A 115343-nucleotide genomic window follows, 5' to 3' on the forward strand; every position below is an offset into this window, starting at 1 on the left:
GAAGAACAGTACGAAGAAGCTCTCAGCGTTGCCCGGGACCAGGTTGAGAACGGTGCACAGATCATCGATATCAATATGGATGAGGGCATGCTGGAGTCCAAGGAGGTGATGGTTACCTTCCTGAACCTGGTTGCCTCCGAGCCGGATATCTCGCGGGTACCGATCATGATCGACTCCTCCAAGTGGGATGTGATCGAAGCAGGCCTGCGCTGCATCCAGGGCAAGGCCGTGGTGAATTCCATCAGTCTCAAGGAAGGCGAAGAAGAGTTCATAAAGCGGGCCAGGGACTGCATGCGCTATGGCGCCGCAGTGGTGGTGATGGCCTTTGACGAACAGGGCCAGGCCGACACCTACGAGCGCAAGACAGAAATCTGCAAACGCTCTTATGATGTACTGACCGGTATTGGCTTCAACCCGGCGGATATCATCTTCGACCCCAACATCTTCGCCATTGCCACCGGCATCGAAGAGCACAACAACTACGCGGTGGACTTCATCAACGCCACCCGCTGGATCCGGGAAAACCTGCCCCACGCTTCGATTTCCGGCGGCGTGAGCAACGTGTCCTTCTCGTTCCGGGGCAATGACGTGGTCCGGGAAGCCATCCACTCGGTGTTCCTGTATCACGCCATCAAGGCCGGCATGAACATGGGTATCGTGAACCCCGGCCAGCTGGTGATCTACGATGAAATTGATCCGGAGCTCAAGGAGCTGGTGGAAGACGTTGTCCTGAACCGGCGCGATGATGCCACCGACCGCCTGCTCGAGATTGCCGAGCGCTACAAAGGTAAAGGCGGCAAAACCCAGGAAGAAGACCTCGCCTGGCGTGAATGGCCTGTCGAAAAGCGCCTCGAACACGCCCTGGTGAAAGGAATCACAACCTATATCGTTGAAGACACCGAAGCCTGTCGCTTAAACGCCAGCCACCCCATCGAGGTAATCGAAGGGCCGCTGATGGACGGCATGAACGTGGTCGGTGATCTCTTCGGCGACGGCAAGATGTTCCTGCCTCAGGTGGTCAAGAGCGCCCGAGTGATGAAGCAGGCCGTCGCGCACCTGATTCCCTACATTGAGGCAGAAAAGACCGAAGACCAGAAAGCCAAGGGCAAGATCCTCATGGCCACGGTGAAGGGCGATGTCCACGACATCGGCAAGAACATCGTGGGCGTTGTGCTCCAGTGCAACAACTACGAGGTGATTGACCTTGGCGTGATGGTGCCCTGCGACAAGATCCTTGCCGCCGCCAAAGAGCATGATGTCGACCTTATTGGCCTGAGCGGCCTGATCACGCCATCCCTGGACGAGATGGTCCACGTGGCCCGTGAGATGCAACGGCTGGATTTCAATATCCCATTGATGATCGGCGGTGCGACAACATCGAAGGCTCACACAGCGGTGAAAATCGAGCCCCAGTACAAAAATGACATTGCCCTGTACGTGTCGGATGCATCCCGCTGCGTGAACGTGGCATCCCAGCTTCTCAGCAAGACTGCAAAGCCGGAATTTGTCGAAGCGGCCCGCACCGAATACGACGAGATTCGTGAACGCCGGAAAAACCGCGGCGACCGGACCAAGCTGGTGTCTTTGAAAGAAGCCCGCGACCGCGCCCCGGAAATCTCCTTCGAAGGCTACCAGCCTCCCAAGCCGGCATTCACCGGTATCCGTGTATTCGAGGAATATGACCTCACTGAGCTGGTGGATTACATCGACTGGACACCGTTCTTCCTGTCCTGGGACATTTCCGGCAAGTACCCGGCCATCTTTGATGATCCGAAACGCGGCGAGGCGGCTCGTCATTTGTTCGACGATGCCCAGAAGATTCTTCACCAGATGATTGACGAAAAACGCGTCCAGGCCCGTGGCGTTATTGGTTTCTGGCCAGCCAGCCGTCGGGGCGACGATATTGTTCTGTACGCAGACGAGTCGTGCAGCGAGGAACTGACCACCCTGCACCACCTCCGTCAGCAGGATGAAAAGGCACCCGGCAAACCTATGATGGCACTGTCTGATTTCGTTGCGCCTGAGGGCTCCGGTATTTTGGACTACGTCGGCGGTTTCGCTGTGACCACAGGCATTGGCGCGGAAGAGTTCTCACTGGAATTCAAAGACGCCAACGATGATTACAACGCCATTATGGTGAAGGCGTTGGCCGACCGACTGGCGGAAGCGTTCGCGGAACGCATGCACGAACGGGTCCGACAGGAGTTCTGGGGCTACGCGGCCGATGAAAAGCTGGCCAATGAAGACCTGATCAAGGAAAGGTACCGCGGGATACGGCCTGCACCGGGCTATCCGGCGTGCCCGGACCACACCGAAAAGGCAACCCTGTTCAACCTGCTTGAAGCCAGTGACACGGCAGGTATTGAACTGACTGAGCATTTCGCCATGTTCCCGACTGCGGCCGTATCCGGCTGGTACTTTGCACATCCGGAATCCAAGTACTTTGCAGTAGGCAAAATTGGCGTTGACCAGGTTGAGGACTATGCTGAACGCAAAGGCATTTCCAAGGCCGAAGCAGAGCGCTGGCTAGCGCCAAGCCTGGCGTACGATCCGGCAGAATAAACTTCGGCCAACGCACAGACCAGGGGCGGATGTATGACGGAGTCTTCAAAGGCAGAAAGAAAGGATCAAGAGAAGCAGCGCGGGCCCGGCGTTTTGAAAGTCATGCAAAGCATTCTGGCCGGCGCTTTCGGGGTACAGTCCGACAAGCGCCGGGAAGAGGACTTCTCAAGCCATAGCCCCTGGCCCTATATCATCGCCGGCATTCTGTTCACAGCCAGCTTTGTGGTTGGCCTGATCGTTATCGTGAATCTGGTCCTGGCGAGCCAGTAAGATTACTGGCCAGCCACCCAGACGACGGCGAACGCAACGGCAAGCACCACCAGCAGAACGGCGGCAACGGCATCGGCCTGACTATCTGAGCGTACGGTCTTTTTCATGTCTGTTCCTCTTTCCGAGTTGGGTCTCGTGTTTTTCTTGTTTTCCCACAGCCCGGCACATCGGCCCGGCTGACTTTATTAAGTTAAGCAGTTAATTGATATTCGTCCAGTCCATTGTTCCGCTTGCTTATCGCCTGAATCGATAAACATATTTTGAAATAATCATTTTAAGAATAAAAACCCGCTGTTATCCTTCCCCCCAGATATAAGGCCGTCGGCCTCGATATGTCGCTTTCAGCAGGATCTTCCCACTATGTACGTATACGATGAACACGATCGGCAAATGGCTGCCGAGAGGGTTGCCCAGTTCCGTGACCAGACCGAAAGGGCTCTGGCCGGTGAGTTGGCAGAAGACGAGTTTCTTCCCCTTCGCCTGCAGAACGGCCTGTACGTTCAGCGTCTTGCCCCCATGCTCAGGATCTGTGTTCCCTACGGCATGATGCGTTCGGACCAGCTTCGTAGACTTGCCCGGATTACCCGGGACTACGATAAAGGCTATGCGCACTTCACCACCCGCCAGAACGTTCAGCTTAACTGGCCGGCGCTGGAAGACGTTCCGGATATTCTTGCGGAACTCGCCGAGGTGGAAATGCATGCCAACCAGACCAGCGGCAACTGCATTCGTAACACCACCACAGACCAGTTCTCCGGTGTTCAGTCCGATGAAATCGCGGATCCGCGTCCCTATTGCGAAATCATTCGCCAGTGGTCCACTTTTCACCCGGAATTCGCCTTCCTGCCGCGAAAGTTCAAGGTTGCCGTAAATGCCTCCGAGAATACCGATCGCGCCGCCATTCAGGTGCACGATATCGGCTTGCAGATGGCGCGTAATGAGGCTGGCGAACTCGGCTTCCGTGTTCATGTTGGTGGCGGCCTGGGTCGGACACCCATGGTTGGCCCGGTTATCCGTGAGTTCCTTCCGGAACTGGACTTGCTGACCTACCTGGAAGCCGTGCTGCGCGTCTACAACCGGTATGGCCGGCGGGACAACAAGTTCAAGGCCCGGATCAAGATTCTGGTGAAGGCGCTCACTCCCGAAGGCTTCGCCGAGAAGGTTGAAGCCGAGTGGCAGCACATCAAGGATTCCCCTACCCGGCTGACACCGGAGGCGATTCAACGCATTCAGGCTTACTTTACCGAGCCGGATTACGCCGCGCTGGATAATGCCACAGACCTGCTGGCCAGCCAGCGCTTTGAGAATCGGGGCTTCGATCAGTGGCTGACCCACAATGTGGACACCCACAAAAAGCCGGGCTACGCCATTGTCACCCTGACCATGAAAAAGACCGGTACACCTCCGGGAGATGTCAGCGACAAACAACTGGAGCAGATTGCCGATCTGGCGGACGAATTCAGTTTTGGCGAAGTCCGGGTAACTCACCAGCAGAATGTGGTGCTGGCAGATGTGCGCCAAGATCGCCTTTTAGAGTTGTGGCAGGCCATTACTCCGATGGGTTTCGGCACCGCGAACCTGAACACCCTGACGGACGTCATCTGCTGCCCCGGCGGCGACTACTGCGCGCTGGCTAATGCCAAGTCCATCCCTGTGGCCGAAGCCATCCAGCGGCAGTTCGATGATCTGGACTACCTGTACGACCTGGGCAACATTGATCTGAACATCTCTGGCTGCATGAATGCCTGCGGCCACCATCATGTCGGCAACATCGGAGTTCTTGGCGTCGACAAGAAGGGTGAAGAGTTCTACCAGATCAGCCTTGGCGGTTCATCCCACCACGACGCCTCGATTGGCAAGATCCTGGGGCCGTCATTCGCCCGGGACGAGATGCCCAAGGTGATTTCCAAAATCATTGATGTCTACGTTGATAAGCGCACGGAAGAAGAGACCTTCCTGGATACTTATCGTCGTGTAGGAATTGATCCTTTCAAGGAGCGGGTATATGCCTAACGTTATTTCTCCGGACGGCACCATCCGTCAGGACAACTGGGTTGTGGTCCCCCGCCCGGCTGAGGGTGAATCACTGGACATTCCGGCTGACCAGCCAGCATTGATCCCGGCGGATCTGTGGCTGGCCGGTTACGAGCATTTCACCGGCAGACAGGATATCGGCGTGTGGTTTGACAGCCACGACGAGCCGGAGATCCTGAATGGCCACGTCAATGAGCTGCCGGTGATTGCGGTGAACTTCCCGAAGTTCAGTGATGGCCGGGGTTACAGCATTGGCCGTTTGCTGCGGGAACGCTTTGGCTACGTAAACGAATTGCGTGCCATCGGCGACGTGCTATTGGATCAGCTGCAGTTCATGAAGCGCTGCGGTTTTGACGCCTATGTGCTTCGAGCTGACAAGGACATCAACAAAGCCGCACGGTGCCTGAACTTCTTCAGCCAGGGTTATCAGGCCGCCACCGACACCGACATGCCTCTCTTCCGCCGTCGGGCCTCCTGATTTAGATCGGAAGAATGAAGAGAGGGGTTCACCCCTCTCTTCACTCCCAATTACTTGGCGTGATCCAGAACAATCTTCCCGGACGACTCACCTTTTAGAAACGCCTTCAATGCGCCATTCAGATCCTTCCGGCCAATATCTCTGGCTGAAGCTTCCATTTTAGGACACGCCCACTCCCCTGCGAATTTCTTCCAAACGGCTTCTTTCTCCGCCAGCGGAATCTCTACCGAATCCACACCCAGCAGATTCACGCCACGCAGGATAAACGGAAGTACCGTGGTCTGAAGACCGGGTCCCGCGACAAGGCCACAGCAGGATACGGAGCCGCCAGGCTGAATCTGTTTGAGCAGTTCGGCCAGCGGGCCGCCACCCACCGTGTCCACCGCATTGGCAAACCCGGGTTTGACCAGAGGTTTCTTTTCTTCTGCCAGGGTCTCACGACCCACCACTTCGCTGGCACCCAGGGCCTTGAGATCATCCGCGTGCTCGGCCTTACCACTGATGGCGACGACCTCGAACCCGAGTTTGGAAAGCAGCTCAACGGCAACGGTGCCAACGGCACCGGAGGCACCTGAAACGGCAACCTTACCCTGCTCCGGTTTGGCACCCATGGTCAGAAGCTTCTGGACACAGAGGCCTGCGGTGAGACCGGCGGTGCCATAGATCATGGCGGTGCGGGCGTTCCAACCGGCAGGCATGGGGACGCACCAGGCGGCAGGAACGCGGATGTATTCGCCAAAGCCACCGTCGGTGTTCATGCCCAGGTCATAGCCAGTCACAATAACGGGACTGCCGTTAGACGGCGTTCCCGTAGCTGACTCAACAACCTCACCGGCGGCGTCGATACCCGGGGTATGAGGGAAAGAACGGGTGACCCCCTTGTTGCCGGAGGCGGACAGCGCATCCTTGTAGTTGAGCGAGGAATGGCTGACCCGGATCAGGACCTCGCCATCGGGCAGTTCACCGGTGCTCAGGGTTTTCTCGGCGCCGACATACTCTCCGTTCTGCTCTTCGACACGCCAGGCTTTGAATTCGGTATTGGTTGTCATCGTTGTTCCCCGTTTTCAGTGGTCTACTGGAACTTCTGGTTGCGGAAGGCGCCCAGTACTTTCCAGATCGTATGTTCAAGCGCCGCACTGGTTGCCAACCCGAGCTTTTCCGGAAGGCTCCGTTTGCGCTGGTATGCCACTGAGACTACGTCTGCGCGGTCGCAGGCTTCAATGAGATATTCGTCGGAGGTTTTGATCTCATCGATCAGCTTTACCTCCAGGGCCCGCTTGCCAAACCAGATATCGCCATTCGCAACTGCAGCGATATCCAGGTCCGGCCGTCGTTCACTGACATACTCCTTGAACAGTCCGTGGGTGTCTTCAAGGTCTTCCAGAAATTTCTGACGGCCTTTATCGGTGTTTTCACCGAAAATAGTCATGGTGCGCTTGTGCTCGCCGGCGGTCAGCACTTCGAAGTCCACATCGTTTTTCTTCAGGAAACGGTGGAAGTTAGGGAGCTGGGCAACCACGCCAATGGAGCCCAGAATGGCAAACGGGGAGGCCACAATCCGGTCGGCCACACAGGCCATCATGTAGCCACCGCTGGCCGCGACCTTGTCAACGCAGGCGGTGAGGCGTACACCCTTGCTTCGAATACGATCCAGCTGGGCGGCAGCCAGACCATACGAATGAACCAGTCCGCCACCGCTTTCCAGGCGGATAACAACTTCGTCCTTTTCCGGATCGGCGATGCTCAGTACGGCGGTAATGGCGCGGCGAAGCGGATCGGTGTCGCTTGCCTTGATATCGCCATCGAAATCGAGAACGTAAACTCGGCCGCGACTGTCCTCATGCTCGTCGCTATCTTTCTTGGCCTTGGCCGCCTTTTTTTCGGCCTTCTGTTCTTTCTTCCGGGCCTTCTGGAAGAGCTTGCGTTGTTGATCCGACATCAGCCGGGATTGAATCGTTTCACGCAGTTTCTCGTATTTCTCATTGAGCTTCCGGATCTTGAGCTCTCCCTCGCCCTCATGATCACCCCGATCCTTTTGGGCGGCGGACATGACGACAGAGATCACCACCAGAGCCGCCACCACGAAGGTAACGATCTTGGCCAAAAACAAACCGTATTCTGTCAGGAACTCCAAAGTGCTTCTCCAACTGAATGTACAAAGGCAAGAGTGTAACTTACCGAATTTATGGTGATAAGGAGAGCAAAAAAATTAAAACAAGCGTTCGATCGATCTTGACAGACCGGACCACTAACCATAAAGTCGGATTGCGAGGTCGGCTCTACCCGGGCAACCGATCAGGCTCGTGCAGCCAGGGACATCAAGCCGTCGTGATCATGACTAGACAACCATCAAAAGGGTAAAACAATGTCTGTAGCTCAGGTATTTGAACAACTCGAACAGAATTTCAACGCAGACGCAGCTCAAGGCCTGGACCTGGTATTCCAGTTCGACATCGAAGACGACAAAACCTATCACCTGGTCATCAATGACGGCACCTGCAAGATGCACGAAGGCGCCCATGACGACCCTTCCGTCACCCTGATCATGAATTCCGAAACCCTGCACGGCATCGTTTCCGGCGAGACCGACGGCATGCAGGCATTCATGGCAGGCCAGCTGCGCGCCGAAGGCGACATGATGCTGGCAACCAAGCTGGGCGAACTGTTCAAGATGGGCTGATTGTCCCCGGCAAGTGTTGTAAAAAAACCTGCGTTTCGACGCAGGTTTTTTTGTACCCCGGGATTCTACTGGTTCCAGAACTGGACGGCTGCCCTCGCCTGATCGTTCACCGGAACGGCCACCAGTCCCGAGGCGGAAAGTTTAACCTCGAAAACAGCCTCATCCCGCATTGGCATGAAAGTCATGCTGCCGTCCACCGCCTCCAGAAACGGCAAGTTGTACTGCTGATCCCACTGCCATAGATCCGGCCAGATGTCCTCGGAAAGCCCTACGGCTGTTCTTGGCGCAGACCGCTCCTGCTCAAGAGACGTGTAACGCCCGCTCAATCGTTCCAGCCGATAGCCGGGAGCAATATCCAGCCATCGGAACGGGCCGGTAAACCGAATAATCCTGGCATCGATCTGCCACTGGTCGCCCTGAAGTGTCCGTATGGCGGCTATGTCATTCTGGCCCTGGAGAGAAACCTCCCAGATTTGCTCGGCCTGTCGTTGGGTAGAAATGGTTGCCACGGTCTTCATGCCGACCAGCGATTGGTAGCTGGTGAGGTTTACCGCAATAACAAGGACGTAAAGCCCGGCAAGGATAACGCCGAATACCACCGTACCCTTCAGCCAGGTCAACAGCCATCCGGGGTGTCTGAAAAACAGCAGGCCCGCGATAACCATCACCGCGCCTGCAGCGGCAAGGACAATGGTCGCGAGCGTATGGGACATGGAACTACAAACCTACATCGTCCAGCGACGATTCTGCCAACTTCAACAGGTCAACATTACGGTCCTCACTCTTGCCGATGTTCTCGATGTAGTACTCGAGTGACGTCAGCGCGTCGGCAAGGGCTTCAAGCACCTGAGCTGCGGGGGCTTCCTTGGCATCCAGCAAACGCTCCTGGATAGAGGCTGCCACACGCTCAAGAACGCCTGCCGCCCCGGGGTCGTTAACCATCTGCAGGCCGCCCCAGATACTGTGCAGGGTTGCCGGCAGATTCGCCAGATGGAGTTTGTCGTAGTCGGATTCGATAAAGGCAGTAATCGCTCGTTTGGCCAGGGTCAGAGCACCACGGGCTTCATCGGCAACCACATACAGCGCTTCCCGAAGGTACACAGACTCTTCACGCTTGCGCCCACCACTGGCCAGGGCATCGGTTTCCGACGTAATACCCCGGGTGACAATCTGCGTTACCGCATCTTCAATGCCCAGAACGGAATCCGCCAGCCGGTAAAGCTCATCATCACCAGGCAGCCGGGACTCTTCTTCCCAGCTCCGGAGTTTGCCCGCCTCTTCCCGTGAAACGCTCGCCAGCTTGTTCAGGTCGAGCATAACCAGGGTGTTTGCCAGACGCTCTAGGGCATCAGCAATGGAAGACAACTCGGCCAGATCCGGCTCTATGCCACGCTCGATGATGTCCAGCTTGTCTTTTAACTGGTTCAATTCATCCTGCAGCGCTTCTGACAGGGACTTGAGAACGTCGCTGCCGGGGCCATATAACCTGCGGGCGTGGGCCTCGAGCATGGAGTCGGGAAAATCGGCTGGCGCGAGATGATAGGCGGACAGCACCTGGGTGACTTCAGGGTTGGCAGAGCCACTGCGATACAACAGATAGACCAGGTCGCGGATCAGGGAATCCGGGGCGTCTTTGCCGGTGGCGACTTTGCCAACGTAAACCACTTCCCGGGCGTATTTTTCGATCCGCATGAACATGCGCTTGCGGGCCTTGGTGAACACCATCGCGCGATCAAGCATGGTGTCCGCAACTATCCCGACAAGACACCACATCTGCCCCATGGGCGCTCCCTGGCACAGGCGTGCAAAACCACGAGACGCTCGCCCGATCAGCTTTTTATTCACCACGTCGTTTCGATCGCGCAGAATGCCCAGAAGCGCAACCTGGAAAGTCAGCCGCATGCGGCGGGCCATAATTTCGTAATCGGCCTCATTGCCGTCAAAGGCCTGCAGCGTCATGCCGGCACAGAAATCCGGGCGCTCCTTGACATCGACATCAAAAAAACAGGATTCGGGATAAGGTTTCTCCCGCCGGGCTTCCCGGAGATCATTGATAACAGGAAGAAGCAGTTCGGGATGATCTTCCCTTTGCTGGTGGTAATACTCTACATAGCGGCGGAGAATAAATAGCGCGCTGTTCAGTGTGGTCAGGAGGATGTTTTTGTCGTCGTTGGCACCAACGGGCACGTCGTTGGCCATGGTGACCGCTTCCTGGCACAGCAAAGTGCCGCCCCGAAGCTCCACCAGGATAAAAATGCCCCGCAACTGATTGATGAAATCAACACAGTTCTGGAGATCCTCACCCCTTTCGCGGTTTTCCTGAAAGCGTTCAAGGCTGGATTCTGCCTGCTTGATGGTCTGTTCGATTTCACTTTTGACCAGATCAAACGACTGCGATTTCGTCGCGAGAGACGACTGAACCATAAACGCTTCCCGTTAATATTGCGGAGACTACCGCATCCTCTTTGGTGGTCTCTGGTCCGGCTGCAGCGGACCAGGCCTTTTTGTTCTGGGCCGGTTAACCCCTTATCCGGCCAAAGACAGTTCGCAAAAAACTGGCGAACTTATCATTACTTATAACATAAAACTCAAGTACCTCAAGAAAGGCGGAATGTAACATTTAGTACAGGCCGACCCAGTTCTCATTCTGCGCTCTGGAGTTTACCCCAGACGGTTTCACCGGCCTGTTTCTCGAGCAGCGACATGAACTCGTCATGGGCTTCATTTTCAGCACTCGAGGCCCGAACAACGGAAAGCGGCTTTCTGTCAGCCGGAAGCCGCCTGAATCCGCCGTTGCCGCCACCACTTTCGGAGCCGGCATCCAGTGACAGCGCGGTCTGGCCGCCGGTGAGCAGCAGGTAAACGTCGGCCAGAATTTCCGCATCCAGCAAAGCGCCGTGAAGGTCACGGTTGCTGTTGTCCACGCCATAGCGTTTACAGAGCGCATCCAGATTGTTCTTCTGCCCGGGGTGGCGTGCCCTTGCGATAGCGAGCGAATCGACAATCGAACAGTGATCAGCGGTCTTACGCACCGGCTTCACCCGGGCGAATTCCGAATCCATGAAGCCAACGTCGAAGGCGGCGTTGTGGATAACCAGCTCCGCTCCCTTGATGAACTCGAAGAATTCGTCGGCAATCTCGGCAAATCGGGGTTTATCGGCCAGGAACTCATTGGTAATGCCGTGGACCGTGATGGCCTCGGCCTCAACCTCTCGGTCGGGATTGATATAAACGTGGTAGTTGCGACCGGTGAGCTGGCGCTCCATAAGTTCAACGCAGCCGATCTCAATGATTCGATGGCCTTCTGCGGGATCAATACCCGTAGTCTCTGTATCCAGTACGATCTGTCTCATTGCCTGTACCTGGTTATCTGCAGTTATGCGTTGGAAAGCTCTTCGACACCGCGATTGGCGAGTTCATCCGCCAGCTCATTGTCGGGCACGCCGGAATGCCCCTTGACCCAATGCCAGTTAATCTTGTGCCGGGCGACTTCGGAATCCAGCTCCCGCCAGAGATCCTCGTTCTTGACGGGTTTTTTCGCAGAGGTTTTCCAGCCATTGCGTTTCCAGCCCGCCATCCATTCAGTAATACCCTTGCGCACGTATTGTGAGTCTGTGAATAACTCCACTTCACACGGGCGCTTCAGGGCCTCGAGGCCCCGAATGGCCGCCATGAGCTCCATACGATTGTTGGTGGTTCTGGCTTCGCCGCCGTGCAGGGTTTTGCGGTTATCGCCATAGCGCAGAACCACTCCCCAGCCTCCCGGGCCCGGATTGCCCTTGCAGGCGCCATCAGTGTAAAGGGTTACCTTGCCGGCCATTCAGTCTCCTGGTTCGATAATCAATGGATCACTTACGCTTGCTTGGGGACGAACCGCTCCGGCTGCAGCCCCGGGAGGCGCCAACTGTGCCAGTCCCCGGCAAGGCAATGACCTTGCTTTGTCGCCAGACAGGGCGTCTTGGCAGCCGTGCATGCACGCGTTTTTTGGCAAGGATACAGTAATAGGCGCCCACTGGCAGGAGTCGATTTCCCGACAGGCGATCATCGATACGGGACCGTGGCTTTCGTCCGGCGCGTTGGAGAGGCGCTCGGAAGAACCTCGTGACGGACGCCTCGACATTGAAGCCCAGCAGGTGAAGCCAGTCTTCCATCCGACCGCGCAACAGGAAACGACCGCCCCATGGGCCTTCGCTACTCCTGGTGATCAGTTTCCGTGCTCCCCAGAGGCTGAGCGGATTGAATCCAAACAAAGCCATGGTCCCTTCTCCGCGAAGCACACGCGCTGCCTCCCGAATCACCTGATGCGGATAGGGTGAAAAATCCGCAGCGTGGTGCAGCACCACCAGATCCATGGAGTCACCTGGAAAGGCCAACTCGTCAGCATCGCAAATGGCGACTCCCTCGGGGATGTGGGGATACCATCGCGGCGTTGTCATGATCTTCTGGGAGAAATCCGTTCCCGTAGCCAGTGGCAGGCGGTGGCTGATGCTTACCTGCAATTGTCTGGCGCCAGTGAGGCGCTGGAGTTCGGCGTCCACAAACCGCCTCTGGTCTGCCAGAAGTGCCCGCCCCAGCGGGGTCTGGAACCAGCGCTCAAAGCTTTCATGTCTGGCGGAATAATCAACTGCGTCGGATTCACTCACCAAAGCGGCACTCCCGGAAGCCGGAACCTGTGGTTGGGGCCTTGTATTTAATGCTCTATCATATCAGTCACATTCGATAAGCACATGTGGGGCCCTATGTTGACCATTTCTGCCATACCCGCGTTCAGTGACAACTATATCTGGTGCCTTTCGGACACCAACAGCGATAAAGCGTTGATTGTGGACCCGGGGCAGGCTCAACCGGTTCTGGACCACCTGGCCGCGAACAACCTGACACTGGACACCATCCTTGTGACCCATCACCACCCGGACCACGTTGGCGGCGTCAAAGAGCTGGTTTCCCGTTTTCCGGATTGCCGTGTCACCGGCCCCGCGGATTCCCCTTATAAGGGTAGTACCAACCTGGTTCACCCGGGCGACGAGGTGATCTGGGGAGACATCACTTTCCAGGTGCTGGGCGTACCCGGTCATACCCTGGACCACATAGCCTATTTCACGGATTTAGAGGTTCAGGGCCGGCCGGTTCTGTTCTGCGGCGATACCCTGTTCGTCTGTGGTTGCGGTCGCCTGTTCGAGGGTTCTCCTGAACAGATGCGCCAATCGCTCCAGACCCTGAGAGCCCTGCCGGGTAAAACCGCGGTTTATTGCGCCCACGAATACACCCTAGCCAATCTCCGTTTCGCCAGAAGCTGGCTCCCTGAAGACGAGGGACTTCGGGATTTCGAGCAGCAGTGCCAGGCCGCTCGTAATGAGGGAAGGCCCACCGTCCCCTCGGTACTGGATGACGAGAAACGGCTGAATCCATTTCTCCGCTGGGATGATCCGGCTGTCGTGGATTCGGCCCGAGCCTATTGTGCCAGCCACGGTTTGCCGGCGAATTCCGAAAACGCCATCTTTGCGGCCATACGCCACGGCAAGGATAACTTCTGACGGCCTGCGCTACGCACTTAACAAATCCTCTCAGAGCCGTAACGAGAGGTTTCTTGACCCTTTAAAAAGCGGTCCCATAGAATCGTTTCAAGTTTGTTACCGTAAATTATTCAATACGCCGGGTTTTCAGTTGCTGAGTCCGGCCTCAACCTGAAACCGGATGTCTTTATGTCGGTCAGTCGATTGTCGTTGATGTTTTTCGCCGGAGCCTTGGCCAGCGGCTGCAGTAGCCTGATCAATCAGGGCGAGGAAAGCCCCCTGAACACTCAGGAAGTTGCCGTTGCCGCTGGCGACGAGGGGCTGAAGAAAGCCGTTGAAACCGGAGAGAACGGCGACGTCACTCGCAACGAGCCGCTTGACGAAGCAATTGCGCCCGAACTCAAGGACGCTGCCAGGGATGCCCGGGAGAAGCTCGACAATCCGGTACAGAAAACAGCAGAAATAGAAGTAGAAGCGGTCGAGCAGGACCTGTGGGCCAGGCTTCGCTCCGGATTCGTACTGGATCATGATATCGACAATGAGCGCGTCCGGGACCAGTTAAACTGGTATGCCCGCCATCCCGGTTACATCGACCGGGTGGTGGAGCGTGGTAGCCGCTACCTGCACTACATTGTCAATGAGACTGAAAAGCGCGGGCTGCCGGCCGAGTATGCCCTGCTTCCCATTGTTGAGAGCGCCTTCGATCCCTTCGCCTACTCCCATGGCCGGGCCGCCGGTCTCTGGCAGTTCATTCCGTCGACAGGAAAGTACTTCGGTCTTACCCAGAGCTGGTGGCACGACGAGCGTCGGGACGTTATTGCCGCCACCGACGCCGCCCTGACCTACCTTGACCGTCTGGCGAACCGGTTTGACGGCGACCATACCCTGGCCCTGGCCGCCTATAACAGCGGCGGTGGCACGGTTTCCAGCGCCATGCGCCGGAATCGTAACAGCAACAAGCCGACCGACTTCTGGTCACTGCAGCTGCCGCGGGAAACCCGTCATTACGTTCCCAAGCTGATTGCGCTGGCGAAAATATTCGATAATCCCGAGGCCTATGGCATAGAGCTGCCATCACTGAAGGACGAGCCCTACTTCGAGATTGTTGAAACAGGCTCCCAGCTGGATCTCGCCCAGGCTGCTGAACTGGCCGGAGTGGATGTGGACGAAATCTACCTGCTCAACCCCTCCTACAACCGTTGGGCAACCTCCCCGGACGGCCCTCACCGGCTGCTTGTTCCGGTTCAGAACGCCGAGAAATTCCGCACGGCATTGGCCCAGATTCCTGCAGATCAACGGGTCTCCTGGCGAAACTACAAGGTCAAATCCGGCGACAGCCTGAATTCAATTTCCCGTAAATTCTCGACGACTCCGTCCGTACTGCAGCAGGTAAACAACCTGGACGGCGATCTGATTCGCATTGGCCAGCGCCTTATGATCCCGTCCGCGTCCAAAGGGAGTGACGCATACGCCCTGAGCGCCTCCCAGCGCCTCGAGCGCAAACAGGAGCGTAAGCGAGACGGAAACAAGGTGCGCTACACCGTTCGCAAAGGCGATACCTTCTGGGACATTGCCCGGGAGCACCGGGTTTCTGTGCGTGAAGTAGCTGCCTGGAATGGTATGGCTCCCGGTGACCCGCTGATCCCGGGCAAGGAACTGGTCATCTGGTCCAAAACCAGTCAGCCCACGATGGTGGCAGCCAATAGTACTCGCGGCAAAGCCATGGTGCGCAAAGTCGGCTATCGGGTACGCAAAGGCGATTCTCTGGCCCGGATTGCCAGCCGTTTTTCCGTGAATGTGCGGGACATCGCAAGCTGGAACGACCTGAATACGGCCCGTTATCTGCAACCCGGGCAAAGTCTGGTACTCTACGTTGATATCCGAAACAGTCCCTGACGTGCGAGACTTATGACAAGAACACGGAAAGCCTCATCCCTTACGTCGTTTTTTTCAGCCCTGGCTCTGATTGCCACACCGTTCATTTCTCCATTTTCCGCCGCCCAAGAGGCAATGCCAGCACACGGCATTGCCATGCACGGCGACACCAAATACCCCGCCGGTTTCACTCATTTTGACTACGTGAATCCGGACGCCCCGAAAGGCGGCACGCTGAAGATGGCCGTGGTGGCCAACGGTTTCGACTCCTTCAATCCGTTCGATATCCGGGGCGTGGCTGCAGCAGGTATCAGCACCTATCTCTACGATACCCTGCTGGAATCCTCGGATGATGAACCCTTTTCTGCCTACGGCCTGATTGCCGAATCCCTGGAAACCCCTGAAGACCGGAGCTACGTGGTGTTCAATATCCGGGAACAGGCGAAATTCCAGGATGGCGAAGCCATTACCGCAGAAGATGTGAAATTTTCGTTCGAAACCCTGACAACCAAGGGGCACCCCTTCTTCCGAAACTACTACGCCGACGTCAGTTCGGTGACGGTAGAGGGCCCCCGCCGGGTACGTTTTGATTTCAGCGATACCAGCAACCGGGAGCTGCCGCTGATTCTGGGCCAGATGCCGATCTTGCCGGCGCACTACTGGGCCGATCGTGAGTTTGGCAAGAACGGGCTCAATCCGCCGGTGGGCAGTGGCCCCTACCGGATCGGCGACTTCGAGGCAGGCCGGTCCATAACCTATGAGCGGGTAAAGGACTACTGGGCCAAAGACATCGGGGTCCGGAAGGGCCGGTTCAACTTCGACCAGATCACCTACGATTACTACACCGATGACACCGTGGCCCTTGAAGCCTTCAAAGCGGGCAGTTTCGATTTCCGTCTGGAGTCTTCCGCCAAGAACTGGGCAACGGCCTACACTGGTGAACGGTTTGAAAATGGCACCATTATCAAGGAAGCCATTGAACACCACCGCCCCTCGGGTATGCAGGGTTTCGCCTTCAATACCCGCCGTAAGGTGTTTTCCGACCCACTTGTGCGAGAAGCCCTGGCCTATGGCTTTGATTTCCAGTGGGCCAACAAGAACCTGTTCTTTGACCAGTACACCCGCACGGACAGCTATTTCGAGAATAGCGACCTGGCTTCCTCTGGGCTGCCAGAAGGTCGGGAACTTGAGATACTGGAGCCCTACCGGGATCAGCTCCCCGAAGAGGTCTTCACAGAAGAGTATCAGCCGCCCACAACAGAGGGTCAGCAGGGATTGCGAGAAAATCTCAGGACAGCCATGGAGCTGCTGAAGTCAGCGGGCTATGAGATCCGGGACGGCAAAATGGTACACGGAGAGTCCGGCGAACCACTGGCGTTCGAAATACTGCTGTTCCAGAAGAGTTTCGAGCGGGTGGTGTTACCCTTCAAGAACAACCTCGGCCGGCTTGGCATTGATATCACTGTCCGCCTGGTAGACAGCAACCAGTATATCCAGCGTTTGCGGGAATTCGATTTTGACATGATCACCCAGGTGTTCGGCCAGTCGGATTCACCGGGTAACGAGCAGCGGGAATACTGGCATTCTTCTACCGTGGACGCCAAAGGGTCACGGAACTACATGGGCGTGAGCGATCCGGTGATCGACGAGCTCGTAAGCATGGTGATTCAGGCGCCCGACCGCGAGGAGCTGGTGCACCGGGTTCGTGCGCTGGACCGGGTTCTGCTGCACCACCACTACGTGATTCCCCACTGGCACCTGAGAAGCGATCGCGTCGCCTACTGGAACCATCTGCAACGTCCGGCCGAGACGCCCAAGAACGGCATCGACCTGGACAACTGGTGGGCGAAGCCCTGAGGAAAACGCCGCTAAATGGGCATCTATATACTCAGGCGTCTGGCGCTGATCATTCCCACGCTGATTGGGATCATGCTGCTCAACTTTGTTATCGTGCAGGCCGCTCCGGGCGGACCGGTTGAGCAGTTAATTGCGGAAATGGAAGGCCATGGAGGCAGCGCCCTTGCCCGGGCCTCTGGCGGCGGCACCGGTGGCGAGGTGGCCGATTCTTCCGGCGACACCCGTGGTTCCCGGGGCATACCGGACGAACTCCTGAAGGAAATCGAAGTCATGTATGGCTTCGACAAGCCGGCCCACGAACGCTTCCTCAAGATGCTCGGCGATTACGCCACCTTCAACTTCGGCGATTCCTTTTTTCGCGAGAAAAGCGTCATTGAGCTGATTCTGGACAAGATGCCCGTATCCATCTCACTGGGCCTCTGGTCGACGCTGATTATCTATTTCATATCCATTCCCCTGGGCATCCGCAAAGCGGTCACTGACGGCTCCCGGTTCGATGTCTGGACCAGTTCGGCCATTGTGGTGGGCTATGCGATCCCCGGCTTCCTGTTTGCCATACTCCTCATCGTGCTGTTCGCCGGCGGCAGTTACTTTGACTGGTTCCCGCTTCGCGGCCTTACTTCGTCCAATTTCGACGAGCTTACCTGGTACCAGAAAATCGGGGATTACTTCTGGCACCTGGCGTTGCCAGTGACTGCAAACGTGATTGGCGGTTTTGCCACCCTCACCCTGCTCACCAAGAACTCGTTCCTGGATGAAATCGGAAAACAGTACGTGGTGACCGCCCGCGCCAAAGGGCTGGACCAGAAAGAAGTGCTCTACGGGCATGTGTTCCGCAACGCCATGCTGATCGTGATTGCCAGTTTGCCGGGTGTTCTGGTCGCCCTCTTCTTTACTGGCTCACTGCTTATCGAGGTCATCTTCTCCCTCGACGGGCTCGGATTGCTGGGTTTTGAGGCCGCCCTGAATCGTGACTACCCGGTGATCTTCGGCACCCTGTATATCTTTACCCTGATGGGGCTCATCCTGAAGCTGATCAGCGACATCACCTATGTCCTGGTCGATCCCCGGATCGATTTTGAAAGCCGGGAGGGTGCGTGAGTTTCCGTTCCCTGACTCCAATCCAGCAGAGACGCCTGCGTAACTTCCGGAAAAACCGGCGTGGTTTCTGGTCGTTGTGGATCTTTCTGGCTCTGTTCGGCCTGTCACTGGCGGCCGAGCTGATTGCCAACGATTCTCCGCTGATCGTCTCCTACAAGGGTGACCTGTATTTTCCGGTTATCCAATCGGTACCAGAAGAGACCTTTGGCGGTTTTCTGCCCACGGAGGCGGATTATCGAGACCCCTTTATCTCAGACGAAATCAGTGCCAATGGCTGGATGGTCTGGCCACCCATCCGGTTCAGCTACAACACCATCAATTACGATCTTGAGGTGCCCTCACCGGCGCCACCCAGTGCCGAGAACTGGCTCGGCACCGACGACCAGGGCCGGGATGTTGCCGCCCGGGTGATTTACGGTTTCCGCATCTCGGTTCTGTTTGGTCTTACTCTGACCATTGCAAGCTGCATTGTTGGCGTTGTTGTCGGTGCTATCCAGGGCTTTTACGGCGGAAAGATCGATCTGCTGGGACAGCGGTTTATCGAGATCTGGTCTGGCTTGCCGGTTCTGTATCTGCTGATCATTCTGTCCAGTATTGTGCAGCCAAACTTCTGGTGGCTGCTGGGCATTATGCTGCTGTTCAGCTGGATGGGGCTGGTGGATGTGGTCCGGGCGGAATTCCTCCGGGCCCGCAACTTCGAGTACGTCAAAGCGGCCCGAGCGCTCGGGCTGGACAACCGCAAGATCATGTTCCGGCATATCCTGCCAAACGCCATGGTGGCCACCCTCACCTTTCTGCCGTTCATTCTTACCGGCGCGATTACTGGGCTGACCTCCCTGGATTTCCTTGGCTTCGGTCTGCCCTCTGGTTCGCCCTCGCTGGGTGAACTGATCGCCCAGGGCAAGGCCAATCTGCATGCCCCCTGGCTGGGCATTTCTGCTTTTGTCTCGTTGTCGCTGATGCTCACCTTGCTGGTGTTTGTTGGCGAAGCCGTGCGCGATGCCTTTGATCCCAGGAAGAGCTGATATGAACCAACTGCTTCAGATCTCAGATCTCTCCATCTGTTTCGATCAGGGGCCCGCAGCGGTCGAATCGCTATCGCTGGCTATTCGGGAAGGAGAAACCCTGGCGCTAGTAGGCGAAAGCGGCTCCGGAAAATCCATTTCCGCGCTTTCGATCCTTCGGCTTCTTGATGCACGCCACGCCAGCTACCCCAGCGGGCAAATCCGGTACCGGGGCGAGGACCTGCTGGCTGCTACAGAAAGGCGAATGCGCCAGATTCGTGGCCGGGAGATCGGCATGATCTTCCAGGAACCGATGACATCCCTGAATCCGTTACACACCGTGGAAAAGCAGATTGGCGAAACCCTGGAGCTGCACAAGGGGATGCGTGGGCCCCAGGCCAGGCAGCGATGCCTGGAACTGCTGAACCTTGTGGGGATACAGAATCCGGAGTCCAAGCTGTGTGCTTACCCTCACCAGTTGTCGGGCGGACAGAAGCAGCGTGTGATGATCGCCATGGCCCTGGCCAACGAGCCGGACCTACTGATCGCGGATGAGCCCACCACCGCGCTGGATGTGACAGTCCAGAAGCAGGTTCTGGAACTGCTCCGAGATCTGCAGAAGAAACTGGGAATGGCCATCCTGCTGATCACCCACGATCTGACCATCGTACGACGCTACGCAGACCGGGTGGCGGTTATGGAGCGCGGAAAACTCGTGGAAGAAGCTGATACCAACACCCTTTTCGCCAGCCCACAGCATGCCTACACCCGAAAGCTGCTGGATGCCGAACCTCCGGAAGCGCCCCTGCCCCCTGGAAACCACGCAGAGCCGTTGCTGGCCGTCGAAAACCTGGACGTGCGCTTCCCGATCCGCAAAAGCCTTCTGGGCAAGGTAAAGGAAACCTTTCACGCCGTACAAGGTGCGGATTTCCAGCTCGGTCGGGGAGAAACTCTTGGTATTGTCGGGGAAAGCGGCAGCGGCAAAACCACCATAGGCCATGCCTTGCTGAAGCTTACCGCAAGCACGGGAAGTATCCGCCTTGCCGGCGAAGAACTGGCATTTCTCAACCAGAAGGAATTCCGGCCCTGGCGGCGGCGTGTCCAGATCGTCTTCCAGGACCCGTTCGGTAGCCTGAGCCCGAGAATGTCCATCGCAGAAATCGTCCGTGAGGGGCTGGAAATTCACGATGCGGAAAACGCCGCCGAACACGATAGGAAAGTCATAGGTGCGCTGACCGATGTCGGCCTGGACCCCGAGGCGCGTCACCGGTACCCCCATGAATTCTCCGGCGGCCAGCGGCAGCGCATTGCCATTGCGCGGGCACTGGTACTGCAGCCCGACCTGATCATTCTGGATGAACCCACCTCTGCCCTGGACCGCACGGTACAAAAGCAGGTCATTGAACTGTTGAGGGATATCCAGACCCGTTATGGTCTAAGCTATATCTTTATCAGCCATGACCTGGCCGTTGTACGCGCCCTGAGCCACAAACTCCTGGTTCTACAACACGGCCGGATCGTGGAATACGGTAATGCGGATGAGATCTTCCATTCACCTCGCGCGGACTATACCCGTGAGCTGCTGAGTGCCGCGTTCTTTTACCAGAATACAACTACGACTATTTGAGCGTTACCCCGGCCAGAGCACTCAGGGATAATGCACCCAAATCAGGAACACAGGGAGAACGACCCATGGGAATCCTCAGTGGCAAAAAAGCACTGATCGTTGGCGTAGCCAGCAAACTGTCCATTGCTTACGGTATCGCCGAGGCATTTGCCCGCGAAGGCGCTGAACTGGCTTTCACCTACCAGAACGAAAAGCTCCAGCCACGTGTTGAGAAATTCGCCGAGCAATGGGGCAGCAAGCTGACCTTCCCCTGCGATGTCGCCAGCGATGAAGAGATTGAAAATGTCTTCAAGGAACTGGGCAAGCACTGGGACAATATCGACATTATCGTTCATGCGGTTGGCTATGCCCCGGGTCACGAGCTGGACGGCAACTACGTTGACGTTACCACCCGTGACGGGTTCCGTATTGCACACGACATCAGCTCATACAGCTTCGTGGCCCTGGCCAAGGGCGCCCGCAGCATGATGCACGAGGGCAGCTCGCTCATTACCCTGAGTTACCTTGGCGCCGAGCGAGTTCTGCAGAATTACAACGTAATGGGCCTGGCCAAGGCATCCCTGGAAGCCAACGTTCGTTACATGGCTGCTAGCCTGGGCCGTGATGGTATTCGCGTGAACGGCATTTCCGCCGGCCCGATCAAGACCCTGGCTGCCTCCGGTATCAAGAGCTTCCGCAAGATGCTGGCTGAAAACGCCAAACGCGCACCGCTGCGCCGCAACGTCACCATCGACGAAGTGGGCAACGCCGCCGCGTTCCTGGGTTCCGATATGGCCTCCGGTATTACCGGCGAGATCATGTACGTGGACGCGGGTTTCAACATCACCGGAATGGCGGAACTGGAAGAGTAAGTTTCCGTTCCCGGGTATGAAAGAGCCGGCATTGTGCCGGCTCTTTTCGTTAGACGGGGTGGTGCTTCGTCAACCCTGATCCATCGCGGAGGCCACAGCCTCTACCCATTCAACGTAGGCGGTTTCATCGGATTCGATGATCCGCGCGCCCACCAGAAACCCCGACTCATTCGGCCTGCACCAGACCACCTCGACCATCAAGGTGAAAGGCTCGTTATGGTTACCGAGTGATACGCTTGCTGGTAACAGGGCGCCCAGGGACAGGGGCTCCCCGGAAGACAAACAAAGACCGCTCGCAGAAATATCCCGAATACCGCAGACAAGCTCCCTGGCCTCGGGCGTTTCCTCTTCCGGTATGCCGGATTCAAGTTCGAGAACTGCACGGGCTCTGGCGGTCAGGCGGTAATCGGTACGGTTGTCCTTCTCAAAGGGAGGATCATTCCGGGTTCCAAAGGTGTAATCGTTATCTGCCATTGTTATTTTTCCTGCTTCGGCAATATCAGTTTCGGCCCACACGGATTCGGCCAACCACCCTGCTGAGGGTGTCATCAAATTCTGCGGAGGTTCCCAGAACCCGGATCCGACCTTCGACAATACCCTCTACAAGGGCGTCCTCAAGAAATTCACGACGATTGAGGCCCAGGCGGTCGACAAACACCAGCTTTCTGGACGCATTGATGCGTACGGCCAGCTTCAGGCGGGCCGGCTCATCCGAAGTTTCATCCGGTTCAACCACGATCCAACCGCCCAGCTTGATGGCGTCTACCTGTTTTTCAGCCAACAGGGTGCGCTCCTTCCGGATCCGCGCCTCCTCGGCCTTTTCATCGGCGATGCGCTGCTCTTCGGCCGCCTGACGCTGGCGCTCCAGCTCTGCTTCGCGCTCCGCTTCCTCCGCCCTGCGGCGAGCTTCTGCGGCTTCTCTCTCCCGACGCAGCTCCTCGGCCCTGAGCCTTGCGGCCTCTGCAGCCTGTTCCCGCTGCCGGCGCTGTTTATCGCAAACACCCGCGAGTAGTTCGACGGTCTCCGCCAATACGGTTCCAAATGGCGTCAGTTTCGGCAGGGGGCGGATCTGTTCTTTTTCCAGAGCGGCCTGGAAATCAGTCCAGGTCTGCAGGCCCAGTTTTACACCAGCACCGTTAGTCCAAAGGATTTCTGCCGATTCGGTCAGAAAGGCATAGAAATACCGGCGCTGCTCCGCTCCTCCTTCGCCTTCGACAAACCACTGCCCCTCGAACGGTTTAAAGGCTTGCTCAGTCGGTACCTCAAAGCTCAGCCAACTGCTATCCCACTGAAACCCACCTGCTGCGGGTAACGCATCGACCAGCTCTGGCGTTTCTCCTCTGAGTCGCGAGACCATCACGCCTTCGATTCCTGCCAGGGAGTCCGCCGGAAGCGCCTGGTTATACACCCGTTTCCAGACATCAAGAAGTCGGTCGCCGATCTGTTCGCCAACGTGATAGAGGCGATTTCTGTCTTTGTCAGAAAGCGAAGGATCACCGATCCAGACCAGCCACTCGAGAAGCTTGCTGCCATGCCGAAAAGTCTCACCTTCCAGACCGGCGTCCCAGACGGACTGCTTGAGCAGCCCCTGCCAGTAATCGAGGATAAACCGCACGATCGGCATGGGAAGCCTGCGACCCTGAAGAGCCCGGCCAACAAGAGCGCGGGCAGTCTGGTCGGCCTTGCGCTGTTTGGCAGCACCCTGCTCCGTCTCCAGCAGGCGTTGGCGGAGCTTTCCGGCCTGGGCGTCCCTTCGGGCCGACTCTTCCTGCCATTGGTGACAGAAGGCTTCCACGGGGTCCGTGCTGCCGGATTCAAAGCTGGCCGACACCGCAATAACCAGCGAATCAAGCTGGTCCAGAAGCACCCTTGATGAACGCCCGCCAGAGTCGCTCCAGCCCCGCCACTCCTGCAAACTGTCCAGCCAGGAAAGCACGGGCCCGCTGAAGGCTTTCTTGCCCTCGAGATCCATGCGCCAGGCAAGATAAAACCGCAGTCTCGCTACGCGTCGCGCGAGACTTGGGTGCAAACCACTGGTTTTCAGGAAGACATCCATGATCCGGTCGGCAACATAAGCCGCGTTCACCTGACGCGCTGACCACTCGAGATGGACGGACCGGATGAGGTGGGTGACGCGCTCGTCCCGTTGTTCGGACCAGCATGAAATCAGAAGCGGACGCCAGTCGCTGACAGACTCTGGTTCGAGCTTGCCCGCCGGGTACGGGAGGTCAGGAACACGTATGCCGGCCAGGACATCGTCTATCTTGCCTGAAACCGTTGCAACGGAAGGCACATCTTTCGGTCTCTGCCTGTTTTGCGACATCCGTTCCCCATACCTAAGAAGCGTTGAAAAGGCCCTGTAAATAACGCAGTATAACCAACTCGCCGGGGTTTACCGCAACCGTGCACCGGCGCTATTCGCGTTAATCTGCAACCCTGTTGGCATATTCCATGGTCCACCAGGGCTGCAACGATCAGAATCGGGGAAGCAGAACAACATGTCGGGCAACAAACTAGAGAATCTGAATGTGGCGAGCCAGGAAGCACTGATCACTCCTGAAGCGCTAAAGAAGGAGATGCCACTCTCCGACAAGGCCGCAGAAACCGTCTCAAAGGGCCGCCAGGCCATCTATGACATCATGGACGGCAAAGACCACCGGCTATTCGTGGTGGTGGGCCCCTGCTCCATTCACGATGTAGAAGCGGCCCGGGATTACGCCTCGCGCCTGAAGAAGCTTGCCGATGAAGTCAGCGATACGCTGCTGATCGTTATGCGTGTCTATTTTGAGAAGCCTCGTACAACCGTTGGCTGGAAAGGTCTGATCAACGACCCGCACCTGAACGACACCTTTGATATTGAGCAGGGCCTCCACATCGGTCGTCGCCTGCTGCTGGATATCAACGAGTTGGGCCTCCCCGCAGCCACAGAAGCACTGGATCCAATTTCCCCACAATACCTGCAGGACACCATTGCCTGGTCGGCCATCGGCGCCCGTACTACTGAATCACAGACCCACCGGGAAATGAGCAGCGGCCTTTCCATGGCAATCGGTTTCAAGAATGGCACTGATGGCAGCCTTGATGTTGCCGTGAACGCCATGAAGTCGGTTTCCCATCCCCACAGTTTCCTGGGTATTGATCAGCAGGGCCAGGTGGCGATTATCCGCACCAAGGGCAACAATTACGGGCACGTTGTTCTTCGCGGCGGCGGTGGCAAACCCAACTACGACTCGGTAAGCGTCGCCCTCTGCGAGCAGGCGTTGGATAAAGCAGGCTTGCGCAAATCGATGATGATTGACTGCAGCCACGCCAACTCAAGCAAGGATCCGGCTATCCAGCCGCTGGTCATGCAGGACGTAACCCACCAGATTCTGGAAGGCAATACCTCCATCCAGAGCCTTATGGTAGAGAGCAACATCAACTGGGGTAACCAGTCCATTCCCGAGAATCTGGCCGATCTCAAATACGGCGTGTCGGTGACCGACGCCTGTATTGACTGGCCAACCACGGAGAGGGCGATCCGGGACATGCGGGACAAACTCAAGGATGTATTGCCCAAGCGCAAGATTGGCTGAGCAAAGCATGGTGAGAAAACGGGGAGCTCAGCTCCCCGTTTTCATAACCCCACCTACCCAGTCGAGCCTTTCTCTCAGCGCCACCACGTGGCCGATAATCACCAGCGTTGGCGGCTGAACGGCTTCAGCCCCTACCCGTTCGACGATATTGCACAGATTCCCTGTCACCACGCGCTGATCCCTCGTTGTACCCTTCGAGACCAACGCCACGGGCATATCCTGCGACATTCCGTGGGCGACCAGCTGCCGGCAAATGATGGGCAGGCCCACCAGCCCCATGTAGAACACCAGGGTCTGGTTGTTCTGGACAAAGTCCTTCCAGGGTAGATCACAGGTATCGTTCTTGAGATGGCCGGTCACGAACCGAACCGACTGGGCGTAATCCCGGTGGGTCAGAGGAATGCCAGCGTAGGCCGCGCAGCCGGAAGCGGCGGTGATACCCGGCACTACCTGGAACCGGACACCGGCGTCGGCAAGGGTTTCAATCTCTTCACCACCCCGACCAAATATAAACGGGTCTCCGCCCTTGAGACGAACCACTTTTCGTCCCTGCCTGGCCAGATCCACCAGCCGCTGATTGATCTGATCCTGGGGCAAGGTGTGGTTGGCCCGCTGCTTGCCAACATGAATCATCTCGGCAGTTTCCGGGATCATGGCCAGGATTTCCGGTGACACGAGACGATCGTAAAGTACTACTTCCGCGGCGGTGATCAGCCGCCAGGCTTTGAGTGTCAGCAGTTCAGGGTCCCCGGGGCCGGCCCCGACAAGAGCCACCTCACCCGCTGAGCTGTTGGGGTTCGAGGTTACCGGATTGACCCTGTACCTTACTGGTGCAGGGGTTGCACCAACGCCCTTCCCTGGTGCGCTATCTGGCTGATCACTCATTGGATTTTTTCAACGCCTCCCATATACGGCCTGAGAACCTCCGGAACCACAATGCTGCCGTCTGCCTGCTGGTAGTTCTCCATGACCGCAATCAGTGCACGGCCAACGGCAAGACCCGATCCGTTCAGGGTGTGGACAGGTTCGGGCTTTCCGGTTTCCGGGTTACGCCAACGGGCATGCATGCGGCGTGCCTGGAAATCGCGGGTATTGGAGCAGGAGGAAATCTCACGGAATTTGTCCTGCCCTGGCAGCCAGACCTCCAGGTCGTAGGTCTTGGCCGCGGAAAAACCCATGTCGCCACCGCAAAGCGCAACCACCCGGTACGGCAACTCCAGCAACTGAAGCACCTTTTCGGCATGACCAGTCAGAGCTTCCAGCGCGGCGTCTGAATCGCCGGGGCGAACCACCTGCACGAGCTCTACCTTGTCAAACTGATGCTGACGGATCATGCCCCGGGTATCCCGGCCGTAAGAGCCTGCTTCGCTGCGGAAACAGGGAGTGTGGCAGACCATCTGCAACGGTAGCTCAGCGGCATCCAGTATGGAGTCCGACACCAGATTGGTGGCAGGCACTTCTGCGGTGGGAATCAGGTACAACGGATGCTCGCCCTCAGTCTTGAACAGGTCTTCCTCAAACTTGGGCAACTGGCCGGTTCCGTACAGACTGTCTGCGTTCACCAGGTAAGGTACGTAAGTCTCCAGGTAGCCATGCTCGCGGGTATGCAGATCCAGCATGAACTGGGCCAGGGCCCGATGAAGCCTTGCAACGGGGCCTCGCATGACGGCGAAGCGAGAATGGGCCAGCCGGGTGGCGGTCTCGAAATCCAGGCCTTTCAGCCCCTCGCCCAGGGCAACGTGGTCTTTGGGCTCGAAATCGAAGGCCTTTGGGGTGCCCCAGGTGCGAATCTCTACGTTATCGTCTTCACTGTCACCCGCCGGTACATCTTCATCCGGAAGATTCGGGATACCGGCCAGAAACGCGTTGAGCTCTTCCTGAAGGGCGCGGAGCTCGTCTTCGGCTTCAGACCTCTGCTTCTTGAGGTCTTCCACCTCGTCCAGCAGCGGCTGGATATCCTCGCCGGCCGCTTTGGCCTTCCCGATCGACTTGGACCGCTTGTTCTGCTCGCTCTGAAGGGTTTCCGTGCTTACCTGGAGTGCACGACGGCGTTCCTCAAGCTGCTCGAAGGTGGCGGTATCGAATTCGAAATTCTTGATGGCCAGCCGACGGGCGATCTCTTCTGTCTGGGTGCGGACACGTTTGGGATCGAGCATGATTATCCTGAATCTTCCGGTTAGCGATGGTTTGAGAGACTGGCCATTATACCTGCACTGGCGCTCGTGGCTACCGCAGCAAAAGGCTCAGTTGTAGCGTTTTCGGGGGCTTTCGGCGTTGCGGGTATCAAGACGCTGGCGCTTTTCAGCCAGTTTTATCTCGAGCCCTCGATTGACGGGCTCATAGTAGCGGCGTTGATGAATGGCCTCGGGCAGGTAGGACTCGCCGGCGGCGAAGGCCTCGGGCTCATCATGAGCGTACCTGTAGGTATCGCCGTGGCCCATGCTTTTCATCAGTTTGGTAGGGGCATTTCGGAGGTGAACTGGCACTTCGTAGTCCGGGTCCTTGCGGATATCCGCCATGCATTGATTAAAGGCGTTATAAACCGCATTACTTTTGGGTGCCAGCGCCAGATACGTCACCGCCTGGGCCAGGGCCAATTCCCCTTCCGGTGTCCCCAGCCGTTCCTGGGCATCCCAGGCATCCATGCTAAGCTGCAGGGCACGAGGGTCAGCGTTACCAATGTCTTCGCTGGCAATGCGCACCAGACGCCGTGCAACATAGAGCGGATCGCAGCCGCCATCCAGCATCCGGCACAGCCAGTACAGTGAACCGTCCGGATCGGAACCGCGAACGGATTTATGCAGTGCAGAGATCTGGTCGTAAAACACATCTCCACCCTTGTCGAATCGACGCAGGCTTGTCTGCATTACCTGTTCGAGCTGATCAGCCGTAACCCGGTCCTTTCCAGAGCCGTCCGGCTCGGCCAGATCGGCCGCCACCTCCAGGATATTCAGGGCGCGGCGGGCATCGCCGCCGGACGCTGCCGCCATCAGGGTCAGCACGTCCTCATCAACCAGCAGGCGGCCTGCGAAGCCCTCGTCCGCTGCCAGCGCACGCCGTAACAATTGAAGAATGTCCTCTTCCTCAAGGTTCTTGAGCACGTAGACCCGGGTACGGGACAGCAGGGCGCTGTTAAGCTCAAAGGAAGGATTTTCGGTAGTCGCACCCACGAAGATAAAGGTACCGTCTTCAATGTGGGGGAGAAACGCGTCCTGCTGGCTCTTATTGAAGCGATGCACTTCATCGACAAACAGGAGCGTGTCCCGCCCCTGGGACTGCTTCCGATTGCGCGCCCGCTCTACTACAGCCCGAATCTCTTTCACACCGCTCAAAACGGCAGACACCGTCTCGAAGCTAAGATCGCTGACGTTCGCCAAAAGCTGGGCAAAAGTGGTCTTACCGACTCCGGGAGGTCCCCAGAGAATCATGGAATGAAGCTGGCCCTGCTCCACCGCACGTCGAAGAGGTTTTCCGGGGCCGACCAGGTGGGCCTGGCCCACGTAGTCATCCAGTGTTGCAGGCCGCATTTTTGCGGCCAAAGGCCGGAAACCGGCGGATTCCGCGAACAGGCTATCCTGCATCAGGCCCCGTCCCGGATAATATCCACACCCTCCGGGTAGTCGAGGGTGAAGGCACCGGCTTCCACCGGTTCATTGAGCCTGATCCGGTCAAAACTCAGAACACTCAACTGGGCAAGGGAATCCTGCATGCGCATCTCCTGAAGCTCGCCCTTGTAGAAGGTCAACCGGAGTGACGTGAAAAGGGAATCAGGACTCCTTGGCTCCAGGGTGAATTCGCGCGTGTTGTCACCGATCTGGCGCCCGGAGACCTTGTAGGTTTCCTCCAGATTATCCACTTCACCGCTGAGCAGCAGTGCCGGGGTAGATTGCACCCGGTCATCGAGCTTATGAATCGTAACCTGCTCCAGATCAGGATCGTAGACCTCCACGGTTTCGCCATCGCTCACAATAAACTGCGAGAGGGGCGCGCTGGTTTCCCAGTAGAACAGTCCCGGGCGTTTTGCTTTCAACGAACCACGGGTTTCCTGGACCTTGTTGCCATTCTCGTTGACAACAATCTGAATGAAATCCGCCTGATAGGATTCATAGCTCTTCAGTAACGAAGCCAGTTCGTCGGCTCCCTCTTTGCCCTCACTGGCAGTCGCAGGGCTGAAGAAAAACACCGTCGCTGCCATTACTAGCAGGTATTTCAGAAAAGACTGTGCCATGGCTCGTTACTCCTAATCTCTGGGTGGCGGCGGCGCCAGCACTTCACGGGCACCGTTATGGCCTGCGGCGCTTACCACGCCGGATGCTTCCATGGCATCAACCAGGTTTGCCGCCCGGTTGTAGCCGATCTTGAATTTTCGCTGCACCGAGGAAATTGAAACGCGGCGCCCTTCAGTCACGAACGCAACCGCCTCGTCGTAGAGCGCATCGCCTTCGCTGTCTCCACCGCCTTCTGACAGGTTGGGTACCCCGGGCAGACTCTCGCCTTCAGCTCCGTTGAGGACATCGTCCACGTAGACCGGTTCGCCACGTGCTTTCCAGGCACTGACAACGCGGTGAACCTCATCGTCGTCCACAAAGGCTCCATGCACCCGAACCGGCAGGCCCGACCCCGGTGGCAGATAGAGCATGTCGCCATGCCCCAGTAGCTGCTCAGCGCCACCCTGATCCAGTACCGTCCGCGAATCAATCTTGGACGACACCTGGAAAGACATTCGGGTGGGAATGTTGGCCTTGATCAGACCGGTTATCACATCAACCGATGGCCTCTGGGTAGCGAGGATCAGGTGAATACCTGCCGCCCTTGCCTTCTGTGCAATGCGGGCAATCAGCTCTTCAACCTTTTTGCCAACGATCATCATCATGTCGGCAAACTCGTCGATCACGACCACGATGAATGGCAGGGTGTCCAGCTCGGGACGTTCCTGTTCATCATTGGCGAGATACTCGTCCGGCTTCCAGAAAGGATCCAGAAGCGGTTCACCGGCGGCCACGGCGTCTTTGATCTTCCGGTTGTAACCGGCCAGATTCCGGACACCGAGGCTGGCCATTAACTTGTACCGGCGCTCCATTTCAGCCACACACCAGCGCAGGGCGTTGGCCGCCTCTTTCATGTCGGTGACCACCGGCGCCAGCAAATGTGGAATGCCATCGTAGATGCTCAATTCGAGCATCTTCGGATCCACCATGATGAAGCGGACATCTTCCGGCCCTGCCTTCAGCAGCATGCTGAGCAGCATGGCATTGACGCCAACGGACTTACCGGAACCGGTGGTACCCGCCACGAGGAGGTGCGGCATTTTGGCGAGGTTGGCCACCATCGGGTTACCACCGATGTCATTACCCAGCGCCAGGGTCAGAGGGGAGCTGGATTCCTGGAATACCCGGGCACCAAGCACTTCGCTCAGGCGGACCATTTCTCGTTCTTCATTCGGAATCTCGATACCAACAACAGACTTGCCGGGAATCACCTCGACAACCCGAACACTCAGTACCGCCAGGGAACGGGCCAGATCTTTGGCGAGGTTGGAAATCTTGCTGACCTTCACGCCCGGGGCCGGCTTGATCTCGAACCGGGTGATGACCGGGCCCGGATTGACTTCGACCACTTCCACGGATACCCCGAAATCACCCAGCTTTTCTTCCAGCAACCGGGACATGTGCTCCAGCGATTCTTCCGAGTAGCCTTTTTCCTTATGCTCCTCCGGCGGGTCCAGCAGGGAAATCGGCGGGATCGGGCTTTCTATGTCTTCCAGCAACGAAGGCTGCTTGTTCCCCTTGTCTTTCGACTGTGACGGCTGTTCGTCTTTCTTGAAAGGCGAGATCTTCACCGAGCGCCCCGTAGGCTGAGGGGATTCCTCAGGTTTGGCAGGCTTACCTTTAGCCACAGGCGCTTCGTCCCGTGAGCTGAAACTTTCAAGCCGCGCCGGTTCCGGATCAACTTCGGCCGAGAGGCCATCCAGTCCCGGTTCCTTTCGAGCGGTTTCGGGCTTTGAAGCAACCTTCAGCGCCTTGGGCTTCTTCGGACCGAAGCCGGGGATCCGATGCCACCAGCGAGGCTTGTCGGGACCTGGGCTTTTCAATGCGCTATCGACAGCTGGCACACGATCCTTGACCACTGGGGGCTCTGCTCTTGGCTCGACCTTGGCCTCTGGTTTTTCCGATTGTTTCGGTTTTTCCGGCTTCGGCTTGCCCTTGAACAGACTGCTGATCGCCAGCCCTGTCCGAAGGGTCAGACCACCGACTTGATCCATCAGCCAGAACCACGACAAACCGGTTGTAACGGTCAGTGCGAACAGAAAGATGGCGATCAGCAAAAGCGTTGTTGCCGGCAGGTTGAAAAACCGAACCATGGCATCAGCTACAGCCGTACCAAGCACGCCGCCCGAGGAAGCCCCGAGACCAAATACGGAATAGAGCGACAACAGGCTGGTTGCCGAAAGAAGGATCAACAGGAAGCCACCGAACCGCATCATGAACAGCGGCCAGTGCAAGTCCAGGGAATCGTTGCGCCGCCGGATAAGCATCAGCGCGTAGCCGGCGATCATCACCGGAAACAGATAGGCGACGTGGCCGAAGAAATCCATGAAAAGGCTGGCGAGCCAGGCGCCGGTACGTCCGGCATAGTTCTGGACGCTGGTGTCATGACCAATGCTGGCCCAGCCGGGATCTGAGGGACTGAAGGTCACCAGCGCCATGGAAAGATAAATACAGAGCGCTATCAGAGCAATAACGGCGCCTTCCCGGGCGCCCTGGGCAGCCAGGCGGCGAAAGCGCAGCTGCTTCTCTGTCAGCTCCTGTGGTGCTTTCTTCGCTTTTGCAGATTCGGCCATGAATGCTCAGACGTTATCGGTGCTTGCGTTTCGAAGCGCCTGGAAGCCCCTCTCCAGATCGGTTTTCAGGTCTTCGACAGCTTCGATGCCCACGGAAATCCGGATCAGGTTTTCCGTAATCCCGGCCCGCGCCTTGTCCTCCGGCGATAAGCGCCCGTGAGTGGTCGTAGCCGGGTGCGTGATCGTGGTCTTGACGTCACCCAGGTTTGCTGTGATGGAAATCATTCGGGTGCCATCAATGAAGGCCCAAGCCTCCTCCCTCGCGCCCTTGAGCTGGAATGACAGCACGCCGCCAAACCCGGTTTGCTGCTTTTTCGCCAGCTCATGTTGGGGATGGCTCTGCAGACCGGCGTAGAACACACGTTCAACCGCCGGTTGTTGCTCCAGCCACAGCGCCAACTCTAACGCATTGTCACAGTGGGCGCGCATACGAATTGGTAAGGTTTCCAGACCCTTCTGGAACACCCAGGCGTTAAAGGGACTCATGGTGGGACCAGCAGACCGAAGGAAGCCATAGATCTCTTCCATCATCTTCTCGGACCCGACCACAACACCGCCGACACAGCGGCCCTGGCCATCGAGGTATTTGGTGGCCGAGTGGATCACGATATCCGCACCCTGCTCCAGCGGACGTTGAAGCACAGGCGTACAGAAACAGTTATCCACCACGAAAAGCGCATCGTTATCCCGGGCCAGCTGCCCGAGGGCCGCCATATCTGCAACTTCGCACAGGGGATTGGATGGCGTTTCAATGAACAGCATCCGGGTTTCGGGGCGCACCGACGCCCGCCACTCTTCCATGTCCGTCAGACTGACAAACGTGGTTTGGACTCCGAAACGGGCCATGTATTTCTGGAACAGCACGTTGGTGGTGCCGAATACACCCCGGGAGCAGATTACATGGTCGCCGCTCTGCAGCAGCGCCATGCAGGTGCTCAGGATCGCGGCCATACCGGAGGCGGTAGCAACTGCCCGCTCTCCACCTTCCATGGCGGCAATCCGGCCTTCGAAAGCCTGGACCGTCGGATTGGTAAATCGGGAATAGATGTTGCCCGGCTCATCACCGCCAAATCGCGCCGCTGCCTGCGCGGCACTGCCATAGACGAAGCTGGACGTAGGGAAAATGGCATCGCTGTGCTCGAGCTGCCCGGTGCGGATCTGCCCTGCCCTCACTGCCAGTGTGTCCACCGACATACCATCAAGGTCCGACTCGGGAATCCAGACAGTCTCTTCACGGCGAAAGGTCATCAACTACTCCTGCCTGCTACGGCTCTTTCAGTCTTCGTCATTGTACAGATCGATAATACCGTTATCGCCAGATGTGGCGCCGGCGCTCTTGAAACGTTTGTCATCGTTACGCAGTTCTTCCAGACGGTTCAGATACGCTGCATCAACATCGCCGGTTACGTAGTTGCCGGTAAACACGGAACATTCCCAGCCTTCGATGTCGTCATTGACATCACTGACACAGGTTACCAGATCCTCCAGATCCTGATAGAGCAGCCAGTCGGCCCCGATCAGTTCACGGATTTCCTCAACGGTGCGGTCGTGGGCGATCAGTTCACTGGCCGAAGGCATATCGATCCCGTAGACGTTCGGGTAGCGAACGGGGGGTGCCGCAGAGGCAAAATAGACCTTGCGAGCACCGGCATCGCGGGCCATCTGCACGATTTCCTTGCAGGTGGTGCCACGCACGATGGAATCGTCCACCAACATGACATTCTTGCCACGGAACTCCAGATCGATCGGGTTCAGCTTCTGGCGCACCGATTTCTTACGCATTTTCTGGCCAGGCATGATAAACGTCCGCCCGATATAGCGATTCTTGATGAAGCCTTCCCGGAATTTCACGCCCAGACGGTGGGCCATCTGCATGGCTGAGGTGCGACTGGTATCAGGTATGGGCATCACCACGTCGATGTCGTGGTCCGGCGTCTCGCGAAGCACCTTCTCGGCCAGGGTCTCGCCCATGCGCAGACGGGCTTTGTAAACCGACACCTTGTCGATAATGGAGTCCGGGCGGGCAAAATACACATGTTCGAAAATGCACGGGTACAGGTGGGGCTGCTCGGCGCATTGCTGGGTATATAGCGTGCCGTCGGTTTCAATGTAGACCGCCTCACCCGGCGCAATGTCCCGCACCAGTGTGTAACCTGCCGCATTGAGGGCAACGCTTTCCGAGGCAATCATGTATTCCTTGCGGCCATCTTCGGACGTGCGCTCGCCGTAACAGGCAGGACGTATGCCGTTCGGATCACGGAAGCCCACAATGCCGTAACCGGTGATCATGGCAATCACGGCGTAGGCACCCCGGCAGCGTTTGTGAACGGCTCTCACTGCGGAGAAAATCTCGTCCTTGGTCGGGTCGAGCTTGCCGAGCTTCTGCAGCTCGTGGGCAAACACATTCAGCAGAACTTCCGAATCGGAGTTGGTGTTGATGTGCCGCAGATCGGTCCGGAACAGGTCCTTGCTCAGATCATCCGCGTTAGTCAGGTTGCCGTTGTGGGCCAGGGTAATGCCGTAGGGACTGTTTACGTAAAACGGCTGGGCTTCAGCGGAACTGGAACTGCCCGCTGTCGGATAGCGCACGTGGCCGATGCCCACGTTACCCACCAGCCGGCGCATGTGCCGGGTATGGAATACATCCCGCACTAGGCCATTATCCTTGCGCAGGAAAAACCGATCATCCTGAAATGTCACAATGCCCGCCGCGTCCTGGCCCCGGTGCTGAAGTACAGTCAGCGCATCATAGAGCGACTGATTGACGTTGGAAGTACTGACGATGCCGACAATGCCACACATGGATAAAGGTATCTCCGAGTGTTAAAACTGAATGTTAGCGGGACGCGGACGCAGGTTCCACGCCTTCCTGCTCTGTAACGGGTTCCGGTTTTAGCGCGTTTTCCGGTGCAGGCCCCAGAAAGCGTGCAAATTCATCGCCCAGGGTCCGTCTGGACCAATCTTCCACCACGGCCAGGCGATCAATGATAATTGAGGTTCGCCACCAGGTGTCCTGTGCCAGCGGCGTATACCGCGTAAACGCAATGGCCACAATCACCACCACCACACCGCGCAGAAGTCCAAACCCCATACCGAGTACCCGGTCAGTGGCCGACAGCCCAGTGGCCCTGATCAGATGGCCAGTCATGTTATTGATGATGGCGCCAACAATAAGGGTTCCAAAAAAGAGTATGGCAAAGGCAGCGATCAGCCGGACAAGTGGCGTTTCAACCGTACTTTCCAGCAGAGACTGCATCTGGGGGTGGAAGGTTCTGGCCAGGATAAACGCGCCCACCCAGGTCACCAGCGACAGCGCTTCCCGAACAAAGCCCCGTTTCAGACTGATGAGAGTGGAAACTGTAATGAGGGCGATAATGACCCAGTCAATCCAGATCAGCGCTTCCATTGAAAACCCGGTGGAGAAAAGGAAGCGCGAATTCTATCAGGAAACCCCTGCTCGCCAAACCGCTAGACACACATTAACCGGACCCCGAGCGTTATTTTTCGCCGGAGGTGACCAGGCTATTGAGCCCAAAGGCATCATCCAGAGCCCTCTTGGCAGATTCAGCTTCGGATTTGGATGCGAAGGGACCACTGAATACCCGGGTTAACGTGGTATCGCCCCGAACAACTTCCTGCAGGTGGGAGCCATAGCCTTTTTCTCGCACCTGGTCTCTGAGCCGGCGGGCATTATCGGAATTGCCGAAGCTTCCCAATTGAACCACCCAGGCGCCTTCCAGGGATCGTTCGTACTCAGCGGTTTCCGTGGCAGAGCTCTCCGAGGCTTGATTGTCGGTCTCGGCGGAAGCGCTTGACGGTTCCTGAGACGTGCTGGCTTGGGACTGCGGGCTTTCGGACGATGGTGCATCCCCGGAGGCTGTCTCCTCGCCCGGGGATTCCTCAAGGATCCGATACCCCAGCGAATCGGCGCTTTCTTCCTCGACAGCCGGTATCGTTACACCGCCTTCGCTGGTTTCAAGGCCGTAAGATGGTGGGGGTTCTACCCCGGATTCAGGTGCTTCAACCTCGGGAAATGGCGGTTCCTCTGGAATCTTTATGGTGGTGGAAGTGCGCTCGGAATGAGGCTCATCGAAGAGCATGGGAACAAAGATAACCGCCAGGGAAACAAGGACCAGCGCCCCGATTATTCTCTGTTTCAGTCCATCCACGTCGTAAGGCTCCCAACTGTTATGACTGCGCCCCGAGAGGCACCTATCCGCAGATACTAACTGCCCGAAAGCCGGAACTCAAAGTGCTACCCGCTGCCATGGACAAAGTTTAAGGGGGTTTCGCCCGGCTTCTGCCTGATTCTTCAGCGAAGGAGAATCTCCCGACCCTCTGCGACCGTGAAGAACGAGCCGAAAACGACCACGATATCCTCGGGACTGCAGGCTGACAAAGCTGACTCGAGGGCCTCACCTACGGACTCGAAAGCCGAGGCATCAGCGATACCGGCTTTGGCCAACCGTGCCTGCAAATCATGGGCAGACAGCCCCCTCGGCACCTTGAGACTGGATAGATACCAGGCATCAACAACACCAGCCATTGCTTTTCCGACACCTTCCACGTCTTTGTCCGCCAGGGCACCGTAGACCGCATGGACTCGCCGGCCAGAGGACTTCAGGCTATTCAGTTGTCCGGCCAACCAATCTGCGGCATGGGGATTATGCCCGACATCCAGATAAACATCCGGGGAAGACCCCAAACGCTCAAATCGGCCGGGAACGCTCAGACTTCCGAGCACCTGCTCAATGGCGGAAACCGACAGACCCGGCTCAAGCTGCCGCACAGCAACGACGGCCGCTGCCATGCTTTTGACCGGCAAGGGCCCTGCAGGCAGGCGTACCGGCTGGTTTTCATAGTCCAGAATCACCTCAGGAAAACCGGAACCAGACTGCGGTTCTGAACTTAACTGATAGTCCCGCCCCAACATCGCTAACCGGATCTTCTGAGCCGCCGCCTGCTGAAGCACCGACCGCGGCGGATCGGTATCCGCATAGACCGCCGGAATACCCGGTCGGAGCACCCCTGCTTTCTCAAAACCGATGACTTCCCGGTTATCGCCAAGAAAAGCCACGTGGTCGATGTCCACCGATGTCAGTATGGCGAAATCTGCATCCAGAACATTGACTGCGTCCAGTCGTCCGCCCAAGCCAACTTCAAGGACCCAGTCGTCCAGGCCTGAGTCGGCAAAAGCCACAAACGCAGCAAGAGTCCCGAATTCAAAATAAGTCAGCGACACACTGCCGCGGGCGGCTTCAACCGCTTCAAAGGCCCGCACCAGTGCGTCGTCGGAGATATCGTCACCATTGAGGCGCACCCGTTCGTTATAGCGCTGGAGGTGAGGCGAGGTATAGGCTCCGACACGACGACCGGCGGCGCGCAAAAGCGCTTCTGTAGCGGCCACAGCACTGCCTTTGCCATTGGTGCCGGCCACCGTGATGATCCGGGCTTGCGGCTTTCGCCGGAAAAGCCGGCGCATAACCACGAGCACCCGATCCAGGCCGAGGTCAATCTCTGTTGGGTGTATCGCTTCGAGGTAGGCAAGCCACTGATCAACAGTGGCGCCAGCCCCCGGTGAAGCCGGGGGCTGGGCAGAAGGGTTACTCGGCGGGGGCATCGGTTTCAGGCTTTTCCGTCACTTCAAACTCGATGGGCTCTTCGGTTCCCGGACGTTCCTGGCCAGTGAACTTGGCCAGCACGTGGGCAATACGTTCACGCATCTGGTGACGATGGAGAATCATGTCGATCGCGCCATGCTCCAACAGGAACTCACTGCGCTGGAACCCTTCCGGCAGCTTTTCACGCACGGTCTGTTCGATGACTCGCGGACCGGCGAAACCAATCAATGCATTCGGCTCGGCAATATTGAGATCACCCAGCATGGCCAGACTGGCGGAAACGCCACCGAACACGGGATCGGTCATTACCGAAATGTAGGGGATCCCCTCCAGTTTCATCCGCTCAAGGACCGCCGCCGTTTTCGACATCTGCATCAGCGACAGGATGGCTTCCTGCATCCGGGCACCACCACTGGCGGAGAAACAGACCAGAGGAATTCTTTCTTCAAGGGCAACATTGGCAGCCTGGACGAATTTTTCACCAACAACCTGGCCCATGGAGCCGCCCAGGAAACCGAATTCAAAGGAGCAAGCAACCAGAGGCACGCCAAGTGTGGTGCCTTTCATGGCCACCAGAGCGTCTTTCTCACCGGTACCTTTCTGGGCCTGGGACAGACGATCCTTATAGCGTTTGCTGTCTTTGAACTTCAGACGATCCCAAGGCTCCAGCTGGGCAGCAATCTCTTCCCGACCATCCGGATCAAGAAAAACGTCCAGACGACGGCGGGCCGTCACCCTCAGGTGGTGATTGCATTTGGGGCAAACATCCAGGTTTTTTTCAAGTTCCGGCTTGTAGAGAAAGGCGCCGCATTTGGGGCATTTCTTCCACAGCCCCTCCGGCACTCCGGTTCTCTGCTTGGATTCCGAGCGAATCTTGCTCGGCATGATCTTGTCCAGCCAGTTACTCATGGTCTCATCCTGTCCTTTGACGCCTGTTTGCCCCGCTCCTCTCTAATCAGGAGGCGAGACTGTCCAGTGCTTCACGCATCGGGTGGAGCAGATCCGTCAATGCCCGCTTGAGCTGGTCGGTATCTGCCTGATTTCTGGCTATTGTATCGACCAGGACACTGCCAACAATTACACCATCGGATACCCGACCCACGGCGGCAGCCGTTTCCGCATCGCGAATGCCGAAGCCGACACCCACGGGAAGCGCGGTCAGCTCGTGAATATGATTCACTTTCTGAGCGACCTCATCCACGTTGATGGTGGCGGAACCTGTCACACCCTTGATAGAAACATAGTACACATAACCGGATGAGTGCTCACTGATTGCACGGATCCGGTCATCGGTCGTGGTCGGTGCGAGCAAGAAGATGGCGTCGAGATTTCGCTGGGTAAACAGCGGGGCAACCTCGTCAGCCTCCTCTGGCGGCAGGTCCACGGTCAGGATCCCATCCACGCCGGCCTCCTTGGCGGCGTCGGCAAATTGCTCGTAGCCCATGGCTTCCATCGGATTCAGGTAACCCATCAGAACCACCGGGGTCGCATCATCCGTCTTGCGAAACTCCTTGACCATGGCAATCACCTGTCGCAAGGAGGTGCCATGAACCAATGCCCGCTCGCAGGCCAGCTGTATAACCGGCCCGTCCGCCATCGGGTCGGAGAAAGGAACACCGAGCTCGATAATATCGGCACCTGCTTTCACCAGCGTATGCATCAGATCAACCGTGACATCGGGATGAGGGTCACCGGCGGTAATGTAGGGAATAAGTGCCTTGCGACCCTGTCCTTTCAGGGCCTTGAGGACCCCTTCAATTCGGCTCATGCCTGCTCCTGTTAATTCTTCAGATCTCGATGCCTTCAAGCTTGGCAACAGTGTTGATGTCCTTGTCTCCGCGGCCGGAAACGTTGATCACGACGGTCTGGTCTTTGTCCATGGTCGCAGCCAGTTTGATGGCGTATGCGACAGCGTGAGCCGTTTCCAGAGCAGGCATGATGCCTTCCACACGGGTCAGCTTCCGGAATCCCTCCATGGCTTCATCATCAGTGACTGACACATAGCTTGCCCTGCCGATATCCTTCAACCAGCTGTGCTCTGGCCCCACACCCGGATAGTCGAGACCGGCGCTCACTGAATGCGTGCCCGCAATCTGGCCGTTCTCGTCTTCCATCAGGTAGGTTCTGTTGCCATGGAGCACGCCCGGGCGACCGGCGCACAGGGGCGCTGCGTGCTTGCCGGTATCAATACCAAGGCCACCCGCTTCAACACCATAGATTTTGACTGACTCGTCAGCGAGGAACGGATAGAACATCCCGATTGCGTTCGAGCCACCACCCACACAGGCCACCAGCGCGTCCGGCAGTTTCCCGGTTTTCTCCAGTGCCTGGCGGCGGGTTTCACGACCGATCACGGACTGGAAATCCCGGACCAGCAGAGGATAAGGATGCGGGCCTGCAACGGTGCCGATGATGTAGAAGGTATCGTCCACATTGGCCACCCAATCACGCATGGCGTCGTTCATGGCATCTTTCAGGGTTTTGGTGCCACTTTCCACGGCATGCACGGTTGCACCCAGAAGTTTCATACGGAACACGTTCAGGGACTGGCGCTGGACATCTTCCGCACCCATAAACACATGACACTCCAGACCCAGACGAGCACAGACCGTGGCAGTGGCAACACCGTGCTGGCCGGCGCCGGTTTCAGCGATGATCCGCTTTTTGCCGAGAAAGCTTGCAAGCAGGGCCTGGCCGATGGTGTTGTTCACCTTGTGAGCGCCCGTGTGACAGAGATCTTCGCGCTTCAGCCAGATCTGGGCGCCACCGGTTTCACGGCTAAGACGTTCGGCGAAATACAGCGGCGTTGGCCGACCAACATAATCGGCGAGCTCTTTGTCGAACCGCGCCTGGAATTCCGGATCCTTCTTCAGGCGGGCATATTCTTTCTCGAGGGTCATCAGGGAATCCATCAGGGTCTCGGAAACAAATCGCCCACCAAAGGCCCCGAAGTGACCCCGCGCGTCCGGCAGTGCGCTCAGCATTTCTTCAGTCAGTTTTACAGACACGGTGAACCTCTTTAATGAAATGAGAAATTTTCTGGATGTCCTTGATACCTTTGCCCTGCTCAACACCGCCACTGACATCCACAGCCCAGGGTTTCACCTGCTCTACAGCGGCAGATACGTTATCAGATGACAACCCACCGGCCAATACGATCGGGAGTGGCCGATGGTCGGGAATCAGGTCCCAGTTGAACGACATTCCTGTTCCGCCATACCGGTCAGGATCCCAGGCGTCTACCAGCAAACCAGAAGCATTCCGGAACTCGTCAAACGCGGCTTCTATCTGGCCGGCCTCACGAACCCGAATAGCCTTGATCCAACGGCGTCCAAAGCCGCCACAAAACCCGGCCTCTTCGTCGCCATGGAACTGCAGCAAGTCTAGCGGCACCTGTTCCAGAACACTCTCGACAAACTGCTGGCTGGGGTTTACGAATAGCCCCACGACCGACACAAACGCCGGAACGCGTTTTGCCAGTTCCACGGCCTGCTCCACAGTCACGGACCGGGGGCTGGGCTCATAGAACACCAGGCCCAGGGCGTCGGCGCCGGATTGAACAGCACCATCAATATCCTCGGGACGGGTGAGGCCGCAAATCTTAACCCTTGTACTCATTGGCTCGGAACCCGCTGTTTGACATGGATGTGCGTTGGTGTGACCGGGCTATTTTCGGCTTTGGTGAACCATGGCCGCAGGAAACCCGGCCCACATTCTGCTGCTGGTATCCCGAGCTCTTCCGGATAGCCAACATCGACCAGATACAAACCATGGGGAGGCGCAGTTACACCCGCAGCTGTCCGGTCCCGGGCAACCAGTATCTCATGAATCCATTCCGGCTGCTCTTTTCCCGAACCAACCGCCATGAGCGCACCGGCAATGTTCCGAACCATGTGGTGCAAAAAGGCATTGGCCTGCACGTCTATTACGACAAAGTCCTGTTTCCGGGTTACCGTAATTCGCTCAAGAAACCGAATGGGCGTTCGGGATTGGCAGCCGGCGGCCCGGAAGGAGGAGAAATCATGTTCCCCGGCCAGTACCTGCGCCGCATCATGCATGCGCTCCGCGTTGAGGGAACGGAATGTCCAGCTTACCTGCCCTCTCTGAATTCCAGGGCGCACGGGGTGGTTATAAATGATGTAGCGGTAACGCCGATAGGTGGCAGAAAACCGCGCATGAAAATCGCCAATGCCATTTCCGGCCCAATGAACAGAAATGTCTTCGGGTAATGCAGTATTGATTCCCATAACCCAGGAACGGAGATTACGCACAGACGGGGTATCAAAATGGGCAATCTGATAGCTGGCATGGACGCCGGCATCGGTTCGTCCCGCGCACACAAGTTCGACCGGATGATCGGCAACCTTCGCTACGGCCTTCGTCAGCTCCGCTTCCACCGAACGGACGCCGGATTTCTGCAACTGCCAACCATGAAAGCCTCGCCCATCATATTCAAATGCGAGGGCGACACGCCCTGCTCCGATGGCATTATCCGTAGTCAGTTGCTGGGTTTCGAGAAACAAGTGTGAATCCGGAAAGAGTGTTGCTGTAAAAACAAAACGCCGGCTTGTTGCCGGGTGTTTACCCGGCAGCCGGCGCTTGCTGCCTGTCAGATCCGATTATAACGAATCAGGACAGATTTTTAAGGAGGTCCTGCGCCTCCGCTTTCTGATCTTCGTTTCCTTCCAGTGCAACTTCCTCAAGGATATCGCGGGCTCCGTCAGCATCGCCCATCTCGATGTATGCCCGTGCAAGATCGAGTTTGGTGGCCGCCTCGTCGGTGCCTGCGAGGAAATCAAAGTCATCTTCGTCACCGAGCTCGCTTTCTTCAATATCGGCGGTCTGTGCTTTACCTGATCCATCAGAAACTTCATCGGAAGCCACCGGCAGATCCAGGTCTTCTTCCGAAGTTGCCTCGTCACTTGCCGCGGCGTCAGATTCTTCCAGTTCCTCGGTGATACCCTGCTGTTCGAGTTCCTCGGCACCCTCTACAGATTGCTCTGGATTGGCTTCGTCCGCATCGCCCTCACCAAGGGCATCTTCAAGACCAAGCTCTTCGTCGAGAGACGCTTCTTCAGTTTCCTCAGGATTGGCCGAATCTGCAGAGTCGGAGAACTCCTCCATCAGGGCCAGATCTTCGTCAGAGACATCAAGCTCAAGATCGTCCAGCGAAGATTCTTCAATCTCGCTGCCGCCGAGCTCGTCTTCTTCGCCGGCGACCTTGTCCAGTTCGGCGTCCAGTTCATCCAGGAAGGATTCGTCCAGTGAATCAATGTCCGCCTCAGCATCCGACTCTGCAAGCTCTTCAGTCGACGCTTCCGGCTCGGTCGTTGATTGCTCCTCAGACAGATCGCTATCGGCAAGATCACCCTCTTCGAGATCCAGGCTCAGGTCTTCTTCGGATTCACCAAGCCCCTGTTCTGCAACAGATGACTCTTCAGTACTCTCGTCGAACTCGGAAGACAGGTCCCAATCACCGGATTCTTCCAGTTCCGAGGCGTCTTCAGCCACAGCCTTTTCTTCATCAGACTCCAGTTCGAGGCCAGACAGATCGTATTCGATCATGTCGTCGGGGCTCTCTTCCTTACCGCCTTCAGCCTCTTCACCTTCGGAAGCCTCGGCAGTCTCCTGCTCGTCGAATTCATTCAGCTCGAAATCGGAAAGGTCAGTCTCGGATAGATCAGAGTCGAAGTCACCGAATTCATTCTCGACAGGCTCTTCGCGCTCGGAATCGAATTGATCCGCAAGAAGCTCTTCGGATTCCGGCTTATCCTGCGTTTCTTCCGGCTCTTCACCAGTGTCTTCCGAGTCGTAAGAGGTTGCGAAGGAATCCGAACGCAATTGCGATTCGAGATCATCGATGCTGGGCATCGACTCGGCTTCCTCCAACCGGGCCCGCAGTTCGTTGGCACTTGTCAGCGCCTCGTCGTCTTCCAACGCCTCAATCTCACCGAACTGCTTCTCAAAGGAATCGCGGTCCTGAGTGTCTGCATAGACACCCAGAAGCTTCAGGCGCAGATCAGTACGGCTGGGCTCGCGAGAGATTGCAGTCTCCAGGGTTTGCGCCGCCTGATCATGCTGGCCATAGGCTATGTAGGAATCCGCCTCTGCAAGGGCGTCGCCTGCGGCCGATTCCTGATCCTCCTCATCCAGGCTCAGGTCGAACGAGTCAGCTCCCTCGTCAGCTTCACTGTTGAGCTGCTCATAAAACGCCTTTTCCCGGTTTGCATTGCGACGGGCAAGCAACAGAAGCAGCAGTAGAAGAAGAATCAGACCGCCACCCAGGGCAATCTGATACATCGGATTACCTGTAATGGCATCGATGACGTTACCCGGGAAGCCCTTATCAGCCGCGGGTGCCTGGGGTGCTGGTTTGGGTGCAGGCTCCTGTGCCTGATCTGGCTCCGACGCAGCTGGCGCTGCAGCAGCGGTTTCCTCAACGGGTTCATCAGCTTCCGCACTAGCCGGCTCTTCTGCACCTGCCATCGCTGACTCTTCCGGAGCTTCGCCAGCCTCCGCAATTGCCTGCTCATCAGTTCCTTCACCCGGCTCAGCCATGGTGCTGGTTTCATCAGCCATGGCATCAGACTCAGCCATTTCTGCAGGTTCGGCAGAGCCTTCGGAATCTTCTGCGTCACCATCCGTCATGTCGGCATCAACGGCTACGGACGCTTCTCCTTCAGGAACCTCGTCTGCTGCTTCGGTACCTTCCGGAGCCATCGCTTCGTCTGCCGCCGAATCCGCAACCTCACCTTCAAGTGACTCTGCCGGCTCAGTAGGTTCGGCGCCGGTTGCCTGCTGCATTTCAGCAAGCTGAGTGTTCTTCAGCTCAAGCAGCCGCTGGAGGGTCTGAACCTGATCCTGAAGATCCTCCACACGGCTGTTCAGCTCGTCATTTTCGCGACGAGCGCTTTCAAGCTCTTCCATTGCGACTGCTGTGCCCACATCAACGCCGCCGGGCAGTTCGCTGTCACCGCCCGCAGAGCCACTTTCGCTCGACTCGGTGCCGGTTTCCTCGGAGACCACCAGTTTCAGTTCATCGCCACCGGAAGCAGCCTCTTGCTGAGCTGAAGGTTCTGGTTGCCGCTGAGCGGTTGCGTCCACCGTACGCTGGGGAGCCTGGAATGCTTCATTCTGCTGGGCAACCAGACGGGTCGCCTCAGCACGAGTCCGGCTCTGGATCTGATCGAGAGAGGGCACTCGCAGGACTTCACCGCGCTTCAGGCGGTTAATGTTATTACCAATGAAAGCGTCTGGATTGAGGTCCTGGATTGCCAGCATGACCTGCTGCATGGAAACGCTATTGTCAGGACGCACCTGGGAAGCGATGGTCCAGAGAGTGTCCGAAGCACCTGTGGGCCCGAAGGTATTGGCCTGATATCCGGTGCTGAGGGAGCGCTCGGCCTGTTGCTGACGACGCACTGACTCGGCACTGCGGGTGGTGCTCGGCTGACTGGTTGCCCGAGTCGTAGTCACTGTTGGAGTACTGACCTGCTCCTGCACGCCAGACTCTTCCGCGTAGACGGGCGGATCCACAAGCACCGCGTATTCCCGCATTAACCGGCCGCTTGGCCAGGTCAATTCAAGCAGGAAGTTCAGGTACGGCTCCCTGAGTGGTTCCCGGGAGGAGACATTGACAATGAGACTGCCATCGTTGCCGGTTACCACCTGGAAACGAAGCTTGCTGAGAAACTGGTTGCGATCCAGCCCCACCCGCTCGTATGCCTGTTCCGAAGCAATGTTGACGAACACGTCCGCTGGATTGACGCCACGGCTTTGGGGCAGAACAATTTCTGCATCCAGTGGCTCGTTCAGATAGGACTGAAGTTCAATTTCACCCAGCCCCAGGGCCTGTGCGACGCCGGATCCGAGCCCTCCCGCCAGAGCCAGGGCAACCGCAAGCTTGCGTACCTTCATGCTTTTTCCTTTCCAGTCTCCGTTATTCGTTACTGCTCTCTTTCAAACAGAATCGGACGAGGTTGGATGACTTCCGTCTGGATCATTCTCGTTATTATGTGTTCTTTTTAATTTTCAGTCCGGCAAGTATTGTTGATAAAACCTCTTTTATCAATCAATCAGCCGCAATCCTTGTACCATTTTTTTATCAATCGCGCGGAACTACCTAGCGCTCTTGAAAATAACAGGGGCGGAGGCTGAAATCAGCCTCCGCCCCATTACCGGTTCACTGAAACCGGACACAGTTGGCATTTATTGCCTCTGTGTAACAATTTTTAACGCTCCTGAAGGATCCGGAGCATCCGACGCAGTGGCTCAGCAGCACCCCAAAGCAACTGATCGCCCACGGTGAACGCAGAAATGTATTCCGGTCCCATGGTCAGTTTACGGATGCGGCCAATCGGCACGCTCAATGTGCCTGTCACCTTCGCCGGGGTCAGTTCCTCGATGGTCGCATCGCGATCATTGGGAATGACCTTCACCCAGTCGTTCGCTTTGGCAAGGATCGATTCGATTTCAGAAACCGGCAGATCCTTCTTGAGCTTGATGGTCAGCGCCTGGCTGTGGGAGCGCATCGCGCCGATCCGCACACAGATACCATCAATGGGAATCGGGTTATCGGAGCGACCAAGAATCTTGTTGGTCTCAACACCCGCTTTCCACTCTTCCTTGCTCATTCCGTTGTCGAGCTGCTTGTCGATAAACGGAATCAGGCTGCCCGCCAGGGGCACCTGGAAGTGCTCGGTCGGGAAACCATCCGAACGCATGGTTTCGGTTACCTTGCGGTCGATCTCCAGAATCGCGGAGGACGGATCATCCAGCTCGGATTTCACGCTTTGATTGAGCTCGCCCATCTGGTTCAGCAGCTCGCGCATATTCTGTGCGCCAGATCCGGAAGCCGCCTGGTAGGTCATGGGTGAGACCCACTCAATCAGATCCTGCTCCAGCAGGCCACCAAGGGCGAGCATCATAAGGCTCACGGTGCAGTTGCCACCGATGTAATCCTTGACGCCTTTCTCAAGGGCGGCATCAATCACGTTACGGTTGACCGGATCCAGAACAATCACGGAATGGTCGACCATCCGGAGCGTGGAGGCTGCATCTATCCAGTAGCCTTCCCAACCGGCGTCCCGCAGCTTCTGATAAACCGCACCGGTGTAGTCGCCACCCTGACAGGTCACGATCACATCCATGGTTTTCAGAATCTCGACGTCAAAAGCGTCCTGAAGAGGCGGAACGCCTTCCTTACCTACGTCCGGTGCAGGCTTGCCAGCCTGGGAAGTGGTGAAAAACACCGGTTCGATGTCGGCGAAATCGTTTTCTTCACGCATGCGCTGCATGAGGACCGAGCCCACCATGCCACGCCAACCTACAAGTCCAACTCGCTTCATGTGCGATCTTTAGACCTCGTTTTATGCCCGCCCTCTACCTTTATCGCTGGCAGGGACAGGATGGATGATCCCGCGGCAACTGCGTCCCGTTGCCGTCGGGTCTCAAATACACTGGCCGGGGCCTCGGCTTTACAGCGCTGCCAGAACCGCCTCACCCATTTCCCGGGTGGAGACCTTCTTCGCGCCCTCGGACATGATGTCCGCAGTACGCAGCCCCTGATCCAGAACCTTGCTGACCGCCGCTTCAATAGCTTCAGCGGCTTTTTCCTCATTCAGACTGTACCGCAGCATCATGGCGGCACTGAGGATAGTGGCCAGCGGATTGGCAATACCCTGGCCGGCAATATCCGGCGCAGACCCGTGGCAGGGCTCATACATACCCTGCTTTTCCGAGTTCAGCGACGCCGATGGCAACATGCCAATGGAGCCGGTGAGCATAGCCGCTTCGTCGGAGAGAATATCACCAAACATGTTTCCAGTCACAATCACATCGAACTGCTTGGGTGCGCGGACCAGTTGCATGGCGGCATTGTCCACATACATATGAGACAGCTCGACATCCGGATATTCCCGGCGCAAATCGTTCATGATTTCGCGCCACAGAACAGTTACTTCCAGCACGTTGGCCTTGTCCACAGAGCACAGTTTCTTGCCCCTCTGCTGGGCGGCCTCAAAGGCAACGCGACCAATACGACGAATTTCCGATTCGGTGTAGGCGTAAGTGTTGTAGCCCTGGCGTTCACCGCTCTCAAGCTCACGCACGCCACGAGGCTGACCGAAATAGATTCCACCGGTCAGTTCGCGGACGATCATGATATCCAGACCGGAAACAACCTCGGGCTTCAGGGAGGAGGCAGAGGCCAGCTGCGGATAAAGAATGGCCGGGCGCAGATTGGCGAAGAGCTCAAGGTTGGAGCGCAGGCCCAACAGGCCTTTTTCGGGGCGCTTAGCCATCGGCAGGCTGTCCCACTGGGGGCCGCCAACAGCGCCCAATAGAATCGCATCGGCCCTGGTTGCCTTCTCAAGGGTTTCATCCGGCAGCGGCGTGTCGGCCTCATCAATCGCCGCGCCGCCCACGAGGCCGGACTCGAAGCTCAGACCCAGATTGAACTGATCGTTAATCTTATGAAGTACCTTCTCCGCTTCGGCAACGATTTCCGGACCGATACCGTCGCCTGGGAGCATCAGGATTGTTCTGGACATGTTGTTTCCTTGTTCTATTCCTCAATGTCGGATTACGCCACCGGCTAATCCGACCTACGTTTTCGGGTATTCCTGCGAGATGACAGGTAGGTCGGATTAGCGCCAGCGTAATCCGACACTAAGATCAGCTGCCAGCGCCAAATAACCAGGGCGCCGTCTTCCGGCGGCTTTCCTCGTAAGATCGGATCAACTCCGCATCTTCCAGAGTGACCCCAATGTCGTCGAGGCCGTTCAGCAGGCAATGACGACGAAAATCATCCACCTCAAACGTGAAGGTTTCCCCGGCCGGTGTGGTCACGGTTTTAGCTTCCAAATCGACCGCCAGTTGATAGCCTTCACTCTGTTCGACTTCCTTGAACAGTTGGTCGACCACATCCTCAGGAAGAACAATGGGTAACAGACCATTCTTAAAACAGTTATTATAGAAAATATCGGCAAAACTCGGGGCGATGATCACCCGGAAACCGAAATCTTCCAACGCCCACGGCGCGTGCTCGCGGCTCGACCCACAGCCAAAGTTACGCCGCGCCAACAGTACACTGGCGTTCTTGTACCGATCCTGATTCAGGACAAAATCAGGATTGATCGGTCGAGTGGAACAATCCTGGTCCGGCTTGCCCTCATCCATATATCGCAGTTCATCAAACAGGTTCGGACCAAAGCCGGTGCGCTTGATGGACTTCAGAAACTGCTTCGGAATAATCATGTCCGTATCCACATTGGAACGGTCCATGGGGGCGACGACGCCCTGATGTTGCTTGAATGCGCGCATGGTTCTCTCCTGTGGATCAGTTCATCAGCTCACGGACATCAACGAAATGCCCGGTTACCGCGGCAGCGGCAGCCATCGCCGGGCTTACCAGGTGGGTTCGCCCACCGAAGCCCTGCCGACCCTCGAAGTTCCGGTTAGAGGTAGAGGCACAATGCTCACCCTGCCCCAGCTTGTCGGCATTCATGGCCAGACACATGGAGCAGCCCGGATCACGCCATTCCAGTCCGGCTTCGATAAAGATCTTGTCCAGCCCTTCCTGCTCCGCCTGGGCTTTTACCAGCCCGGACCCCGGCACCACCATGGCCTGTTTCAGGATCGGAGAGACCTTGCGGCCTTTGACCACGGCGGCTGCCTCGCGCAGGTCTTCAATCCGGCTGTTGGTACAGGAGCCGATAAACACCCGGTCCAGCTTGATGTCAGTAATTGCCATATTGGGCTGCAAACCCATGTACTTGAGGGCGCGAACAATGCCTTCCCGCTTGATCGGATCGGCTTCCTGCTCCGGATCAGGCACCTTGCCATCGATTCCTGCCACCATTTCCGGTGACGTACCCCAGCTCACCTGCGGCTGGATTTCCGAGCCTTCCAGCTCGACAACCTTGTCGAAGACCGCATCGCTGTCGCTGTGCAGGGTGCGCCAGTACTCAACCGCAGCATCCCATTGCTCACCCTTGGGCCCGAATGGACGATTGCGGACATACTCAATGGTGGTGTCATCAACCGCGACCATACCAACCCGTGCACCGGCCTCGATGGACATGTTGCAGATGGTCATCCGCCCTTCCATGCTCAGCCCCTGAATGGCCTCGCCGCCGAATTCGATGGCGTAACCAGTGCCGCCGGCAGTTCCGATCTTGCCTATGATGGCCAGCACGACATCCTTGCCGGTAACGCCAGGCCCCAGCTTGCCGTTCACCTTCACCAGCATGTTCTTCATCTTTTTCTGGACGAGACACTGGGTGGCCAGCACATGCTCAACCTCACTGGTACCAATACCATGAGCCAGGCAACCAAAGGCGCCGTGGGTAGAGGTGTGGGAATCGCCACAAACGATGCTCATCCCTGGCAGGGTTGCACCCTGTTCGGGCCCGATCACGTGCACAATGCCCTGGCGCTGGTCCTTGATCTTGAACTCAAGAATTCCGAACTCGTCGCAGTTCTTGTCCAGCGTTTCCACCTGAATTCGGGAAACCGGGTCTACAATGCCCTCGACACCGCGGTCGCGATCCGTGGTGGGCACGTTATGGTCCGGCGTCGCAATGTTGGCATCGATCCGCCATGGCTTCCGTCCAGCCAGCCGCAGGCCTTCAAATGCCTGAGGTGATGTCACTTCGTGCAGCAACTGGCGATCGATGTAAATCAACGCCGAGCCGTCATCGCGCTGTTTGACGAGATGATCGTCCCACAATTTGTCGTATAAGGTCTTGCCCGCCATGGTTCTCTCTCACTCTCTGGGGGTTTCTGGTTCTAAAGTTTGATGCTGATATCTTACCGCCTGAAGCCGGATAACCTCAATTCATGTTTTTTATCTTTGGCATCCTTTTTGGTTATACTTCGGTGAAGGTCCCGGGTTGGGACAGCACTTTCAAAACACGCCTACAAGCACATCCATGTGGGCTCGAATCGGGCCATCCCTGGCCCTCCACGGTTTTGAAAGTGCTGTCCCAACCCGCTCCCCAGACAATTGAGCAGCCCGCAATAATGCCGGGGGCGCCTGGTGGGGCGAACCTCCCAAAACCGTGGAGCGCCAGGGATGGCGCGACCGAGCCCTACAGGGATGTATTTACGGGCGTGTTTTGGGAGGTTTGCCACTCCAGGCAACCTGCTCCCAAGCCCCAGGCCAGAGGACCCTTCCGTGGACTCAAACGCATTAAAAGCTTTTCTGACAATCGTCGACCAGGGCTCCTTCTCAGAAGCCGCAGAAACCCTGCACCTGACACAGCCGGCCATCTCCAAACGCCTGGCGGCACTGGAAAACCAGCTTGGCACCAGCCTAATCGACCGGAGCCACCGACAGATTCGGCTGACCGATGCTGGTAGCCGGCTGCTGCCGCATGCGCGTCGAATACTGGATGAAATCCACAATGCCCGGGTAGCGTTATCGCCGGACTCCGAACAGGTGGAGGGTGAACTTCAGATTATCGCCAGCCACCACATCGGCCTGCACCATTTGCCGAACTGGCTCCGACGGTTCAAGCGGGAATACCCTCAGGTGTCCATCAACCTGCAATTCATGGAATCCGACGCCGCCTATGAACAGATGCGAAAACGCAACGCCGAGCTCGCGTTTGTGACACTCAGCGACAGCATGCAACCCAGTTTTCATGTTTTCGCCCAATGGCCAGACCAGATGGTATTCGTGGCCGGTGCTGAGCATCCTCTGGCGTCACTAAAGCGCCCGGGACTGTCAGATCTCGCAGGCCACCCTGCACTTTTACCGGACACCAGCACCGCAACATACCGGGTGGTCAGCCGGCTGTTTCTGGAAGCGAATCTACACCTGAATCCGCAGATGCCAACCAACTACCTGGAAACCATCAAAATGATGACCAGCGTTGGCCTGGGCTGGAGTGTTCTTCCCCTGCGCATGGTTGATGACAGCCTGAGGGTGCTTGAGGTGGGCAAGCGAGTTTCGAGGGTGCTTGGTGGAATTGGTCTCTCCGGGCGGCAGCTCAGCAACGCTGCCCGGGCACTGGTGGAAATAGTTCAGGAAGAAGAGAATGCCTGAACTTCAACCCTCACCAGGCCCGGGTGGCGGCCGCAGGCCTCGCCAAGTGATCACGATTGCAATTGCCATGGCGGCAGCACCACCCCAAAAGGCCGCCGAGGTGCTGAAGCCATCCACCAGAAACCCCGACAGCCAGGCACCCAGTGCGCCGCCAGCTCCAAACGTCAGGCCGCTGTAAAGGGCCTGCCCCTGGCCGTGATGATGCTTGCCGAAAAAGCCCTGGATGTACTGAACCGAAATCGCATGCAATGCGCCATAAGACGCCGCATGCAGCAGCTGTGCGAACAGCAGCACGACAACAACGTCGGTGACCTCGGCAATCAAAATCCAGCGGATCATAGTTAATGTCAGAGCGCCAACCGCAATCTGGCGCACCGTAAAAATGCGAGTTAGCCGATGCATCACCAGAAACAGCGCAATCTCTGCAAAAACACCCAGAGACCACAACAGACCGATCGACAGTTTGCTGTATCCGTGCTGTTCCAGATGAATGCTGAAGAAGGTGTAATAAGCACCATGGGATACCTGCAGGAGGAAGTTCATTAAAAAGAAGGTCACCACCGCCGGGTGCGTGACGATGGCTTTCAGGCTTCCCTTCGGTGCCGGCGGCTTTCGCTCGCCCCGCTCGGCCGGCACCAGGAAGGCTGACACCGCAATGCCCGCAAATACCGGCAGCAAAAGCCAAGGCAGGTTCTGAATCGGCACCATTTCCAACAATCCGCCAACCAGAGCTACCGCTCCGATAAACCCCACCGAGCCCCAAAGCCGAACCCGCCCGTATTTTTCCTTCTGCTCACCCAGGGTTCGCAGGGTGATCACCTCATACAGCGGCAGAATGGCATTCCAGAAAAACGTGAACGCCAGCATCACCAGCAGCAACCCAAAGAACCCCGGTTCCATAAACACACCGGCGAAGAACAACGAACCGGTGATGGCGCCGAACCGGACGAGACGAACCCGTTGTCCGGTTTTATCTCCTAACCAGCCCCAGACACTGGGTGCAATAATTTTGGTTAGCTGGATCGTCGCCATCAGGGTGGCGATCTGGAGATAGGAAAATCCCTGGCCTTCGAGGTAAAGGGACCAGTATGGCAGGAGCCCACCAAGGAGAGCGAAGAACCAGAAATAGAGGTTGGAAAGGCGCCAGTAGATAACGAAACCTCTTATAGGGTTTTGTCGGATTACGCCTTTGGCTAATCCGACCTACATCGACCGTAACCGAGCCATCAGAGGAGATTAGGAGGGCATCGATATAGTCTGGCTGGTGTGGCGGGATTGATTGCCCAAAAATGTGGAGCGCCAGGGACGGCGCGACCAAGCCCTACAGGGACGTATTTACGGGCGTTTTTTGGGTAATCAATCCCGCTACACCAGCTCCACCAAATATCAGAGTCAGAGCCAGAGTCAGAGCTGACCAATCACCGGCGTAGAAACAGACACGTCGGCGTTCTGCCCACGGTGTCGCAGATAATGGTCCATCAACACAATGGCCATCATCGCTTCGGCGATGGGCGTTGCCCGGATACCAACACAGGGATCATGCCGCCCGGTGGTGATCACTTCACAGGGATCGCCGTTCACATCAATACCCCGCCCCGGCAACCGCAGACTCGATGTGGGCTTAAGCGCAATACTGGCCACAATGGGCTGGCCCGATGAAATGCCGCCCAGCACACCACCCGCATTGTTCGAGAGGAAGCCTTCGGGCGTCATCTCATCCCGGTGCTCGGTGCCCTTTTGCTCAATACAATCAAATCCAGCGCCAATCTCCACGCCCTTCACAGCATTGATACTCATGAGTGCATGGGCCAGATCCGCATCCAGACGATCAAAAATCGGCTCACCAAGCCCTGGCGGCACGCCCTCGGCAACCACGTTAATACGGGCACCGATGGAATCCCCCTCCTTACGGAGTGCATCCATGTAGGCTTCCATCTCGGCAACCTTGTCCGTATCCGGGCAGAAAAACGGGTTCTGATGAACCTGCTCCCAATCCAGCTTTTCGGCCTTGATTGGGCCCAGTTGAGACAGATAACCGCGAATCCGGATTCCCAGGCGTTGCTCCAGGAATTTCCTTGCAACCGCGCCGGCAGCCACACGCATGGCAGTCTCACGGGCGGAAGAACGACCACCACCGCGGTAATCCCGAACTCCGTACTTGTGCATGTAGGTATAGTCGGCGTGAGCCGGTCGGAACTGTTCGGAGATCTTGGAATAATCCTTGGAACGCTGGTCGGTATTCTCGATCATCAGACCGATCGGAGTGCCTGTGGTCTTACCCTCAAAAACACCGGAGAGAATTCTCACCTCATCCGCTTCCCGACGCTGGGTGGTATGCCTGGAGGTGCCAGGCTTGCGGCGATCAAGATCCCGCTGCATATCTGCCTCAGAGAGCTCGAGCCCGGGAGGACAGCCATCAATAATGCACCCCAATGCAGGCCCGTGGCTTTCGCCGAATGAGGTGACCGTAAACAGTTTTCCGAAAGAATTTCCCGACATAATTCAGTATCTTGTTCAGCTTTATTGAGAATTCAGATTAACTGGATGCCTGCCAATGACGCAGATCCGGTTCGGTAATCAGAAAGACGCCATCACCGCCATTCTCGAACTCCAACCAGGTCAGCGGAAGATCAGGATAGGCCTCATCCATTGCCGCCCAGCTGTTACCAACCTCAACAACCAGAAGTCCACCAGGGGTAAGATGGTCAGCCGCACCGGCAATAATACGGTGGGCGATATCCAGCCCATCTTCGCCTGCGGCAAGGCCGAGTTCCGGCTCATGGCGGTATTCATCCGGCATGCCGGACAAATCTTCCGCATCAACATAAGGCGGATTGCTTACGATGATATCGTAACGGCCCTTTATATTTTCAAAGACATCCGACTGTACGGTACGAACCCGTTCCCGGACTCCGTGCAGTTCAATATTCGATTCTGCTACCTCCAGCGCATCTGCGGAGATGTCCGAGAGGTCCACTTCCGCTTCGATGAAAACGGACGCAGCACCAATGCCAATACAGCCGCTTCCCGTACAGAGATCGAGGATCCGTTCAACCGGCTTATCCGCCAGCCAGGGCTGAAAACCGTTTTCAATCAGCTCACCAATCGGAGAGCGCGGCACCAGTACCCTTTGGTCCACATGGAACGGCATGCCCATGAACCAGGCCTCTCCCAACAGGTAGGCCAATGGCACTCGTTCGTTTACCCGGCGGTCAATCCTCTCCAGAATCAACTCTCGCTCTTCGCGGGTCAGGCGGGCATCCAGGAACAGGGTGTTGTTTTCCAGAGGGAGATGCAGGCTACGCATGACCAGCTGAACAGCCTCATCCCAGACGTTGTCCGTTCCGTGGCCGAAAAACAGAGGCGAAGCGGCAAACTTTGAGGAGGCGTAGCGAAGGTAATCCCGAACGCTGTGAAGGTCGTCAATGGGGATGGTCACAAACATAAATCCTGTGCGAGAGCGTGTCAGCGCAGGATTATACGCTGTTTATCCGCCCAACTGCAGCCCACGCGCAACGGCTGTCGCCAATTGCCTCAGATCGCCATCGGGCCGGAGCTGTTACGGCTTTCCTCGTACCGATCCAGGGCAGCTGCCATTCGCTCCCTGCCCAGTTGAATCAATTCCGGCGCTTTGTGGTAATCATAGCTCCGACAGGCATTCTTGGGGATATTGACCAGCAAATCGGGTGGGTATCCGGCAATTTTGTACTGCACCAACGCACTCTGCATCGTCTCGATGGTGAGGTTCATCACATCAAATTTCCCAATGCCAAGCTTGTCCCAATCGATGGTTTCGTGCTCTTCCTGACTCTTCTTGTCAGTTGGTTTCTTGTCGTGCTGCTTCTGATGTTCTTTCTTATGCACCGCTCGGCTGATTTTCTCTTCAGGGCTGTCGCCGTTGTCCGGCTTTCGGGCCGTCAGGGATTTCAGGGTGTCCCAGTCGAACCAACGCGATGCTTTCTCGCGGATCGTATCCACCCACTCGTCCATGTCCGTGTGATCATCCCCCGCGGGCGCGAATGCGGCGTCCGGAATTCGCCGTCTACGGTCATCCTCGCCGCTGAGGTTAACCGCCACGATCATATCGGCGTGGGACGATATGGTTGGGATGATCGGCAGCGGATTGAGCAAGGCCCCGTCAACAAGCACCCGGCCGTTCAGAACCAGCGGCGTGACAACGCTTGGAATAGCCACTGAGGCGCGAATGGCCTGATCCAACGGGCCTTCCTGGAACCAGATTTCCTTGTGGGCAAGCAGATCGGTGGCAACAGCGGTAAAAGCGATAGGCAGGTTCTCGATCCGGGTGTCGCCCAGCATTTCCCTGACCACCGAAAAGATCTTCTCTCCGCGAATAGCACCAACAGAATTGAAAGTAACGTCCAGCAGTTTCAGGACATCAAACTGGCCCAATCCCGTGACCCAGTCCTTGTAATCCTGCATCTTGCCGGCCCCGAACATGCCGCCTATCAATGCGCCCATGGAGCAGCCAGAGATGGCAACAATGTCGTAGCCACGCTCTACCAGAATTTCTATGGCACCGATATGGGCATACCCACGGGCGCCGCCACTTCCCAGCGTCAGGGCGACGGTCTTGCGAGGCTTGTTTCGGTCATCCCCTTTTTCAGGATTGGCCGGTGCATGTGTGGAAGAAACATCCGAACTTTTGAGGACCTTGGAAACATTGTCCTGAGGATCGTGCTCTGGGGGCTTGTCCTTCTGCTCTTTGTCGTCGTCCTTTGTTGGGCCCATGACCATTACCTCGTAATCACTATCACTTCTACCCGATCGCCCTGCCTGTCTGGATCACTGAAGACACCTGCCGGGCCAACCACGATGATCTCCTGCTGGTTGCGTGAAACACCTGTCTTCGAAAGCACCTCCGCAAGCGACTCTGTGGCCAGACGGGCACGCTCCATCGACTCAGCGAACGATTCATCGGTTTCCAGTACAGAATAGCCCACCAGGACAACCACTGTACCCTCTTCACGGGCCAGGTCGGTCACCCGTCTGCGGTCCGTTGCCTGCCAGTCAAACCGATAAGTCACACCACCTTGCCAGGGAACAATGATCGGCCCCTCAACTCGACTGGTCCCAATGCCAAATCCCGGAATCGTAGCTCCGGATTCCACCTTCAGGTGTTCCACCCAGACATACTCCCGCAAGTTGCCCCGGGTAACCGTATAAACCAGGGTCAGCCAGCGAGAGCCATCCTCCGCAACGGTGCCGGCAACCAGATAATCCTGCGTCGCATCACGCCCATAGAGAACGGCCTGGTTGAAGATCTGGTTTGCCCAGACGTTGCTTCGTCCACACCGGATGCTGGAACACTCGAAAAGAATCTGGGCATTCCTCTGCCGCAACAGGCCCAGATAATGGTCCCGCGCCTCTTCCCGACTGGAGTCCCGGGCAATCCGATACAGGCGCCCTTCGCCAGTGACAGGTAGCCGAGCCAGGGATTCGGAGCGGATTTCGTTATTGATCTCTCTTACAGGGCTGAACAAGACCAGATGCCCCGAGGATTGAATCCGGACGGTGCCCTCAAGCGTCGATTGCGGATACGCCTCGGGCATATCTTCTGGCGCAGCCTGTGAGACATTCGAAAACGCCAAGAAACCGAGAGTTAGAACAAGAAAACGTTTGAACAGTAATTTCAGCAAGCGATTACTCATTTTCCAGGAATTGTCTGATGGCTGTTACAACCGGACCGGTCTCGCCATCAAGATGGCAGTGGTGACCCCCGGGTACTTTCACAATCTGGAGGTGCGCAATGGCTTCCGCACGTTTGTCCAGGTCCTTTCTGTACGACAAAAGCCCCTGATCGGCTCTGACAAAAAGCACCCGGGTGTCTATCGCTGCCAGCGAGGCCAACACCTGATCTTCGGTCATCATCAGCGGCGAGGGGTGTCGCAGCCGGGGATCGGTCTGCCAGACGTAACCATCTCCCTCAGGTTTCATATTACGTGGAATCAGGGTCAGCGCAGCTTCGGGGCTGAGCGGACTCAATCCGCCCTCGCGGGCTTTGGCTGCAGTGGCGATATCCGGGTATACAACCTGCTTTCCCGAGCCTGCAATGCGTTTTTTGATGGCCTTGCGCAGCTGGGGAATGGTCTCTTTGACCGGCCGACTGAGGGCACCCAGGCTATCGATCATCACCAGATTCTGAACCCGTTCCGGGAACGCTGCCGCATACAGGGCGCCAACAATTCCGCCAAGCGAGTGACCAACTATGTTGATCCTGCCATCCGGAGTTTCCTGGAAATAGCGCTCAACCAGTTCAGCCAGATCGGCGACATAATCCATCAAGAGATAACTCTGGCCTTCCGGGCGGTGTCCGGAATGGCCATGCCCGGCGAAATCCAGGGCGTAAACCGGCCCAAGGGATGTCAGTTCCGGTGCCAGCTTTACGAAGGTAAGACTGTTGTCGAGCCAGCCATGCAGCATGAGGATAGGAGTATTGTCATGACTCTCTGGCTCGGAGGGCCAACTGAGACCGGCCAGGGTGATGTGCCGGAGTTTCCAGGCAGACTCACGGACTGCCGGAGTAGTTCCCTGAGTGTCGCTAGGCTCTGGCTGGCTGCCGGAAGCCTCCGTGGGAATCACCATATCGTTCATCCGACCCCCGCCTTCACATTGTGTGGGTTGGGCGATCGGAACTCAGCGAGCCTGCCAGATAGGATTCAATCTTGGTCCGGGCCGTTTCATCGTCACCATTGAACTGGACACCGATGCCCGCTGCGCGGTTACCCTGGGCCCCCTTGGGCGTTATCCATATGACCTTGCCGGCAACCGGGATCTTTTCAGGCTCGTCCATCAGGTTAAGAAGCAGAAACACCTCGTCGCCCAGTTGATACTGCTTCTGGGTCGGGATAAACAGACCACCCTGGCGGATATAAGGCATGTATGCGGCATAGAGCACTGCCTTGTCCTTGATTGTCAGGGTAAGTATGCCACTGCGCGCGCCAAATCCTGGCCCCATAACTGACACCTTTCTCTAAGATCGTATTGAACGTTTTCGGGATCTGAAAATCCCTTTCATTCCGGAATCATAGCAGCTGTTGCCCCGAAAGGGGCAATCTTGCAGGCAATGATCACCTATGCCGCAGGGCGTTTGACTGGCATCAGCTTTTGCCAGGCAATCAGAAGCCGACTTGCTTCCAGCTCCGGGCTGGCGTTGTACACACCCGCTGCCCTTGAATCCTTTACCATATCGAGCAATTCATGGGCCCGCCAGGCAGGTGTGGTTCTGGCAAGGAAGCCGAGCATATCAGCGGCTTCGGTATCCTGGGCACTTCCGCCAGCTATCAGGCGGGCAAGGTCGACGGCCCAGGTCTCAAACAACCACAGGGTATCCTCCAGCCCCATCGACTTGAACGCCTTGGCGGCCTCGCCTACTGAAATCCGGTTTTTCATGAACTCCTTGAAGCGCTCCAGAGCCGTATCGCGAAGGCCAATAAAATCACCGGTAGCATAGTCGAGGGCCAGCCTCGGCGCGTTCCCGGCGAGCATCAGGGCTTTTGCCAGCACCTCCGCAGAGGGCTGGTCGTCTTCTGGCAGATCCCGCACGCGGCTGGCGAGCCATTGATTAGCTTCCTTGTTGCCCGGCACAGGAACAGTCAACGTCTGGCAACGGGAACGTATCGTAGGCAGGACAGGACGCCCGCTCTCCTGCAACAGGATCAGAGTGACATCGGGCAGCGGTTCTTCAAGGGTCTTGAGCAACGCATTCGCCGCGTTGATATTCAATTGGTCCGCCCGATCAATGATCGCCACCTTGTGATGGGACACCTGCGGAGAGGCCACTGCAAAAGACGAAAGCGCCCTCACCTGATCAACCTTCACCATTCGGGATTTTTCAGGCGCATAAACCCGGATATCAGGGTGGCTGGCAGCCGCCAGAAGTTCACACTGCTTACAGTGCTCACAGGCAACCGGCTTACCCGCATCACTATTCACAGGCTTTTCACACAACAACAGTCCGCCAACAGCCTCGGCCCAGGCCCGCTTACCGATTCCCCGCTCCCCCACAATGATCAGGGCGTGCGGAAGTCGATCTTCCGCTACACGGCTTTGCACGGTTTGCCAGGCGCGGGTTAGCCACGGCATATCTTGGGCAATGTCAGTCACTGGATTTTCCTGTCCGAGTCCTGGATCTGCGCAGCTGGCGCTTCCGCAGTTGGCGCTTCATAGTGGCGAGCAGACGGCGCATTCGCTTTACCTGTTCACCGCCGTTTTCGTCTTTACCAGCGCCATAGTAATGGCTGTTGACCATACGGGCAAAAAGCCTGGCCGAATCTGCCGCGGCCGGTTCTGCTTTCGCCAGTCGTGACGCCAGCACCGATGGCGTTTCACCATGGCGAACGGGCACCCCGGCGCTGGCGCACAGCCGATGCCAGGTATCGACCACTCTCCGAAACGCGTCACGCCGTTCTCCCCGGCGCATCTGGAGCGCCGAAATCAACCCGGCAATCAACAAGCCGGCGCCAACGATACCTGCTGTCATGTACCCCAGCTCCCGCATGCCGAACCCGCCGGGTAACCGAGACATAAAATCCATCTGAGTCTGGCCCTGGTAACCGACAACCCAGCGCTGCCACTGGTAGTTGATGCGATCCAGCTGCAGGCTTGCCCATTGCACCAGGGCTACATCGGCGTACCGCTGGGGCGAGGCCCAGTTGTCTTCCAGGAAAGAACCCTCTTCGGCAACGGCATCCCGAAGACCAGACTCAATCCGGTCCGGCGCAATGGCCGCTGTAGGATCGACCCTCACCCAACCTCGCCCATCAATATAAGCTTCAACCCAGGCGTGGGCGTCGTACTGGCGCACGATCAGGTAATCGCCGCCGGCCCCGCTTTCTCCACCCTGGTAACCGACCACAACTCGCGAGGGAATCCCCGCAGCCCGAAGTACGAACGTGGTGGCGCCTGCGTAGTGGGCGCAAAAGCCCCGTTTTTCGTCGAACAACAGGGAATCAATGCCGTCATCTGGCATGGCAGGTGGTCTAAGCGTGTAGAAATATTCCTGTTCACGGAATCGTTGCAGGAGAGTCCTGACGACCTGTTCATCACCCATCGTACGGCGAAGCTCACCGGCCAATTCCCGGGCCCTGGGGTTGCCTTCCGCCGGCAACTGAAGGTACTGCCGCAATTGGGTAGGGCTTTGCTGCTCAGGGGATGAACCCTCTTCCTCCAACGCCAACCGGTAACGAACCGGGCTGTCAGCTGGCCGCCGAAACCGGAAAAGGTCAGCCATGCCCTCGAAGACGTTATCCGAGACTGCACGTGAGTTTTCAAGTGCAAAGGCCCAACGTTGATCGGTTGGCTCCAGAAGGACGTCATACTGATTCGATTCCAGGTCTCCTATCCCGCCATCAACCGCTACGCGGCCGAGAGGACGAAAACCCTCTCGCTGCCCCTGGCGCCAGGTCTCTCCATCCAGATAGTCGAGAATAAGGCCGCGCCAGTATCGGTCGCGATAGGCGGGCATTTCGCCTCCAAACGTTACCCGGAAAGCCCGTTCACTGCTCTGGGCCAGATTGGAAATGTCGCCGGGTCTCATGGTGTCGCTGATACCGGTGCGGGCCTCACCCGAAACCAGCGGAACGCTCCACAGCGGGGACATTCGGGGAAAAAAGACAAACAATAGAATGACGATCGGCAATGTCTTCAGGAACATACCGCCCAATCTGCGCCAACCAGAGGTCATTCCCTTCGGGAGTTCCGGTGCGTTCAGCACCTGCAACCCGACAAGCAGCAGCGCTATCCCCGTGAAGTTGACCAATGCCCAGAGAATCTCCTGGTGGAACAGGAAATTCACGGAAGCCAGATAGGTGAGAATAAAGAACAGGACATAGAAGTCCCTTACCGAACGGGTTTCCAGCCATTTGAGGCCCACTGCCAGCACAAAAAACGAAGCGGCGGTATCCACCGTAAACCGCCCCTGTACCGTTGCGACATAGACACCAATCAGCACAAGCATAATGCCTGTGCGCAGCAAACGACCGGGAAGCCGCACACGCCCATACTGTGCAAGCCACCGCCAGGCCGCCAGTACTGCACAGGCGGCAATCAGCCATAGGGGCAAACGGTCCCATTGGGGCAACAGAAGCAAACCAAAACCGGCAATCAGCCAGAGCAGAGCTCTGGCGGGCAAATTGTTCCCGCTAATGTCGCCTGATTCTTTGCCTCGCAGGCGGTCCAGAAAACTCAAGCCTGCACCTCCGAAACCCATTGGGTTGCCCTATCCTTACCCTTCCTCCGCGTTCCATGGGGCTCGGCCATCGTATCCCTTGGCCGCTCCTCGCCCCAGGTCGCCAATACCCGGAGACACCGGGCCACATGGGCCGGGCCAGAGTCCGGCTCGATGATCTGGCCCGGGAGGTTCAGCCCGAACCGCACGCCAGTACGCCCTCGCTCATTCACCAGAAACGCCAGGTAACTCAGCCGCAATTCATGGTCTGCTCCGGGGTAGGCGTTAAAATCCAGCCAGTAGGGACTGCCCTGTTCGCCCTCCCAGTCGGCGACCACCATTTGCCCGGTTCGTGCGAATCGTTTCCAGAGCACCCGCTGGCTGAGATCGCCCTCCCGCCAGGGCCTTATATCGGCGTGATCGTTGCCTTCGACAGATCTTGCCTCGGCAGACTCATCGCCATCCGCGACCGTGCTGAATGCCTCTGGCGCCGCAATCGGCCTCGGAAATACGACAGCGGCGGACACTGGCCGAAGCCAGGACCAGGCCTTCAGCAGGCCGAACGGAAACCGGGTCTCAATTCGAACCCGATCAGGACGCAAATAGCCCCGATGAGCGGAATGAACCGGCAGAGTGACATCCTGCGCCTCGCCTGAATGGACGTGCACTGGAGCAAGTCCCGATTCTTCGCACGAGAGAAGGATGGCAATCGCGTCATCCCGCCCTGCCTTCAAGCGTAGCCGGAAGGGAATATCATCGCCAGCAAAGCCCTCTCCTGGCTGAATCAGGGTGAGCTCAAGGCCGGACAAATTTCGATGGGTCTGATGCATGGCGCCGACAAACACAGCGCCCAATAAAAAGGTGCTCAAGTAGATAAGGCTGTTTTGGTAATTTATTCCGGTCAGCAACATGATGACCAGCAAAAGGCCAAATACCAAGCCGGCGCCGGTAGGTAGGATAAAAATGTTTTTCTGACTGAAGGTCTGAAGATCGGACCGCGGAATGCGGCGGTTGATCCAGCGACGAAATCGGTTTGTGAACGGCTTTTTCATGGTGTCACTGAGGCCCTGGGATGCCGAAAAAGTTCATGGTATTCGAGCATGTTTTTGCTGTGATTAGTAACAGTACCGAAAAATCGACGATTTTGATCACAATCCCGGACCTTCCAGCTTGAATTCCTGTCCTACAAACCGAATACTCGCTTCAGGGAGCGTATTTTTTATACAAAAGGGGCCAGACTATGAAACGCCGACACCTGCTCACCACCGCCATCAGCGGTCTGGTTGTTGCTTTACCTGCCTTTGGTGGCGTTCAGACCATGACCTCGGACGAGATGGTGGAAACCTATGTTAAGGATTCCGCCGTTATCGTTGTGCCCAAGGAGCGGAAGAAATCTGACGCCGATCGGCAACGTATTCTGCGCTCACTCACGATCTCCCCTGGCGAACCAGTCCTGTCCGAAGCGGAAGAGGAAGCCTACCGGGACGCACTACAGCGGTATATTGACGAGGGCAAAACCGATGCCCTGGAAAGCGCAGAAGAGGAATTTCTCCGGCGCGCCCTGCTCCTGCCCCAGGAAGAACTGGCCCGGGCTCAGCCGCCTGCCGAGTTTACGCCAACGATTCCACCAATCATTTTTGGGCAGCAGGCACAGATTCCGGAAGAGCCTTTCACACAGACGTTTCTTAACGATCAACTGGGAATTGGCTTTGATGGCCAGAATCTGAACTTCAGTATTGGTAACCCGCCGGGAATTGACCAGATACAGATTCCGCAGGCTATCAATGAAGGACCGATTACCTTAACGCCGCGTCCAGGTGGCGGGTTCGATCTTTCTATTGCGGTGCCGGATCAGTAACGCAGAGTAAGTTGATTCGATTTGAAAACGGCAGCCCGGAATGGCTGCCGTTTTTTTGTTGGCTCGGGTTTTCTTTTGGCCAATAAAAACGCCCCGCGAAGCGGGGCGTTTCACCAACTTGGATTTTAGGTCAGATTAATGACCGTAGACAGCCAATTTGGTATCAGAGATGTGGAGGTTATCGATACCGATAGTACCGATGTTGGTTCCACCAATGCGGGTTTGCGCAATGTTTACGTCCATCAAAACATCATCGATATCTACCCGTAATACTTCTGTCTTCGGATTAGCCTGGCCCGTAGCGGCGTACAAGCTGTCACCTTTATAGACATCAAGACGGGCAATAGCGAAGCCAGCGGCAGCAAGTCCCCTCATACGAGCGTCCTGAGCTACGCCAGCGGCATCAGTTGCGTCTGCTTTGTTGAGAACAGTGAAATCAATCGTGTCGCCATCAGCCGCGGCACCTCTGATTTCCATGCCAGTGATGCCCACTGCGAGGAAATCAACTTCGAAATCCATTTGACGCACATCGAAAGCGACGTCCAGTTGCAGCGTACCAGTGTTTGCGTAGCCGGCCACATCGTCGGTATCAACACGAATATCCAAGGCGCCCAAAAGTCCCCAGGCTTTCATGTCAGAAACAAGGGTGGTGTTCTCGCCACCTGTTCCGCGAAGTGACATAGAGTCAACACTGACACCCCAGTCGATAGGAACTGGCTGGCCGTTGTTTTCATCGAGAGAAGCTACATGAATAACCGCATCACCATCACTCTCTACGTCGATTTCAATAGCCAAGCGATCCAAGAGATTACCGGCTGTCGGCGCATTAGAGGCAGACGCTAAACCGCTGGCAGTCGAACCACCCAACTCAATACCACTGACAGCAAAGGTACCATCGTCAGTATATGTAAACTCACCGATAGAAACGCGAGTTTCCAGTTCGATGGTCACACCGGCCTGACCGGTTACGTTTCCCATAGCTGAGTCGTCAAGTGCTTTCAAATCCGCGTTGGCCGCGAATGGCGCAGCCGCGATAGCTGTCGCAAGTGCAAGTTTATTCAGGCCTTTCATTATTATCTCCTTGTGAACTCAATTTCTTGTTATCTGAGTTTCGGTTTTTTTGCAGGGCAACCTACCCCACACCCTCATTTAAGATTGTTTTACACTCCGATACCGTGACTGCACTCACAAACTGTAACATTGCGTTACTTGAATCCAAGCTGAGCTGTTCGAGTCGCTGATCTCTTTTCATTCGTCGTAGAAAATTTTGAAAGGTTTCTTCTGAGATAACGGGTTTCCAAATTGTGCATTCCCGTTTTCCAAGTGCAGAGGGATAAGCTTTATCCCGGAAACGCCAAGACGGTGTTCGTGCTCCACTGCAACCACTCTTCGCTCACTGCCGTCCTGATCAATAGTCCCTGGGTAGACGACAAGCGCTGCATCAATTTTATTGTGACGGGCGACGGAGCGTAGGCTTGCTTGAAATAGTTGCAGCTTTATTTTCGGTGGCGCAGCTTCAGCCTCTTCGCTCAACCTAACCTCCTTAATAACCCTGTCCTTCATTTGCATCCAAGCTCTTGGAGCAAAAAAACCTGTGCGCTCAACATCAACCTTGACTTCATCTACCGCCGTTTGGAGTAAGGCTCTCAGATCCTGTTCTGCGGTCAACATAGCTGCAGCTAATTCCTCTTTGGTCAGCGTTCCGTCGGACAAAACACCAGATTTTCTCACTTGTTGCTCTTCTGAAACTACAGTTGGGGAGAACACCGAAAGACAAATAATCAAGGTCAGAGAATTAAGACATATCAGGCTAGAATTTTTCATAGCTACTCCATTTGCAAAAGGATGGTCTTGCCTCTCCGGACAAGAATTTTGATTTTTAGGGTGTTGACGTTTTATCAACTCGGAAAGTCCGCCGATCAATCGTATAATCTGCTTCTCCAAAAGAAGCTATTCCATTAGATCAACGCACTCACAAAACCTACAACGCCCGTTTTGTGGGCTATTTATCATTTCTCGAACATTCCGGAGGTACCTTGAACCCGGCAACCGTGCGTGAAGTCAATCAGGAGGCCTACCATCGCCTGCTCAGCCATGCCTGCCGGGAAGCGGATTTCGCCTATATCGGGAGCGTCGGAGACGGCACTGCCCGCGGCGTCTTCAGCGGCTTTTCTGCCACAGCTCATGAAACCGAAGTGCTGGAATGGCTTGTGGGCAAAGATTTCTGCTCCGATCATCTGGCCCGAAGGATGGAAACCCTCGTTCACCAGTACCAAATTGAACAGGAGCCCAACCCGGAATGTCTGTCCGGAGGGTGGATTGGATTCCTAAGCTATGAACTGGGGTATGTACGGGAAGGTCGTCTCAAGGAGCTATGTCCACCTGTGGACGCTCCCCTTATATCTGCAGGGTTCTACCTTTGGACCGCAAGTCACAATCGGAAAACAGATCAATATTGGCTCTGGATTCATCCGGAATGCCCTGATCAAACACGTGATTTACTGGAAAAGTGGCTGTGCTCGGTCCACTCAGAGGCTACCGCCGGGTGGTCTATGGTTTCCCGCTTCAAGCCGAGGCAAACACCGGATGCCTTCAGGGCGAGCGTAGAAAGGGTTCGCCACTACATTGAAGCCGGTGATTGCTATCAGGCGAATCTCTCACAGGAATTTTCTGGCCATTTCAAAGGAGACCCCTGGCAAGCATTCCAGGCTCTTGCCGATGCAAACCCCACTCCCTACAGCGGCTTCATCCGCGCCGGCGAGGCATCCATCCTGTCGGTTTCTCCGGAGCGATTTCTAGAGATACACGACCGAACCGTGACCACCAGTCCGATCAAGGGCACCCGGCCAAGAGGGGCCACTCCGGAGACGGATTCCGCTTATGCCTCCGAACTGGAAGGGTCCGAAAAAGATCGGGCCGAAAACCTGATGATCGTCGACCTGCTCCGTAACGATCTGAGCTTGAACGCCAGTACAGGCAGCGTGACAGTCGACAAACTGTTTGCCTTGGAGTCGTACCGTAACGTTCATCACCTGGTCAGCCACATCCGCGCCGAGCTGGCCGAGGGTGTAACACCCTTGAAGGCTCTTTTTGATGCCTTCCCGGGCGGTTCGATTACGGGTGCTCCCAAGATCAGGGCAATGGAAATCATCCGGGAGCTGGAGCCCCATTGGCGCGGCCCCTACTGTGGTTCTATTTTCTATCGCGGACTGGACGGCACGCTGGACAGCAATATTGCGATTCGCACCATGCTGTGCGATGGCGAGGGAACCATTCGCTGCTGGGGCGGCGGCGGGATTGTTGCGGATTCGGATCCCGAGGCGGAGTATCAGGAGACGCTTGCCAAGGTCGGGCCTTTGATGCGCTTTCTGGAAGAATTGGTGATCGAGTAAATTAGGTTCAGGTGAACATAGGGCCAGAAGAAGACTCTCTTCTGACCCCGTGTTCAGAGTTCCGATCAGGCGCTATGGATCGCGCTGGCCTTGAGAAACTCCTGCCGGAGATCGTCGAAGTTATGAACCGCCGGGAACTGCGGAAACTCGTCGATCACGTTCTGCGGCGCATGGAACAAAATACCGGCTTCCGCCTGCCCCAGCATGGTGGTGTCGTTGTAGGAATCCCCTGCAGCAATCACACGGTAATTCAGCAACTGGAATGCCCTGACTGACTGGCGCTTGGGATCGCGCTGGCGGAGCAAGTAGTTGGTGATCTGGCCGTCATCTGCCACTTCCAGTTTGTGACACAGCAGCGCCGGGTAACCCAGCTTCTTCATCAGGGGCATGGCAAATTCGTAGAAGGTGTCAGAAAGAATCACCACCTGAAAACGTTCGCGTAGCCAATCCAGAAACTCCCGGGCGCCGGGCAGCGGATCCAGCTCACCGATCACTTCCTGAATCTGCGGCAGGCCATAACCGTGCTGGTCCAGCAGTTTCAGGCGCTGCTTCATAAGCACGTCGTAATCCGGAATATCGCGGGTGGTGGCCTTGAGCTCTTCAATACCGGTCTTTTCTGCGAACGCGATCCAGATTTCCGGGATCAATACTCCTTCAAGGTCAAGGCATGCCAGTTCCACAACGATCTCCTGCTTCAATTGGTTAAGGGCAACCACGGGTAAGTGCGTCTGCCGCTATTCGGAGCGTATGATAAGAAAAACCGGGCGGGATTGCATTGTAGAAGTGTAAAGCGAGCCTTTTATGCGCGGAATAACCATATAGATTGTCATTCCTTCAGGATATTAGGCGTTTAATGGTAGCCTTTTTATCAACTTAGATTTCCTTGCACACCAAAATAAGGCAATGCCGGGCCATGACCGATATCCAAACCCTGCGGGAAGAGCTCGAAGGCCAGAGCCCCCGTTCGATTCTCAAAACTGCTCTGAAGAAGTACGACAACATCGCCATTTCCTTCAGTGGTGCCGAAGATGTCGTGCTGATCGAAATGGCGCACAAGCTCACCGATCACCTGAAGGTGTTTACCCTGGATACAGCCCGTCTGCACCCGGAAACCTATGAGTTCATTGAGCGTGTTCGCAAGCATTACGGCATCGAGATCGAGGTTCTATTTCCAGACCCTCAGGAAGTTCAGGATCTGGTGAACAAGAAAGGTCTGTTCAGCTTCTACGAGGACGGACACAGCGAGTGCTGCGGCATTCGCAAGGTCAATCCCCTGCGCCGAAAGCTGGCTACGGTCGATGCCTGGATTACCGGGCAACGGAAGGATCAGAGCCCGGGCACCCGCAATGACGTGCCAGTCATTCAGGAGGACACCGCCTTCTCTACCGATGACAAAACGCTGGTTAAATTCAATCCGCTGGCGAACTGGACATCGAAAGAAGTGTGGGATTACATCCGGATGTCCGAGGCGCCCTATAACGAGTTACATGAGAAGGGCTTTGTAAGCATCGGCTGCCAACCCTGTACCCGCCCTGTCCTGCCGGGACAACACGAGCGAGAGGGTCGTTGGTGGTGGGAAGAAGCCACCCAGAAAGAATGCGGCCTGCACGCCGGCAACCTGATCGCCCGGGAATAACCCGGGCGCAGCCTCCCCGCTCACTCTCTAGTGAGTGGGGAGCTCGACATCCTTGAACAGTTCCTCGATTTCAGACCGGCTGCCCTGGTGGGACACAGCTTCGTCCACCTTATCCTTGGTGAGGTGGGGAGCAAAGCGATGAATGAAGTCATACATATACCCCCGCAGGAAAGTCCCCTTCCGGAAACCAATCCGAGTGACACTGGGGCGGAACAGCTTGCGCGCATCAAGCGCGACCAGGTCCGTGTCGGTTTTGGGGTCAAATGCCATGCTGGCGACAATTCCGACGCCAAGACCCAACCTTACGTATGTCTTGATAACGTCCGCATCTGCAGCCGTGAAGACAACCTTGGGCGTGAGCCCCTGGGACTGGAACGCCTCGTCAAGCTTGGATCGACCGGTGAAACCAAAGACGTAGGTTACCAGCGGGTATTCCGCCAACTCCGGTAGCGTCAGTTCCGACAATTTGGCCAGAGGGTGATCCTTGGGAACAATGACGCTCCGGTTCCATTTGTAACAAGGCATCATGATGAGATCGTTGAAAAGCTCCATGCCCTCGGTCGCAATCGCAAAGTCGACCGCGCCGCTGGCGGCCATCTCGGAGATCTGCATGGGCGTGCCCTGATGCATATGCAGGGAAACGTCAGGGTACTCCTCAATGAAACCGCTGATGATCGGTGGCAACGCATAACGCGCCTGAGTGTGGGTTGTGGCAATACTCAGATCGCCCTTGCGCTGGTTGCTGAATTCCTGGGCAATTTTCTTGATGCCCTCAACCCGCCGCAGGATCTCTCCCGCCTCACGAATAATGATTTCGCCGCCCGGCGTGATTCGGGTCAGATGCTTGCCGCTGCGGGCAAACACTTCCAACCCCAATTCGTCCTCCAGCAGGCGAATCTGTTTAGAGATACCGGGCTGCGACGTAAAGAGGCTCTGGGCGGTTGCGGACACATTCAGATCGTGATGCGCAACTTCCCAGATATAGCGCAACTGTTGTAGTTTCATTGAATCTGCTGCTCCCTGGAGATCGAAGGACCTGGTAGAAGAATACGCATAAAAATACAGGCTTTCATTCTTTTTTAATATAGGTGACTACTTTCACACAGTTTAGACCAAAAATGCATTTACGCAGCCATTGATAAAACCTTGCCGAGGTGAACGTGGTTTCTTAGCCCTTGACTTGGTCATTACAAAAGACACAATCCCTAATGCCCAACCGGGGCAATTCCATACTCCATATACCCAGGGAATCCATGCTGCTCACCACCAAGTTTCTCAGGCCTACCTCCGATGCTCGCGCAGTCAAGCGCGACCGCCTGAGCGACCTGCTCGAGCCCCATGGCCCCAAACGACTGAACCTGGTGATTGCTCCAGCCGGGTTTGGAAAGACCACACTGGTCGCCCAGTGGTGCGCACGAGTTACCTCACCCACCGCCTGGTTATCGCTGGACGAGCACGATGATGAGCCCAGGCGTTTCTGGCAATACGTTATCGGCGCCTTCCAACAGGCCGGGCTGAACGGCGCCGCCGAGTTGCGTAAACAGCTGGCGCACCAGTCTGACGAGTCCTTTACCGAGGCCATCACCGGTTTGATCAATATCCTGGCTCAGGACGGCAGTGCGTGGGGCCTCGTACTGGACGATTTCCACTTTGTTGGAAACCCGGCTATCCACCGGCAGTTTGCCTACTTCATCGACTATCTGCCGCCGGGAATCCTGGTCACCCTGGCGTCCCGAACAGAGCCGCCCCTGCCGCTCGCACGTTGGCGCGTCCGCCGCTGGATTGAGGATATCCACCCTGGCCTGTTGGCCTTCTCAGAGGGCGAGTGTCGGCAGTTCTTCCGCGAAACCATGGGGCTTCAGATCTCAGACGAAGATGTCCACACCGTTTACCATAAAACCGAAGGCTGGGTGGCCGCCATGCAGCTTTCGGCCCTGTCTTCGACATTCTCCGGGAAGGAAGCTGCGAAGTCAGGGAGCCAGATAAATCTGGATGAGCGCTACATCAGCGATTATGTTTTGAGCGAAGTGCTGGAACAACAACCCCGGGATATTGCGGACTTCCTGCTTGAAACCGCCTGCTGCCCCCGGCTCTGCGCTTCCCTGTGTGATTCAATCCGCGAGTCCAGCGACAGCCAGGAAATGCTTGAGAGACTTCTGGGTCAGAACCTGTTCCTGATTCCACTGGATACTCGTAACGAATGGTTCCGCTATCACGATCTGTTCCGGGATGCGCTGCTGCTCAGGATCAGTCATACAGAACCGGAAAAGGCAACGCGCCTCTGGCAACGCACTGTGGAGTGGCTATTGGCCCACGGTCATGTCCAGGAGGCCATTGCCCAGATCGTCCGTCAGACGGACTGGCCCTGGCTCGCCCGGGTACTGGCCGAACACGGGAACAATCTGATTCATGGTGGCTACCATCTGCCCGTTCTGGGCTGGCTCGATGCCCTGCCACAGTCGCTCGTCAACGATAACCCACAACTCCAGATGCTCCGTATCTGGGGATTATTCTTTGCCAACCGCGTGGATACTCTGGAACCGCTGCTATCGGCCCTTGAGGATCTGCTCGACCGTCAGGTAGCTGATTCACACCCGGATGCCGAAGGGGCTCTCGGACTACAGAGTGAGATCTCGCTGATGCGCTCGTATCTGGCCCGTACCCGGAGTGACGACAAGAGCGCCGCCGACCTCACCCGCCAGGTGCTCCGGGAGATAGATCACACCCGCATACCGTTGAAATCCGTGACCTATTACGGACTGGGCCTGGATTACTATGGCAAGGGTGAGCTTACTGAAGCCGAGGACGCACTCCAGTCAGCCGTTCGATACGGGCAGGTCGAACATAAACCCAGCACGGTGCTCTCGAGTGGCGGACTGTTGGCCTGGATTCAGTACAACCGGGGCGATATCGATCTGGCGCTGGAAACCTGCACTGACATCCGGCAATGGGTGGATAAGCATTACGCAGACCCGAGCCAACCAAGGCTCATTTCCTGTTGGCAAAACAGCACCCTGTGTGAAATCCACAGGGAGCGCAACCATTCAGAGCTCGCAGCGATGCATCTGAAGCCGCTTCTGGAGCATGTGGAGCGGGGTACGGAACCGGGGCAGCATGTGATCATCCAGTACGTTCGTGGCCATCTTGCCTTCAGCGAAGGTAAGCTTCAGGAGGCAATTGAGGCACTGGAGGATGCCTCCCAGACAGGCCGGAAACGCCGTGAACAGATCGTATTCGAACCACCGGCAAGCACGGCCCTTCTTGCGCGGTGCTATCTCGCCACCGGCCACCCGGAAAAAGCCAGGGCCTGCCTGGATGCCAGAGCAGACGGCGAATTTACCAACCCGCTTCACCTTGAACAAAGCCGAATCAGCGAAGCACGTGTACTGGTGGCACTGAATCAGCCAGAACGTGCCCAGGAAATACTAAGCGCCCTGCTGAAACCGGCTGAACGCAATGCCCACAACCGTCACCTGGTGGAGATACTGTTGGTTTATGGCGAGGCCCTGGCGCAGCAAAAGCGGAACGACGAATCGCAACAGATGCTGACCCGGGCATTAAATCTGGCCGCTGAGGCCGGGTTCATGCGACTGTTTGCCGAGGAAAGCCCGGATCTTCGCGCCTTGCTGCTGAAGCTGCCCGCGCTGAACGGCCCTGGCAGCTGGAACACCAATCTCAGGAAGATGCTTGTTGATCAGAGCCAATCGAGACAGGTGAATTCTGACACTCGAGAAACCCCAACCAGCCGTTCGGCTCATAAGCCGGCACAGCAACCAACAGCGCTACCCGAACCACTCAGCCAGCGCGAGCTGGAGGTGCTGGCCTTGATTCATGAGGGGCATGCCAACAAGGAAATCGCCTCGAAAATGAAGGTCGCGCCGGCGACCGTAAAAGCCCACATTCGGAACCTCTACGGCAAACTGGGCGTCGGCCGCAGGACCGAGGCCCTGGCCCGCGCCCGGGACCTCGGGCTGTTTGAAGCCTGATTGCGAGGCAGTCAGAAATGTGACAGGCGTCACATTCTGCACCAACAATCTAAGCCCGCTACGCCCTTTGGACGATCCGACTACGCCCTCTAATCCCCTATGATTATTCCAACGGTGAGGGAAACCTCACCAGGAATTCTGAAACTTCAGGCCTTCAGATTTCTTGTTCCGCGTTGTTTCGACGCCCGGGTTCGAAAGAACCCCTTTTGACGAGAGCCACCCCATCCGGGCTGGCTCTTTTTTTATGGCCAGGTAACCCGAGGCCAAGCCCTAGCGCTCGATCATTCGACGGAACGGAGGCAAAGCGTCCAGTAAAAGCTGCCCATAACGCCTGGTAATTATACGTCGATCCAGAATGGTCACCCTGCCGGTATCCTGCTCGGTTCGAAGCAACCGCCCCACCGCCTGGACCAATTTGATCGAAGCATCCGGTACCGTGATTTCCATAAAGGGATTACCGCCTCGTTGCGTCACCCACTCCGCCAGGCTCGCCTCAATGGGGTCGTCCGGCACAGAGAACGGAAGACGGGTAATCACAACGTGGTGCAAATACTTTCCGGGCAAATCTATGCCCTCTGCAAAACTGGCCACACCGAAAAGAACACTCGGTCGACCCTCGTCCACCCGGCTGCAATGCTGGCGAAGCACTTCGCCCTTGGCCATATCGTCCTGGGTGATGATGAGATCCGGATACTCCGGGGCCAGTGCGTCGCGCACCTGCTGCATCTGGCGGCGCGAGGTGAATAAGACCAGGGTCGCTTTCTCTCCCGCCCAGAGGTCAGGCAATCGTCTTATAAGCTCATCAGCAAAGCCGTCATCCGTTGGCATGGCAGACATCGCCGGAATCTCAACCGTCGCCATCTCACCGTACCGGAAAGAGCTGGGTACAACGAGAAAACGGCTTCCCTGGGGCAACCCCGCCCGGGCATTCAAACGATCAAACCGTCCAAGTGCAGTCAGCGTGGCACTGGTGAGAACGGCTCCGTAGGCACGGGACCAGAGCCTCGAGTACAACAGGTTATCCGCCAATACGGGAGAACTGTAGAGGGTAATGTCCTCCGTATGATCCCAACGCTGGCGTACTGCCCACCTGGCCGGTGGCGGGCTTTTCTGTGTTTGTGGCCCAGCCGCGGGCTCATCAGCCGCTTCGCTGTCAGTTTCTGGTTCACTGGCAGGTTTGGCGCTGCCCTGCTCGCACCAGGCCGTCCACAACCTTAGCTGGTCTTCTGCCCGGGCGTGAAACGAGCCGATCACCGGATACCAGGCTTCCGCGGTTTCCCGGTCGATCTCATGTTCCTTGCGTTCGTCGAAGGCGCCCTGAAGCTCATCCGCCAGGACACCCAATTGCCGGACCATGTTGGCGGTTGCAATACGGCTCTCGGCCGCCAGCTCCGCCATAGCCTCCGGTAACTCACCTTCCGGATAACGCCATTGGGCCGTCCGGCGCTCCTCGTTGAACTCCCACCCGGTATTCTGCTCAGCTTCCTCGTAGACCCGGTTCAGCACGAGATCCACCTCCCGCGAAGCGGAACTGATTCGATCCAGCGACTTCGCGGCCTGGGTACCAGCCGCGAGGTATGGCTGCATTTTCACCAGCGCCTGGGAAAGCTGTTTCAGCCATTGCCGGGTGGCGTTCAGGGGAAGCGATGCGGCGAAGTGATTGAGCGCCTTGTCCGGAAGGTGGTGAGCCTCATCGAAAATATAGAGAGCATTCTCCGGCTCGGGCAGAATTGCCCCGCCGCCGAGCGCCAGGTCCGCGAGCACCAGATCGTGGTTGGCTACCACGATATCGGCATCGTCCAGGTCTTTACGGGCATCGAAAAACGCACAACTGTCGAAGTAGGCGCAGTGACGGTTGGTGCATTGACGGTGATCTGTGGTCACCTGTCGCCAGACATCGTCCGGGATCTGCTCCGGCCAATGGTCCCGGTCGCCGTCCCATTCCCGGGACCCATAGCTCGCCAGCATCTCTTCAAAAAACGCTCGGGTACCGGGCTCTTCGTTTTTGGGGCCGTCCAGCAGGAACAAGGGCATGGTATCGCTGTCGGTATTACCCTCATCGTGCAGACGGGCTTCCAAACGGGACATGCACAGGTAGCGGCCCCGACCCTTTGCCAGCGTCCAGTTGAAATCCATTTTGCTGTGCTTTTTCAGGTCGGGAAGGTCCTTGAGTACGATCTGGTCCTGAAGAGCCACGGTCGCGGTGGATATCACGAGGGTTTTGCCCAGGGCTTTTGCCACCGGAATGGCAGCGATCAGGTAGGCAAGGGTCTTGCCGGTACCAGTGCCTGCCTCCACAACACAGGCCGCGGCCGGCGAGGTTCTCTGGCCATCGTTCTCGGTGATATCGCCCATGTACCTGGCGATTTCAGCAATCATCAGACGCTGACCATAGCGCGCCCGGATGTCCTTGCCGGCGAGCACATCGCGATAACCTTGCTGGATGGATTGTTTGATGTCGTCGGTCAGTGGCATCAGCGGGGGCTCACCCAGTCCCGCACAACGCCAACCCGGAAACGGCGCCCGTCACGACTCAGCACCACGCCGTCTTCGGTGATATCGTCCACTCGCAGGCCCTCGAAGGTATCGCCCACCCGAAGGTATGTATTGTTGATCATCACCCGGCGAGATGCGGGTGAGGACGAATAGATATGGCTGTTAAAGGTCAAATCCGGGACACTCTTCTGGAATGAAAGCGGCAACTCTACCAGATGAGGCACTCGGTCTGCCTGCCGCTGCTCTACTACCGGCACCCTGGTTTCGGATATTGCGGATGAGGGCACGATTACCGTCGCCCGCTCCCTGCGCTCAGGTTCAGGGGTTTCAGTGGCAATTGGCGGAGGCGTTGAATCAGCGACGTCGGATTCCGGAACTGCCCCCGTCTCGGCGACAGGGCTTTCCGACATCGGATCCGATTCCGCATCGGGCGTCACCGAAACCGGTTCCGGTGCGTTCTTCACAATATCCTGTCCGGGTGACACCTCTGCCTGATCCGCAGAACCCCAGGGCAGCGGCGTGCCCGGCCAGAACAGGAAGGCGAGAACACCCGCGTTAAGCATCAGTGCCAGCGCTACCCAGACAGCCGGCGACACCCGCTTTTTCTTCGGACGATGTATCAGCTGAACCTGCTGACCGAGGTCAGGAACGCGCCCCTGCTGCCGCTCGGTTTCAGATTTTCGCAATGCGTCAAGAATGTAAGACATGGTTACTCTCGACCTTCAGACTGCTTGGGCTTGAGGCGAGGAACGGAAGCCTCCAAATCATTGTTGATCTGGATGATCGTCATGGCGCCAGCAATTCCATCCACAGTGAGCCCTGTCATTGCCTGATACCAGCGAACCTGCTCTTCCGCATCCATTCGTTTAACGCGATCGCTCTCAGCACGGGAATCACTGTGCATATCCGCCAGGTCCATCATTCGCGCACCGATCCAGAGTTGCTCACCACCGCCATTACTGTAGAACCCGTCTCCCGTCAGGTATTCGGGCAAGCGCCAGAGTACACGATATTCACCGAACCAGTGGCGCTCGATACTGGCAAAGGAAACAGTCTGGTTGCCAGACGGTAGGGCCACCTCTGCCGCATCTCCATCGAGTCTGCGGAGCACGACAAAACCGGTGTTGCCGGCCTCATCCTGAAGCTGAAGCATGGCCGGGCGGTCGAGAAATTCCAGGCTTCGGCGGCTGCCCTGTCGATCAAGACACCCCAGCCCGCTTTCTCGGGCCCATTCGCAGGCCACGGGCGCCTCCGATGGCTGGTAGTCCCTTCCCCAGATCCCGAAAAGCACCTGGAACGCCGAAACGGAATCCAGAAGCTGATCCGGTACGGCCAGCTCAGGTGGCCCACTCGGCTCTTCTGTCGCCGGTAATGGCGTTTCCTCAACTTGTCCGGATTGCTCCTCCACCCGCTCAACTGCCCCTTTCAGCGGCTCTGCCGACGACAGACCTGATGAGACTGCACTGTCGGGAGACCACCGCTCGAACAACCAGGCGGTTCCGATAATGGCCACCAGTATTGACGCGGCAACGATCAGGTACTGTGTTCTGTCAGCGGATCGGCGTGATCGTGAAGGCACGGGACCAATGGAAGCGCCACGCACTTCCTTTGCTGCGTGGCGGATATGATCAGCCGTGATTTCATGTTCACCTTCCGCGTAAGCGCCCAGTAGAGCCCGGTCGCTGATCAGATTGATCAGGCGAGGAATGCCCTGACTCTCCCGAAAGAGACGAGTCATCGCACGCTGAGAAAATATGTCGCCGCGCATGCCGGCCACGCTGAGTCGGTAGCGAAGATACGCTGGCAACTCGTCCCGCCCGATGGCGTCGAGGTGGTAGCGTGCGGTTACCCGCTGGTTCAACTGTCGCAACTCCGGGAGCGCCAACATTTCCTGAAGCTCGGGCTGGCCAAGCAGGACAATCTGAAGCAGTTTCTTCTCGGCCGTCTCCAGGTTGGTCAGAAGCCGTAGCTGTTCCAGTACCTCGGCCGACAGGTTCTGGGCTTCGTCAATCATCAGCACTTTGTGGCGCCCAGCCGCATGGGCCTTGAGCAGGTCCTGGTTTATCAGGTCCACGAGTTCCTTGATGGTGGCACTGATCTCATGGGGGATTTCCAGCTCGTCACAGATGGAGGACAACAACTCCCGCGCAGAGAGTCTCGGATTCAGGATCAGCGCGATATCAACGTTGTCCGGCACATTTTCGATAAAACATCGGGAAACGGTGGTTTTTCCGGTCCCCACTTCACCGGTGATCACGATAAAACCACCCTGCCCCTGGACCCCATACATCAGGTGCGCCAGCGCCTCCTTGTGGCGATCGCTCAGGTACAGGTAACGAGGGTCCGGGGCAATGGAAAACGGCGGTTCGCGAAAGCCGAAAAAATCGTAATACATATCAGGACGTACCGGAATCCGCGTTACTGATCAGTCTGAGTTCGGCGGTGCGCCGGTTCTGTTGTTTAAGCCTTCGCACACACCGTTCCAGGGTTTTGGAGATGCGGGCATGGGAGCGGATCATGGAGATCTTGGGCCAGGTGGCGCGTTCGCCCGCCAGAATCATCTGACGCACGTAGGCCGGATCCGGGTTCGCCAGCATCCTGCTGTAGTCCTTGAACGAGTACGAGGGTGCGATCGTGACGTCTCCGGAATAGCGCTGGGCCATAATGGTGTACAACTGGCCCGACATCTGCCTCAGAAGTTCCGGCCGTAGGCGTTTACGGAGGTAATCGAACACCCCCTGGCCGTGGAACTGAATTTCGGACTTCATCAAATGCATCGGCAGATTGCCAAACGACAGCTTTTCATCCCGACCGCGCTGGCTCAGGAAGGGCACCACATGGGGATTCGTCTGACTAACGATGGTGTAGTTCACATCGTACAGGTGCATCAAGCGCTCAATGGGCAGATCGCTCACCACCGAGCCATCCACAAACTTCAGGCGTGGCATATAGGGTAGCGTGTTGCCCTGAATGTCCTTTTTCATCAGGGTAACCGGCGGAAAAATACCCGGAACCGCGGCGCTGGCCAGTACCGCACTCCAGACCATCAGGTAAGGCGAGGTGTATCCGCAAAGCAGGCGAGCCTTCTGGTGAGCCTGTACCGGAGAAACACTCACGTTGATCGAACGGCCGGTACGCTGGTATGCCTCCTCAAAGGTGTATTCACCAATATTGCCCCGCAGACAGTTGCGAAGCTCGTCCTGATCCATCAGCCCGTCTCCGCGAACGGCACTGAGCAGGCCCCGCCACTTCCACGCTTTCAGGTTATGGTTTTCCGGCACCAGCATTTCGGGGATTTCCGCGTCAGTATGAACACCGAGAATGCCCGCGATAATGGCACCGATACTTGAGCCGGCGATAACCTGCGGCAGAAGCCCTTTTTCCCAGAGGGCCTTGATGACTCCGAAGTGAAAAACACCAAGGGTAGCGCCACCACTGAGCAAGAGCGCCGGCCGACCATAGCTTGTCAGGGTATCGCGAAAGAACTGCAGCTTGTCGGCAACGGGAAAACCGGGGACGGATTGATCACAGAGGTAATCCAGGGCTTCACACACCTGGGTAATGTATTCTTCGATCAGGTGTTTGGTACCAACGCGGGATCGCGTGTAAAGTGCCGGGTTGCCCATGTTCCCGAGATCGTGGTGCAGTCCCTCCCTCAGGGCCCGCTTCAGGCGTTCGACATCATCCTGTTGGCGATACTGTTTCAGGTTGCTAAGGCGGTCATAAATCAATTCGTAGTGATAGAGATCGGAAGCGAAATCCTCTTTCCACTCGGCGTTACCTTCCAGAAAGTCCAGCTCCAACGCTGCTGCCTTCCAGACTTCATAATTCGGCGCCTCGGCCAGCATCTTCCGGAATTTGGCTATTCTTGGATCCTTCAGCACCGCTGACCTCCTATCAATCCGGATGACGCTCAGAAATCCTCGAGCATCAGGTCCTCATCATCACCGCTGGCAAACGGATCGTTGACCACCTTCCCGTCATTGATCAGGAATTCCCGACGCTGCAGGAAGGCATTTCGAACAAACACGTAACTGTCGCCAGAGATGAAGCTCTCCGCAGGAATCAAATCCGCGCGTTTATCAACAATCTGGAGGGCGCGGGCGTAATAAACTTCCGGACTGTCCACAGTATCCCAAGCGGATGGCAACGCAAAGCCGTCAGTTGCAAACCCGGTCAGGTGCCTTGGCGTGGAAGGCCCGAGAAACGGCAGCATAAGGTATGGCCCCGAACCTACACCCCAGTAGCCCAATGTCTGGCCAAAGTCCTCGGGCCGTTCAGGCAGGTCAAAGGCGGTTGCCACATCAATCAGGCCACCCAGACCGAAGGTAGTGTTGTAGGTAAATCGACCCACAGCAACGACGGCCGACTCCCCTTTAAGCTGCAACACGCTGTTGGTGAAGTTCCTGAGTTCAGTCAGGTTATTAAAGAAATTGGTAATGCCGCGGTCAACAATCTGCGGGGTAAACGTCCGATAGGCCTGAGCCATCGGTTTCAGGAACCATCGGTCGATCGTTTCGTTGAACGTATACACCTTGCGGTTCCAGTTTTCCCACGGGTCTTTGGGATCAACCGGTACCGAACCTTCGGGAGGCGGCTCCTGCATATTCTGGGCTATCGCCTGACCCGATGGCACAAAAGTAGCCAGGGACAACAACAGGCAAAACGTAACAAGCCGGCGCCGGATAAAAAAGTGTTTCATCATCTGCTCTTGGGTTGTTTAATTCGTTTCAATTCGTCGAAAATACCGGCGCTACTTTTTTATTATTAAACCGTTGTTCCGGAGAAACCGATGTCAGTACCGGGAAATCTTGTAAACACGATTACCATGCCCCTTCGCTGGGGAGACATGGATGCATACGGCCATGCCAACAATACAGTCTACTTCCGATTCTTTGAGGAAGCCCGTATTGTCTGGCTGGCCTCACTGGAGCTGGGCGGTCCCGAGGAGCCGACCGGTCCGGTTATTATAAAGACCAGTGCCACCTTTCTAAAGGAATTGAACCACCCGGCAACGGTTGAGGTGAAAACATACGCCGACAAGGCAGGTAACACCAGCCTCGACACCTACCATCTACTGACCGATGTCGATACCGGCGCTGTTTACGCGGAAGGTTATGCGAAGATCGTCTGGTTCGACCGTAAAACACGCTCCTCGGCTCCGCTGCCAGAAACCCTCCGGGCCCTGGCAACGTCTTGAACCAGAGAACGTCTACCGGCGGCGCACCACCACGCTGCCGATGGAATAACCGGCACCGAACGAACAGATAACCCCGAGATCACCACTGACAAGATCGTCCTTGTGTTTGTGGAAGGCGATGATCGAACCGGCGGAGCTGGTGTTGGCGTATTCATCGAGGATGACCGGTGCCTCTTCCTCGGTCGCATCCCGACCTAGCACCTTCCGGGCAATCAGCTGGTTCATATTCAGGTTGGCCTGGTGCAGCCACATGCGGCGGAGATCATCCGGGGCCAGAGACAGGCTTTGCAGCTGCTTCTGGATGGTCGCGGCAACCAGAGGCGATACTTCCTTGAACACTTTCCGGCCCTGCTGCACGAAGAGCTTGTCCGGTTTGCCAACGCCTGAATCGTCTGCACGGTTCAGGAACCCGAAATTGTTCCGGATGTTATTCGAAAATTTGGTCTTCAGGCTCGTGCCCAGAATTTCGAACCCCTGCCCCGCACGGGTATCTTCTTCACGCTCAACGAGGATGGCCGTGCAGGCGTCACCAAAAATGAAGTGGCTGTCACGGTCACGGAAATTCAGGTGGCCGGAACAGATCTCCGGGCTGACCACCAGAACGGAACGGGCACTGCCATTCTCGACAGAGTTGACCGCCGCCTGGAGGCCGAACGTAGCTGAGCTGCAAGCAACGTTCATATCATAGGCAAACCCCTCGATACCAAGCGCTTCCTGAACCTCGATGGACACGGCCGGATAGGCTCGCTGCAGGTTGGAGCAGGCGACGATTACGGCATCGACATCCTGTGCCGATTTGCCCGCCTGCTCCAGGGCCTCACGGCAGGCGGTCACTGCTATGTCGCATTGCACCGAAGGTTCCTCGTTGCCGCGCTCGGGGATATAGGGTTTCATGCGTTTGGGATCGAGAATGCCATCCTTGTCGATCACATGGCGTCGTTTGATGCCGGACGCTTTCTCGATAAAAGAAGAGGACGATGGCTGCAGTGGCGTCACATCGCCGCTGGCGATGGCATCTGCATTCTCGGCGTTGAACAGTTCAACATACTGGTTAAAGGCTTCGACCAGTTCGTCATTATCAATGGTTGCTGGCGGTGTGTAGAGACCGGTCCCGCTAATAACGGCTTTAATCACGCTAACCCCACGTCATGATTGTGAAAACGGGACACCAAGCGTCCCGTTTGGTTAATTCGTTCACCCACTGCCGGAAATACTAACACAGTCTCTGGGTTTTGCCCGTCAGGAATCAGTCACGGGCACCAGTCTGGTGCACGCGGTGTTCTCTAAACCCGGGTTTTCTCCCATTGCCGGTCCAGGCGTTTAACCGATACCGTCATCACCGTGCCCAGTTGCTGTGCAAAGAACGACACCCGGAACTCCTCCAGCATCCAGCGGTACAGCACAAGCTCCGGATCTCGAATCCCCTGCCGCTGCTGTTCGTCCCGCTTCACCGCGTAGCGGGACCAGAGGGGCTCAATGGTGTGAAGAAACTCCCGCTCACGGCCCATTTCCCGGGGCATTTTCTCAAGGCGAATCAGAGCGGCCTCAAAATAACGACCAAATTCCGCCAACCACTCTGGCGGCGTTTGCACCAGAAAACCGGGATAGACAAGGTTCTGCAACTGGAACTTCAGGTCGGCCATGCTGTTAGCCAGCGCCAGGTTGATTTTGCCTTTTAATTGCTTCGCCACTTTCTGGTAACCGGACATGGCCTGATACAGCCGTTCGTCTGCCTGCTCCAGGGTCGGAATGAAATCACCCCGGTGAGTGTCGAACACCTTGTCGAAATCCTCTGCCGTCCTTGGAATTTCGCCCGCGAGAAAATGCTGCATGGCTGTGGCCAGCAGCAGATCGTCCAACAACACTTTCGACTGGCCCACCGGCGCAAACATCAGCGCCGACTGCTTGAAACGAGGCAGTTTGCGTTCAAGATCATCAAGCGTCTTGCCGAACCGGTTGAGGATCAGGCGGGCAATGGCTTTGCGGGTGGTATCTTCAGCGGTCAGCCGATCCAGACAGCGTATCTGGCGCACCTGTTTGCCCAGATCCTCCAGGGCGGGATAAACGGTCACCTGCATGCCACCTTTTTCCGTCTGGACCTCTTCCGGCAGTGAACCGAACTGCCATTCGGTGTACTCGCCGCTCGGTTCTGCTGGCGAATCATCCTGTGTTGCCGAGGCCAGTGCCTGCTCAGCCTGACCTTCAAGCTGGTGTTGCAGATCGGCGGTCTCGCGACTCTCAGCTATGGTGCGACCGCCGTCGCCCATGACCCGCAGGTTCATTCGGAGGTGTTTGGGCAATTCCGAGTCGGACCAGGCCTCGGGATCAATCTGCACACCGGTCATGCGGCGCAACTGCTCACCGAGCTGAAGCGTCAGCGGCTCGTTGGAGGGTTGAAGATTCTCAAGAGCCGCATCCACAAAATCGGGTACCGGCACGAAGTTCCGGCGCAGAGCCTTGGGCAGAGATTTCACCAGGGCAATACACTTTTCCCTCAACAGTCCCGGAACCAGCCACTCCAGACGACGGGACGGAATCTGTTTGAGAGCCATCAGCGGAACCTGAAGCGTGACACCGTCTTTTTCGCTGGTGGGCTCGAATTCATAGCTCAGCGGATAACGCACACCCTCCCATTCCAGAAAGTCCGGATACAGGTCAGCGGCCTGGGCATCCACCGGGCGCTGAAGTATGTCAGCTTCGGTGAGCTCCAGTTCCTTCAACTGTTCAACCGACAGCCCCTTCCACCAGGTCTCGAAATGCCGACCACTGACAATGTCTGCAGGCAGGCGTTCGTCATAGAAAGCCACCAGTACCTCATCATCAACGAGCAGGTCCCGGCGCCGGGTCTTCTTCTCGAGATTCTCAACCGTATCGAGCATCTCGCGATTACGGGCGATAAAAGGCGCCTTTGACCGGTAATCACCCTCTACCAGCGCCCGGCGGATGAACAGGTTCCTGCATTCCGCCGGATCAACTTTGGCGTAGGGGATGCGGCGCTTGGCAACAATGTCCAGGCCGTAGAGGGTGACCTTCTCGTATCCCATCACCTGGGCACGCTTTTGCTCCCAGTGCGGTTCGAAATAGTGGTGTTTGACGATGTGACCGGCCAGGGGCTCGATCCATTCCGGCTGAATGGAAGCCACCACCCGGGCAAACACCCGGCTGGTTTCCACAATCTCGGTCGCGACTATCCACTTCGGACTCGTTTTGGCCACCTTGGAGCCAGGAAAGATCAACACTTTCCGGTTTCGTGTTGCCAGATATTCCTTCTTCTCCACTTTCACTGCGACCTGGCCCAGAAGACCGGCCAGAATCGCCTTGTGCAGGGCTTCGTAACTGGCGGCGTCCTTGTTCACCGTCAGCTTCTGTTCACGACAGATCAGAGTCAGTTGGCGATGGATATCCCGCCATTCCCGCATTCGCATCCAGCTCAGGAAACTTTTCTGGCAGACCTTTTTGAGCTGATTCTGGGACAGTTCCTGACGCTGCTCTTCATAGAAGTTCCAGACGTTCAGCAGAGTGACGAAATCCGATTCCTTGTCGTTGAACGGTGCATGAGCCTGGTCCGCTGCCTGTTGTTTATCCTGGGGCCGCTCCCTCGGGTCCTGGATACTCAACCCGGCAATAATCACCAGTGTTTCCGCCAGACTGCCCAGCTCTGCGGCCGTGACCAGCATCCTGGCCAGTCTTGGATCAAGGGGCAGCCGGGCCATGGTTCGGCCAAGCCGGGTGACGCGGCGCTTATCATCCACCGCGCCCAACTCTTCCAGGAGCTTGTAGCCATCGTTGACCTGGCGCTTGTCCGGCGCCTCAAGGAACGGGAACTGCCGGATTTCGCCCAGACCTGATGTGGCCATTTGCAGAATGACGGAGGCCAGGTTGGTTCGAAGTATCTCCGGATCGGTGTATTCCGGGCGATTGATAAAATCCGTCTCATCGTAAAGCCGGAAACAGATACCCGGCGCGACCCGCCCACAACGGCCCGCCCGCTGGTTGGCGCTGGCCTGGGAAATCGGTTCCACCGGCAGTCGCTGGATCTTGGAGCGCACGCTGTAGCGGCTGATCCTGGCCACCCCGGTATCGATCACGTAACGGATGCCTGGCACCGTCAAGGAGGTTTCCGCCACGTTGGTGGAGAGCACAATCCTTCGCCCCTTGTGGGACTGAAACACCCTGTTCTGCTCAGCATTGCTCAACCGCGAATACAGCGGCAGCACTTCTGTATGCCGCAGATCCACATGGCGCAACACCTTGCTGAGATTGCGAATCTCACGCTCGCCGGGCAGGAACACCAGAACATCCCCCGGCGGCTGTTTCTGGCTGCGCTCATGCTGCTCGATCTCGTCGAGGGCACCCAGAACGCCGTCCGTCCAGCCCTGATCCCGGTCGTCCTCATCTCCGGTCAGCGGCCGGTAGCGCACGTCCACGGGATAAGTCCGGCCGCTCACCTCGATCACCGGCGCCTTGTCGAAGAATTCGCTGAACCGTTCGACTTCGATGGTCGCCGAGGTAATGATCACCTTCAGATCCGGGCGCTTGGGCAGGAGCTGACGCAGATAACCGAGCAGAAAGTCGATGTTTAGACTGCGCTCGTGGGCTTCGTCGATGATGATCGTATCGTAGCGATCCAAAAACCGGTCGTGCTGAACCTCCGCCAGCAGGATCCCGTCGGTCATCACCTTTACCCGGGACTGCTCGGAGGTGTTGTCGGTGAAGCGAACCTGATACCCGATCTGCTGGCCGGTCTGCTCACCGATTTCCTCGGCAATTCGCGCTGCCACGCTCCGCGCCGCGATGCGTCGGGGCTGGGTATGACCGATCAGCCCCCGGATCCCCCGCCCGCTGTTCATGCAGATTTTTGGAATCTGCGTGGTTTTACCGGAGCCGGTTTCCCCGGCAATGATCACCACCTGGTTATTTCCGATGGCCTCACGAATGTCGTCGACCCGTTCGGAAACCGGCAAGCCCTCCGGAAAACTGGCCGGCTTGTGCAATGCGTGTCGCTGCTGCACCTTTTCCAGCCCACGCTCGAGCCATTTCGCCATTTTTTCCAGGTCTTTCTGGCCAGGCTTCCCTTTGGTGCGGGCAACCGTTTTAACGATGCGGGCGGCCTCCTGCTGGTTGCAGGCGTCCAGCTGCTCCATCATGGCCTTCACGGCCGCCTCGGCATCAGGTTTTGGAGTCGGTGTGCTCGGATTATCGGAACGGGTGTCTGTCATTGAATTGCCGGAATAGCGCTCACTCGGATTCGATTGGGCGACAGTCTATCGGGAAAGTCGGTATCTTAAAAACGGAAAAACCCCGCCGAAGCAGGGTTCTCCTTGATCAACTGCTGGAAAGGCTTACTTGTTGTTCGCCTCGTCACGCAGCTCACGGCGAAGGATCTTGCCTACATTGGTCTTGGGCAGTTCGTCCCGGAACTCGAACTGCTTGGGCACTTTGTAGGCGGTGAGCCGCTCGCGACAGAACTCCTTGAGTTCATTTTCTGTCACGCCCTCAGCCGTAGGCACCAGGTAAACCTTGACCGCCTCGCCGCTCTTGGCATCAGGTACGCCAACGGCCGCACACTCGACCACCTTGGGATGGCTGCTGACCACATCTTCAATCTCGTTCGGGAACACGTTGAAGCCCGAGACAATGATCATGTCTTTCTTGCGATCCACAATGCGGATGTAACCGTCTTCCTGGATCAACGCAATGTCGCCAGTACGCAGGTAGCCATCGTCGGTGAAGGACTTCTGGGTATCTTCCGGACGCTGCCAGTAACCGCGCATGACCTGTGGGCCTTTGACACACAGTTCGCCGGGCTCGCCCAGGGGCGTCTCATTGCCCTCTTCATCAATGGTTTTAACCTGCGTGGACGGAATCGGAAGCCCAATGGTGCCGATCTGAATAGCGCTGTGCGGATTGAAGGTCACCACAGGCGACGTTTCGGTCATGCCGAAGCCTTCGCAAATCTCACAGCCGGTTACCCGCTCCCACATTTTGGCGGTGTCGCTGGTCAGCGCCATGCCGCCCGATGAAGTCAGTTTCAGGCTGCTGAAATCCAGGTCCTGGAACTCTTCATTGTTGCAAAGCGCAACGAACAGTGTATTCAGGCCAAGGAATGCGGAGAATTTGTGGTTCTTCAACTCTTTCACAAAGCCCGGGATATCCCGCGGGTTTGGAATCAAGACGTTGTGAGCACCCGCCTCAAGCATGATGCCGCAGTTCAGGGTAAAGGAATAAATGTGATACAGCGGCAGGGGGGCAATCACCACTTCCTGCCCCTCAACCACCATGTCTTCCATCATCGGACGGGTCTGCAGCAGATTCGCAACCAGGTTGCCATGGGTCAGCATCGCGCCTTTCGCCACACCGGTAGTGCCACCGGTGTACTGGAGCACGGCAATGTCGTCCTGCTTGCACTCAACCGGAGTAAATTTCTCTCGGGCGCCGGCACTCAGAACGGCCGGCAGTTTGTGCGCCCGGGGCAGGTTGAAAGGCGGAACCATCTTTTTGACATGCTTGACCACCGCATTCATCAGGGTGCGCTTGATAGGCGAGTGCATGTCCGCAATTTCAGTCACAATGACATGCTCAATGCCGGTGTGCGGCAGCACTTTCTCGGCGTTCTCGGCCATGTTGGCCAGAACCACCAGGGCCTTGGCACCGGAATCATTGAACTGATGTTCCATTTCCCGCGTGGTGTAAAGCGGGTTGGTATTCACCACAATCAGGCCAGCTCGCATGGCACCAAATACAACCACCGGATACTGGCTGACGTTCGGCATCTGCACAGCAATACGGTCGCCAGGTTTCAGATCTGTCTTGTTCTGGAGCCAAGCCGCGAAGTTACGGCTCTGGGTGTCGAGGTCACGGTAAGTGAGCGTTGCGCCAACAGCACTGAATGCGGGACGGTCAGCAAATTTTTTGACCGACTGCTCGAACACATCCACCATGCTTTTGTACTTGTTCAGGTCCACCTCGCGGGGCACGCCGGCGGGGTATTTATCCTGATAGAACTGCTCAAAATCCATCACCATCTCCTGTTTGGCGCTTTTGATTGTAATGATTTACCAATGTCAAGTTGTTTAAAAAATCAACCCTACAAAAGTATCAGCCTCAAAAAAGTGGGGAGAGAATAGCAGTTTTGTAACCGATGAGGTAGTTTTCGAGACTCTGACCCGAACACCGACCAGAACACCTGTACTTTAATGCCAACAGCACGGAGCACGCGATGAGCGATACCCTTGATACTCTGGAGAATATCACCTACGACGAGCTGAATGAGGGCGACACAGCCACCTTCACGCGCAGCCTCACCGAGGATGAACTGGTGCTGTTTGCAGCGGTCTCCGGTGATGTAAACCCGGTACACCTGGACGCCGAATTTGCAGCCGGCTCCATGTTCAAAGAACGGATTGCCCATGGCATGTGGAGCGGCTCCCTGATCTCGGCGGCGTTGGCAACGGTTATGCCTGGCCCCGGTACCATCTACCTCGATCAGAGCCTGTCCTTCAAGCGCCCGGTGAAACTGGACGACACGCTCACCGTAAAGCTGAAAGTCCTTCGGAAAGAACCGAAAGGCCGGGTCGTGGTCGAGTGCGATGTACGCAACCAGAACGATCAGCAGGTGGTCACAGGAGAAGCGAAGGTGATTGCGCCATCGGAGAAAGTTTCTCTGCACAAGCCCCGGCTGCCCAAAATTACCATCGAAAACTGAGTTTCTTGCATCGGGCAGTTCTCACTGACTGCCCGATGAGCCGGTTCACCCGGGTAGGAAGTCAATCGGAAATCTGACCTTTCGTGCTTCAACACTGTCAGCCCCGAAATTGAACAGCCTCACCCGCATGGCAATCCGCTGCTCGAGTTTGGGATGTTCAAGCTCTGAGCTGACCACCTCACAGGCGGAGACGGAGCCATCGGGCTCGATGACCAGTTCGAGCAAAACCTTGCCTTCCAAAGTCGGGTCCTGCCGCAGTTCCCGCCGATACATGGAATAGAGCGCCGATTTCTGGGCATCGAAGACCTTCCGGATATTGCTCATTGCCCGTTCGCCAACCGATGGCTCGGCCTTTGCGGGTTTCGCAGCCACTTCCCGGGATTTTTCTTCGGGAGCCTCGACTGCTTTCACCTCATGCCCAGCCACAGCCACGGTGGTTTCAGGCGCCGGAGCGTCCTCAACACCACCACTTCCACTCAGGACTTGCTGGGGCTCCTCGGGAGAGTTTGTTGCGTCGACCACCTCCGACTGTGTGTTGACCGCAAACTCTCGGGCCTGGGTCGGTTCAGGCGACCGGAGTGAAGCAAGTTTGTCTTTCATGGCCAGCAGCCCGGATCGGGCCGCTTTTTCCCTGGCTTGCTCGGCGGTCTGTTTCTGCTCCGGCTCGGATATGGCCTTAGGTTTGGTTTCCGGATTCGGGGCAGGCTCAGGATCTGGCTCAGCCTTGGCCACCTCCGGTTTCGGCTGTATTGGTTTCTCTTTCACCACTTCCGGTTCTTGCTCGGGCTCGGGCTCACGTTCCGGTTGGACCGGCTCCGGCGGCATGACCGGTTTCGGCTTTTCCACCAGGCGCGCCAGCCGGGGCGGAACCTTCTCGGCCTCGCTGCGTTCAATTTCCGGCACTTCCAGCATCGGGACCAGGAACGCCGGCGGCAGAAACAGCGCCAACATCACCACCATAATAACTGCGAATCTTCGACGTTCGTCGAGGTCACTGCTCCATGGCAGCCCCGAACCCGCCAACGGGGAATGTGCGTTATCAGCCATTACGGACCTCCCCTTCCACGGCCAGACGCACCCGCCGATATTGTTCATCCACACAGGTCTGCATGACTTTGCGAAGCAGCCGATATTCGGTATTCCGCCCAGCCATAATGGTCACCTCAAGCCCCTCCTCCGGGATTTCGGACCAGCGATTACGGCGCCAGGAAAGCTCTTCCGAAAGGCCGGAAATATAGGTGTCACCGGTCTCGATACCCTCCAGTCTTGCCACTTCGCTGCCCTGAACCAGAATGGCATTGCCCGTTACCTGAACTGTCAGGCTCTCAACAGCCTCCTGTTGCGCCGTGGACTTGGGCAATGGCACATCTGCGGTGTTCTGCATCACTTTCACATCCGAGGAATTCACCATCAGGAAAAAAACCAGGATGGTGAAGATGTCCATAAGCGATACCAGGTTCAAACCACCGGGCTTGTGCATCCGGCCGTAATGCCGACGAATTCTTGTTGCCTTGCGGGACGTTTTCATGCCCCCTCCCCTGCTTCGGCACTGGCGTTTGCCGCAAGTTGTCTGCCTTCAGGCGCATCCATCAGCGAGACATCAGGAAACAGCTCCCCCTCCACCACGCTGGCCGCAACCACAGCCGGATACGAGCGAACGGTATCCATTGCCGTAACCAGTGTCTGGTAATCGATGTCCGGTCCTACCTCGAGCACCACGTCGGTTTTATCCGGCATCCGGTTCTTGATCTGGCGGAGAACCGCTCGGAGACCCTCGAAATTCTGCCCCTGCTGATCCACCGGAAGCACCCGGATCAGACCTCGACTACTGTCGGCGATCTCGATACCTTCCGGAATGAGGGTAACAACAAGCCGTAACTCCTCTGGCTCCGGCGTCTGCCCTGCTTCCATACCCGGAAAATTCAGCTCGATCATCCGGACCTGGCTGAACACCATGCCAAGCAACAAAACCGGAACCAACACAATCATGAGATTGAGAAAGGCGGTGATATCCAGTTCCGGCGATGTACTTAACCTGCGGTGACGGCGTCTCATGGCATATACTCAGGCAGCGGATGGCCGGGCGGCACTGCCCGCAACAGGGGTCGAACCAGAATCAGAGACCATGTTCAGCAACTTCACGCCGGCCATCTCGAAACTGTCCACAATCTCATTGGTCCGTGTTTGCAGTACTGCATGGAACATGAGCAGAGGGATAGCCGACATCAGACCGAAGGCTGTGGTATTCATGGCCACTGAAATACTCTCGGACAGCAAGCTGGCTTTCTGGGAAGGGTCTGCCGCCGCCACTGCGGTAAACGCCGCAATAAGACCAATAATAGTTCCCAGCAGGCCAAGCAGAGTGGCGATATTGGCCAGGGTCGCCAGGTATTGGGTGCGTTTCTCCAGGCGCGGCAGTACTTCCATCAAGCCTTCTTCCATGGCGTATTCAATATCCTCTCGCCGGCTGTTGCTAAGCAACCGGCCGATCCCGGCCCCCATGATCGAGGCAATCGCACTATCGGAATTAGTGGCCGCTTTCATGGCCCGCTGATAATCCCGCTTCCTGAGTAGCGGCAGAATGCCTTGCTCGAAGGCAATCCGGTTGCGCCGCCTCACCGCCGAGAGATAGAAGAACCGTTCCAGAGTAATGGCCAGCCCCAACGCCAGTACGATGGCAATGGGGTACATGAAAGGCCCGCCTTCCTGGAAAAAACGTACGATGGTGTCCAGCATGATTGTTCTCCTGTTATTACTGCGCAGTCACCGCCGAGCCCCCAAGGGGACTCAGGATCAGAGGGTTGAGGTTTTCGCGGAACAAACGGTGTCGCTCGAGGGCGACCGGATCGGCCGGGCGCACCAGTTCCGGCGCTTCATTATTCAGATCTGCCCTTGGTCTCCGTGGCAGGCTTGGCGCCTGCCAGGGCAATATGTAGAGTACCCGGGGCTCGTCTTCGCCAAGACTTGCAGACAGACCCTCAACACTGAGCCGGACCGTGTCATCCCCATCCGCCTGTACCGGGGTACTAACCAGTATCTGAAGGCCTGCAAACATCAGCACGGCAAAGACAGCTTTGGCGGTTTTTCGGATTTCAAACATTCATTCCAGCCTCCGTTCCAGATCCGCAATCCAGCCGGCCACTTGCTGGTCGTCTTCTTCCGTCAGCTCCCGGTAACGGCTGTAATGCACAAGGGCTGTTTCCAGATCCAGCAGATAGAGTTCAGCGATTACCGCCAAATTGAAATGCAGTTCCGCCACATCTGGTGAATAGGCGAGGCCTGTTTCCAACAACTTGGCCGCTTCTGCGAACTGGTGCTGGTCCTTGAGCACGAGCGCCAGGTTGTTCACGGTTACAGCGTTGGTCGGGTCCAACTCCACGGCTTTTTTCCAGGCCTTTACAGCCGTACCTTTCCGGCCCTCTTCGAAGGCCGTGCGACCTTCATTTTCAAACTTTGCGGCCAGTTCCGGATCTGTCTTGACCGACTCCTTCGGCTGTCGGATTTCCTGGCCGGCACAACCACCCAGCACCAAGAGCAAAAGGAGTACTGAGCGCAGTGCTGTTTTAGGAAACGGGTTAAACGCCATCTTTCGACCTCATGTTCCAACTGAGCCATTTGACGCTTCGCTCGTAACGGCCTGGATGCAGTTCCGCAAGAACGCCAAGGCTTCGCCCGATCCAGGCATCGTAGCCTTCCGTTGCAATCCGGCGGTGATTTTCGGTGTGTAGTTGAATCGCCTTTTCTTCGAAAGGGTAAGCCTCCTCTTCCAACAGCATCTGGTACTGCATGGCTTCAAGTTCATTCAGGTCCGAAGGGATGGTTGAGGCCATCAGGTCTTTGGCCAGGCCCCGGTAGAGCTCTGCCCTGCGGAACAAAGACTCAGATAGAACTCGCTCGCCACCGAGGGCTTCGGCATCGAGAAATCGCTGTCTGGCCGCTTCCAGGGCCTTCTGTTTGCGGTCCAATGATTGCTCCAGAGGCTGGCTCAGGCTGACACTGGTAAACACCGCTGCTGCCCGGGCGCCAAGCACCAGGGATGCACGGGATGACCACTCAAGTGTGTCTGCACTGTGCCAGGCACTGTCCAGCTCTGCCTGAACCAGGGCTTCCCGCCAGGAGTCCGGATCCTCACCCGTCTCTACCAGGCGATAACGGAATGACTGAAGCCGCTCGTGCTCAGATCCGTCGGCAGCTTTCGGACCCGTTGCAAGGTAATCCACGTAAAGGGCATTCCGTTCGGCAATATTTCCGGCCTCATTCAGCAATTCTGCGGCCCGCATCCGCAGGCCCCAGGGGTTGGCGCTATTGTCAGCGGCCTGAAGTAATTCTGATGCCGCCTGGCTCGGTTTATCGGACTGAATCCAGGCATGTACCAGCTTGTCACTGATACCCTCGGCCAGTTCGTGTTGCGGGTGGTCGGCACGAAACGCCTGCAGGTCCGCCACAGCGGCTTCCCAGTCTGATGCTTTCAACAAGGTATTGGCGGCGTCGTACCGTGCCCGAATGGCGATTTCCGAGCCGGGTAACACTGAATCAACCCGTCGGAAGTGACCTACAGCCTCTCTGAACCTGCCGCGAGAGACTGCCATCTCTCCCTGGCGAAAGACCGCCGTCGCCAGTTGCCGGCGAACGGCCGCGCGCTGGTCGTCGGTCACATCTTCTAGCTGATCGCCCTCCGCAAGATCCAGCGCCTGATTCCAGGCCCGCTCTGCCAACCCATACTCACCTTCCTTCTGGCGAATCCGGGCTGTCACCTGCCAGGCTGTATATTGCTCCGCCGGCGATGCCCCGGCTGCCGTGAGAACCTGCGACGCATAATCCAGTGCCCGCTCATGGTCGCCCACTGAAAGCCAGCGGGTGCCCAGATCCGCCATGAGACCGGAAATCCGACCATCATCGGCGAAACGCTCGTCAAAGCGATTGGCTTCGTTTGAGAGATCCTGCAGTTCGGGCCTGAATGCAGCAGTCGAGAGCTTTTGGTCGACACCATCTCTTAACAGGATGACTGCGGCCCAGGCAGCATCAGCCGCCTCGCTGTAACCGGGCGCTTCGTAGGCAGCCTTGCGAAAGTTCACGAGCGCCTTCGCAAACTGCCCTGCCTGAAGTCGAGCATCTCCAGCAAGGCGCTGGATCTCTCCACTCTGAGCTACCCTGGGCGACAGTCCTTCATAGTAGGATGCGGCATTTGCAAAGGCCTGACCAGAAGCTGCAACCTGCTCCTGCTCCGCCGCGCGTGCCCCCAGATCATAGTGATAGTCCGCCAGGCGCTTGCTGTAACTCCGCCATTTGTCTCGCTCGTCCCCATCCAGCTCAGCAAAGGCCGATTCCGCGCCATAAGTCTCGACGAATCGAGCCCGGGCAGCGCGAACCTGCTCGACGTCACCGGCTGCCTGCCAGACATCCACCACCTGCAACAGGAAGGCTGGAACCGAATTGTGATTTGGGGAATACTCAATGAAGGCCGTGTTGGCGGCGACACTGGCCCGGGTGTTGCCAAGGATGGCGTAATAGTCTGCAAGGCGGTCAAAAAGAAGGTGCTCCCAGGGACGCGGCCGTTCTCTATCCAGCCAGGAAATCAGGGTGTCCGGGCCACTGTTTCGTGCGGCCATCAATGCCAGGACACGGAAGGTATCGTCGATAGTATCAACGCTGGACTCACTGACCGACTCCAGGCTCTGTTCCTGCGGCAAAAACTCATCCAGAACCTCGACGAAGGTTGCGGCAGCCCTGTTCCAGGCAGACGGCCCCTGCTTGAACTGGCTCCAACCAAGCATGTATCTGGCCTTTGTGCTGAACTCTTCGCTGTCATCGGATGTAACCAGGTGCCGGTAGCCGTTTTCTGCCTCGGCGTACTGGCCAGCGGCAAAGGCGGATTCTGCCAATCGGAACCTTGCCTCCGGCACCAGAGGCGATTGAGGGTACAGCCCGATCAGCTGTTTCAGCCTCTGGATAGACGCACTCTGCTGCCCTGTCAGAGCATGGGCCTTGGCCATCTGGTAAAGCAGTTCATCCAGCCGGCCACTATAGGAGCCGCGCCCCAGAATCGACTCGTAACTGCTGATTGCCTCGCTGTAGACCCTTTCCTCTTCAGCCGGAGAGAACCCGATATCTTCACCTGAACGATCCCGGATATTGCTCAGACGGTTAAGGGCATCAATTCTCACCTCCGGTTCGTCGGATGTCCTGAACAGGCGGTGATAACGCCGGGCAACTTCCGAGGGCGAGATAGCCGGCATGGGCCGGCTTTCAAAGGTCAGGAAAACCGGACGCATATCCCCGATGGTCTCGCCGTCCCTGCCCAGCTCCACACGGAAGGATTCCTGAGCCATAGCCGGCGCAACCAGAAGCAGGGAGAGACAGAGGCTCTGGATCGGCCGGATCATGGCTTTGTTTCCTCCAGATTCTGGAGGGCAAGATATTCATACAGGTGAGCAATCTGTTGTTCAGTTTTGTCCAGTGCAAAGGCCATCTGCCGGTCCCTGGCCTCGACATAATCCAGAGCCAGGTCGTCCAGCGCCGTTTCAGATGCCTTGAGCAACTGATGAACAGACGAAGCAAGCGCTTCGTTGCGCTCTGTCAGCGCGGCGGCTGTGTGACGTAAACGTTCCAGGATTTCAGGTTGGCCCGATGCATTGCTCCTGACCTGACTTAACCGCACCTGAGCGTCCGAGAGAGTTTTCCGGAGGGCCTCGATACGGGCTTGCCCGCCGGGACCGTTGTTATCCGCGAGCCGCTGGAGCCGTGCACCGAGCTCTTCACCTTTAGCAATGAGATCAGCTGTGCGTTGCCTGGAGCCCTGATCGTGAATCCCGACCAGCTGTTCCGTCAGCGCTTCCTGAAATACCTCAAGGTCGTGCTCATAACGGTCCAGTCTCGCGGCCATCGAGCGAAGGGCTGCCACCCTCCCCGCAGCGTTCTGGGCATTCGTCTCTTCCAGGAATCCCAGGAGATAGGCCATCCTTGGCTGGGTCAGTGTGCGACTGTCTGCAAGAAACCAGTCGACCCCGGTTTCCCGGGCATCTTCCACCAGGGTTTTGTAGGCCCCTTGTTCGCGAATCTTCCCCGCCAGTTTGCGGAGAGTCACCCGCTCACTCTCAAAGGCAGCGTTGGCGGCCAGATAGGCTTCACCGGCCTGCCCGAGATAGCCGGAAAGGTCGTAGCCCCTGCCCATGCCAATCCAGGCGTCAGCGACACCAGGGTACGCCAGAGGATATTTCCGGGCCCGGTGCCAGCTCTGCATGGCGCCGCGATGATTGCCTTTTTCAGCCAGGGCGAGACCATGGAGATAAAGTGCCCTGGGGGTGTTAAAGCTATCGAGAGCGACCTTCTCAAGGAAGCTTATCGCCTTGTCAAACTCGCCATGCTGGTAAGCAAGGTAGCCCGCCCGGACCAGCAGATTATTCTTCAGGTGCTCGCTGCGACCGGAATTGTCGTCGCCCTCGGACATGGCTAACGCTACCCGCAGAGCAACCAGCGCCCTGGCCGGGTTGAGATCGGTTTTCGCGTAATCGCTGGCAAGATTGAGGTAACCCAGAGCCACCCAGTAGCCTTCTTTCATTCCGGCCAGGATTCGCCCGGCCTCATCGGTACGCCCCTCAGTTCTTGCCTTTTCCGCCGCTTCGAAGAGCGCTTGCTGTCGGCCATCACCAAGGTTGATGCCAACATCCCCGGCCTGTCGGAATTCCGTGAGGCCAGAACGAAGTTCGTCCGGCATTGACGGCGTAGCCGCTAAGGAAAACCCGCAGACAGTCAGAAGTACCGGAACCAGCAGGACCCGCAACACCATGACGCCCTACTCCCACTCCACGAAAGAAACCCGGGGTTCGTAATCGGGAGCCCGGGCTTCAAGGCTCAATTGCAGACGCAGAACGCCGGGGCGTTTTCTGAAACGGTGCGTGGATTCCCGACGCACAAAATCATCATCGGCAGAGCGAGCGGTAATGACCGTTTTCAACTCATGCTCGCCGTTTGCCAGATTCCCGGTGAACAACTGCTGTATTCCGCCCCGTTCAAGTGAAGCTCGCTCTCTGTCGGAATACAGGTGGGAGGCCACTGGCTGGCCATTCACGTACAGCTCGACGGAATCGAGATCGAGGGCATCCCGGCTTTGAAGTGTCAGAAAAACTGCCAGCCGGGTATTGGCTGGGTGCAGCACCTTTTGTTCGAGGGCAAACACGCGCTCGGAGTGACTGGCGACCTCGGCGCTCAGGCGTTCGAGCTCTTCATCAAGCCCGGCCGCTGGTATTGCTGGAGCGGTCAGCAATGCAAGAATAACGGATCCGATGGCCACTACCCTTCGATGTGCTATCCGGCGCCTTTGTGTTTGTTGTGTGCCGAACATAAGCCTCCTGCCTTTGCAGCCTCTGTAACTCATGAAAACTTCTGTAACAGATCGGCAGAAAGCGTAACACTTGGTAACCGCCAAGAACGGTATCCAGATCACCAAATGAAAAACGCGAGTTCGGCAGTTCGAAATTGAGAAGAGTGTCGAGTTATTTGACAGAGCTGGCAGGATATCGAAGCGCGAGCAAGATTACGGCGATAAGCTTTATTTTAAACGACTGTTTTAGCGGCTTTTAATTCAACTGGCCCTGTATTTGCACTTTGAAACTCGGCGGGAGTGCCTTAAGGTAACCCCGCTTGATATGCCGAGCTTTGCCGATGCCCTCAACCGCATCGGCTTTTTTTCGCCCTCACTGTATTCCAGGCATAAAAAACCCTCCACCTAGGAGGGTTTAAAGTCAATACTATGTCAATCTTCCTGTCAGGCGGCCTGCCTACGACGACGGGAAAAAGCCAAGCCTGCCAGACCAAGGCCGAGCAGGCCAATGGTAGCGGGCTCCGGAACCGGTTTTTCGGTAATTTCGCGGAAAAGTTTGTCCTTTATCGCTTGAGAAAAATCGTCCTCAAAATCGGCCGCAAACGTTGCAAATGCGTTGGGACCACCGATTACGTTATTCTTGAAGTAGTTCTCAAGAGAAAGGTTTTGAATCGCAATCGCATTGATGGTGGTTACGCCTGCCAACAACGCAGCATCCCGGGCAGCCGCAGGAGAAATGCCGGTGTTGTTCGTCCCATCGCCAGAGATGTCAATAACTTTGCGATCGCCCACATATTTGGCATTTGCCATATCGTTAAAACTAAACAGGCCTGCTGAATACTCGATAGCAGCTCCAACTCCCGTGGTGTTACCAAACGCTCGGTTCGTGCTGTTTATTGCACTTGCGAAAGCACTGGCACTGGCGGCACTGTCAATCAGAGTCCAGTCAACCAACTTTGCCTGTTGGTTGCTTGATGACCACTCCACATAGGTGACGGCAATACTACCGTACTTGCCGCTAGTAATAGCGCTCTGGATCGCTGCGTCATTAAAAGCGGCTATGTAACCCGCTTTTTGACCCGCATACTCGTTGCTATCCACACTGCCAGACACATCGACTGCAAGCACCAACTCCAGATCAACCTGGGTAGGAACTGCCTGCGCCACCCAGGGAAAGTAAGCTACCGAGGCCAATAACAGGACCCCGAAAATTTTCTTAAAAACGCTCATAATGATTCTCCATATCAAATTACGCTTTCTTGCGTTATTTTCGCCACTGACTCTGCGGCGTCGTTGCCTCGGAAGGCTCCAACCCGGGAAAAGCAATCCTTATTCCACATCCCATATGACTCTGTTTTTCCTCTTGAATCTCTTAGGACCCCGGAGCCAGAGTTCTAAAAATCCGGCTGCATTCGTAAAATATGTCGACACCATCATGTAAATTATTCGAGAACTTTTACGGAGTTTTTTCGCCCATTTGCCATTCTGGGGAAGCTGTAGTTAACTGAGACAGAACACCATCAAGCGCATAGGATTTGCCATGAAACTCCCAGAAAACCCGTTAAATTCCCTGCTGAAATTTGTTGGTAGCAAGCGCCTCACCACTTACAGTCTGACGGCACTGTGTTTATTACTCACATCAGCTGCGCTTGCCGGAGATGCGGAAAACGGAAAGGAGTTGAAAGCCATAACCGAAAAGCTCAACGCGGTGCCTGTTTATTTCCTTAAGCAGACGACCGGGGAGATCTATACCATTGATCCCGGAGTAGACGAAGCCTCTGTTGTGCCAGTCTTTTTTTACGCTGGCTCCGCCGAATCACTACAGGATGACCTGCTGACGAAAAAACCACCGGTTAAAACAACGGTTGTTCAGGAGGGTCTTGGTGAGATTTATTCGAGTATGAGAAATAGAGAGAAATCCGAGCTAAAACACGCTCTGATCGCAGATCCAGCCCAAGTTGATGCCGCTCGCAGAATCACGAATAACAATAGTTTTAATGAAACGCCAGTTTTCGCGGTTCGTATGAAGGATGGGAGTGGATTTTTGACTATGAAAAACGCCGACGGAACCCACTCGCTTCCGTTCTTCGTCGAGTCTCAACGGGCGTTCGCCGCGCTCAATCTGATGGTCAACCAAAACAACGATTTTGAAGGTAAGTTAGCTGTCTCAGCAATTCCATTGAGGACAGCAGTTGGCGATATGATTGATGGTCGCCTGGAAACTAAGAACGTACTTTTTATTCCGCCTCAGTAACGGGAGCCCCCTGAGGCTCCCTCTTGTCACTTGCTCAGTTGCTTCATGGCCGATTCGAGGCCTTCAACCGTTAGCGGGTACATGTGGTCGTTAACGAGTTGCTTCGTCATTCCCAACGATCCCCCATTGCCCCAGTAACTCTCCGGGAGCGGATTGATCCACACAACCTTCCGGAAATGTTCGGTGATGCGCTGGAACCAGGTGGCGCCCGCTTCCTCATTCCAATGCTCGATCGAGCCACCGGGGTGGGAGATCTCGTAGGGAGCCATCGTTGCGTCACCCACAAAGATCACTTTGTAGTCGGGCGTGTACTTGTGAAGGATGTCCCAGGTGCTGGTGGTTTCGTTCATGCGGCGGACATTGTTCTTCCAGACACTCTCATAGATGAAATTGTGGAAGTAAAAATATTCCATATGCTTGAACTCTAGCCGGGCAGCAGAAAACAGTTCCTCGCACACTCGGACGTGGGGGTCCATGGAACCGCCGACATCAAAGAAGATCAGCACCTTCACCGCATTGTGTCGTTCGGGCACCATTTTCAGGTCCAGATAGCCGGCATTGCGAGCTGTCGAACGGATGGTGTCATCCATATCCAGCTGGTCCGCCGCGCCCTGGCGGGCGAACTTCCGCAGTCGGCGCAGCGCCACCTTGATGTTGCGGATGCCCAGGGTCACGCTGTCGTCGAGATCCTTGAATTCGCGCTTTTCCCAGACTTTCACGGCCCTGCCGTGACGACCATTCTTCTGGCCGATCCGGAACCCCTCCGGGTTGTAACCGTTAGCTCCAAAGGGTGAAGTACCGCCGGTACCGATCCATTTGTTCCCGCCAGCGTGACGCTCCTGCTGCTCCTCCATCCGCTTTTTGAAGGTCTCAATCAGCTCCTCCAGGCCTCCGAGAGAATCGATCTTTGCCTTCTCTTCCTCAGACAGGTGCTTCTCGAACTCGGCCCGCAACCAGTCGTCCGGAATCAGGGCTTCAAGCAGGTCGTCGAGATTCTCGATTCCTTCAAAGTAAGCCTGGAACGCGCGGTCAAACTTGTCGAAGTGGCGCTCGTCCTTGACGAGGCAAAGACGGGACAGGTAATAGAACTCCTCCATATCCGCAAAGGCAAGCCGCTTCTGCAAGGCTTCCAGGAGATCCAGAAACTCTCTCAGGCTGGCTGGCACCCTCGCGCGCCGGACTTCAAGAAAAAAATCAATCAACATAGAACGTGACTCTTGCCAATGAGCTTGCCGAGAATCAGCTGCGACGACGGGCCATGAAAGCGAGCTTCTGCAGCAGGTGCACATCCTGCTCGTTCTTCACCAGGGCCCCGTAAAGCGGTGGCAGCGCCGAGCTGGTATCCTTCTCCTGCAACATTTTCGCAGACAGCTCATCCGCCATCAGCAGTTTCAGCCAGTCAATCAGCTCCGAGGTAGACGGTTTCTTCTTCAGGCCCGGCACCTTACGCACATCAAAGAAAACTTCCAGGGCATCGCGAACGATTTCCTGCTGCAAGCCCGGGAAATGTACGTCCACGATATTCTGCATGGTGTCGTGGTCCGGGAAGCTGATGTAGTGGAAGAAACACCGGCGCAGGAAGGCATCTGGCAATTCCTTCTCGTTGTTACTGGTGATCACCACGATCGGGCGTTTTTTCGCCTTCACCGACTGTTGGGTCTCGTAGACGAAGAACTCCATCCGGTCGAGTTCCAGCAACAGGTCGTTGGGGAATTCGATATCCGCCTTGTCGATCTCGTCGATCAGCAGCACCACCTGCTCGTCCGCCTCGAAGGCCTCCCAGAGCTTGCCCTTGACGATGTAGTTGCTGATGTCCTTGACTTTTTCATCGCCCAGCTGGGAGTCCCGCAGACGGGAAACTGCATCGTATTCGTAGAGACCCTGCTGAGCCTTGGTGGTGGACTTGATGTGCCAGGGAATAAGCCTCATGCCCAGGCCGGCGGCCATTTCCTCCGCCAGCAGGGTTTTCCCGGTGCCCGGCTCGCCTTTGATCAACAGCGGGCGCTGAAGCGCAATTGCTGCGTTGACGGCCATTTGCAGGTCATCGGTGGCTACGTATTTCTCGGTACCGGTAAACTTCATGCTCTGGTTCCTGTTGGTTACTTTTTCTGGTCTTTCTGATCGGGCTTTTTCTTCGGATCGTCTTCGGGCAATCCGGACTCATCCTGATCATAATCGGGTAAATCGTCGAACTCGGACAAATCGAAATCCTCAAGCCCGAACTCTTCCTCGTCATCTTCTTCCGGCTCGTCAGCGTCGGATGGATCGGCGACATCCTCCAACTCAGGGATATCCTCATCCGTCTCTGCATGCTCTTCTTCCACCGGCGTATCGGCCACTGGAATGTCCTCTTCCAGGTCATCGGCCGATTCCATTTCGGATTCAGAAAGCGCTTCATCTTCCGCTTTCAGAGTGGCCTCATGCTCATCAATCACGGCTTCCAGCTCGGACATATCATCTTCTGGCGCCTCCTCGGTGACCTCCGGAATCTCCTCGATTTCGGCATCCTCTTCCTGCTGAGGGCTTTCTTCCGGCTCAAGGCTTTCTGCTGGCTGAGGGCTTTCTTCTGGCTGATGGCTCTCCTCTTGCTGAAGATTGTCGTCCGCATCGCCGCTCGCCTCTGGCTCCGGTTGAGGCTCCTCCTGCAGATCCTCAAGCGTTTCTCGTTCTGCGGCGGCCTCTGCCTGCTCCTGCTGGCGTTGCTTCCGCTGGCGAAGTGCAAACCACACCAGGCCGCCGATCAGAACCACACCACCGCCAGCTGTAGCGACCATCCACAAGGGTACTGCAAAGGCGGTTTCGGTTTCTTCCGACTGCTCAGGCGCCGGCTCAGGCTCCTGTGTCGGCGGCGTCACCGGCTCCTCTGCCTGGCTTACATCGATGGGCGATGATATCGCAGGTTCAGGCTCGGATTGCTCCGGCTCGGATACGGGCGGCTCCGGCTCAGATTGCTCGGAGGCGGGCTCCGATTCAATTACCTCGGGCTCCACCTGTTCAAATGGCTGATCGGCAGGTTCCGTCCCTTCAGGTACCGTGAACCCGACAGTCGCACTGAACTTGCGGCTGAAGGTCTGGCCGTCGGCAACGACATCAAAAGTGTAGAGGCCAGCGGCCGGCAATCGACTCACCGTATCCCGATAGGTGCCATCTTCTGGCGGCTGTTCACCAGACAATACTTTGGTTCCGCTCCGGCCATCTTCCGAGGTGATACTGAGGCTGACCTCAATCACACCCAGAAAATCAGGATTGGTGATTTTCTCCCCTTCCTCGAAAAAACCAACCCGGATGTTCAGCGGGTCCTCTGCGGTAAACGACGGTGGTAGTGGATTAACCACCATCCTGAGATCGCTGACCACCGTTACCCGGCTGCCCTCGCCCAGCTCGCCATTGATACGCCATTGCCCGGCCAACGGCTCATTGACCGTGATCAGGTCATAGCCCGCTTCCCTGGCCCAGCGGACATTATCGGGAAATTCAGAAAGATTGACGGTCTGCTCATCCGGGCGCACCAGGGCAAGCTCCCGTGTTGCGGAGGTCTCGGACTCGCCCCAGAAAATCAGGGCGGTAAATTCACTGACGCCCTCGTCTACAGTGAAACCGTTGCCCTCAATCGGAATCTGCTCCTGGGGTACCGCGGTGTTCAGGGCCTGGAGAAACGCCAGGTTCAGTGCATCCGCCGTATCGGCCACCTGGAAACGGCCACCGGATTCCGTCGCCAACGCCTTCAGAAAGTCAGTATCGGCAGCCTCTGACAGGGCTACAGGGTGAAACGTGGCGCCCCGCTCGATGAGATCCGCCACAATCCTGTCCAGAATCCGTTTTTCTTCTGCCGTATTGGCGGCGGCATCGTCGGAGATATCGACCTTGCCATCAGTTAGCAGGATAAAGTGGGTCTGCCCCAGATCGCCATCCGTGAAATAGTCATCGCTTGCCGTCTCAATAGCCGCGCCAAGGTTGGTTCTGAGGGCAACGGAATTGATCTGCGCGGAACGCTGGATGGCCATATCCCGCCAGGTATCGGTCACCTCCTGGTGCGGCACCAGCATGTTGACGTACTGTCCGAACGTCCAGACACCGGCACTGGCTCCCTCTGGCAATAGCCGGGCGAGCAAACGAACGGCAGGTTGACGCAGATTCTCCGGATCGGTCTCTTTCATGGAACCCGAGATATCGACAATGATCCGCACGTCCGACTGTTCTGGCAGTTTAACGTCGTCGCTCTCCTGGGCGCCAAGCCCGCCAGACAAGCTGAGCGCGAGAAAAGCCGCGAACAGGCCCAACCATCTCGATGTCATCTCTCTCAAGGCATCCATCCTTTTATTGTTTTCCCGATTTACTTGCTAACCAGGCGGTAACGAACCAGATCCAGTACCCAGACCAGCAACATTACCAATCCAGCCAGACCGAGATTGAACAGCGCCCGGCCTGAAGCGTCGGCGTCGCCGAGAATCATTTCGTAACCGCCAAACAGCCAGGCCGGAATCCACCAGCCGGCCAGTTCCGGCGACTCCACCGGGGTAAGCAGCAAGGCCACCAGGGCTGCAAGAATCAGGGTACGAACCCCGTAAAACGGAAGGAAACGCACAAGGCTCTTCATCATGTAAAAGAATACGACAAAGGCGATGGCGTAGGCGGCCCAGAATATCCCGTAGGCCAGTTGTGCATCAGTATCAATCATCACAGGATCCAGTGAATGATGTGTTCTTCCCAGTCTTCTTCCGGCACGCGGTCCTCTGAGATGACCTTGTGGCGAATCGAAACACCTGCCTCGTGTACGGAGCCCGGATCCCCGCTTCGCAGAGGATGCCAGTCGGCCAGCGGCCGGTCTTCAGCCAACGTTCGGTAGGCGCAGGTATATGGCAACCAATGGTAGTCGCTGACGGTATCCGGTGTCAGCACTGTGCAGCCCGGCACTTTCTTTAGCCGTTCTTCATAAACGGTGCACTGGCAGGTTTCCTCGTCCATATAACGGCAGACAAGGTCGGTGTGGTAAACCTCACCGGTGTCTTCGTCTTCCAGTTTGTTGAGGCAACACTTGCCGCAACCGTCGCAGAGAGATTCCCACTCCTGCGCCGTCATCTCATTCAGGCGTTTACGCTGCCAGAACGGCACCTGGGCAATCATGGATTGCGCTGCTCCAGCTTACGCTTGAAGTCCACCACATAGTTTTCCTGCTCTTCCGGCATCTGCAGAAAAAAGTCCTTCTCGTCGATCGCTTCCAGAACCTGCTTTCCAGTGGTTCGTGCCAGCTTACGGTCGGGTGTCAGCACGAGGTCCATGGAGTGGACCGGCTGCCCGAAGATACCCCGGAGGCTCTCGGGAAGATCCTCCCAGTTCTGGCCTCGGCGAACGAAAAGGTAGGTGTCGTTCTTCTTGCTGCTGCGGAAAACGGAAACGAACTCTCGCTCTTTCATGACTTCAGCAATTCCTCGATATCAGCGCGAACCGGCGCGAGAACTTGCGCCCGCCAGCCCTGGAAAAATTCATGTTTCGCCAGATCGGGATGCTGCACAACCTTCTCAAGACGCTTCCTGGGCGCCAGCAATTCCATCGGAATATCAGCATCTTCTGAAGCTTTCCTGAAAAGACGCTTTAACTTTTTGAAGAAGCCCTGCTGATCCCGTGATAATGGTGGCGCGATCCTCTCAAGGGAGGAATTATCCGCGGTCGCCCCCCGGCTAACAAGCTCAAGGATGGTTTCACCGTATCGGCGGACAGCGCCGGAAGGGACACCCTGAATGTTGGAAAGCTCCTTGAGTGAACCGGGCAGCCTTTCCGCAATGGCAATCAATAGAGGGTCAGCCAGCACCCTGTTCCTCGGCCGGTCCCGCCGCTGACATTCCAGTTCGCGCCAACGAACCAGTTCTCTGAGCACCCCCTGCTGCTGGGCAGAAAGCGTCCAGCCTCCGCGCAGCTTCAGGTAATGGTTGTCCGGATCTTCCTGCCCTGCCAGCTCATCGGCAAAACGAGCCGACTCCTCCACGAGGGCCGCCTCCAGCCCGCGATCACGCAATAATTGGCTAACCCACTGGTACATCGGCTCCAGAAAACGGATATCGTCGATCGCATAGCGTTGCTGGTCGTCGCTCAATGGTCTTGCCAGCCAGTCGGAGCGGGTGGCGGACTTGTCCAGCGTCTCGCCAAAAAGAGTTTCCACCAGCCTGGCGTAACCGAGGGAAAACCCGGCTCCGGCCATTGCAGCACCAATTTGAAGGTCTATCACACCGGCAGGCTCAATGTTGAGCCACTGGCGGAACAATTCCAGGTCTTCGCTCATGGCGTACAGGAGCTTAGGGGTGCCCGGATCTGCCAGTATTTCCCGGAAACGTCGGGATTTCTCCGCAACGGAAGGGTCCACCAGGCAGAACTCACCACCAAGTCCCAGCTGAACGAGGCCCGGAATCGGGTAGAAGGTGTTTACCCTCTCGAATTCAGTGTCCAGAGCCAGAGGTTTGCCAGGTGATCGTTCTAGCCATTGGTCCAGCGCTTCCGGCTCCCGGACCCAATGAATGCTGGCCGGGGCCGGGGGAACGTCAACAGCCATCGAGGCGTGAGCAGAAATATCCATAAACGTGCCTGGTAGGATTATTCGTTCTGGTTCAATCGGAGAGCGGCTTGCGGCCACGGAATGCGTGCGTCAGGGTAAATCCGTCAACATAGCCCAGCTCGCCACCCACCGGAATGCCATGGGCCAGCCGGGTAATCAAGATCCCCCGGCCATCAAGACGATCCGCTATGTAATGGGCGGTAGCCTCGCCTTCCACGGTCGGGTTGGTCGCCAGGATCAGTTCCGTAACACCTTCGTCGCGGATCCTTTTCAGCAGGCGTTCGATGCCGATTTCTTCAGGCCCCACGCCATCGATGGGCGATAGGTGTCCCATCAGGACGAAGTAACTTCCCCGGTAATCGCCCGCCTGCTCAATGGCCAGCAAATCCGAGGGACTTTCCACCACACAAAGGGTCCCGGTGCGTCGCTGAGGATTTTCACAGATGCCGCAGATTTCGGTGTCCGCAAAGTTCTGACAGCTTTCGCAGCGACGTACACCGGTCATGGCCTGGCTCAATGCCTCGGAAAGCCGGGTACCGCCCGAGCGGCCACGCTCGAGCAAATGGAAAGCCATGCGCTGGGCAGTTTTCTGACCAACACCGGGCAGGCAACGAAGGGATTCTACAAGCTCATCAACCAGCGGGCTGAACGCCATGAAAGGTCCTCAAACGACGGCAGGGTAAAATTCAGAACGGCATTTTGAAGCCGGGTGGCAGGCCCATGCCCGACATCATACCGGACATCTTCTCCTTCTGGTTTTCCTCAACGCGGCGAACGGCATCGTTCACTGCAGCGGCGAGAAGGTCTTCCAGGATGTCCTTCTCCTCAGACATCAGCGATGAGTCGATGTCCACTTTACGAACGTCGTGGCGGCCATTCATGGTAACCTTGACCAGACCGGCACCGGCTTCGCCAGTCACCTCTGCCTTGGCAATTTCCTCTTGGGCCTTCTGCATCTCTTCCTGCATTTTCTGGGCTTTCTTCATCATATCGCCCATATTGTTCATCATAACTTATCTCCTGCTTGTCTCGGCCGGTCGGATACTCTCTTCGACTACCCGCGCCTCGAATCGTTCAACAATAGACTTTACGACCGGATCCTGGCGAATGGACGCCTCCGCCGCTTCCTGGCGGGCCTTCCGCTGGCGTTCCTCATAAGCCGCAGGCGTATGGGGGCCGGGATTACCGTGCTCAGTACGTAACTGAATGGAGTCGCCAAAGCGGTTTCTCAAGGCAGCGAGAATCTTTTCCTCGTGCCGGCTGTTCAGCAGCCGGGCGTGGCCCTCGTCGATTGTCAGGGTAATCACATCCCCATCCCGCGACATGGCGCCGTGACTGGCGAGATTACCGGGCATACCAACAATGCCCAGACTCCGGAAATCCCGGTGCCAGACAAATTCGCCCTCCGGCACAGGCTCTTGCTCAACTGCTGATTCTACCGCTGGTTCAGGCGCTGGCTCCGGCTCCACGAACGCGGGCTCCGGAGCCGGCGCAGGCTGATCAACCGGCTCGTCGGCGACGTCAGGTGGCGGCTCTTCCGTCACCGGCGCGTCATCGCTTAGAGGGTAGTTTTCTTCATATTCTCCAACTGCCTCGGCCTGGGCATCAAGACTGGCCAGCCAGGATGCATCCTCCTGCGCAACAGGCGGGGCGGCCGGCATTTCGGGCTCGGGCTCATGTGTGGGTTCCGGTTCCGGCTCTGGCTGTGCGGGAGCTTGGCTGGCCTCTCGAACCGGCTCCTCAGCTACTTCCGTCTCCGGCTCAGACTGTGGCTGCTGCGTTTCAGGCTGTTCTGATTCTGATTGTGGTCTCGGCGCCGGGTCGGGCTCATCCCGTGGCTCGGAGGCGACAGACTGACCACCAGAACTTATAGCGGGCGGCTCTCGCCGATCAGCACCAGGCCTGAAGGCAAGCATGCGGAGCAGGGTCATTTCGAAACCCATACGTGCATCCGGCGTAATGGTCAGGTCTTTCCGGCCGATCAGTGCAGACTGGTAGAAAAGCTGGGCGTCCTCGGCACTGAGCTTGCGAGCCAGGGCCTGGACTTGCTCGGCATCACCCAGCGCGTTATCGGCACTGCCCGGAACCACCTGCTCCATGGTGACCCGGTGGAAGAGCGACAGCAGATCGGCAAGAATCACACTGTAATCCGGCGCAAAATCGGAAATCCGGCTGATTTCCGACAGCAATGCCGGGCCGTCCTCCTCAACGAGTGCATCAACGATGCGCTCAATATCCCGCTGATCAATGGTGCCCAGCATGTTGCTGACATCACTGGCCGACAGCTTCTGGTTACCGAAAGCGATTGCCTGGTCGGTCAAGCTCAGGGCATCACGCATACTGCCATCGGCAGCCCGGGCCAGCAGCCACAGGGCCGGCTCCTCAAATGGAATATCCTCGGCACCCAGTACATGGCGGAGGTGGCCAGCGATATGCTCCGGCGTCATTCGCTTGAGGTTGAATTGCAGGCACCGGGACAACACCGTAACCGGCAGCTTCTGGGGATCCGTCGTCGCCAGCAGGAACTTGACGTGTTCCGGTGGCTCTTCAAGCGTCTTCAGGAAGGCATTGAAGGACTGATTCGTCAGCATGTGCACCTCGTCAATGAGGTACACCTTGTAGCGACCGCGAGTAGGTGCGTACTGGACGTTATCGGTCAGTTCCCGCATATCATCCACGCCGGTGCGAGACGCCGCGTCAATCTCGATCAGATCCACAAACCGGCCTTCCTGGATTTCGTGGCAACTGGAGCATTCACCGCAGGGATTGGGCGTGACGCCGGTTTCGCAGTTCAGGCAGCGGGCGAGAAGCCGACCAATGGTGGTCTTGCCTACCCCACGGGTACCCGTGAACAGATAGGCGTGATGAAGACGCTGGCTTTCCAGGGCGTGGATCAACGCCTGGAGCACGTGTTCCTGGCCCACCATATCCTCGAAGGTGCGTGGGCGCCATTTACGGGCAAGTACCTGGTAGCTCATGTTTCGCCAACTGCAGTGAAAAACGGGTTTAACCTTAGCACGGACGAGGTTTCAGAAGAAGCAAACTCGGTCTCGGAAACGGGCACGCCAGGTCCGGACATAAGTTCATGGCAATCAAGGATAATCAGAAAGATAAAAACGAGAGGGGGAGAGAAAACTGGGGGTGACTCCACCAGCGACACCCCGGCACACAATTCCACCGCTGCGGCTGCTCCCTTCCGGGCCTGACCGGGTTCACGGTTTCATGTTGCGGGGGCACCAATGGAGCCACCATAACGGCGTTTCAGAACAATTCCCTGAAAGCGGCGCGCATATTAGCAAAAGGGTTTGCACACTACAATGACAAATCGGCGCGCCCTCCCGTATCGGCATTAGAGGGGCAAGGGCACCTCGTCCTGACGGAACCAGCAAGCCAGACTGTAACGAGTGCGGTTTGCAGGTAACACCTCGTGCGGTATTTCCTCGCTCATGAACAAAGCCATGCGCGCGGCCTCGGGCAATAGGGTTCCGCAAACTTCCTGATCGTTGTCGCGATTGAAAACCTGGAGAGCTCCGCCATCGGCTGCTTGCCAATCTTCGTTGAGATACAACACCAGACTGACAACGCGAGACGCCCTGCCCCGGAAGCTGTCCAGGTGCCGCTTATAGAAATCACCAGGGTGATAGGTCGCGTAATGGGTTTCAAATCGCTTCAACCCGAGAAACAGCCTCTGGTTCAACCCCTGGCGAATCGTCTCGAAAAATTCAAACAACGCAGCCTGGGGTGCTGTGACACCTTGCAACCATGCAATCTTGTCGCGTCGAACCGAGCGGTCACGCACCAGATCATTGCCACGGCCAATACCGGCTTTTTTCATGGCATCAGTACGATCAAGAATCTGCACTTCCTGCTTCAGCGCCGCCAACAGGTTTTCTCCCAGCCGTGAGCGGACATCGAGCGACATCCAACCATGCTCACTCAGTCCCGAAGCCAGTTCGTCCAGCCACTCCTCGGACAACAGCTCACGTTGATCCGGCGCAAGGTCGGTTGACTGAACATCACTGCCTGCCACCGCATCGTAGGCGCTACTCAAGGGGGTGTTCACGGGATCGTTGATTGGGACTATTACCGGCGTTTCCATCGTCGGGCCTCGTGCTTAATTTGAGCGTATTTTAGGCGCAATTCTCGCCGGAGCGGCAGTTTTAATTTACTCTCTGTGTAGGCAAATACACTTAACCGGTTTCACTCAGCAGATTCCCATTAGCAGATAATCATGTCAGAAAGCAGTAACAGGCCACCGCTCTCACTATCGCCGGGCCAGTGGTCCTTCACGCGCTGGAAAACGATCGGGCAACTGGAAGCCCTCGAGGTACATCACCCTCTGTTTCAGGCAACCCTGTTTCTCCAGGGAGCCCACCTGGCAAGCTTCAAGCCACAGGATGAGTCCGATTGGCTGTGGATGAGCCCATCCGCACGCTACGAACCTGGTCGCGCCATCCGGGGCGGCATTCCGGTCTGCTGGCCCTGGTTCGGGGATCCTGCCCGCAATGCGCCTGAAGTCCGAAAGCGGATCCATACCGACAAAGCCCACGGCTTTGCCAGAACCGCACTCTGGAAACTGGAGGATGTCCGGGAGAACGCGCACGAAGTGGAAATCAGTCTGTCTCTGGATGCCAACGAGGACTTCAGTGATGTCTGGGTCGGCCACGCACTTGCGCTGCTTACGCTCAGCTTTTCTATTCGGGGTTGCCAACTGGCTCTGACCACGACGAATCTGGGGAAAGACCCTCTCGCGTTTACCCAGGCACTCCATACTTATCTGCCAACGAGTGACATAAGCCGCACACGAGTACTGGGCCTCGGAAACAGCCAGTACATCGACACCCTGGATAACTGGGAATACCGTAACCAGGAAGGCCCAGTGTATTTTGACGGCGAGACGGACCGGATCTATGAGAGCGGCGAGCCCCTGACCATCGTCACGCCCCGAACCGGCCGCAAACTGACCTCGGTGGGTAGCGATTCGACCGTCGTATGGAACCCGGGGCCGGCGAAAGCGGCAACACTGTCGGACTTTCCGGATACGGCCTGGCAGTCCATGCTGTGCGTCGAAACCGCCAATGCCGCCAGCGACTATCGGGTGCTAAATGAAGGACAAAGCCACACATTAGGCGTATTCATCGGAAGGAAATCATGAGCCTGGCATCATTTCTGAAAACCCGACTGGTTCCCGCGGAGCTGGACGAACATATCAACCGCATCCGCAAACCCATCGGCAGCCTGGGCTACGATCCCTGGGGCTATAACAACGAAGCCATCAAATACGGGCTTTCGATTACCAAACAGATCTACGAAAAATACTTTCGGGTGCAGGCGCACGGCGTCGAGAACATTCCCGCCGAGGGTCCGGTGCTGATTATTGCCAATCACAGCGGGCAATTACCCATTGATGGCTTGCTGATCGGTTACGCTCTCGCCTCCCGGGAAAAAGATGCCCGCATTCCAAGAGCAATGATTGAGCGCTTCTTCCCGACTGTGCCCTGGCTGGGAAACCTGCTGAATGAAGTAGGCGCAGTTCTTGGAGACCCGGTCAACTGCGCCAAGATGCTCGCCAACGATGAAGCGGTCATCGTGTTCCCGGAGGGCGTGCGCGGCTCCGGAAAACTTTACCAGGACCGCTACCAGCTCAAGCGTTTCGGCAACGGCTTCATGCACCTCGCCATGAAATACAAAGCCCCAATCGTGCCCGTGGGTGTGGTTGGTTGTGAGGAAACCATCCCGGCCATCGCCAACATCAAGCCCCTGGCAAAGGCTCTGGGCATCCCTTACGCCCCGGTCGCCATGCCCGTGGTGCTACCGGCAAAGGTACACCTGAATTTCGGGGCCCCGATGTACTTTGACGATCTGGAAATCCCTGAAGAACAGGTCACCGAGCGCGTGGAGAAGGTGAAAGCGGAAATCAGCCGGCTGATCGACAAGGGACTGAGCGAAAGGAAAAGGCTTTTCTGATGACCGAACAACGCAGACCGCACATTCTGATTACCGGTGCCGCCGGCGCCCTTGCCCAACAGGTTATTGAGCAACTCCGCGACACCTGCGACCTGGTCGCCGTGGATTTTCGGGAACAGATCTACCTGGGCGACGACATTCCCAGTTACTGTATCGATTTCAACAAAAGGGTTTTCGAGGATCTGTTCCGGCGCTACCAGTTTGATGGCGTGATCCACATGGGCCGGATCATGTCCAGCCAGCTCACCCGTATGCGCCGCTACAACGCCAACGTGCTGGGCACCCAGAAACTCCTGGACCTGAGCCACAAGTACGGCATCAAACGGGTGGTGGTGCTCTCAACCTTCCACGTATACGGCGCCGTGGCCTACAACCCGGCACTCATTGATGAATCTGCCCCGTTGAAAAGTGCGGGGCTCAGTGCCGATCTGATCGACTCGGTTGAGCTGGAAAACCTCGCCAACATCTACCTGTGGCGCTACCCGGAACTGAACATCACCATCCTGCGGCCCTGTAACATCGTGGGCCCGGGCGTGCGCAATACCATTAGCACGCTGCTGGCCAGTGAGCGGGCACCAGTGCTGGCGGGCTTTTCCCCCATGATGCAGTTCATCCATATTGATGATATGGCCGATGCCATTGTACTGGCGTATAAAAAACCGACACGAGGTGTGTACAACGTCGCACCACAGGACTGGGTAGCGTACCAGCACGCGTTGAAGCTCTGCGGCTGCAAACGGATTCCTGTGCCCTCAATTCCGCCGATGGTTCCGAAGATGATACTCGGCACGCTGAAGCTCAAGAGTTTTCCGTCCTACCTGATGGCATTCTTCAAGTATCCGGTGGTAATAGACGGGCGGGCGTTTGTGAAGGAGTTCGGGTTTGAGCCCAAGCGGCCGCTGAAGGAGATTTTCCGGTTTTATCGGGAGAATAAGAGGCCAGTTTAGGTAAACGCTGGCTACATAAGTTACGCTCATTGCTAAACAGAGCTATTCTTGGAAAAGGACTTCTTAACGGGGCACTCTGGCATGTTCAGCAACATGGACGTACTCAGCTATTCACTGGCGTCGATTACGTTCGGGCTCTTGGCGGTACTGGTTGCAACGAGATATCTCCGGCGCGGCGTCGATCGGGCGCTGGCACTTGCGGCCACAGTCACTGCAATCTGGGCAGGGTCACTCGTCAGCCAAAGCCTTTGGGGCTACCCCGGCTTCAATATCCGCTACCTTATCGAATTGGTCCGTGACGCAGCGTGGATTTACCTGCTGTTTGCACTTCTGAAAGACGGTCTAGGAGAAAAAAAGCTCACAGGCAAAGTGAAACAGGTGCTGGGGGCAAGCGCCGCGACCCTGCTCGTTGTTCTTCTGGGGATAGGCCTTGCGGAACATTTTGCCGAGGTAAGCGTAGCTACCGGCAAAGTCAAACTCCTGGGCCAAATCGGACTCACGCTTCTTGGGCTGTCACTGGTTGAGCAAATCTGGCGCAACTCTCCCAGTTTCGGCCGATCGAGCATCAAGTATATTTGCATTGGCGTTGCCACCATCTTTGCCTTTGACTTTTTCATGTATGCCGACGCCCTGCTTTTTGGTCATGTTGCCGATTCATTCTGGAACGCCCGCGGGTTTGTGAACGCCCTACTCACACCCCTGTTCGCCGTCAACGTCATCAACACCCGAAAGCAACCGGTGGACTTCCAACTGTCCCGGTCAGCGGTGTTTCACGCCGGCACACTCGTCTTCGCCGGCGGCTATCTCCTGTTCCTGGCTCTCGGCGGCTATTATGTCCGAGTGGTTGGAGGCGATTGGGGCGATGCCCTCCAGGTTCTGTTTTTTACAATCTCACTGGTGTTCCTAGTTACACTTCTGCTTTCCCGGCGGATACGTTCCAAGCTGATGGTCCTGATCAGCCAGAATTTCTTTGACTACAAATACGATTACCGGGAAGAGTGGCTAAAAATGACTCGGGAACTGGCGGACCTCAGTGACGATCCTCCCTTACCGGAAAGGGTGATCCGCATGCTCGCGGGGCTGGTTGAAAGCAACGCCGGCGCAATCTGGTTGATTGGCGAACAGGACGCGTACATCCTCAAGGCAGCCGTCAACCTTTCAACACCCAGATACACGATGATCGATAGCGACTCCGAACTGGTGCGCTTTTTCCAGGATCGCGAGTGGATTGTAGATCTACACGAATACAAGGCGGACCCTGTTAGTTACAACCTGCTGGAAATTCCCGACGCCATCGCCAAAACAGCCGACGGCTGGCTGCTCATCCCTCTTTACCTCGGTAACGAGCTCTACGGCCTGGCACTGGTCGGTACCCCGTATGCCCGGGTTGAACTGAATTGGGAGAACTTTGACCTGATCAAAGTGGTTGCGCGCCAAACCACAAACCTTCTTGCGCAGGCCGATGCTCAGAACCGCCTCTCTCGTGCCATGCAGTTCGAAGCGGTCAGCAAGGCGTCCGCATTCATGGTCCATGACCTGAAAACCGTCATCGCCCAGCTATCGCTGCTTGTAAAAAATGCCCCGAAACACCGTAACAACCCAGCGTTCATCGATGACATGATCAATACCACTGAGCATGCCGTTCGCAAAATGTCGAACCTGGTTGATCACATCCGCAAACCTTCTATAGAAGACGACAGCCAGCTAACTCCGATCAACCTTACCCAGCTGGTTGAGCAACTGATTTTGCAACACCAGCATCGCCTACCCGCTCCACATCTCGATGGAGAGCCTCTGGACGCCATGGTCAAAGCTGACCAGGAGCAACTTCGTAGCGTCCTGGGACATTTGATTCAAAACGCCCAGGACGCGACTCCTCCCGATGGGGAAATCACTCTGACCCTGAAGATTGCCAGGGGTAACGTTGTGCTTTTCATCCAGGATACGGGCAGCGGGATGACGGAAGAGTTTATTAGCGACCAGCTATTTAAACCCTTTGCCAGTACAAAGGGGCTAACAGGCATGGGCATTGGTGCCTATCAAGCCCGGGAGTATATTCAAAAGCTGGGCGGCAATATTGATGTAACCAGCGAACCAGGCCTTGGCTCATGCTTCTCAGTGAGAATCCCATTGGCCGACTCAAGTCAGACAAAAATAACTGAACAGGTACAACGACCAGTTTCTGACATCTATGAGCCAATCCAAAGCGCCAATTAGTTGCCGCAAACAAACATCCCGGCAAACCAGCATTGCAAAGTGTCAATGTTCAGTTAAGAATCGGGGTTAAGGAAACTTCGTAGAAAAAGGATTTATTGCTGCTGTGACTAGAAAACTCCTTATCGTAGAGGATGATCCAGGGCTACAGAGCCAGATGCGCTGGTGTTTCAGCGAGGATCTGGAAGTGGCTGTTGCTTCTGACCGGGAATCCGCGCTTGCCGCACTGAGGCGTGATGAACCCGACGTAATCACTCTGGACCTTGGCCTGCCACCAGATCCCGGAGGAGCGACAGAAGGCTTCAGTCTGCTGGAAGAAATACTCCGCCTTGCGCCTATGACAAAAGTGATTGTGGTTACAGGCCGGGAAGATAAGGAAAACTCCGTCAAAGCAATTGGCATGGGAGCCTCTGATTTTTATCAAAAGCCGCTGGACGCAGACATCCTGACGTTTGTGGTCAATCGTGCCTTCCGACTCGCGGAACTGGAGCGAGAGAACCGCGATTTGGCCCGCCAACGAAACGGGACAAATATAAAAGGTATTGTTGCTGCAAGCCCCCAGATGCTCGCCATCTGCCGGACCCTTGAAAAGGTAGCGCCTACAGACGTAACCACACTCATTACCGGTGAAACGGGTACTGGCAAAGAGCTATTGGCAAGGGCCATTCACGATCTCAGCCCTCGTGCGTGCAAACC

Annotated in this window: 98 protein-coding genes and 1 other RNA gene (2 of these 99 running past the window's edge); 26 read left to right on the forward strand and 73 right to left on the reverse strand. The window is 56.8% G+C overall.

Annotated elements, in window-relative coordinates:
• From metH to WA411_RS06500, 4 genes are all read left to right on the forward strand, one after another.
• Positions 1-2562, forward strand: partial view of a methionine synthase gene (gene metH / locus WA411_RS06485; protein WP_291908901.1) — the 3' portion only. The gene continues 1137 nt to the left of window position 1, outside the view; 2562 of the gene's 3699 nt are visible here — the last part of the coding sequence; its start codon lies off the left edge, out of view; its stop codon occupies positions 2560-2562.
• A 33-nt stretch (positions 2563-2595) separates the two neighbouring features.
• Positions 2596-2832: a DUF2970 domain-containing protein gene (locus tag WA411_RS06490; protein WP_069183571.1), complete on the forward strand. Its 237-nt coding sequence runs from the start codon at positions 2596-2598 to the stop codon at positions 2830-2832.
• A gap of 360 nt (positions 2833-3192) precedes the next feature.
• On the forward strand, positions 3193-4845 hold the full coding sequence (locus WA411_RS06495) for a nitrite/sulfite reductase (protein ID WP_291908897.1): 1653 nt from the start codon (positions 3193-3195) through the stop codon (positions 4843-4845).
• A complete protein-coding gene (locus WA411_RS06500) occupies positions 4838-5344 on the forward strand; it encodes a DUF934 domain-containing protein (protein WP_291908894.1) in 507 nt (168 codons plus the stop codon). Before WA411_RS06495 ends, WA411_RS06500 begins: the two co-directional genes overlap by 8 nt.
• 50 nt (positions 5345-5394) lie before the next feature.
• On the opposite strand, the gene WA411_RS06505 is transcribed toward WA411_RS06500, so the two are convergent.
• Positions 5395-6393 carry a YhdH/YhfP family quinone oxidoreductase gene (locus tag WA411_RS06505; RefSeq protein ID WP_291908891.1) on the reverse strand — a complete coding sequence of 333 codons (999 nt, stop codon included), beginning with the start codon at positions 6391-6393 and terminating at the stop codon, positions 5395-5397.
• Between the two features lie 23 nt (positions 6394-6416).
• Positions 6417-7478 (reverse strand): protease SohB, encoded by a 1062-nt coding sequence (sohB, locus tag WA411_RS06510; RefSeq protein WP_153633493.1) that lies wholly within the window; start codon positions 7476-7478, stop codon positions 6417-6419.
• A 231-nt stretch (positions 7479-7709) separates the two neighbouring features.
• Between sohB and WA411_RS06515 the strand changes: the two genes are divergently transcribed.
• The gene (locus WA411_RS06515) at positions 7710-8024 is read left to right on the forward strand and encodes an SCP2 sterol-binding domain-containing protein (RefSeq protein WP_136629577.1); all 315 of its coding nucleotides are present in this window, start codon (positions 7710-7712) and stop codon (positions 8022-8024) included.
• Between the two features lie 65 nt (positions 8025-8089).
• On the opposite strand, the gene WA411_RS06520 is transcribed toward WA411_RS06515, so the two are convergent.
• The 5 genes from WA411_RS06520 to WA411_RS06540 form a co-directional block, all read right to left on the reverse strand.
• Entirely contained in the window at positions 8090-8737 is a 648-nt protein-coding gene (locus tag WA411_RS06520; protein ID WP_291908886.1) for a multidrug transporter, read from the reverse strand.
• A 4-nt stretch (positions 8738-8741) separates the two neighbouring features.
• Positions 8742-10448 (reverse strand): chemotaxis protein, encoded by a 1707-nt coding sequence (locus tag WA411_RS06525; protein WP_291908884.1) that lies wholly within the window; start codon positions 10446-10448, stop codon positions 8742-8744.
• A 218-nt stretch (positions 10449-10666) separates the two neighbouring features.
• On the reverse strand, positions 10667-11377 hold the full coding sequence (gene dnaQ, locus WA411_RS06530; protein WP_291908881.1) for a DNA polymerase III subunit epsilon: 711 nt from the start codon (positions 11375-11377) through the stop codon (positions 10667-10669).
• Positions 11378-11400: 23 nt separating this feature from the next.
• A complete protein-coding gene (gene rnhA / locus WA411_RS06535) occupies positions 11401-11844 on the reverse strand; it encodes a ribonuclease HI (protein ID WP_069183562.1) in 444 nt (147 codons plus the stop codon).
• 28 nt (positions 11845-11872) lie between these two features.
• Positions 11873-12667: a methyltransferase domain-containing protein gene (locus tag WA411_RS06540; RefSeq protein ID WP_209397244.1), complete on the reverse strand. Its 795-nt coding sequence runs from the start codon at positions 12665-12667 to the stop codon at positions 11873-11875.
• 96 nt (positions 12668-12763) lie between these two features.
• Between WA411_RS06540 and gloB the strand changes: the two genes are divergently transcribed.
• The 7 genes from gloB to WA411_RS06575 all read left to right on the forward strand — a co-directional run bounded on the left by gloB (position 12764) and on the right by WA411_RS06575 (position 21852).
• Positions 12764-13558: a hydroxyacylglutathione hydrolase gene (gene gloB, locus WA411_RS06545; protein WP_291908875.1), complete on the forward strand. Its 795-nt coding sequence runs from the start codon at positions 12764-12766 to the stop codon at positions 13556-13558.
• Between the two features lie 168 nt (positions 13559-13726).
• Positions 13727-15433 (forward strand): LysM peptidoglycan-binding domain-containing protein, encoded by a 1707-nt coding sequence (locus tag WA411_RS06550; RefSeq protein ID WP_291908872.1) that lies wholly within the window; start codon positions 13727-13729, stop codon positions 15431-15433.
• Between the two features lie 12 nt (positions 15434-15445).
• Positions 15446-17269, forward strand: a complete 1824-nt coding sequence (locus WA411_RS06555; RefSeq protein ID WP_209397240.1) for an extracellular solute-binding protein — start codon at positions 15446-15448, stop codon at positions 17267-17269.
• Positions 17270-17284: 15 nt separating this feature from the next.
• Complete coding sequence (locus WA411_RS06560; RefSeq protein WP_291908867.1) at positions 17285-18370, forward strand: microcin C ABC transporter permease YejB; 1086 nt, start codon at positions 17285-17287, stop codon at positions 18368-18370.
• Complete coding sequence (locus WA411_RS06565) at positions 18367-19395, forward strand: ABC transporter permease (RefSeq protein ID WP_209397238.1); 1029 nt, start codon at positions 18367-18369, stop codon at positions 19393-19395. The genes WA411_RS06560 and WA411_RS06565 overlap by 4 nt, the downstream gene beginning before the upstream one ends.
• A 1-nt stretch (position 19396) precedes the next feature.
• Positions 19397-21001 carry an ABC transporter ATP-binding protein gene (locus tag WA411_RS06570; RefSeq protein WP_291908864.1) on the forward strand — a complete coding sequence of 535 codons (1605 nt, stop codon included), beginning with the start codon at positions 19397-19399 and terminating at the stop codon, positions 20999-21001.
• Between the two features lie 65 nt (positions 21002-21066).
• A complete protein-coding gene (locus WA411_RS06575) occupies positions 21067-21852 on the forward strand; it encodes an enoyl-ACP reductase FabI (protein WP_136629570.1) in 786 nt (261 codons plus the stop codon).
• A gap of 69 nt (positions 21853-21921) precedes the next feature.
• Here WA411_RS06575 and WA411_RS06580 read toward each other — a convergent pair whose 3' ends face one another.
• Together WA411_RS06580 and WA411_RS06585 are read right to left on the reverse strand one after the other, a co-directional pair.
• A complete protein-coding gene (locus WA411_RS06580) occupies positions 21922-22326 on the reverse strand; it encodes a PilZ domain-containing protein (RefSeq protein WP_291908860.1) in 405 nt (134 codons plus the stop codon).
• Between the two features lie 25 nt (positions 22327-22351).
• Positions 22352-24175, reverse strand: a complete 1824-nt coding sequence (locus tag WA411_RS06585; RefSeq protein WP_291908857.1) for a DUF1631 family protein — start codon at positions 24173-24175, stop codon at positions 22352-22354.
• 175 nt (positions 24176-24350) lie between these two features.
• Here WA411_RS06585 and WA411_RS06590 point away from each other — a divergent pair, with 175 nt between their 5' ends.
• Positions 24351-25427 carry a 3-deoxy-7-phosphoheptulonate synthase gene (locus WA411_RS06590; protein ID WP_291908854.1) on the forward strand — a complete coding sequence of 359 codons (1077 nt, stop codon included), beginning with the start codon at positions 24351-24353 and terminating at the stop codon, positions 25425-25427.
• Positions 25428-25454: 27 nt separating this feature from the next.
• Here the strand turns inward: WA411_RS06590 and cobA are convergent, their stop codons facing one another.
• From cobA to leuC, 20 genes are all read right to left on the reverse strand, one after another.
• Positions 25455-26312, reverse strand: coding sequence for a uroporphyrinogen-III C-methyltransferase (cobA, locus tag WA411_RS06595; RefSeq protein WP_222464558.1), 858 nt, complete (start codon positions 26310-26312; stop codon positions 25455-25457).
• Positions 26309-27583, reverse strand: coding sequence for a serine--tRNA ligase (gene serS, locus WA411_RS06600; RefSeq protein ID WP_291908849.1), 1275 nt, complete (start codon positions 27581-27583; stop codon positions 26309-26311). The genes cobA and serS overlap by 4 nt, the downstream gene beginning before the upstream one ends.
• Positions 27584-27670: 87 nt before the next feature.
• Positions 27671-29008 carry a replication-associated recombination protein A gene (locus WA411_RS06605; protein ID WP_291908846.1) on the reverse strand — a complete coding sequence of 446 codons (1338 nt, stop codon included), beginning with the start codon at positions 29006-29008 and terminating at the stop codon, positions 27671-27673.
• Entirely contained in the window at positions 29008-29655 is a 648-nt protein-coding gene (lolA, locus tag WA411_RS06610; RefSeq protein ID WP_291908843.1) for an outer membrane lipoprotein chaperone LolA, read from the reverse strand. Before lolA ends, WA411_RS06605 begins: the two co-directional genes overlap by 1 nt.
• Before the next feature lie 12 nt (positions 29656-29667).
• A complete protein-coding gene (locus WA411_RS06615) occupies positions 29668-32268 on the reverse strand; it encodes a DNA translocase FtsK (RefSeq protein WP_291908840.1) in 2601 nt (866 codons plus the stop codon).
• A gap of 6 nt (positions 32269-32274) precedes the next feature.
• Entirely contained in the window at positions 32275-33516 is a 1242-nt protein-coding gene (locus WA411_RS06620) for an O-succinylhomoserine sulfhydrylase (RefSeq protein WP_069183546.1), read from the reverse strand.
• 27 nt (positions 33517-33543) lie between these two features.
• Positions 33544-35070 carry an amidophosphoribosyltransferase gene (gene purF, locus WA411_RS06625; RefSeq protein ID WP_069183545.1) on the reverse strand — a complete coding sequence of 509 codons (1527 nt, stop codon included), beginning with the start codon at positions 35068-35070 and terminating at the stop codon, positions 33544-33546.
• A gap of 34 nt (positions 35071-35104) precedes the next feature.
• The gene (locus WA411_RS06630) at positions 35105-35674 is read right to left on the reverse strand and encodes a CvpA family protein (protein WP_291908834.1); all 570 of its coding nucleotides are present in this window, start codon (positions 35672-35674) and stop codon (positions 35105-35107) included.
• A gap of 91 nt (positions 35675-35765) precedes the next feature.
• On the reverse strand, positions 35766-36437 hold the full coding sequence (locus WA411_RS06635) for an SPOR domain-containing protein (RefSeq protein WP_209397220.1): 672 nt from the start codon (positions 36435-36437) through the stop codon (positions 35766-35768).
• A gap of 143 nt (positions 36438-36580) precedes the next feature.
• Entirely contained in the window at positions 36581-37888 is a 1308-nt protein-coding gene (gene folC, locus WA411_RS06640; RefSeq protein ID WP_291908826.1) for a bifunctional tetrahydrofolate synthase/dihydrofolate synthase, read from the reverse strand.
• A complete protein-coding gene (gene accD, locus WA411_RS06645; RefSeq protein ID WP_069183541.1) occupies positions 37872-38798 on the reverse strand; it encodes an acetyl-CoA carboxylase, carboxyltransferase subunit beta in 927 nt (308 codons plus the stop codon). Before accD ends, folC begins: the two co-directional genes overlap by 17 nt.
• A 46-nt stretch (positions 38799-38844) precedes the next feature.
• Entirely contained in the window at positions 38845-39657 is an 813-nt protein-coding gene (trpA, locus tag WA411_RS06650) for a tryptophan synthase subunit alpha (protein ID WP_069183540.1), read from the reverse strand.
• Between the two features lie 19 nt (positions 39658-39676).
• Positions 39677-40885 carry a tryptophan synthase subunit beta gene (gene trpB, locus WA411_RS06655; protein WP_370686078.1) on the reverse strand — a complete coding sequence of 403 codons (1209 nt, stop codon included), beginning with the start codon at positions 40883-40885 and terminating at the stop codon, positions 39677-39679.
• A complete protein-coding gene (locus WA411_RS06660) occupies positions 40878-41507 on the reverse strand; it encodes a phosphoribosylanthranilate isomerase (RefSeq protein WP_291908820.1) in 630 nt (209 codons plus the stop codon). The genes trpB and WA411_RS06660 overlap by 8 nt, the downstream gene beginning before the upstream one ends.
• Complete coding sequence (truA, locus tag WA411_RS06665; protein ID WP_291908818.1) at positions 41504-42412, reverse strand: tRNA pseudouridine(38-40) synthase TruA; 909 nt, start codon at positions 42410-42412, stop codon at positions 41504-41506. Before truA ends, WA411_RS06660 begins: the two co-directional genes overlap by 4 nt.
• Before the next feature lie 106 nt (positions 42413-42518).
• Positions 42519-45806 carry a FimV/HubP family polar landmark protein gene (locus WA411_RS06670; RefSeq protein ID WP_291908815.1) on the reverse strand — a complete coding sequence of 1096 codons (3288 nt, stop codon included), beginning with the start codon at positions 45804-45806 and terminating at the stop codon, positions 42519-42521.
• Positions 45807-46120: 314 nt separating this feature from the next.
• On the reverse strand, positions 46121-47236 hold the full coding sequence (gene asd, locus WA411_RS06675) for an aspartate-semialdehyde dehydrogenase (RefSeq protein WP_069183535.1): 1116 nt from the start codon (positions 47234-47236) through the stop codon (positions 46121-46123).
• Between the two features lie 129 nt (positions 47237-47365).
• Positions 47366-48439 carry a 3-isopropylmalate dehydrogenase gene (gene leuB, locus WA411_RS06680; protein WP_069183534.1) on the reverse strand — a complete coding sequence of 358 codons (1074 nt, stop codon included), beginning with the start codon at positions 48437-48439 and terminating at the stop codon, positions 47366-47368.
• A gap of 124 nt (positions 48440-48563) precedes the next feature.
• Positions 48564-49211, reverse strand: a complete 648-nt coding sequence (gene leuD / locus WA411_RS06685) for a 3-isopropylmalate dehydratase small subunit (protein WP_291908807.1) — start codon at positions 49209-49211, stop codon at positions 48564-48566.
• Between the two features lie 16 nt (positions 49212-49227).
• On the reverse strand, positions 49228-50646 hold the full coding sequence (gene leuC, locus WA411_RS06690) for a 3-isopropylmalate dehydratase large subunit (protein ID WP_291908804.1): 1419 nt from the start codon (positions 50644-50646) through the stop codon (positions 49228-49230).
• 420 nt (positions 50647-51066) lie between these two features.
• Here leuC and WA411_RS06695 point away from each other — a divergent pair, with 420 nt between their 5' ends.
• On the forward strand, positions 51067-51939 hold the full coding sequence (locus WA411_RS06695; RefSeq protein WP_291908801.1) for a LysR family transcriptional regulator: 873 nt from the start codon (positions 51067-51069) through the stop codon (positions 51937-51939).
• A gap of 3 nt (positions 51940-51942) precedes the next feature.
• On the opposite strand, the gene WA411_RS06700 is transcribed toward WA411_RS06695, so the two are convergent.
• The 10 genes from WA411_RS06700 to WA411_RS06745 all read right to left on the reverse strand — a co-directional run bounded on the left by WA411_RS06700 (position 51943) and on the right by WA411_RS06745 (position 63177).
• A complete protein-coding gene (locus WA411_RS06700) occupies positions 51943-53121 on the reverse strand; it encodes an MFS transporter (protein WP_336064779.1) in 1179 nt (392 codons plus the stop codon).
• 222 nt (positions 53122-53343) lie between these two features.
• Positions 53344-54438, reverse strand: coding sequence for a chorismate synthase (aroC, locus tag WA411_RS06705; protein ID WP_291910176.1), 1095 nt, complete (start codon positions 54436-54438; stop codon positions 53344-53346).
• Positions 54439-54475: 37 nt separating this feature from the next.
• Positions 54476-55378 carry a 50S ribosomal protein L3 N(5)-glutamine methyltransferase gene (prmB, locus tag WA411_RS06710; protein WP_291910178.1) on the reverse strand — a complete coding sequence of 301 codons (903 nt, stop codon included), beginning with the start codon at positions 55376-55378 and terminating at the stop codon, positions 54476-54478.
• A 95-nt stretch (positions 55379-55473) separates the two neighbouring features.
• Positions 55474-56688 carry a patatin-like phospholipase family protein gene (locus tag WA411_RS06715; RefSeq protein ID WP_291910180.1) on the reverse strand — a complete coding sequence of 405 codons (1215 nt, stop codon included), beginning with the start codon at positions 56686-56688 and terminating at the stop codon, positions 55474-55476.
• Between the two features lie 5 nt (positions 56689-56693).
• Complete coding sequence (locus tag WA411_RS06720) at positions 56694-57509, reverse strand: DUF4892 domain-containing protein (protein ID WP_291910181.1); 816 nt, start codon at positions 57507-57509, stop codon at positions 56694-56696.
• Positions 57510-57600: 91 nt separating this feature from the next.
• The gene (locus WA411_RS06725) at positions 57601-58551 is read right to left on the reverse strand and encodes an alpha/beta fold hydrolase (protein WP_291910183.1); all 951 of its coding nucleotides are present in this window, start codon (positions 58549-58551) and stop codon (positions 57601-57603) included.
• 13 nt (positions 58552-58564) lie between these two features.
• Positions 58565-58915: a PilZ domain-containing protein gene (locus WA411_RS06730; RefSeq protein ID WP_008171779.1), complete on the reverse strand. Its 351-nt coding sequence runs from the start codon at positions 58913-58915 to the stop codon at positions 58565-58567.
• Positions 58916-59031: 116 nt separating this feature from the next.
• Positions 59032-60063, reverse strand: a complete 1032-nt coding sequence (locus WA411_RS06735; RefSeq protein ID WP_291910203.1) for a DNA polymerase III subunit delta' — start codon at positions 60061-60063, stop codon at positions 59032-59034.
• On the reverse strand, positions 60056-62167 hold the full coding sequence (locus WA411_RS06740) for a transglutaminase TgpA family protein (RefSeq protein ID WP_291910205.1): 2112 nt from the start codon (positions 62165-62167) through the stop codon (positions 60056-60058). The genes WA411_RS06735 and WA411_RS06740 overlap by 8 nt, the downstream gene beginning before the upstream one ends.
• Positions 62143-63177 (reverse strand): DUF58 domain-containing protein, encoded by a 1035-nt coding sequence (locus WA411_RS06745; protein WP_291910207.1) that lies wholly within the window; start codon positions 63175-63177, stop codon positions 62143-62145. Before WA411_RS06745 ends, WA411_RS06740 begins: the two co-directional genes overlap by 25 nt.
• 188 nt (positions 63178-63365) lie before the next feature.
• On the opposite strand from WA411_RS06745, the gene WA411_RS06750 reads away from it, so the two are divergent.
• Entirely contained in the window at positions 63366-63983 is a 618-nt protein-coding gene (locus tag WA411_RS06750; RefSeq protein WP_291910209.1) for a hypothetical protein, read from the forward strand.
• 135 nt (positions 63984-64118) lie between these two features.
• On the opposite strand, the gene WA411_RS06755 is transcribed toward WA411_RS06750, so the two are convergent.
• Complete coding sequence (locus tag WA411_RS06755; RefSeq protein WP_153637389.1) at positions 64119-65054, reverse strand: DUF6160 family protein; 936 nt, start codon at positions 65052-65054, stop codon at positions 64119-64121.
• A gap of 177 nt (positions 65055-65231) precedes the next feature.
• The gene (locus tag WA411_RS06760) at positions 65232-65927 is read right to left on the reverse strand and encodes a hypothetical protein (protein WP_291910212.1); all 696 of its coding nucleotides are present in this window, start codon (positions 65925-65927) and stop codon (positions 65232-65234) included.
• A gap of 92 nt (positions 65928-66019) precedes the next feature.
• Here WA411_RS06760 and pabB point away from each other — a divergent pair, with 92 nt between their 5' ends.
• Positions 66020-67375, forward strand: coding sequence for an aminodeoxychorismate synthase component I (gene pabB / locus WA411_RS06770; protein WP_418766813.1), 1356 nt, complete (start codon positions 66020-66022; stop codon positions 67373-67375).
• Positions 67376-67440: 65 nt separating this feature from the next.
• Here the strand turns inward: pabB and thrH are convergent, their stop codons facing one another.
• Entirely contained in the window at positions 67441-68055 is a 615-nt protein-coding gene (gene thrH / locus WA411_RS06775; RefSeq protein ID WP_069183523.1) for a bifunctional phosphoserine phosphatase/homoserine phosphotransferase ThrH, read from the reverse strand.
• Positions 68056-68270: 215 nt separating this feature from the next.
• On the opposite strand from thrH, the gene WA411_RS06780 reads away from it, so the two are divergent.
• The gene (locus WA411_RS06780; protein WP_291910301.1) at positions 68271-69011 is read left to right on the forward strand and encodes a phosphoadenylyl-sulfate reductase; all 741 of its coding nucleotides are present in this window, start codon (positions 68271-68273) and stop codon (positions 69009-69011) included.
• Positions 69012-69038: 27 nt separating this feature from the next.
• Here the strand turns inward: WA411_RS06780 and cysB are convergent, their stop codons facing one another.
• Positions 69039-70016 carry an HTH-type transcriptional regulator CysB gene (gene cysB / locus WA411_RS06785; RefSeq protein ID WP_069183521.1) on the reverse strand — a complete coding sequence of 326 codons (978 nt, stop codon included), beginning with the start codon at positions 70014-70016 and terminating at the stop codon, positions 69039-69041.
• A 248-nt stretch (positions 70017-70264) separates the two neighbouring features.
• Between cysB and WA411_RS06790 the strand changes: the two genes are divergently transcribed.
• Positions 70265-72997 (forward strand): LuxR C-terminal-related transcriptional regulator, encoded by a 2733-nt coding sequence (locus WA411_RS06790; RefSeq protein ID WP_291910216.1) that lies wholly within the window; start codon positions 70265-70267, stop codon positions 72995-72997.
• 270 nt (positions 72998-73267) lie between these two features.
• Here the strand turns inward: WA411_RS06790 and dinG are convergent, their stop codons facing one another.
• From dinG to WA411_RS06815, 5 genes are read right to left on the reverse strand one after another with little or no spacing between them, the layout of a single operon-like run.
• Positions 73268-75472: an ATP-dependent DNA helicase DinG gene (dinG, locus tag WA411_RS06795; RefSeq protein WP_291910218.1), complete on the reverse strand. Its 2205-nt coding sequence runs from the start codon at positions 75470-75472 to the stop codon at positions 73268-73270.
• Positions 75472-76200 (reverse strand): general secretion pathway protein GspB, encoded by a 729-nt coding sequence (locus WA411_RS06800; protein ID WP_291910220.1) that lies wholly within the window; start codon positions 76198-76200, stop codon positions 75472-75474. The genes dinG and WA411_RS06800 overlap by 1 nt, the downstream gene beginning before the upstream one ends.
• A gap of 2 nt (positions 76201-76202) precedes the next feature.
• Positions 76203-77888 (reverse strand): ExeA family protein, encoded by a 1686-nt coding sequence (locus WA411_RS06805; RefSeq protein ID WP_291910222.1) that lies wholly within the window; start codon positions 77886-77888, stop codon positions 76203-76205.
• A 1-nt stretch (position 77889) separates the two neighbouring features.
• Entirely contained in the window at positions 77890-79377 is a 1488-nt protein-coding gene (locus tag WA411_RS06810) for a DUF3336 domain-containing protein (protein ID WP_291910224.1), read from the reverse strand.
• A gap of 29 nt (positions 79378-79406) precedes the next feature.
• Positions 79407-80195, reverse strand: coding sequence for an MlaA family lipoprotein (locus WA411_RS06815; RefSeq protein WP_291910303.1), 789 nt, complete (start codon positions 80193-80195; stop codon positions 79407-79409).
• Between the two features lie 90 nt (positions 80196-80285).
• Here WA411_RS06815 and WA411_RS06820 point away from each other — a divergent pair, with 90 nt between their 5' ends.
• Positions 80286-80693 (forward strand): acyl-CoA thioesterase, encoded by a 408-nt coding sequence (locus WA411_RS06820; protein ID WP_136629432.1) that lies wholly within the window; start codon positions 80286-80288, stop codon positions 80691-80693.
• Between the two features lie 12 nt (positions 80694-80705).
• Here the strand turns inward: WA411_RS06820 and WA411_RS06825 are convergent, their stop codons facing one another.
• The 3 genes from WA411_RS06825 to WA411_RS06835 form a co-directional block, all read right to left on the reverse strand.
• Positions 80706-81827: a beta-ketoacyl-ACP synthase III gene (locus tag WA411_RS06825; RefSeq protein ID WP_291910227.1), complete on the reverse strand. Its 1122-nt coding sequence runs from the start codon at positions 81825-81827 to the stop codon at positions 80706-80708.
• A 149-nt stretch (positions 81828-81976) separates the two neighbouring features.
• On the reverse strand, positions 81977-85912 hold the full coding sequence (hrpA, locus tag WA411_RS06830) for an ATP-dependent RNA helicase HrpA (RefSeq protein WP_291910229.1): 3936 nt from the start codon (positions 85910-85912) through the stop codon (positions 81977-81979).
• A 123-nt stretch (positions 85913-86035) separates the two neighbouring features.
• Entirely contained in the window at positions 86036-87712 is a 1677-nt protein-coding gene (locus WA411_RS06835; protein ID WP_291910231.1) for a long-chain fatty acid--CoA ligase, read from the reverse strand.
• Between the two features lie 200 nt (positions 87713-87912).
• Between WA411_RS06835 and WA411_RS06840 the strand changes: the two genes are divergently transcribed.
• Positions 87913-88398, forward strand: a complete 486-nt coding sequence (locus WA411_RS06840; protein ID WP_291910233.1) for a MaoC/PaaZ C-terminal domain-containing protein — start codon at positions 87913-87915, stop codon at positions 88396-88398.
• 45 nt (positions 88399-88443) lie between these two features.
• On the opposite strand, the gene WA411_RS06845 is transcribed toward WA411_RS06840, so the two are convergent.
• From WA411_RS06845 to WA411_RS06890, 10 genes are all read right to left on the reverse strand, one after another.
• Positions 88444-89445: an AgmX/PglI C-terminal domain-containing protein gene (locus WA411_RS06845; protein ID WP_291910235.1), complete on the reverse strand. Its 1002-nt coding sequence runs from the start codon at positions 89443-89445 to the stop codon at positions 88444-88446.
• Complete coding sequence (locus WA411_RS06850; protein ID WP_291910237.1) at positions 89438-89926, reverse strand: ExbD/TolR family protein; 489 nt, start codon at positions 89924-89926, stop codon at positions 89438-89440. Before WA411_RS06850 ends, WA411_RS06845 begins: the two co-directional genes overlap by 8 nt.
• Positions 89923-90453: an ExbD/TolR family protein gene (locus WA411_RS06855; protein ID WP_291910239.1), complete on the reverse strand. Its 531-nt coding sequence runs from the start codon at positions 90451-90453 to the stop codon at positions 89923-89925. The genes WA411_RS06850 and WA411_RS06855 overlap by 4 nt, the downstream gene beginning before the upstream one ends.
• A 9-nt stretch (positions 90454-90462) precedes the next feature.
• A complete protein-coding gene (locus tag WA411_RS06860) occupies positions 90463-91134 on the reverse strand; it encodes a MotA/TolQ/ExbB proton channel family protein (RefSeq protein WP_209397174.1) in 672 nt (223 codons plus the stop codon).
• A gap of 16 nt (positions 91135-91150) precedes the next feature.
• Positions 91151-91498 (reverse strand): hypothetical protein, encoded by a 348-nt coding sequence (locus tag WA411_RS06865; protein ID WP_291910241.1) that lies wholly within the window; start codon positions 91496-91498, stop codon positions 91151-91153.
• A complete protein-coding gene (locus WA411_RS06870) occupies positions 91499-91984 on the reverse strand; it encodes a tetratricopeptide repeat protein (protein ID WP_291910242.1) in 486 nt (161 codons plus the stop codon).
• On the reverse strand, positions 91974-94781 hold the full coding sequence (locus WA411_RS06875) for a tetratricopeptide repeat protein (protein ID WP_291910244.1): 2808 nt from the start codon (positions 94779-94781) through the stop codon (positions 91974-91976). The genes WA411_RS06870 and WA411_RS06875 overlap by 11 nt, the downstream gene beginning before the upstream one ends.
• The gene (locus WA411_RS06880) at positions 94778-96184 is read right to left on the reverse strand and encodes a tetratricopeptide repeat protein (protein ID WP_291910246.1); all 1407 of its coding nucleotides are present in this window, start codon (positions 96182-96184) and stop codon (positions 94778-94780) included. The genes WA411_RS06875 and WA411_RS06880 overlap by 4 nt, the downstream gene beginning before the upstream one ends.
• A gap of 6 nt (positions 96185-96190) precedes the next feature.
• A complete protein-coding gene (locus tag WA411_RS06885) occupies positions 96191-96739 on the reverse strand; it encodes an AraC family transcriptional regulator (protein ID WP_291910248.1) in 549 nt (182 codons plus the stop codon).
• Between the two features lie 423 nt (positions 96740-97162).
• Positions 97163-97948, reverse strand: coding sequence for a DUF1194 domain-containing protein (locus WA411_RS06890; RefSeq protein WP_291910250.1), 786 nt, complete (start codon positions 97946-97948; stop codon positions 97163-97165).
• A 310-nt stretch (positions 97949-98258) separates the two neighbouring features.
• Between WA411_RS06890 and WA411_RS06895 the strand changes: the two genes are divergently transcribed.
• On the forward strand, positions 98259-98972 hold the full coding sequence (locus WA411_RS06895; protein ID WP_291910252.1) for a Tic22 family protein: 714 nt from the start codon (positions 98259-98261) through the stop codon (positions 98970-98972).
• 26 nt (positions 98973-98998) lie between these two features.
• Here WA411_RS06895 and WA411_RS06900 read toward each other — a convergent pair whose 3' ends face one another.
• The 12 genes from WA411_RS06900 to WA411_RS06955 all read right to left on the reverse strand — a co-directional run bounded on the left by WA411_RS06900 (position 98999) and on the right by WA411_RS06955 (position 109618).
• Positions 98999-100177: a vWA domain-containing protein gene (locus WA411_RS06900; RefSeq protein WP_291910254.1), complete on the reverse strand. Its 1179-nt coding sequence runs from the start codon at positions 100175-100177 to the stop codon at positions 98999-99001.
• Between the two features lie 34 nt (positions 100178-100211).
• Positions 100212-101054: an AAA family ATPase gene (locus WA411_RS06905; protein WP_153637395.1), complete on the reverse strand. Its 843-nt coding sequence runs from the start codon at positions 101052-101054 to the stop codon at positions 100212-100214.
• 17 nt (positions 101055-101071) lie between these two features.
• Positions 101072-103285 (reverse strand): VWA domain-containing protein, encoded by a 2214-nt coding sequence (locus tag WA411_RS06910; protein ID WP_291910257.1) that lies wholly within the window; start codon positions 103283-103285, stop codon positions 101072-101074.
• A gap of 20 nt (positions 103286-103305) precedes the next feature.
• On the reverse strand, positions 103306-103650 hold the full coding sequence (locus WA411_RS06915; RefSeq protein ID WP_291910259.1) for a hypothetical protein: 345 nt from the start codon (positions 103648-103650) through the stop codon (positions 103306-103308).
• Positions 103650-104096 (reverse strand): YcgN family cysteine cluster protein, encoded by a 447-nt coding sequence (locus WA411_RS06920; RefSeq protein ID WP_069183497.1) that lies wholly within the window; start codon positions 104094-104096, stop codon positions 103650-103652. The genes WA411_RS06915 and WA411_RS06920 overlap by 1 nt, the downstream gene beginning before the upstream one ends.
• Positions 104093-104386, reverse strand: coding sequence for a YcgL domain-containing protein (locus WA411_RS06925; protein ID WP_291910261.1), 294 nt, complete (start codon positions 104384-104386; stop codon positions 104093-104095). Before WA411_RS06925 ends, WA411_RS06920 begins: the two co-directional genes overlap by 4 nt.
• Positions 104383-105540: a ribonuclease D gene (locus tag WA411_RS06930; RefSeq protein ID WP_291910263.1), complete on the reverse strand. Its 1158-nt coding sequence runs from the start codon at positions 105538-105540 to the stop codon at positions 104383-104385. The genes WA411_RS06925 and WA411_RS06930 overlap by 4 nt, the downstream gene beginning before the upstream one ends.
• 31 nt (positions 105541-105571) lie before the next feature.
• Positions 105572-106174: a recombination mediator RecR gene (gene recR, locus WA411_RS06935; protein WP_291910265.1), complete on the reverse strand. Its 603-nt coding sequence runs from the start codon at positions 106172-106174 to the stop codon at positions 105572-105574.
• Between the two features lie 31 nt (positions 106175-106205).
• A complete protein-coding gene (locus tag WA411_RS06940) occupies positions 106206-106529 on the reverse strand; it encodes a YbaB/EbfC family nucleoid-associated protein (protein WP_053115401.1) in 324 nt (107 codons plus the stop codon).
• A gap of 3 nt (positions 106530-106532) precedes the next feature.
• Positions 106533-108497, reverse strand: a complete 1965-nt coding sequence (gene dnaX, locus WA411_RS06945; protein WP_291910269.1) for a DNA polymerase III subunit gamma/tau — start codon at positions 108495-108497, stop codon at positions 106533-106535.
• A 167-nt stretch (positions 108498-108664) separates the two neighbouring features.
• An RNA gene (gene ffs, locus WA411_RS06950) (signal recognition particle sRNA small type) lies at positions 108665-108761 on the reverse strand.
• Between the two features lie 107 nt (positions 108762-108868).
• Complete coding sequence (locus WA411_RS06955) at positions 108869-109618, reverse strand: 2OG-Fe(II) oxygenase (protein ID WP_291910271.1); 750 nt, start codon at positions 109616-109618, stop codon at positions 108869-108871.
• 132 nt (positions 109619-109750) lie between these two features.
• Here WA411_RS06955 and WA411_RS06960 point away from each other — a divergent pair, with 132 nt between their 5' ends.
• The 5 genes from WA411_RS06960 to prsR all read left to right on the forward strand — a co-directional run.
• Positions 109751-110674, forward strand: coding sequence for a D-hexose-6-phosphate mutarotase (locus WA411_RS06960; RefSeq protein WP_291910273.1), 924 nt, complete (start codon positions 109751-109753; stop codon positions 110672-110674).
• The gene (locus WA411_RS06965; RefSeq protein WP_209397149.1) at positions 110671-111486 is read left to right on the forward strand and encodes a lysophospholipid acyltransferase family protein; all 816 of its coding nucleotides are present in this window, start codon (positions 110671-110673) and stop codon (positions 111484-111486) included. Before WA411_RS06960 ends, WA411_RS06965 begins: the two co-directional genes overlap by 4 nt.
• Complete coding sequence (locus WA411_RS06970; RefSeq protein ID WP_291910275.1) at positions 111486-112433, forward strand: SDR family oxidoreductase; 948 nt, start codon at positions 111486-111488, stop codon at positions 112431-112433. Before WA411_RS06965 ends, WA411_RS06970 begins: the two co-directional genes overlap by 1 nt.
• Before the next feature lie 81 nt (positions 112434-112514).
• The gene (gene prsK, locus WA411_RS06975) at positions 112515-114650 is read left to right on the forward strand and encodes an XrtA/PEP-CTERM system histidine kinase PrsK (RefSeq protein ID WP_291910277.1); all 2136 of its coding nucleotides are present in this window, start codon (positions 112515-112517) and stop codon (positions 114648-114650) included.
• 103 nt (positions 114651-114753) lie between these two features.
• Positions 114754-115343 carry the beginning of a PEP-CTERM-box response regulator transcription factor gene (prsR, locus tag WA411_RS06980; RefSeq protein ID WP_291910279.1) on the forward strand. The gene runs 784 nt beyond the window's last position, so the window shows 590 of its 1374 coding nt (coding positions 1-590); the start codon lies at positions 114754-114756; its stop codon lies off the right edge, out of view.

The sequence above is a fragment of the Marinobacter sp. CH_CUG1437-1 genome, assembly GCF_037029655.1.
In the GTDB taxonomy this organism is placed as follows: domain Bacteria; phylum Pseudomonadota; class Gammaproteobacteria; order Pseudomonadales; family Oleiphilaceae; genus Marinobacter; species Marinobacter salsuginis.

Bases quoted from the DNA above. Each gene is read 5' to 3' on its own strand.
- WA411_RS06715 (WP_291910180.1), bottom strand. From the start codon at position 56,688: ATGGGCCCAACAAAGGACGACGACAAAGAGCAGAAGGACAAGCCCCCA.
- WA411_RS06860 (WP_209397174.1), bottom strand. From the start codon at position 91,134: ATGCTGGACACCATCGTACGTTTTTTCCAGGAAGGCGGGCCTTTCATG.
- leuC (WP_291908804.1), bottom strand. From the start codon at position 50,646: ATGGCGGGCAAGACCTTATACGACAAATTGTGGGACGATCATCTCGTC.
- WA411_RS06790 (WP_291910216.1), top strand. From the start codon at position 70,265: ATGCTGCTCACCACCAAGTTTCTCAGGCCTACCTCCGATGCTCGCGCA.
- WA411_RS06850 (WP_291910237.1), bottom strand. From the start codon at position 89,926: ATGAAAACGTCCCGCAAGGCAACAAGAATTCGTCGGCATTACGGCCGG.
- WA411_RS06900 (WP_291910254.1), bottom strand. From the start codon at position 100,177: ATGTTGATTGATTTTTTTCTTGAAGTCCGGCGCGCGAGGGTGCCAGCC.
- WA411_RS06660 (WP_291908820.1), bottom strand. From the start codon at position 41,507: ATGAGTACAAGGGTTAAGATTTGCGGCCTCACCCGTCCCGAGGATATT.
- WA411_RS06515 (WP_136629577.1), top strand. From the start codon at position 7,710: ATGTCTGTAGCTCAGGTATTTGAACAACTCGAACAGAATTTCAACGCA.
- WA411_RS06630 (WP_291908834.1), bottom strand. From the start codon at position 35,674: ATGGAAGCGCTGATCTGGATTGACTGGGTCATTATCGCCCTCATTACA.
- WA411_RS06525 (WP_291908884.1), bottom strand. From the start codon at position 10,448: ATGGTTCAGTCGTCTCTCGCGACGAAATCGCAGTCGTTTGATCTGGTC.
- gloB (WP_291908875.1), top strand. From the start codon at position 12,764: ATGTTGACCATTTCTGCCATACCCGCGTTCAGTGACAACTATATCTGG.
- lolA (WP_291908843.1), bottom strand. From the start codon at position 29,655: ATGGCACAGTCTTTTCTGAAATACCTGCTAGTAATGGCAGCGACGGTG.
- folC (WP_291908826.1), bottom strand. From the start codon at position 37,888: ATGCCCCCGCCGAGTAACCCTTCTGCCCAGCCCCCGGCTTCACCGGGG.
- WA411_RS06725 (WP_291910183.1), bottom strand. From the start codon at position 58,551: ATGAACGATATGGTGATTCCCACGGAGGCTTCCGGCAGCCAGCCAGAG.
- WA411_RS06855 (WP_291910239.1), bottom strand. From the start codon at position 90,453: ATGAGACGCCGTCACCGCAGGTTAAGTACATCGCCGGAACTGGATATC.
- WA411_RS06970 (WP_291910275.1), top strand. From the start codon at position 111,486: ATGACCGAACAACGCAGACCGCACATTCTGATTACCGGTGCCGCCGGC.
- WA411_RS06815 (WP_291910303.1), bottom strand. From the start codon at position 80,195: ATGAAACACTTTTTTATCCGGCGCCGGCTTGTTACGTTTTGCCTGTTG.
- WA411_RS06960 (WP_291910273.1), top strand. From the start codon at position 109,751: ATGTCAGAAAGCAGTAACAGGCCACCGCTCTCACTATCGCCGGGCCAG.
- cysB (WP_069183521.1), bottom strand. From the start codon at position 70,016: ATGAAACTACAACAGTTGCGCTATATCTGGGAAGTTGCGCATCACGAT.
- WA411_RS06845 (WP_291910235.1), bottom strand. From the start codon at position 89,445: ATGGCTGATAACGCACATTCCCCGTTGGCGGGTTCGGGGCTGCCATGG.
- prsK (WP_291910277.1), top strand. From the start codon at position 112,515: ATGTTCAGCAACATGGACGTACTCAGCTATTCACTGGCGTCGATTACG.
- cobA (WP_222464558.1), bottom strand. From the start codon at position 26,312: ATGAGTGATCAGCCAGATAGCGCACCAGGGAAGGGCGTTGGTGCAACC.
- WA411_RS06870 (WP_291910242.1), bottom strand. From the start codon at position 91,984: ATGGCGTTTAACCCGTTTCCTAAAACAGCACTGCGCTCAGTACTCCTT.
- WA411_RS06965 (WP_209397149.1), top strand. From the start codon at position 110,671: ATGAGCCTGGCATCATTTCTGAAAACCCGACTGGTTCCCGCGGAGCTG.
- hrpA (WP_291910229.1), bottom strand. From the start codon at position 85,912: ATGACAGACACCCGTTCCGATAATCCGAGCACACCGACTCCAAAACCT.
- WA411_RS06835 (WP_291910231.1), bottom strand. From the start codon at position 87,712: ATGGATTTTGAGCAGTTCTATCAGGATAAATACCCCGCCGGCGTGCCC.
- WA411_RS06670 (WP_291908815.1), bottom strand. From the start codon at position 45,806: ATGAAGGTACGCAAGCTTGCGGTTGCCCTGGCTCTGGCGGGAGGGCTC.
- WA411_RS06915 (WP_291910259.1), bottom strand. From the start codon at position 103,650: ATGATTGATACTGATGCACAACTGGCCTACGGGATATTCTGGGCCGCC.
- dnaX (WP_291910269.1), bottom strand. From the start codon at position 108,497: ATGAGCTACCAGGTACTTGCCCGTAAATGGCGCCCACGCACCTTCGAG.
- serS (WP_291908849.1), bottom strand. From the start codon at position 27,583: ATGCTCGATCCCAAACGTGTCCGCACCCAGACAGAAGAGATCGCCCGT.
- asd (WP_069183535.1), bottom strand. From the start codon at position 47,236: ATGAAGCGAGTTGGACTTGTAGGTTGGCGTGGCATGGTGGGCTCGGTC.
- WA411_RS06800 (WP_291910220.1), bottom strand. From the start codon at position 76,200: ATGTCTTACATTCTTGACGCATTGCGAAAATCTGAAACCGAGCGGCAG.
- WA411_RS06720 (WP_291910181.1), bottom strand. From the start codon at position 57,509: ATGCCCGAGGCGTATCCGCAATCGACGCTTGAGGGCACCGTCCGGATT.
- rnhA (WP_069183562.1), bottom strand. From the start codon at position 11,844: ATGGCCGGCAAGGTAACCCTTTACACTGATGGCGCCTGCAAGGGCAAT.
- WA411_RS06520 (WP_291908886.1), bottom strand. From the start codon at position 8,737: ATGTCCCATACGCTCGCGACCATTGTCCTTGCCGCTGCAGGCGCGGTG.
- purF (WP_069183545.1), bottom strand. From the start codon at position 35,070: ATGTGTGGCATTGTCGGCATCGTCAGTACTTCCAACGTCAATCAGTCG.
- leuB (WP_069183534.1), bottom strand. From the start codon at position 48,439: ATGTCCAGAACAATCCTGATGCTCCCAGGCGACGGTATCGGTCCGGAA.
- WA411_RS06580 (WP_291908860.1), bottom strand. From the start codon at position 22,326: ATGGCAGATAACGATTACACCTTTGGAACCCGGAATGATCCTCCCTTT.
- dnaQ (WP_291908881.1), bottom strand. From the start codon at position 11,377: ATGAGACAGATCGTACTGGATACAGAGACTACGGGTATTGATCCCGCA.
- WA411_RS06890 (WP_291910250.1), bottom strand. From the start codon at position 97,948: ATGAGCGTTTTTAAGAAAATTTTCGGGGTCCTGTTATTGGCCTCGGTA.
- WA411_RS06925 (WP_291910261.1), bottom strand. From the start codon at position 104,386: ATGAAAGAGCGAGAGTTCGTTTCCGTTTTCCGCAGCAGCAAGAAGAAC.
- WA411_RS06560 (WP_291908867.1), top strand. From the start codon at position 17,285: ATGGGCATCTATATACTCAGGCGTCTGGCGCTGATCATTCCCACGCTG.
- WA411_RS06620 (WP_069183546.1), bottom strand. From the start codon at position 33,516: ATGACCTTTCGCCGTGAAGAGACTGTCTGGATTCCCGAGTCGGACCTT.
- WA411_RS06490 (WP_069183571.1), top strand. From the start codon at position 2,596: ATGACGGAGTCTTCAAAGGCAGAAAGAAAGGATCAAGAGAAGCAGCGC.
- WA411_RS06940 (WP_053115401.1), bottom strand. From the start codon at position 106,529: ATGATGAACAATATGGGCGATATGATGAAGAAAGCCCAGAAAATGCAG.
- WA411_RS06865 (WP_291910241.1), bottom strand. From the start codon at position 91,498: ATGTTTGAAATCCGAAAAACCGCCAAAGCTGTCTTTGCCGTGCTGATG.
- dinG (WP_291910218.1), bottom strand. From the start codon at position 75,472: ATGCCACTGACCGACGACATCAAACAATCCATCCAGCAAGGTTATCGC.
- WA411_RS06590 (WP_291908854.1), top strand. From the start codon at position 24,351: ATGTCGGGCAACAAACTAGAGAATCTGAATGTGGCGAGCCAGGAAGCA.
- WA411_RS06905 (WP_153637395.1), bottom strand. From the start codon at position 101,054: ATGAAGTTTACCGGTACCGAGAAATACGTAGCCACCGATGACCTGCAA.
- WA411_RS06585 (WP_291908857.1), bottom strand. From the start codon at position 24,175: ATGTCGCAAAACAGGCAGAGACCGAAAGATGTGCCTTCCGTTGCAACG.
- WA411_RS06570 (WP_291908864.1), top strand. From the start codon at position 19,397: ATGAACCAACTGCTTCAGATCTCAGATCTCTCCATCTGTTTCGATCAG.
- WA411_RS06755 (WP_153637389.1), bottom strand. From the start codon at position 65,054: ATGAAAGGCCTGAATAAACTTGCACTTGCGACAGCTATCGCGGCTGCG.
- WA411_RS06880 (WP_291910246.1), bottom strand. From the start codon at position 96,184: ATGGTGTTGCGGGTCCTGCTGGTTCCGGTACTTCTGACTGTCTGCGGG.
- WA411_RS06955 (WP_291910271.1), bottom strand. From the start codon at position 109,618: ATGGAAACGCCGGTAATAGTCCCAATCAACGATCCCGTGAACACCCCC.
- WA411_RS06840 (WP_291910233.1), top strand. From the start codon at position 87,913: ATGAGCGATACCCTTGATACTCTGGAGAATATCACCTACGACGAGCTG.
- WA411_RS06805 (WP_291910222.1), bottom strand. From the start codon at position 77,888: ATGTATTACGATTTTTTCGGCTTTCGCGAACCGCCGTTTTCCATTGCC.
- WA411_RS06575 (WP_136629570.1), top strand. From the start codon at position 21,067: ATGGGAATCCTCAGTGGCAAAAAAGCACTGATCGTTGGCGTAGCCAGC.
- WA411_RS06555 (WP_209397240.1), top strand. From the start codon at position 15,446: ATGACAAGAACACGGAAAGCCTCATCCCTTACGTCGTTTTTTTCAGCC.
- accD (WP_069183541.1), bottom strand. From the start codon at position 38,798: ATGAGTAACTGGCTGGACAAGATCATGCCGAGCAAGATTCGCTCGGAA.
- WA411_RS06730 (WP_008171779.1), bottom strand. From the start codon at position 58,915: ATGGGGCCAGGATTTGGCGCGCGCAGTGGCATACTTACCCTGACAATC.
- WA411_RS06875 (WP_291910244.1), bottom strand. From the start codon at position 94,781: ATGATCCGGCCGATCCAGAGCCTCTGTCTCTCCCTGCTTCTGGTTGCG.
- WA411_RS06910 (WP_291910257.1), bottom strand. From the start codon at position 103,285: ATGGATGCCTTGAGAGAGATGACATCGAGATGGTTGGGCCTGTTCGCG.
- WA411_RS06750 (WP_291910209.1), top strand. From the start codon at position 63,366: ATGAAACGCCGACACCTGCTCACCACCGCCATCAGCGGTCTGGTTGTT.
- WA411_RS06745 (WP_291910207.1), bottom strand. From the start codon at position 63,177: ATGAAAAAGCCGTTCACAAACCGATTTCGTCGCTGGATCAACCGCCGC.
- WA411_RS06930 (WP_291910263.1), bottom strand. From the start codon at position 105,540: ATGGATATTTCTGCTCACGCCTCGATGGCTGTTGACGTTCCCCCGGCC.
- WA411_RS06820 (WP_136629432.1), top strand. From the start codon at position 80,286: ATGTCAGTACCGGGAAATCTTGTAAACACGATTACCATGCCCCTTCGC.
- recR (WP_291910265.1), bottom strand. From the start codon at position 106,174: ATGGCGTTCAGCCCGCTGGTTGATGAGCTTGTAGAATCCCTTCGTTGC.
- aroC (WP_291910176.1), bottom strand. From the start codon at position 54,438: ATGTCGGGAAATTCTTTCGGAAAACTGTTTACGGTCACCTCATTCGGC.
- WA411_RS06505 (WP_291908891.1), bottom strand. From the start codon at position 6,393: ATGACAACCAATACCGAATTCAAAGCCTGGCGTGTCGAAGAGCAGAAC.
- WA411_RS06615 (WP_291908840.1), bottom strand. From the start codon at position 32,268: ATGGCCGAATCTGCAAAAGCGAAGAAAGCACCACAGGAGCTGACAGAG.
- WA411_RS06550 (WP_291908872.1), top strand. From the start codon at position 13,727: ATGTCGGTCAGTCGATTGTCGTTGATGTTTTTCGCCGGAGCCTTGGCC.
- WA411_RS06895 (WP_291910252.1), top strand. From the start codon at position 98,259: ATGAAACTCCCAGAAAACCCGTTAAATTCCCTGCTGAAATTTGTTGGT.
- WA411_RS06495 (WP_291908897.1), top strand. From the start codon at position 3,193: ATGTACGTATACGATGAACACGATCGGCAAATGGCTGCCGAGAGGGTT.
- WA411_RS06920 (WP_069183497.1), bottom strand. From the start codon at position 104,096: ATGATTGCCCAGGTGCCGTTCTGGCAGCGTAAACGCCTGAATGAGATG.
- WA411_RS06885 (WP_291910248.1), bottom strand. From the start codon at position 96,739: ATGTTCGGCACACAACAAACACAAAGGCGCCGGATAGCACATCGAAGG.
- WA411_RS06740 (WP_291910205.1), bottom strand. From the start codon at position 62,167: ATGGGTTTCGGAGGTGCAGGCTTGAGTTTTCTGGACCGCCTGCGAGGC.
- WA411_RS06605 (WP_291908846.1), bottom strand. From the start codon at position 29,008: ATGCAGGATAGCCTGTTCGCGGAATCCGCCGGTTTCCGGCCTTTGGCC.
- trpA (WP_069183540.1), bottom strand. From the start codon at position 39,657: ATGAGCCGAATTGAAGGGGTCCTCAAGGCCCTGAAAGGACAGGGTCGC.
- WA411_RS06500 (WP_291908894.1), top strand. From the start codon at position 4,838: ATGCCTAACGTTATTTCTCCGGACGGCACCATCCGTCAGGACAACTGG.
- leuD (WP_291908807.1), bottom strand. From the start codon at position 49,211: ATGCGCGCATTCAAGCAACATCAGGGCGTCGTCGCCCCCATGGACCGT.